The sequence below is a fragment of the Sapientia aquatica genome (assembly GCF_004358105.1).
Taxonomy (GTDB): Bacteria; Pseudomonadota; Gammaproteobacteria; order Burkholderiales; family Burkholderiaceae_D; genus Solimicrobium; species Solimicrobium aquaticum.
On the sequence record NZ_SMYL01000002.1, the window covers coordinates 1 to 115343 of the forward strand.

The 115343-nt window shown below is 48.4% G+C and carries 106 protein-coding genes, 4 tRNA genes, 1 rRNA gene, 1 other RNA gene and 1 riboswitch (1 of these 113 running past the window's edge); of the genes, 74 read left to right on the plus strand and 38 right to left on the minus strand.

Annotated features, from left to right (window positions below; all coding sequences use genetic code 11):
* The first annotated feature begins 8 nt into the window (after positions 1 to 8).
* The 4 genes from rrf to E2I14_RS04160 all read left to right on the plus strand — a co-directional run bounded on the left by rrf (position 9) and on the right by E2I14_RS04160 (position 3169).
* Positions 9 to 121 (plus strand): 5S ribosomal RNA (rrf, locus tag E2I14_RS04145).
* A gap of 470 nt (positions 122 to 591) precedes the next feature.
* Complete coding sequence (gene aat / locus E2I14_RS04150; protein WP_133325777.1) at positions 592 to 1317, plus strand: leucyl/phenylalanyl-tRNA--protein transferase; 726 nt, start codon at positions 592 to 594, stop codon at positions 1315 to 1317.
* A 1-nt stretch (position 1318) separates the two neighbouring features.
* On the plus strand, positions 1319 to 2056 hold the full coding sequence (locus E2I14_RS04155) for an arginyltransferase (protein WP_133325779.1): 738 nt from the start codon (positions 1319 to 1321) through the stop codon (positions 2054 to 2056).
* A gap of 72 nt (positions 2057 to 2128) precedes the next feature.
* Positions 2129 to 3169 carry a quinone-dependent dihydroorotate dehydrogenase gene (locus E2I14_RS04160; protein ID WP_133325781.1) on the plus strand — a complete coding sequence of 347 codons (1041 nt, stop codon included), beginning with the start codon at positions 2129 to 2131 and terminating at the stop codon, positions 3167 to 3169.
* A gap of 31 nt (positions 3170 to 3200) precedes the next feature.
* Here the strand turns inward: E2I14_RS04160 and nrdR are convergent, their stop codons facing one another.
* Positions 3201 to 3686 carry a transcriptional regulator NrdR gene (gene nrdR, locus E2I14_RS04165; RefSeq protein WP_133325783.1) on the minus strand — a complete coding sequence of 162 codons (486 nt, stop codon included), beginning with the start codon at positions 3684 to 3686 and terminating at the stop codon, positions 3201 to 3203.
* Between the two features lie 91 nt (positions 3687 to 3777).
* A complete protein-coding gene (gene glyA, locus E2I14_RS04170; RefSeq protein ID WP_133325785.1) occupies positions 3778 to 5025 on the minus strand; it encodes a serine hydroxymethyltransferase in 1248 nt (415 codons plus the stop codon).
* A 106-nt stretch (positions 5026 to 5131) separates the two neighbouring features.
* Positions 5132 to 5286: riboswitch (ZMP/ZTP riboswitch) on the minus strand.
* 197 nt (positions 5287 to 5483) lie between these two features.
* Here glyA and E2I14_RS04175 point away from each other — a divergent pair.
* The 16 genes from E2I14_RS04175 to E2I14_RS04250 all read left to right on the plus strand — a co-directional run bounded on the left by E2I14_RS04175 (position 5484) and on the right by E2I14_RS04250 (position 22388).
* Positions 5484 to 6233 (plus strand): SDR family oxidoreductase, encoded by a 750-nt coding sequence (locus tag E2I14_RS04175; RefSeq protein WP_133325787.1) that lies wholly within the window; start codon positions 5484 to 5486, stop codon positions 6231 to 6233.
* Between the two features lie 161 nt (positions 6234 to 6394).
* A complete protein-coding gene (gene ybgC, locus E2I14_RS04180; protein ID WP_133325789.1) occupies positions 6395 to 6823 on the plus strand; it encodes a tol-pal system-associated acyl-CoA thioesterase in 429 nt (142 codons plus the stop codon).
* A gap of 50 nt (positions 6824 to 6873) precedes the next feature.
* Positions 6874 to 7554, plus strand: coding sequence for a protein TolQ (tolQ, locus tag E2I14_RS04185; protein ID WP_133327057.1), 681 nt, complete (start codon positions 6874 to 6876; stop codon positions 7552 to 7554).
* 17 nt (positions 7555 to 7571) lie between these two features.
* On the plus strand, positions 7572 to 7979 hold the full coding sequence (locus E2I14_RS04190; RefSeq protein WP_227544586.1) for an ExbD/TolR family protein: 408 nt from the start codon (positions 7572 to 7574) through the stop codon (positions 7977 to 7979).
* On the plus strand, positions 7976 to 9904 hold the full coding sequence (locus E2I14_RS04195) for a BamA/TamA family outer membrane protein (RefSeq protein ID WP_133325793.1): 1929 nt from the start codon (positions 7976 to 7978) through the stop codon (positions 9902 to 9904). Before E2I14_RS04190 ends, E2I14_RS04195 begins: the two co-directional genes overlap by 4 nt.
* Positions 9905 to 9907: 3 nt before the next feature.
* Complete coding sequence (locus E2I14_RS04200) at positions 9908 to 14248, plus strand: translocation/assembly module TamB domain-containing protein (RefSeq protein ID WP_133325795.1); 4341 nt, start codon at positions 9908 to 9910, stop codon at positions 14246 to 14248.
* 1 nt (position 14249) lies between these two features.
* Positions 14250 to 15173, plus strand: coding sequence for a cell envelope integrity protein TolA (locus tag E2I14_RS04205; protein WP_133325797.1), 924 nt, complete (start codon positions 14250 to 14252; stop codon positions 15171 to 15173).
* Positions 15174 to 15188: 15 nt separating this feature from the next.
* Positions 15189 to 16466: a Tol-Pal system beta propeller repeat protein TolB gene (gene tolB / locus E2I14_RS04210; protein ID WP_133327059.1), complete on the plus strand. Its 1278-nt coding sequence runs from the start codon at positions 15189 to 15191 to the stop codon at positions 16464 to 16466.
* 160 nt (positions 16467 to 16626) lie between these two features.
* Positions 16627 to 17151, plus strand: coding sequence for a peptidoglycan-associated lipoprotein Pal (gene pal, locus E2I14_RS04215; RefSeq protein ID WP_133325799.1), 525 nt, complete (start codon positions 16627 to 16629; stop codon positions 17149 to 17151).
* Between the two features lie 70 nt (positions 17152 to 17221).
* Positions 17222 to 17926: a tol-pal system protein YbgF gene (gene ybgF / locus E2I14_RS04220; RefSeq protein WP_227544588.1), complete on the plus strand. Its 705-nt coding sequence runs from the start codon at positions 17222 to 17224 to the stop codon at positions 17924 to 17926.
* 135 nt (positions 17927 to 18061) lie between these two features.
* Positions 18062 to 18137 (plus strand) — tRNA-Lys (locus E2I14_RS04225).
* A 118-nt stretch (positions 18138 to 18255) separates the two neighbouring features.
* Positions 18256 to 18331: transfer RNA gene (locus E2I14_RS04230), tRNA-Lys, on the plus strand.
* 107 nt (positions 18332 to 18438) lie between these two features.
* Positions 18439 to 19353, plus strand: coding sequence for a class I SAM-dependent methyltransferase (locus E2I14_RS04235; RefSeq protein ID WP_133325803.1), 915 nt, complete (start codon positions 18439 to 18441; stop codon positions 19351 to 19353).
* A 113-nt stretch (positions 19354 to 19466) separates the two neighbouring features.
* Positions 19467 to 20924: a Ppx/GppA phosphatase family protein gene (locus tag E2I14_RS04240; RefSeq protein WP_133325805.1), complete on the plus strand. Its 1458-nt coding sequence runs from the start codon at positions 19467 to 19469 to the stop codon at positions 20922 to 20924.
* A gap of 228 nt (positions 20925 to 21152) precedes the next feature.
* Positions 21153 to 21482 (plus strand): hypothetical protein, encoded by a 330-nt coding sequence (locus E2I14_RS04245; RefSeq protein WP_133325807.1) that lies wholly within the window; start codon positions 21153 to 21155, stop codon positions 21480 to 21482.
* Positions 21483 to 21845: 363 nt separating this feature from the next.
* Positions 21846 to 22388, plus strand: coding sequence for an adenine phosphoribosyltransferase (locus E2I14_RS04250; protein WP_133325809.1), 543 nt, complete (start codon positions 21846 to 21848; stop codon positions 22386 to 22388).
* Between the two features lie 17 nt (positions 22389 to 22405).
* On the opposite strand, the gene pstS is transcribed toward E2I14_RS04250, so the two are convergent.
* The gene (pstS, locus tag E2I14_RS04255; RefSeq protein WP_227544589.1) at positions 22406 to 23458 is read right to left on the minus strand and encodes a phosphate ABC transporter substrate-binding protein PstS; all 1053 of its coding nucleotides are present in this window, start codon (positions 23456 to 23458) and stop codon (positions 22406 to 22408) included.
* Positions 23459 to 23735: 277 nt separating this feature from the next.
* On the opposite strand from pstS, the gene E2I14_RS04260 reads away from it, so the two are divergent.
* Positions 23736 to 25679, plus strand: a complete 1944-nt coding sequence (locus tag E2I14_RS04260) for a polysaccharide biosynthesis protein (RefSeq protein ID WP_319945919.1) — start codon at positions 23736 to 23738, stop codon at positions 25677 to 25679.
* A 40-nt stretch (positions 25680 to 25719) separates the two neighbouring features.
* Positions 25720 to 26256, plus strand: a complete 537-nt coding sequence (sodC, locus tag E2I14_RS04265; protein WP_133325811.1) for a superoxide dismutase family protein — start codon at positions 25720 to 25722, stop codon at positions 26254 to 26256.
* A gap of 50 nt (positions 26257 to 26306) precedes the next feature.
* On the opposite strand, the gene E2I14_RS04270 is transcribed toward sodC, so the two are convergent.
* From E2I14_RS04270 to E2I14_RS04290, 5 genes are all read right to left on the minus strand, one after another.
* Entirely contained in the window at positions 26307 to 26846 is a 540-nt protein-coding gene (locus E2I14_RS04270) for a hypothetical protein (protein ID WP_133325813.1), read from the minus strand.
* 74 nt (positions 26847 to 26920) lie between these two features.
* Complete coding sequence (gene xth, locus E2I14_RS04275; RefSeq protein WP_133325815.1) at positions 26921 to 27685, minus strand: exodeoxyribonuclease III; 765 nt, start codon at positions 27683 to 27685, stop codon at positions 26921 to 26923.
* 239 nt (positions 27686 to 27924) lie between these two features.
* Entirely contained in the window at positions 27925 to 28269 is a 345-nt protein-coding gene (locus E2I14_RS04280; protein WP_133325817.1) for an energy transducer TonB, read from the minus strand.
* A gap of 72 nt (positions 28270 to 28341) precedes the next feature.
* Positions 28342 to 30114, minus strand: a complete 1773-nt coding sequence (locus E2I14_RS04285) for a methyl-accepting chemotaxis protein (protein ID WP_133325819.1) — start codon at positions 30112 to 30114, stop codon at positions 28342 to 28344.
* 402 nt (positions 30115 to 30516) lie between these two features.
* Complete coding sequence (locus E2I14_RS04290; protein WP_133325821.1) at positions 30517 to 32046, minus strand: leucyl aminopeptidase; 1530 nt, start codon at positions 32044 to 32046, stop codon at positions 30517 to 30519.
* A 59-nt stretch (positions 32047 to 32105) separates the two neighbouring features.
* On the opposite strand from E2I14_RS04290, the gene lptF reads away from it, so the two are divergent.
* From lptF to E2I14_RS04305, 3 genes are read left to right on the plus strand one after another with little or no spacing between them, the layout of a single operon-like run.
* A complete protein-coding gene (gene lptF, locus E2I14_RS04295) occupies positions 32106 to 33254 on the plus strand; it encodes an LPS export ABC transporter permease LptF (RefSeq protein ID WP_133325823.1) in 1149 nt (382 codons plus the stop codon).
* A complete protein-coding gene (gene lptG / locus E2I14_RS04300; RefSeq protein ID WP_133327065.1) occupies positions 33254 to 34390 on the plus strand; it encodes an LPS export ABC transporter permease LptG in 1137 nt (378 codons plus the stop codon). Before lptF ends, lptG begins: the two co-directional genes overlap by 1 nt.
* Complete coding sequence (locus tag E2I14_RS04305) at positions 34387 to 34776, plus strand: sirohydrochlorin chelatase (protein ID WP_133325825.1); 390 nt, start codon at positions 34387 to 34389, stop codon at positions 34774 to 34776. The genes lptG and E2I14_RS04305 overlap by 4 nt, the downstream gene beginning before the upstream one ends.
* 107 nt (positions 34777 to 34883) lie before the next feature.
* Here E2I14_RS04305 and E2I14_RS04310 read toward each other — a convergent pair whose 3' ends face one another.
* Together E2I14_RS04310 and pepN are read right to left on the minus strand one after the other, a co-directional pair.
* Positions 34884 to 35888 (minus strand): class 1 fructose-bisphosphatase, encoded by a 1005-nt coding sequence (locus E2I14_RS04310; RefSeq protein WP_133325827.1) that lies wholly within the window; start codon positions 35886 to 35888, stop codon positions 34884 to 34886.
* 63 nt (positions 35889 to 35951) lie between these two features.
* On the minus strand, positions 35952 to 38654 hold the full coding sequence (pepN, locus tag E2I14_RS04315) for an aminopeptidase N (protein WP_133325829.1): 2703 nt from the start codon (positions 38652 to 38654) through the stop codon (positions 35952 to 35954).
* Positions 38655 to 38840: 186 nt separating this feature from the next.
* On the opposite strand from pepN, the gene E2I14_RS04320 reads away from it, so the two are divergent.
* Positions 38841 to 39410 (plus strand): DUF4136 domain-containing protein, encoded by a 570-nt coding sequence (locus E2I14_RS04320; RefSeq protein ID WP_165967744.1) that lies wholly within the window; start codon positions 38841 to 38843, stop codon positions 39408 to 39410.
* A 72-nt stretch (positions 39411 to 39482) separates the two neighbouring features.
* On the opposite strand, the gene E2I14_RS04325 is transcribed toward E2I14_RS04320, so the two are convergent.
* The 3 genes from E2I14_RS04325 to E2I14_RS04330 are packed head-to-tail and all read right to left on the minus strand — an operon-like array spanning position 39483 to position 42886.
* Positions 39483 to 41696, minus strand: coding sequence for a DUF1631 family protein (locus E2I14_RS04325; protein WP_133325833.1), 2214 nt, complete (start codon positions 41694 to 41696; stop codon positions 39483 to 39485).
* Positions 41697 to 41740: 44 nt separating this feature from the next.
* Complete coding sequence (locus E2I14_RS19250; RefSeq protein ID WP_165967745.1) at positions 41741 to 41890, minus strand: hypothetical protein; 150 nt, start codon at positions 41888 to 41890, stop codon at positions 41741 to 41743.
* Positions 41891 to 41908: 18 nt separating this feature from the next.
* Positions 41909 to 42886, minus strand: coding sequence for a quinone oxidoreductase family protein (locus E2I14_RS04330; protein WP_133325835.1), 978 nt, complete (start codon positions 42884 to 42886; stop codon positions 41909 to 41911).
* Between the two features lie 343 nt (positions 42887 to 43229).
* Here E2I14_RS04330 and E2I14_RS04335 point away from each other — a divergent pair, with 343 nt between their 5' ends.
* Together E2I14_RS04335 and E2I14_RS04340 are read left to right on the plus strand one after the other, a co-directional pair.
* A complete protein-coding gene (locus E2I14_RS04335) occupies positions 43230 to 43736 on the plus strand; it encodes an FKBP-type peptidyl-prolyl cis-trans isomerase (protein ID WP_133325837.1) in 507 nt (168 codons plus the stop codon).
* Between the two features lie 230 nt (positions 43737 to 43966).
* A complete protein-coding gene (locus E2I14_RS04340) occupies positions 43967 to 44167 on the plus strand; it encodes a hypothetical protein (RefSeq protein WP_133325839.1) in 201 nt (66 codons plus the stop codon).
* A gap of 105 nt (positions 44168 to 44272) precedes the next feature.
* Here E2I14_RS04340 and E2I14_RS04345 read toward each other — a convergent pair whose 3' ends face one another.
* The 5 genes from E2I14_RS04345 to E2I14_RS04365 are packed head-to-tail and all read right to left on the minus strand — an operon-like array spanning position 44273 to position 47000.
* On the minus strand, positions 44273 to 44509 hold the full coding sequence (locus E2I14_RS04345; RefSeq protein ID WP_406675698.1) for an RNA-binding S4 domain-containing protein: 237 nt from the start codon (positions 44507 to 44509) through the stop codon (positions 44273 to 44275).
* Between the two features lie 59 nt (positions 44510 to 44568).
* Positions 44569 to 45042 (minus strand): DoxX family protein, encoded by a 474-nt coding sequence (locus E2I14_RS04350; protein WP_133325841.1) that lies wholly within the window; start codon positions 45040 to 45042, stop codon positions 44569 to 44571.
* Positions 45039 to 45842, minus strand: a complete 804-nt coding sequence (locus E2I14_RS04355) for an HvfC/BufC N-terminal domain-containing protein (RefSeq protein ID WP_165967746.1) — start codon at positions 45840 to 45842, stop codon at positions 45039 to 45041. Before E2I14_RS04355 ends, E2I14_RS04350 begins: the two co-directional genes overlap by 4 nt.
* Complete coding sequence (bufB, locus tag E2I14_RS04360) at positions 45827 to 46699, minus strand: MNIO family bufferin maturase (RefSeq protein ID WP_227544590.1); 873 nt, start codon at positions 46697 to 46699, stop codon at positions 45827 to 45829. Before bufB ends, E2I14_RS04355 begins: the two co-directional genes overlap by 16 nt.
* A 28-nt stretch (positions 46700 to 46727) precedes the next feature.
* Positions 46728 to 47000 (minus strand): BufA1 family periplasmic bufferin-type metallophore, encoded by a 273-nt coding sequence (locus E2I14_RS04365; protein ID WP_133325845.1) that lies wholly within the window; start codon positions 46998 to 47000, stop codon positions 46728 to 46730.
* A gap of 384 nt (positions 47001 to 47384) precedes the next feature.
* Here E2I14_RS04365 and def point away from each other — a divergent pair, with 384 nt between their 5' ends.
* From def to E2I14_RS04380, 3 genes are all read left to right on the plus strand, one after another.
* Complete coding sequence (gene def / locus E2I14_RS04370) at positions 47385 to 47924, plus strand: peptide deformylase (protein WP_133325847.1); 540 nt, start codon at positions 47385 to 47387, stop codon at positions 47922 to 47924.
* Positions 47925 to 48017: 93 nt separating this feature from the next.
* Positions 48018 to 48224, plus strand: a complete 207-nt coding sequence (locus E2I14_RS04375) for a DUF1653 domain-containing protein (RefSeq protein WP_133325849.1) — start codon at positions 48018 to 48020, stop codon at positions 48222 to 48224.
* Between the two features lie 190 nt (positions 48225 to 48414).
* Positions 48415 to 50721: an OPT family oligopeptide transporter gene (locus E2I14_RS04380; RefSeq protein ID WP_133325851.1), complete on the plus strand. Its 2307-nt coding sequence runs from the start codon at positions 48415 to 48417 to the stop codon at positions 50719 to 50721.
* 55 nt (positions 50722 to 50776) lie between these two features.
* Here E2I14_RS04380 and E2I14_RS04385 read toward each other — a convergent pair whose 3' ends face one another.
* Positions 50777 to 51175, minus strand: a complete 399-nt coding sequence (locus E2I14_RS04385; protein ID WP_133325853.1) for a YgiW/YdeI family stress tolerance OB fold protein — start codon at positions 51173 to 51175, stop codon at positions 50777 to 50779.
* A 205-nt stretch (positions 51176 to 51380) separates the two neighbouring features.
* Between E2I14_RS04385 and E2I14_RS04390 the strand changes: the two genes are divergently transcribed.
* Positions 51381 to 51917, plus strand: coding sequence for a TIGR00645 family protein (locus E2I14_RS04390; RefSeq protein WP_133325855.1), 537 nt, complete (start codon positions 51381 to 51383; stop codon positions 51915 to 51917).
* A 66-nt stretch (positions 51918 to 51983) separates the two neighbouring features.
* Here E2I14_RS04390 and E2I14_RS04395 read toward each other — a convergent pair whose 3' ends face one another.
* The gene (locus tag E2I14_RS04395) at positions 51984 to 52826 is read right to left on the minus strand and encodes an undecaprenyl-diphosphate phosphatase (RefSeq protein ID WP_133325857.1); all 843 of its coding nucleotides are present in this window, start codon (positions 52824 to 52826) and stop codon (positions 51984 to 51986) included.
* 411 nt (positions 52827 to 53237) lie between these two features.
* Here E2I14_RS04395 and E2I14_RS04400 point away from each other — a divergent pair, with 411 nt between their 5' ends.
* Positions 53238 to 54773, plus strand: coding sequence for a peptide MFS transporter (locus E2I14_RS04400; RefSeq protein WP_206105578.1), 1536 nt, complete (start codon positions 53238 to 53240; stop codon positions 54771 to 54773).
* Between the two features lie 211 nt (positions 54774 to 54984).
* A complete protein-coding gene (locus E2I14_RS04405; protein ID WP_133325859.1) occupies positions 54985 to 58728 on the plus strand; it encodes a DUF748 domain-containing protein in 3744 nt (1247 codons plus the stop codon).
* Positions 58729 to 58803: 75 nt separating this feature from the next.
* Here E2I14_RS04405 and E2I14_RS04410 read toward each other — a convergent pair whose 3' ends face one another.
* Positions 58804 to 59466, minus strand: a complete 663-nt coding sequence (locus E2I14_RS04410; RefSeq protein WP_133325861.1) for an NAD(P)-dependent oxidoreductase — start codon at positions 59464 to 59466, stop codon at positions 58804 to 58806.
* 131 nt (positions 59467 to 59597) lie between these two features.
* On the opposite strand from E2I14_RS04410, the gene E2I14_RS04415 reads away from it, so the two are divergent.
* On the plus strand, positions 59598 to 60500 hold the full coding sequence (locus E2I14_RS04415) for a LysR family transcriptional regulator (RefSeq protein ID WP_133325863.1): 903 nt from the start codon (positions 59598 to 59600) through the stop codon (positions 60498 to 60500).
* Here E2I14_RS04415 and E2I14_RS04420 read toward each other — a convergent pair.
* The gene (locus tag E2I14_RS04420; RefSeq protein WP_165967747.1) at positions 60466 to 61989 is read right to left on the minus strand and encodes a polysaccharide deacetylase family protein; all 1524 of its coding nucleotides are present in this window, start codon (positions 61987 to 61989) and stop codon (positions 60466 to 60468) included. The genes E2I14_RS04415 and E2I14_RS04420 overlap by 35 nt on opposite strands.
* A gap of 167 nt (positions 61990 to 62156) precedes the next feature.
* Between E2I14_RS04420 and E2I14_RS04425 the strand changes: the two genes are divergently transcribed.
* On the plus strand, positions 62157 to 62921 hold the full coding sequence (locus E2I14_RS04425) for an arylamine N-acetyltransferase family protein (RefSeq protein ID WP_133325867.1): 765 nt from the start codon (positions 62157 to 62159) through the stop codon (positions 62919 to 62921).
* On the opposite strand, the gene E2I14_RS04430 is transcribed toward E2I14_RS04425, so the two are convergent.
* Positions 62922 to 64682, minus strand: coding sequence for a thiamine pyrophosphate-binding protein (locus E2I14_RS04430; protein WP_133325869.1), 1761 nt, complete (start codon positions 64680 to 64682; stop codon positions 62922 to 62924).
* Positions 64683 to 64762: 80 nt separating this feature from the next.
* Here E2I14_RS04430 and rnpB point away from each other — a divergent pair.
* The 18 genes from rnpB (at position 64763) to lpxC (ending at position 84826) form a co-directional block, all read left to right on the plus strand.
* Positions 64763 to 65128, plus strand: an RNA gene (rnpB, locus tag E2I14_RS04435) — RNase P RNA component class A.
* A gap of 499 nt (positions 65129 to 65627) precedes the next feature.
* Positions 65628 to 66056: a division/cell wall cluster transcriptional repressor MraZ gene (gene mraZ / locus E2I14_RS04440; RefSeq protein ID WP_133325871.1), complete on the plus strand. Its 429-nt coding sequence runs from the start codon at positions 65628 to 65630 to the stop codon at positions 66054 to 66056.
* Positions 66057 to 66066: 10 nt separating this feature from the next.
* Entirely contained in the window at positions 66067 to 67077 is a 1011-nt protein-coding gene (gene rsmH / locus E2I14_RS04445) for a 16S rRNA (cytosine(1402)-N(4))-methyltransferase RsmH (protein ID WP_133325873.1), read from the plus strand.
* Complete coding sequence (gene ftsL / locus E2I14_RS04450; protein WP_133325875.1) at positions 67074 to 67346, plus strand: cell division protein FtsL; 273 nt, start codon at positions 67074 to 67076, stop codon at positions 67344 to 67346. Before rsmH ends, ftsL begins: the two co-directional genes overlap by 4 nt.
* Before the next feature lie 13 nt (positions 67347 to 67359).
* Positions 67360 to 69126, plus strand: a complete 1767-nt coding sequence (locus tag E2I14_RS04455; protein ID WP_133325877.1) for a peptidoglycan D,D-transpeptidase FtsI family protein — start codon at positions 67360 to 67362, stop codon at positions 69124 to 69126.
* A gap of 11 nt (positions 69127 to 69137) precedes the next feature.
* On the plus strand, positions 69138 to 70685 hold the full coding sequence (locus E2I14_RS04460) for a UDP-N-acetylmuramoyl-L-alanyl-D-glutamate--2,6-diaminopimelate ligase (RefSeq protein ID WP_227544591.1): 1548 nt from the start codon (positions 69138 to 69140) through the stop codon (positions 70683 to 70685).
* Positions 70682 to 72100, plus strand: a complete 1419-nt coding sequence (locus E2I14_RS04465) for a UDP-N-acetylmuramoyl-tripeptide--D-alanyl-D-alanine ligase (protein WP_133325879.1) — start codon at positions 70682 to 70684, stop codon at positions 72098 to 72100. Before E2I14_RS04460 ends, E2I14_RS04465 begins: the two co-directional genes overlap by 4 nt.
* Positions 72101 to 72104: 4 nt before the next feature.
* On the plus strand, positions 72105 to 73274 hold the full coding sequence (gene mraY / locus E2I14_RS04470) for a phospho-N-acetylmuramoyl-pentapeptide-transferase (RefSeq protein WP_133325881.1): 1170 nt from the start codon (positions 72105 to 72107) through the stop codon (positions 73272 to 73274).
* A gap of 40 nt (positions 73275 to 73314) precedes the next feature.
* Positions 73315 to 74811 (plus strand): UDP-N-acetylmuramoyl-L-alanine--D-glutamate ligase, encoded by a 1497-nt coding sequence (gene murD / locus E2I14_RS04475; protein WP_133327075.1) that lies wholly within the window; start codon positions 73315 to 73317, stop codon positions 74809 to 74811.
* A gap of 50 nt (positions 74812 to 74861) precedes the next feature.
* Positions 74862 to 75995, plus strand: a complete 1134-nt coding sequence (gene ftsW / locus E2I14_RS04480; RefSeq protein WP_133327077.1) for a putative lipid II flippase FtsW — start codon at positions 74862 to 74864, stop codon at positions 75993 to 75995.
* The gene (gene murG, locus E2I14_RS04485) at positions 75995 to 77107 is read left to right on the plus strand and encodes an undecaprenyldiphospho-muramoylpentapeptide beta-N-acetylglucosaminyltransferase (RefSeq protein WP_133325883.1); all 1113 of its coding nucleotides are present in this window, start codon (positions 75995 to 75997) and stop codon (positions 77105 to 77107) included. The genes ftsW and murG overlap by 1 nt, the downstream gene beginning before the upstream one ends.
* Positions 77108 to 77125: 18 nt before the next feature.
* Positions 77126 to 78532 carry a UDP-N-acetylmuramate--L-alanine ligase gene (murC, locus tag E2I14_RS04490; RefSeq protein WP_133325885.1) on the plus strand — a complete coding sequence of 469 codons (1407 nt, stop codon included), beginning with the start codon at positions 77126 to 77128 and terminating at the stop codon, positions 78530 to 78532.
* Positions 78533 to 78560: 28 nt separating this feature from the next.
* On the plus strand, positions 78561 to 79532 hold the full coding sequence (locus tag E2I14_RS04495; protein ID WP_133325887.1) for a D-alanine--D-alanine ligase: 972 nt from the start codon (positions 78561 to 78563) through the stop codon (positions 79530 to 79532).
* A gap of 45 nt (positions 79533 to 79577) precedes the next feature.
* Entirely contained in the window at positions 79578 to 80348 is a 771-nt protein-coding gene (locus E2I14_RS04500; protein WP_133325889.1) for a cell division protein FtsQ/DivIB, read from the plus strand.
* Positions 80349 to 80352: 4 nt separating this feature from the next.
* Positions 80353 to 81585 (plus strand): cell division protein FtsA, encoded by a 1233-nt coding sequence (gene ftsA, locus E2I14_RS04505; protein ID WP_133325891.1) that lies wholly within the window; start codon positions 80353 to 80355, stop codon positions 81583 to 81585.
* A gap of 146 nt (positions 81586 to 81731) precedes the next feature.
* Positions 81732 to 82943, plus strand: a complete 1212-nt coding sequence (gene ftsZ, locus E2I14_RS04510) for a cell division protein FtsZ (RefSeq protein WP_133325893.1) — start codon at positions 81732 to 81734, stop codon at positions 82941 to 82943.
* Between the two features lie 157 nt (positions 82944 to 83100).
* Positions 83101 to 83619, plus strand: coding sequence for a peroxiredoxin (locus E2I14_RS04515; protein ID WP_133325895.1), 519 nt, complete (start codon positions 83101 to 83103; stop codon positions 83617 to 83619).
* A 271-nt stretch (positions 83620 to 83890) separates the two neighbouring features.
* Positions 83891 to 84826: a UDP-3-O-acyl-N-acetylglucosamine deacetylase gene (gene lpxC, locus E2I14_RS04520; protein ID WP_133325897.1), complete on the plus strand. Its 936-nt coding sequence runs from the start codon at positions 83891 to 83893 to the stop codon at positions 84824 to 84826.
* 30 nt (positions 84827 to 84856) lie between these two features.
* Here the strand turns inward: lpxC and E2I14_RS04525 are convergent, their stop codons facing one another.
* Positions 84857 to 85366 (minus strand): DciA family protein, encoded by a 510-nt coding sequence (locus E2I14_RS04525; RefSeq protein WP_165967748.1) that lies wholly within the window; start codon positions 85364 to 85366, stop codon positions 84857 to 84859.
* A gap of 58 nt (positions 85367 to 85424) precedes the next feature.
* Here E2I14_RS04525 and E2I14_RS04530 point away from each other — a divergent pair, with 58 nt between their 5' ends.
* From E2I14_RS04530 to E2I14_RS04545, 4 genes are all read left to right on the plus strand, one after another.
* Entirely contained in the window at positions 85425 to 86393 is a 969-nt protein-coding gene (locus tag E2I14_RS04530) for a M23 family metallopeptidase (RefSeq protein ID WP_133325901.1), read from the plus strand.
* 81 nt (positions 86394 to 86474) lie between these two features.
* Positions 86475 to 87860: a glutamate--tRNA ligase gene (gltX, locus tag E2I14_RS04535; RefSeq protein ID WP_206105579.1), complete on the plus strand. Its 1386-nt coding sequence runs from the start codon at positions 86475 to 86477 to the stop codon at positions 87858 to 87860.
* 302 nt (positions 87861 to 88162) lie between these two features.
* Positions 88163 to 88238: transfer RNA gene (locus E2I14_RS04540), tRNA-Ala, on the plus strand.
* Between the two features lie 178 nt (positions 88239 to 88416).
* Positions 88417 to 88492: transfer RNA gene (locus E2I14_RS04545), tRNA-Glu, on the plus strand.
* 599 nt (positions 88493 to 89091) lie between these two features.
* Here E2I14_RS04545 and E2I14_RS04550 read toward each other — a convergent pair.
* The 4 genes from E2I14_RS04550 to E2I14_RS19810 form a co-directional block, all read right to left on the minus strand.
* A complete protein-coding gene (locus E2I14_RS04550) occupies positions 89092 to 90408 on the minus strand; it encodes an NRAMP family divalent metal transporter (RefSeq protein ID WP_133325903.1) in 1317 nt (438 codons plus the stop codon).
* Positions 90409 to 90445: 37 nt separating this feature from the next.
* A complete protein-coding gene (locus tag E2I14_RS04555) occupies positions 90446 to 91108 on the minus strand; it encodes a response regulator (protein WP_133325905.1) in 663 nt (220 codons plus the stop codon).
* Between the two features lie 61 nt (positions 91109 to 91169).
* Positions 91170 to 91946, minus strand: a complete 777-nt coding sequence (locus E2I14_RS04560; protein WP_133325907.1) for a YaiO family outer membrane beta-barrel protein — start codon at positions 91944 to 91946, stop codon at positions 91170 to 91172.
* Positions 91947 to 92097: 151 nt separating this feature from the next.
* Positions 92098 to 92226: a hypothetical protein gene (locus E2I14_RS19810; protein ID WP_264757050.1), complete on the minus strand. Its 129-nt coding sequence runs from the start codon at positions 92224 to 92226 to the stop codon at positions 92098 to 92100.
* Positions 92227 to 92697: 471 nt separating this feature from the next.
* On the opposite strand from E2I14_RS19810, the gene E2I14_RS04565 reads away from it, so the two are divergent.
* The 3 genes from E2I14_RS04565 (at position 92698) to E2I14_RS04575 (ending at position 94441) form a co-directional block, all read left to right on the plus strand.
* On the plus strand, positions 92698 to 93150 hold the full coding sequence (locus E2I14_RS04565; RefSeq protein ID WP_133325908.1) for a DUF5990 family protein: 453 nt from the start codon (positions 92698 to 92700) through the stop codon (positions 93148 to 93150).
* Positions 93151 to 93266: 116 nt separating this feature from the next.
* Positions 93267 to 93740 carry a YciI family protein gene (locus tag E2I14_RS04570; protein WP_133325910.1) on the plus strand — a complete coding sequence of 158 codons (474 nt, stop codon included), beginning with the start codon at positions 93267 to 93269 and terminating at the stop codon, positions 93738 to 93740.
* A gap of 74 nt (positions 93741 to 93814) precedes the next feature.
* Positions 93815 to 94441 carry a YdeI/OmpD-associated family protein gene (locus E2I14_RS04575; protein WP_206105580.1) on the plus strand — a complete coding sequence of 209 codons (627 nt, stop codon included), beginning with the start codon at positions 93815 to 93817 and terminating at the stop codon, positions 94439 to 94441.
* Between the two features lie 179 nt (positions 94442 to 94620).
* Here the strand turns inward: E2I14_RS04575 and E2I14_RS04580 are convergent, their stop codons facing one another.
* The gene (locus E2I14_RS04580) at positions 94621 to 95706 is read right to left on the minus strand and encodes a hypothetical protein (RefSeq protein WP_133325912.1); all 1086 of its coding nucleotides are present in this window, start codon (positions 95704 to 95706) and stop codon (positions 94621 to 94623) included.
* A gap of 394 nt (positions 95707 to 96100) precedes the next feature.
* Between E2I14_RS04580 and E2I14_RS04585 the strand changes: the two genes are divergently transcribed.
* From E2I14_RS04585 to E2I14_RS04605, 5 genes are all read left to right on the plus strand, one after another.
* Positions 96101 to 97684 carry a glycosyltransferase gene (locus E2I14_RS04585; protein ID WP_227544592.1) on the plus strand — a complete coding sequence of 528 codons (1584 nt, stop codon included), beginning with the start codon at positions 96101 to 96103 and terminating at the stop codon, positions 97682 to 97684.
* On the plus strand, positions 97681 to 98721 hold the full coding sequence (locus E2I14_RS04590; protein ID WP_133325914.1) for a bactofilin family protein: 1041 nt from the start codon (positions 97681 to 97683) through the stop codon (positions 98719 to 98721). Before E2I14_RS04585 ends, E2I14_RS04590 begins: the two co-directional genes overlap by 4 nt.
* Complete coding sequence (locus tag E2I14_RS04595) at positions 98709 to 99716, plus strand: hypothetical protein (protein ID WP_133325916.1); 1008 nt, start codon at positions 98709 to 98711, stop codon at positions 99714 to 99716. The genes E2I14_RS04590 and E2I14_RS04595 overlap by 13 nt, the downstream gene beginning before the upstream one ends.
* A gap of 39 nt (positions 99717 to 99755) precedes the next feature.
* Complete coding sequence (gene wecB, locus E2I14_RS04600) at positions 99756 to 100931, plus strand: non-hydrolyzing UDP-N-acetylglucosamine 2-epimerase (protein WP_133325918.1); 1176 nt, start codon at positions 99756 to 99758, stop codon at positions 100929 to 100931.
* Between the two features lie 67 nt (positions 100932 to 100998).
* Complete coding sequence (locus tag E2I14_RS04605) at positions 100999 to 101808, plus strand: hypothetical protein (protein ID WP_133325920.1); 810 nt, start codon at positions 100999 to 101001, stop codon at positions 101806 to 101808.
* A gap of 17 nt (positions 101809 to 101825) precedes the next feature.
* Here E2I14_RS04605 and E2I14_RS04610 read toward each other — a convergent pair whose 3' ends face one another.
* The gene (locus E2I14_RS04610) at positions 101826 to 102656 is read right to left on the minus strand and encodes a ferritin-like domain-containing protein (RefSeq protein ID WP_133325922.1); all 831 of its coding nucleotides are present in this window, start codon (positions 102654 to 102656) and stop codon (positions 101826 to 101828) included.
* An 86-nt stretch (positions 102657 to 102742) separates the two neighbouring features.
* Positions 102743 to 103783 (minus strand): YXWGXW repeat-containing protein, encoded by a 1041-nt coding sequence (locus E2I14_RS04615; protein WP_227544593.1) that lies wholly within the window; start codon positions 103781 to 103783, stop codon positions 102743 to 102745.
* A gap of 300 nt (positions 103784 to 104083) precedes the next feature.
* On the opposite strand from E2I14_RS04615, the gene E2I14_RS04620 reads away from it, so the two are divergent.
* Positions 104084 to 105157 (plus strand): alkene reductase, encoded by a 1074-nt coding sequence (locus E2I14_RS04620; RefSeq protein ID WP_133325926.1) that lies wholly within the window; start codon positions 104084 to 104086, stop codon positions 105155 to 105157.
* A gap of 51 nt (positions 105158 to 105208) precedes the next feature.
* Here the strand turns inward: E2I14_RS04620 and E2I14_RS04625 are convergent, their stop codons facing one another.
* The 6 genes from E2I14_RS04625 to E2I14_RS04650 form a co-directional block, all read right to left on the minus strand.
* Complete coding sequence (locus E2I14_RS04625; RefSeq protein WP_133325928.1) at positions 105209 to 106351, minus strand: ABC transporter permease; 1143 nt, start codon at positions 106349 to 106351, stop codon at positions 105209 to 105211.
* On the minus strand, positions 106348 to 107901 hold the full coding sequence (locus tag E2I14_RS04630) for an efflux transporter outer membrane subunit (protein WP_133325930.1): 1554 nt from the start codon (positions 107899 to 107901) through the stop codon (positions 106348 to 106350). Before E2I14_RS04630 ends, E2I14_RS04625 begins: the two co-directional genes overlap by 4 nt.
* A complete protein-coding gene (locus E2I14_RS04635) occupies positions 107901 to 108986 on the minus strand; it encodes an HlyD family secretion protein (RefSeq protein ID WP_133325932.1) in 1086 nt (361 codons plus the stop codon). The genes E2I14_RS04630 and E2I14_RS04635 overlap by 1 nt, the downstream gene beginning before the upstream one ends.
* Positions 108983 to 109702 carry an ABC transporter ATP-binding protein gene (locus E2I14_RS04640; RefSeq protein WP_133325934.1) on the minus strand — a complete coding sequence of 240 codons (720 nt, stop codon included), beginning with the start codon at positions 109700 to 109702 and terminating at the stop codon, positions 108983 to 108985. Before E2I14_RS04640 ends, E2I14_RS04635 begins: the two co-directional genes overlap by 4 nt.
* Before the next feature lie 136 nt (positions 109703 to 109838).
* Complete coding sequence (locus E2I14_RS04645) at positions 109839 to 110096, minus strand: hypothetical protein (protein WP_133325936.1); 258 nt, start codon at positions 110094 to 110096, stop codon at positions 109839 to 109841.
* 66 nt (positions 110097 to 110162) lie between these two features.
* Positions 110163 to 110627 (minus strand): Spy/CpxP family protein refolding chaperone, encoded by a 465-nt coding sequence (locus E2I14_RS04650; RefSeq protein WP_165967749.1) that lies wholly within the window; start codon positions 110625 to 110627, stop codon positions 110163 to 110165.
* 331 nt (positions 110628 to 110958) lie between these two features.
* Between E2I14_RS04650 and E2I14_RS04655 the strand changes: the two genes are divergently transcribed.
* From E2I14_RS04655 to E2I14_RS04685, 7 genes are all read left to right on the plus strand, one after another.
* Complete coding sequence (locus E2I14_RS04655) at positions 110959 to 111465, plus strand: BON domain-containing protein (protein ID WP_133325941.1); 507 nt, start codon at positions 110959 to 110961, stop codon at positions 111463 to 111465.
* Between the two features lie 8 nt (positions 111466 to 111473).
* On the plus strand, positions 111474 to 111887 hold the full coding sequence (locus E2I14_RS04660) for a translational machinery protein (RefSeq protein ID WP_133325943.1): 414 nt from the start codon (positions 111474 to 111476) through the stop codon (positions 111885 to 111887).
* Entirely contained in the window at positions 111880 to 112200 is a 321-nt protein-coding gene (locus E2I14_RS04665) for a hypothetical protein (protein WP_133325945.1), read from the plus strand. The genes E2I14_RS04660 and E2I14_RS04665 overlap by 8 nt, the downstream gene beginning before the upstream one ends.
* Before the next feature lie 33 nt (positions 112201 to 112233).
* Positions 112234 to 112467 (plus strand): hypothetical protein, encoded by a 234-nt coding sequence (locus E2I14_RS04670; protein WP_133325947.1) that lies wholly within the window; start codon positions 112234 to 112236, stop codon positions 112465 to 112467.
* A gap of 78 nt (positions 112468 to 112545) precedes the next feature.
* Entirely contained in the window at positions 112546 to 112902 is a 357-nt protein-coding gene (locus tag E2I14_RS04675; RefSeq protein WP_133325949.1) for a thioredoxin family protein, read from the plus strand.
* Entirely contained in the window at positions 112899 to 113495 is a 597-nt protein-coding gene (locus E2I14_RS04680; RefSeq protein WP_165967750.1) for a DCC1-like thiol-disulfide oxidoreductase family protein, read from the plus strand. Before E2I14_RS04675 ends, E2I14_RS04680 begins: the two co-directional genes overlap by 4 nt.
* A complete protein-coding gene (locus E2I14_RS04685) occupies positions 113492 to 114667 on the plus strand; it encodes an Acg family FMN-binding oxidoreductase (RefSeq protein WP_133325953.1) in 1176 nt (391 codons plus the stop codon). The genes E2I14_RS04680 and E2I14_RS04685 overlap by 4 nt, the downstream gene beginning before the upstream one ends.
* Positions 114668 to 114687: 20 nt before the next feature.
* Here E2I14_RS04685 and E2I14_RS04690 read toward each other — a convergent pair whose 3' ends face one another.
* A protein-coding gene (locus E2I14_RS04690; RefSeq protein WP_133325955.1) for a cytochrome-c peroxidase crosses the window boundary here: on the minus strand, positions 114688 to 115343 show its 3' portion. Its footprint extends 613 nt past the window's final position; only the last 656 of its 1269 coding nucleotides appear in the window; its start codon lies beyond the right edge, outside the window; the stop codon is at positions 114688 to 114690.

Here is a 115343-nt window from a genome sequence, read left to right on the forward strand (position 1 = left end):
CAGTTATGCCTGATGACCATAGCGAGTTGGTCCCACCCCTTCCCATCCCGAACAGGACCGTGAAACGACTCTGCGCCAATGATAGTGCTGCAACCAGTGTGAAAGTAGGTTATCGTCAGGCTGTTATTCCTAAAACCCCCGCTACTTAACTAGCGGGGGTTTTTTTATGCCCTATCCGGTTCCGCACATCTTGCTCGGCAGCGGGCACGGCTGATCGGCTTGTGGTGCGGATGAGTTCTTTACGATCTTTGCAGACTGCTCAGCTGAATTGTTCACATACTTTTGAACTGAGTTTCACCGTTTATAAACTGTAGTGGGCTAAAGAAACTAGCGCGACATCTTTTTGCCGGTTCATCTTATCCAGAGATGGTCGCTTATTCGATTCTATTAGGTATTACAACAAATCCAATCACTCAGGATTGCCTCACTTCAATTTTCACTGACCAGCTTTCTTGTTAGAGCAATCGCTAACTTTATTGAGTACGGTGAATAAACTACGCTATTATTTTGCTGCATCGGCATCGAGATGAGTCATGCTGGTTTGACTTCCTTTCTTTTATTTCAATAGCGTGATTTTTTTAAAAGTGAGTCATGATTCCTTGGCTTGATCAAAACAGTCCTTTCCCAAATGTTGACACCGCGTTGACGGCCCAAGACGGATTGGCGGGATTGTTGGCGGCGGGGGCTGACTTATCGCCACAGAGATTGTTGGATGCATATCGCCATGGGATTTTTCCGTGGTACTCGGACGATCAGCCGATTTTGTGGTGGTCTACTGACCCACGCATGGTTCTTTTTCTGGACAACTTCAAACTTTCTAAAAGTCTGAAAAAGACGCTCCGAAAATTCCAAAAAGACGATTCGATTGAATTTATATTCGATAAAAGCTTTCAATCGGTGATGCAAAATTGCGCGATGCCAAGAGCAAATCCGGGTGAAGCTAACTCGGGAACGTGGATTTCAGACGATATAATTCTGGCCTATACGAAGTTACACCAATTGGGTTTTGCCCATTCGTCCGAGGTGTGGGTCAACGGCGAATTGGTAGGAGGCGTTTATGGAGTTTGTATCGGAAAAATGTTTTACGGCGAGTCGATGTTTTCACGTGTGACAGACGGTTCAAAGATGGCGCTGGCGCACTTGGTTCATTTTTTACGTATGCATGACGTGAAGCTCATCGATTGCCAGCAAGAGACCGGACATTTGGCTTCACTAGGCGCCACGCCAATTCCACGGGCAGAGTTTATTCGTTGGATTCAACAGGCAACTAAATTGCCGCCAATCTTGGAGTGGAAAACATGCGGCGCGGGAGTTTGATGTGACACAGTTGAATGATTTGCCGATCAAGGCGATTCAATTTTATGCGACGGCTCCGTATAGCTGTAGCTACTTGAGCGATCGTTCCGCGCGTTCGCAGGTGGCAACGCCGCCGCAGTTTATTGATGCCAAAGCCTATTCCGTCTTGGTAAAAAATGGCTTTCGTCGCAGCGGGGAATTTACCTACCGGCCTTATTGCGATGATTGTCGTGCTTGCATCCCGGTGCGTGTTTTGGTCAATCAATTTACCCCAAATCGCAGTCAGCGACGCTCTTTGGCGCAACACGCTTCGTTAGTCACAAGGGTCTGCGATTTAAGTTATATACCCGAACACTATGAACTTTATCAACGCTACCAACAATCGCGTCATTCGGGCGGCGGCATGGATCACGACAGTCGCGAGCAATACATGCAATTCCTACTGCAAAGCCGGGTTGAGTCGCGCTTAGTTGAGTTCAGAGACCAGAATAAGGTCCTCAAAATGGTCAGTCTGATTGATATTTTGGATGACGGTTTTTCGTCGGTGTACACCTTTTATGAACCAGAACAAGGCACTTCCTACGGTACCTACAACGTGTTGTGGCAAATAGAGCAAGTAAAAAAAGTCGGCTTACCTTATCTGTATCTTGGTTATTGGATTAAAGAAAGCCGTAAAATGTCATATAAATCTAATTTTCGGCCTTTCGAAGCGTTAAACGAGGATAGCTGGGCCTTAGTTGATTACATCAACAATTCATAAATCTCTCCTAAACTTCTCCGTATCCGATTTACTTCATCTATAAACCAAACCAGCCCGAGCTGGAAATAGCCTATGTCCACAAAACTTTTATACGCCTGCGCGCGCCCATTTTTATTCTCTATGGATCCAGAGGGCGCTCACAATCTGACTTTGCCTTTATTAAAAGATGTCGCCTCGCTAGGTTTGACCAAATTAATTTGCCGACCCGACGCCGATCGCCGTCAGGTAATGGGCATCACGTTTCCCAACCCGGTTGGCTTGGCTGCAGGCTTAGATAAAGATGGTGCGTATATTGATGGACTGGCCGCGTTGGGTTTTGGCTCGATTGAAATTGGAACTGTCACTCCGCGGGCGCAAGCGGGCAATCCCAAGCCGCGCATGTTTCGCTTACCGCAAGCGCAGGCGATTATTAATCGCATGGGATTCAATAATGGCGGTGTGGATGCATTTGTGGCCAATGTTCAACGTTCCAAGTTTTATCAGGATAAGTTGGGCGTGCTCGGTTTAAATATTGGTAAGAATGCCGACACCCCGATTGAACGTGCGGCGGACGACTATTTGCATTGCTTGGGAAAAGTCTATCCGTACGCGAGCTATGTGACGGTCAATATTTCTTCTCCCAATACAAAAAATCTTCGTCAATTGCAAGGCGCGAGCGAGTTGGATGAATTGTTGGCTAAGCTCAAAGATGCACAACAGCGTTTAGCCGATCAACATAAGCGCTATGTTCCGTTGGCGTTGAAAATCGCGCCCGATATGGATGTTGAGCAGATCAAAATGATTGCCGACAAATTATTGCAACACAAAATTGACGCCGTTATCGCCACCAATACCACCTTGAGTAGAGATGCGGTTGCGGGATTAAATCACGCGCAAGAAGCTGGTGGTTTGTCTGGCGCACCGGTGTTTGAATTATCGAACGCAGTTATCCGTGGCTTGAAGGCTGAACTTGGTGACGCGATTCCCATTATCGGTGTTGGTGGAATTTTGTCTGGGGAAGATGCGCAGGCCAAAATCAACGCTGGCGCGCAACTGGTGCAGTTATATTCGGGGCTTATTTATCAAGGACCAGCCTTGATTCGTGAATGCGCAGAAGCCTTAAAACGCAAGTAAAAGCGCCATCACGCGTGATCTCAACCTTGCTTTAACTGCGTTTCGGCGTCTTTTTTCTCGGGAAAGACGCCGGACTGAACTCTTCAATCATGTCGCGGAATTCGGCGACGTCTTCAAAACTCTTGTACACGGACGCGAAGCGGATGTAGGCGATTTTGTCGAGCTTCTTTAATTCATGCATCACCAATTCGCCAATCTTCACCGACAAAATTTCACGCTCACCGCTGGCCAATAAACGCTCTTCAATATGCTCAATCGCGCTATCAATGGCGGGTGCGGAAACTGGGCGCTTGCGCAATGCCAGCATCAAGCTAGCGCGCAATTTGGTCGAATCATAATCGCAGCGACTACCGTTTTTTTTCACGATATACGGCATCGCCAATTCGATGCGCTCGTAAGTTGTGAAGCGTTTTTCGCACTTATTGCACCGACGCCGACGTCGAATCGCATCACCTTCTTCGGAGACGCGCGTATCGAGCACTTGGGTATCGTCGTTATGGCAAAAAGGGCATTTCATTGGCTAGCCTGATTTAAAAAGTGCTGCGTTTGTTATTCAACAAAAACGCAGCACTGGGTCCGACATTTGACTTACTAATTTTACTGACTAACTACACCTCGTACACTGGATGGGCATCGGTCAATTTTTTCACTTCTGCTTTGACTCGCTCGATCGTGGCAGCATCTTCTGGGTTGTCCAACACGTCTGCGATCAAGTGACCAACCTTAGCGGCATCTGCTTCGGTAAATCCGCGGGTTGTCATTGCAGGGCTACCTAAACGGATGCCAGAAGTCACGAATGGTTTTTCCGGGTCGTTAGGAATCGAGTTTTTGTTACAGGTAATGTGTGCGGTGCCTAACAATGCTTCGGCGGCTTTACCGGTAATATTTTTGGAGCGCAAATCGACTAACATCACGTGCGATTCGGTGCGACCAGAAATAATACGCAAGCCGCGTTCGATCAGAGCTTTTGCTAAGGCATCGGCATTCTTCACAACTTGCGCTTGATAAGCTTTGAATTCTGGTGACAACGCTTCTTTAAACGCCACGGCTTTACCGGCGATGACGTGCATCAAAGGACCGCCTTGCAAGCCTGGGAAGATGGCCGAATTAATGATTTTTTCGTGTTCCGCTTTCATCAAAATGATACCGCCGCGTGGGCCGCGCAACGATTTGTGCGTGGTCGATGTGACGAAATCGGCGAACGGCACTGGATTGGGATACACGCCAGCGGCAATCAAGCCAGCGTAGTGCGCCATATCGACCATGAAGTACGCGCCGACTTCTTTGGCGATTTTCGCGAAGCGTTCGAAGTCGATGCGCAACGAATAGGCCGATGCGCCAGCGATGATGAGTTTTGGTTTGGTCTCGCGCGCTAATTTTTCCATCGCGTCGTAGTCGATTTCTTCTTTGGCGTTCAGACCATAGGAAACAACGTTAAACCATTTGCCAGACATATTGAGCGGCATACCGTGAGTCAAGTGACCGCCTTCGGCCAAGGACATGCCCATGATGGTGTCGCCTGGTTTTAACACGGCAAAAAACACACCTTGGTTGGCTTGGGAGCCAGAATTCGGTTGCACGTTGGCAGCTTCTGCGCCAAACAATTGCTTCAAACGATCAATCGCTAATTGCTCCACCACGTCCACGTGTTCGCAACCACCGTAGTAACGCTTGCCCGGATAGCCTTCGGCGTATTTATTGGTCAACTGCGAGCCTTGCGCTTGCATCACGGCTGGCGAAGTGTAGTTTTCGGATGCGATCAATTCAATGTGTTCTTGTTGACGCACATTCTCACGTTGGATCGTGGCGAAAAGTTCTGGATCGATATTTTCTAAAGTGTGATTTTTGCTAAACATTGTTTTTCCTAGCGATGAAGGATAAGTCCGATATCGTTGATGGCTGCGTTGTTGATGAAATGAGAGGCAAATTATACAGACAGGCAGCCGACGACGTTCTTACCATATTGGCTACCCAGGCGCACGGCTTTGGACATGATTTCAGCAAACGTGTAACTGATGAAAAAATGCTCAAATAAAATCTCACGCTTCCCGATGGAACTCCATCTTGCGCTAAACCTTGGTAAAAGCTTAACGACTTCGCCAGTTGCGTGAGACGAAATGGTCGGCAGATTCTACGCGATGCCCACTATTTCAGCAAGTTTTGCGGCTCTTTTTGCCCCGATTTTCCGAGGATAAATACTTGAATTGTCTGAAAATAATATACTGCGGGTTGGATTGCATCGCTAAACAGCCACAACAGGCCTTTGGGCTGGTTAAATTAATATAAAACAACTGAAAACCAATAGGAAATAGACATGATCGTACTAATTACAGGAGCAAGTTCAGGATTTGGCGCAGCAATGGCGCGCGTTTTTGTTAAGGGTGGACATAAAGTGATTGCCGCCGCGCGACGGGCTGAAAAATTGGCCCAACTGCATACCGAATTGGGCGATGCCTTATTACCGATTACCTTGGATGTGACCCAAGTCGACACCATCCCAACAATGTTAGCGGCGTTGCCAAGCGACTGGCAAAACATCGATGTGCTGATCAATAACGCTGGATTAGCGTTAGGCGTTTTGCCCGCGCAGAAGGCGTCGTTAGAGGATTGGGATACCATGATTGCCACCAATAATCGCGGGTTGGTGCACATGACGCGCGCTGTATTGCCGGGCATGGTTGAGCGTAAAAGCGGCTTGGTAATCAATCTGGGTTCTATCGCGGGCACGTATGCATATCCCGGTGGAAATGTATACGGTGCAAGCAAAGCCTTTGTTGATCACTTCACCCTCAATTTACGCTCTGACTTGGCCGGAACTGGCGTGCGTGCGACCAATATTGCGCCGGGCTTGTGTGGTGGCACTGAGTTCTCGCAAGTGCGTTACCGTGGCGACGAAGAACTCGCCGCCAAAGTCTATCAAGGCACGCAGCCATTGACCGCCGAAGATATCGCTGAAACCGCCTACTGGATTGCTACATTGCCCAAACACGTGAATGTGAACAATATTGAATTAATGCCGGTTTGCCAAAGTATTGCTGGACTGGCGATCCACCGCGAAAGCTAAAATACCGTCAGATTAAAAATTCGAGCGGCATTGTCTTTCACTCAGGCAACGCCGCTCATTTATTTCTCGGCAAAGGCACCCTAGTTAAGTATAAAACCAGCTATTTTGCTGGATAGAAATACGATAAAATGCCCCGTTCTTGTTGATTTGGAAAAACACCTGTGACTCAAGCTGCTCAGTTTTCTTGGCCTATCCGCATTTATTACGAAGACACCGACGCGGGCGGCATTGTGTATTACGCCAATTACCTTAAGTTTTTTGAGCGCGCCCGCACCGAATGGCTGCGTCACGCGGGTATTAATCAACAACTGATGGCCGAGCAACAAAAAGCGATGTTTGTCGTTAAATCAACCTCCATGGATTACCATTCGCCCGCTAAATTGGACGACCAACTGCGTATTACCGTGGCGGTAGAAAAGCTGGGCAAAGCGTCGATTTTGTTCACCCAAGAAGGGTGGCGCGGCGATCAACGCTTAGCCAGCGGGTCGATCAAAGTAGGCTGTGTGGATTGCGAGCTGGTTCGTCCCTGTGCAATTCCGCCCAATGTTGTACAACAAGTCCAAGCACAGTATTTTCCGGTCAATGCATAGCTGTTTAATCAATTTATCTCACCTTCCTTAAAGTTAGTTTCCAGAACATGATGACTGTCACTCAAGACCTTTCCTTTATTACGCTCATTACGAATGCTTCAATCATCGTTCAGATTGTTATGGCGATGCTGTTATGTGTTTCTCTGATGAGTTGGAATTACATCTTCCGCAAGCGCTTTGCGATTAACAAAGCCCGCAAACAAACCGAAAGTTTTGAACGTGAATTTTGGTCCGGCGGCAGCTTGCAAGAACTGTATAAATCATTGGAGTCGCGTCGCGCCAAAAGTGGAGCGTTAGAGCGTATTTTTGGTGCTGGTATGAGTGAATTTCATAAAAGCCGCGCCAGTGGTCAAAGCGCAGATAATGCGGCCATGCTGGATGGCGCGCGCCGTGCAATGCGTGCTGCTTACCAACGTGAAATGGACGCGCTTGATTCGCATTTATCGTTCCTAGCTTCGGTGGGCTCGGTGTCGCCTTACGTCGGTTTGTTCGGAACGGTGTGGGGAATTATGAATGCGTTCCGCGGTTTGGCTAACGTGCAGCAAGCCACGTTAGCGGCGGTTGCGCCGGGGATTGCGGAAGCCTTGATTGCCACGGCGATTGGTTTGTTTGCGGCGATTCCAGCGCTGGTCGCATATAACTCCTGCACCCACGACATCGATCGTTTATCGATTCGTTTCGAGAGTTTTGTCGAAGAATTTTCGAATATTTTGCAACGTCAAGGACGCTAAGTATTATGGCAGTCAGCATGCGTAGCGGTCGCACCCGCAAATTAAAATTTGAAATTAACGTGGTTCCCTATATCGACGTGATGTTGGTGCTGGTAGTGATTTTGATGGTAGCTGCGCCAATGACCAACCCAAGTGTGGTCAATTTACCCAACGCAGGGCCATCAAAACAAGCGCCAACAGATTATTTAGAAATCGCGATCAAACCAGATGGCACGGCCACCGTCGGCAAGCACAGCGCAGGCAAGCCCGAAAAAACCTTGAGCCACGCGGATTTGCTGGAGCGTTTGCAGCATCTGCACGAAACCGAACCGGATTTGCCGCTGTTGATCGCGGCAGACAAAGAGATCAAATACGATGAAGTCATGCAAATGATTGCAGGAGCAAAGAAATTAGGTATCACACGAGTAGGTTTAGCCACTAAATGAAATTGACACCTTGGGTGATTCTCGCGCTCGTTGTGGGCGCGAGCTTATCAGCACAGACACAACAAGCAGCGCCTGCAGAGCAGCTTGTGCCAGTCGAAAAGTCAACCCAAGAATTGCCTAACGAAGCCGTGCAGTCGAATAAAGGTTCAACTCCAATTCCGACTCCATCCCCAGCTTCAGCCTCAACACAAGAATTAGCCCCGCAAGCGCCCCAAGAAACGCCGGCCGAAACCCAAGCCGCCGATGAACCAGAAGTCGCATTGGTGACGGATTTTGAATTGCTCGATAATCACAATGTGGACGAGAAAATTCACGATTTGCTGATTAAATATGTTTCTGTGTTTAATCGTCCCAAAGAAAAAATTACTCCCTCCGAAGCGCGTTTGCTGCGCTTTTCAGTCAGAAAAGAAATCGGCGACATCCTAGCGACAGAAGGCTATTTCAGCCCGACGATAGGTTTTGAAGCTGTGACCGAAAAAGACAGCGCAAAGGTAAAGATTAAGCTCGACTTAGGAGCGCCAACCAAAATCAGTTCGGCCCAAATTCGTTTCATCGGCAGCGCGGTCACGCCTGAATTGCAAAGCAAAATTCGCCAAAGTTGGGGCTTGCCGGTGAATGCAGTTTTTCGTGATGACGATTGGACTCGCGCTAAGAGTCACGCCTTGGAGTCGCTAACCGAACGCAGCTATCCCGCCGCTAAGATCGCCAATAGCGAAGCCGTGATTCAAGACCTGCAAGCTGATCTGGCTATCGATTTGGATAGCGGCCCGATTTTTTATATGGGGCAATTGCATGTGCAGGGGCTGAGTTTATATAAGCCGTGGCTGCTGGAACGCTATCACCCACCGAAGCCCGGCGACGCCTACGATAGGCAAAAATTACTCGACTTTCAGCGCGAATTACAAAATTCGCCGTACTTTTCTTCCGTGACCGTCAGCGTTGATCCTGATCCAGCGGTTGCCGCTGCGGTGCCCGTTGAAGTGCTGCTCACCGAGCGCAACGAATACGATGTTGGCCTAGGTGCTGGATATAGCTCGAATACCCGCGCACGCGGCGAAGTGTCATTTCGTGATCGAAATTTTTATGACGCGGCCTATGATTTACGTAGTGTCATTCGGATTGAGCAATTGCGCCAAGTTGGTTATACCGATATCTATCTTCCGCCGCGCCGAAGTGGCTATTTGGATTCGTTTGGCGTGTTATTTGATCGCTCTGATATTTCCGGCTTATTAACCGCGACGACTTCATTTGGCGCAAAACGCGTTATTACCGAGGGTGCACTTGAGCGTCGCATCGGCTTATCGTTTGTGTACGAAGACAGCACGGTCAATGGCGGTGACCAAGTGTTGGCTAAAGCTTTGGTCGGCTCCTTAGGTTGGACTTGGCGGCGAGTCAATAACACCTTCGATCCACGCCAAGGCAGCATTTTGCAACTCGACGTGAGCGGCGCCACCAAGGCGCTGTTGTCCGACCAAAATTTTGTGCGCCTATATGGTAAATACCAATATTGGATTCCCATCGGCGCGCGCGACGTGATTATTTTGCGTACCGAAGCGGGTTATGTCGCGTCCCCAAGTAGCGATGGCATTCCTGAAGATTATTTATTCCGCGCCGGTGGCTCCGGTAGCGTGCGGGGTTATTCCTATCAAAGCCTTGGTGTAAAACAAGACAACGGTGTGGTGGGCGGACGGATACTTTCCACGGCAACGGCGGAATACGTGCATTGGTTAAAAGAAAACTGGGGCGTTGCTGCCTTTGTTGATGTGGGCGACGCGGCCGATAAGGTTTCAGCGCTGGACCTTAAACAAGGTTTCGGCCTGGGCGGACGTTACAAAACGCCGGCTGGTCCGATTGCGATTGATTTGGCGTATGGTCGTCAGGTTAAGCGCTTTCGTTTAGATTTTTCTATTGGGATTGCGTTTTAAATCATGGTTAGTCCCAACTCCACCCAAAACAGCGCCAGCGCACAAGCTCCCAAGCCGATTGCGCACAATGCGCGTTATCGGCTGTTGAAAACGCTGCTCGGCGTTGTCGCTGCTTTGCTATTGGTTGTGGTGATCGGCGCTTACTGGGTGCTTGGTACCGCATCAGGCGCGAGAACGGTTTTGGGATTAATTAGCCAATCAGCCGGGGTTCAATTTTCGGGCATCTCGGGAAGCTTTACTCAACAATTAAGCATCCAACATATTGACCTGCATACTGCCAAGCTCGATTTGCAAGCCGACGATATTAGCCTGCAATGGCGCTTGTCCGAACTCTGGCAACACCGATTACACCTCGATTTTTTGCGGGTGAATAATCTTAAATTAGCTACTCCCGCCGGAGATGGCAAGCCTGCTACCTTGCCTAAATCACTGCAATTACCCGCAATGATTAAATCGATTCAAGCTGATCAACTGTCGGTAAATCGCTTTGAGTTAAGCACCTTAGAGCCGGACGGCAAACACAGCAATCCGCTGCAATTTGAGGCCCTGTCCGCGCAAGCCTCTATAGACTCATCCAGCTACCGAGTAACCTTATCGGGCACAACTCCGTGGGGTAATGCGAATGCTAAAACTGAGCTCGCCAGCGCAGCTCCATTTAATCTGACGACCCAATTAGATTGGCAAGGTTTGGCGCTCAATCAAGATGGACTCATGCTGCCGGTCAGCTCCGCGCATGCTGATCTGAGCGGCAATTTAAGCCGAATTGTGGTGCAAGCCAATCTCAGGGTCAGTGAATTGACAGCGGTTAATCCAATTAACTCAAAGAGCGCTGGCGCAAGCAAATCCCTGCCGAGTTCGACTTCTGCAAACGGAACTATCCATGCCATTATCACGCCGTTTGCGCCTTTGCCTCTGGAGGTTTTGCAGTTTGATCTGCGCGATCTCAATCCAGCAACTTTTTATGCTGATGCGCCCAAAGCCTTGCTTGGATTGGTGGGCGATTTTAAATTGCTTGGCACCGGTGCCGCGCCTGAATTACAGGGCGACTTTTCGGCGAGCAATGCACGTTCCGGTCCATGGAATTTAGGCGCGATTCCTGTTGCCGCCTTAAAAACCAAACTCGCTATTTCAGCACACCAAATCACGTGGCAATCGGCAGTTATCGAATTAGGCGGAGGCGCTTCGGCGAACAGTTCGGGAAGCTATATTTTTCCGGCCAAATCAGAAACCACAAAAACACTAGAAACCTCAGCAACCCAATCAGGGCATGTGCTACCCAGCGTGAACGCATTGCTCAGTGTGGTGAACCTGGATTTATTGCAGTTGGATGGACGGCTGAAAAAAACTCAGCTTAGCGGCAAAGCCGACGTTGCATCCACTAAAGCAGGTATGCAAATTAAATTGGATTTGACGGAAAACCAAGCCCGCTTCGGTGCCAATTTAGTTGCTCAGGCGGCGTTAAGTCAGGATTTGAAAATTGATCTTAAGCAGTTTTCGTTATCCTCTAACGACGCCAAGTTATCCGTCAAGGGCAAATTTGATTTGCAAGGTAAGCAAGCCTTTGAATTGGTGGGCGAGGCGCAAAACTTCAATCCTGCGCGTTGGATTGATGTACCTGCTGGACGTATCGGCAGTCACTTCTCTGTGGCAGGGCAGTTGCAGCAAGGCTGGTTGGTGGATGCCAAAGTGGCCGAGCTATCCGGTCAATTTGCTGGTTTGAATCTGCAAGGGGAGTCGGACGCGGTGGCGCAAGAAGGCCAATTGCTTTCGATTAAAAAGTTGGAATTCAACTGGGGTAAGAATCATCTTTCTGCTTCGGGAAACTGGCAGTTAGGGGCGTTGAATAAGTCCAAAGCGAACGCAGTTTCCCATTCAGAAAAGTTGCAATTATCGATTGCGATTCCCAATTTATCGGGCTTGAGCAAACCGTTTCAAAAACTCGTGCCAGTGGAACTATCTGGTGCCATTTTTGTGGATGCCGTTTTGTCGGGTAACGCAGCGCAACCGAGTGGAACGTTAGCGATAAAAGCGACCAAGTTGGCTATTCCGAATCGCGTATTACTCGACAATTTGCAGGCTTCATTAGGTTTGGCTGAGGGAACGCAAGGTCGGTTTGAAGGCAATGTCGACATAACTGGATTGGTTCTCGGTCGAGCCGAGATTGATCCCGATACGGGCGAAAGTACCGCGTTCTCCATCGATCAAATTAAAGCAAACTTATCCGGCGTGCGCCATGCGCATCAACTTACCCTGCTCGCTAATCTGCCGCAACAGCAGCAAGTGGCGTTGCAAGCCAGTGGCGATTTGCATGAGGCGACCAATGCTAATTTAGCCAATCACAATGGAATCCAATGGCAAGGCCAAATCGCGCAATTTAATTTAACTGGTCCGCTGGATTTTCATTTAGACCAGCCATTCGCACTGCAGGTGTCATCGAATTCTGCCCAGATTGGCGCGGCGAGTTGGCAGGGTAAATTAGGCCAGCTTAAAGTTGGGCAATTGATCTGGTCGGATGGAACGATCAAAACTGCGGGAAGCTTCCAAGGTTTGCCAGTCGTTACTGCGCTGCGACTTTGGCGCAAAGATTTGCCGCTGACCGGCAAACTGATGATTGACGCTGCGTGGCATTTGGATTTGAGTGATCGTGCTACGGGTGAACTTGAAATCAAGCGTAGCAGCGGCGATTTATCGGTGCGCGATCTGACCAGTGGGCATGTTCAATCGCTGGCGTTAGGATTGCAGAATGTGCTACTCAAAGCCACAGTGGGTGATCCGGATGCCGTTTCAGGCGTGCGTCAAATTGGGAAAACTAGCATCCTATCGAATACCCAGCGCGAGCCGATTCATATTCAATTACTGGCGCAGGGTAAGCAACTCGGTAGTATTGAGGCGCAGTTTAATTCCATGTTGAACAAGACCGCGCAAGGTTGGGAATTTCCGCACGATGCGCCCTTATCCGGAACCGCGGATATGAGCATTCAGGATATTCAATTTTTAAGTCAACTTGCTGGTTCCGGCGTGGCGTTGCGCGGCAAATTAAATGCCCACGGAAAGCTAATGGGCAGCTTGGATAAGCCCGATTACGCGGCGCAGGTTACTGGACAAGATTTACAAGTTTCGCTCACGGACATCGGCGTGTTGCTACCCAATGGAACATTAGACGCGAGCTTGGATAGTCAGTTGTTTAAATTGACTAGCCTTAAATTCTCGCAAGCGATTAAGAATCCGCCTAAGCACGATAACTTAACCAATCTTGCGTGGCTCAAAGAAATCGGGGTCGTTGAATCAAGCGGGGCGATTAATTGGCAAACAAAGCTGGGCGCGATCAATACCAATTGGCAGCGTTTCCCATTTATCCAAAATCCCGATTCGTGGATGGTGGCCTCAGGCGACGTGCTGCTTGGCACGACTAGCCAATCATGGAATGTGACCGGCCAGTTGAACGTGGATGCGGCTTATTTTTCGGTTCCCAAAGATGCCGCGCCAAGGCTTTCCAGTGATGTTGTAGTGCTGAAAAAGAACGCGAAGAAAAGCACCGAGAAACCTGGTGCTATGCAATCGAATCTGGATTTCAGTATTCGAACGGGCAAAAATTTTGTGTTCGTTGGGCGCGGTTTGGATACTAGTTTGGACGGCGACATTCGCCTGCGCAGTAAAAACAGCAGCTCGATCCAAGCCACTGGTTCGATTCAAACAGTCGGTGGAAATTACGAAGGCTACGGACAAAAGCTAGCAATCGAGCGCGGGATTATTAATTTCCAAGGCGCGCCAGATAACCCAGGTCTTAACGTGCGCGCCATGCGCCGCGGATTGCCGGTCGAAGCAGGGGTGGAAGTAATTGGGACTGTCGCCAAGCCTGAGGTGCGTTTAATTTCCGAACCCAATGTGCCCGATTCGGATAAATTGTCTTGGATGGTTTTGGGGCGTGGCTCGGATCAAATGGCAGGTTCAGAAGCAGCATTATTGATGAGCGCCGCGGGGGCGATTTTTGGTGGGGATAGCAGCAGTAGCATGCCGCGCGATATTGCTCATACCTTGGGATTGGATGATATTTCGCTCGGCACCACGAGCACCGCGCCGGGATCGCAATTGCCCGCCCAAACCGTTGCTGGCAGCATCGGCAATACCGTCTCAAGCGACCAAGTCTTTAGCGTTGGCAAGCACCTGACGCCCAATCTAGTGTTTTCGATTGAGCGCAGCCTCACTGACGCGACCAATGGAATTAAACTCACTTGGCAGCTTACAAGACGCTTTAGTTTGATCGGGCGCACTGGCAGTGATAACGCAATTGATGGACAATACACATTTTCTTTCGATTCAAATCGTAATTTGGTAAAGAAATAGCATGAATGAACGCATAAACACAGGAGCAGGCGCTGGCGCACTATTGGCGACTGTCGGTTCGCACTATCCAATCCCCAAAGAGCCGGGAAAAAACTCAGCGCTAGTGTTGGCTGGCTTGATGCACGTGCTGCTGTTTTTATTTCTGTGGATCGGTATCCGTTGGCAAAGCCAAGAACCGGTTGGCGTGGAAGCGGAAATCTGGGATATGACCACCCGCGAAGCCGCGCCTTTACCAACGCCCGAAGTCGCGCCGCCGCCTGCGCCGGTCGAAGTCGAGCAAAAACCGCCTGAACCAACTGCGAAGCAAATCGAGCAAGAACAAGAAGCCGACATTGCAATTGAACGCGCCAAGGAAAAAAAGCTGCAAGAGAAAAAATTGCAGGAAGATAAAGAAAGAATGCAAAAAGAAAAAGACGCGCAAGCTGCGAAAGAGCGCCAACAAAAAGAAGATTTAGCCAAAGAATTAAAGAAAAAAGAAGATCAGGCAAAAGAAGCGAAGAAGCAAGAACAAGACAAGCTGGCACAGCAAAAGAAAGCGGACGCACTCGCCCAAAAACAGCGCGACGACAACTTGAAACGCTTAACTGGCCAAATTATTGGCTCCGGCGGTAATGGTGATGCGGTCAAATCCACTGGCAATAATCGGGTCGACCCTAGTTATGCTGGTAAAATTGCGGCCAAGATCAAATCCAACATGGTGTACGTCGGTTCAGATAATGGCCCGGATAACCCAACGGTGGAGTTCAAAATTGAGTTATTTCCAGATGGTTCAATCAAAGGTGTTCCACAAAAAACGAAATCCTCTGGGGTAGCAGCATTCGATGATGCGGTGGATCGCGCGATTAGAAAATCAGCCCCATTCCCAGCAGACAAATCAGGTAACGTGCCTGCAACCATTCCATTGACTTATAGACTGAAAGATTGAGTAATGACTATTGCAATGAATTATTTTTTGAAAAAATACCTAGGTTTATTTTTGCTAATCGCTAGTGTGCTGAGCGCCCCAGCCCAGGCTCAATTGCACGTAGAAATTTCCGGCGTTGGCGCATCGCAAATTCCGGTCGCCATTGCTAGCTTCGCCAATGAAAACATTGCCCCGCAAGTCGTATCGCAAATTATTAAAGATGATTTAAGTCGCAGCGGATATTTCCGCGTTATTGCCACTTCCGGACCATTATCCGAAACCGATAGCGTCAATTTGGCCGATTGGAAATCGCAAGGCGTGGATGCCTTGTTGGTCGGTAGCGTCCAGCAAACTCCTGATGGCCGCTATGATGTGCGGTATAAACTGTACGACACAGCCCAATCAAAAACCTTATCGGCGTTCGCCATCGCAGCGACACCTCAATACACGCGGGTAACGGCGCATAAAGTCGCGGACGATGTTTATGAAAAACTCACCGGTATTCGTGGCGTGTTTTCGACCCGAATTGCTTATGTCACTAAAAACGGTCCGAACTACCAGTTAGAGATTGCTGATGCGGATGGTGACGGAGTGCAAATCGCATTCCGCTCGAAAGAGCCTATCATTTCCCCGTCATGGTCGCCTGACGGAACTAAGGTCGCTTATGTGTCGTTTGAATTGCGAAAGCCAGTCATTTACGTGCAAAATTTAATGACCGGCGGCCGCACATTGGTGGCGAACTTCAAAGGCAATAATTCGGCTCCCGCTTGGTCGCCCGACGGCAGCAAACTCGCTGTTGCATTAACTAAAGACGGTTTAACTCAGGTTTATTCAGTTAACGCCGACGGTAGTGGGGTGCAACGTTTGACCAATACCAGCGGGATTGATACCGAACCACAGTATTCCGCGGACGGACAATCCATCTACTTCACTAGCGATCGCAGCGGTGGGCCACAGATTTATCGTATGAGTGCAGCCGGCGGGGAAGCGCGCCGCGTCACCTTTAACGGAACCTACAACATTAGCCCTCGAATTTCGCCAGATGGCCAATCTTTGGCCTATATTTCGCGCCGCGATGGAAAATTCCAACTCTATGTGCTTGATTTGGGTAATAATCAAGAGCTACGCTTGACAGATACACAAAATGACGATTCACCTAGTTTTGCACCGAATAGTAAATATATAATGTATGCCACAGAAGTTGGTGGTCGCGGTAACTTGGGGGTTGTTTCTGTTGATGGACGAACCAAGCAACGATTAACCACTCAGGCCGGAGACGTTCGTAACCCTACCTGGGGGCCATTTATGAAGTAACGTTACTTAAATAAAAGTTAAGTAACATCTAGCAGTAACTCAGCGGATTATTATTTTCGTTGTTATAAGTAGTGTGATTTTCAGTGCTTGTGTACAGTGCTTGTAGTGAGTACTTATGTGATGCAAGTTGGTTTATTTTAATTTATTAAAGGGAATAAAAATGAATAGTACCTCAACCAAATTGGGCTTAATTTTTGCAGCCGCAGCATTGATGAGCGCTTGCAGCACTCCACCAAAAGTGGAAGAAAAGCCAGTCGTCGTAGAAGCACCAAAACCAGAACCAGTCAAAGCACCAGAAGTACGCGCTGTTGTTCCAGTTCAAGCTGAAATCGATCCTTTGAACGATCCAAAAGGCGTATTGGCTCAACGTAGTGTTTATTTTGATTTCGACAGCTATGCAATCAAAGATGAATACAATCCATTGTTAGCGGCACACGCTAAATACTTAGCTGCACACACAGCACGTAAAATCTTAGTTCAAGGTAATACCGATGAACGCGGTGGCCGTGAATACAACTTGGCTTTGGGTCAAAAACGTGCAGTAGCTGTTACTAAGTCGTTGACAGCGCAAGGCGTTGCAGCAACTCAATTGGAAGCAGTTTCATTGGGTAAAGAAAAGCCAAAAGCAACTGGTAGCAACGAAGAAGCTTGGGCACAAAATCGTCGCGCTGACATCGTTTATTAATCGGACCTGATCAATGAAGCGCTTCTTACGCCCTTTACCATTCCTGCTAGTTGTTTTATCTGTAAATCTGATGACAAGTCCGGCACATGCCGGGTTGTTTGACGACGATGAGGCGCGCAAGGCGATTTCGTCCTTGAGCGCTAAGTTAGATGCGTTGAGTAGCAAAGTTGACGATCAACTTGCTACCAAGACCGATAAAACAGTAGTTCTTGATCAATTGAATCAAATTGAAGCATTGCGTCAAGAAATCGCAAAATTGCGCGGTCAGGTTGAAGTTCTGTCTAATGATGTAAGCGATAACGCTCGTCGGCAAAAAGATTTTTATGTCGATTTAGATAATCGCCTACGCAAATTAGAACCACAGAAAGTCGTGGTCGATGGCAAAGAAGCGCAAATTGATCAAAACGAACAAAAGAGCTACGACACGGCCTTGGCCGTGTTTCAGTCGGGTGATTATTCAGGGGCTGCCAATGCTCTGAATACCTTCACCCAGACTTACCCACGCTCAGTTTATGTGCCGAACGCGCAATATTCTCTCGGTATCGCTTATTACGCGCAAAAAGATTATAAAAACGCGATTACCACTTTCCAAGCGTTGATCAAAGCAAGCCCGGATAGCCCCAAAGCGCCGGATGCAATGCTCAATATTGCGACGTGCTATACAGAGCAAAAAGATAAAGTCCAAGCCAAAAAAGTATTGTTGGCTTTACGCTCCCAATATCCTGATTCTGCCGCGGCCAAAGCTGCTGCGGATAGATTATCGACACTGAAATAACTCATCGCCGAACGGCGGTGTTAATGGACTGAGTAACTAAAAAAACCATTTTGGATTTGGTGTTAACGAATCCAAACAGAAAATCAGTTTTTGTTTGACAGTAAAGTCCCAACTACCCTATAATAGCTGTCTTTCGGGTCGTTAGCTCAGCTGGTAGAGCAGCGGACTTTTAATCCGTTGGTCGCAGGTTCGAATCCCGCACGGCCTACCACGAATACCTAAAAGGCTTAGGTTTTATATCTAAGCCTTTTTATTTTGTTAAAAATTTGTTGAAGTTTTAACGACAATAATTAACAGCAAAAAAGCGCTTACGCGCAATCAATAGTTTTGGGTCGTTAGCTCAGCTGGTAGAGCAGCGGACTTTTAATCCGTTGGTCGCAGGTTCGAATCCCGCACGGCCTACCAAAATAGTGAAGGACTTAGGTGAAAACCTAAGTCCTTTTTTGCATTTGGGCTATGTTGCAAGGCCGTAATTTGAGTTAGTCTCTTCAATCTGGGAAAAGGTGATTGGGATGAAAAAAAATAATAGTAAATTTGCGGTGACCGACGCGACTGTGGATTCGGCCAAAAGTCCGGTCGTGAAATCGTCGGCGTCCAACATCGCTCCAGAAATCCGTCCAGGCCAATCGATTGAGCTACTCAAAGAGCTGCATATTTTGACGCGCGACGGCAAGATGAATCAGGATAGTCGGCGCAAGTTAAAGCAGGTCTATCACCTTTACCAATTCATTGAGCCGCTCATGCAGGCGGTGCAGCAAGACCATGCTGATGTGTCCTTGGTCGATCATGGTGCTGGAAAATCTTATCTTGGTTTTATTCTGTACGATTTGTATTTCAAATCGCAGCAAAACCAGTCACGTATTTACGGGATTGAAACGCGCGACGAATTGGTAGCGAAGTCGCAGGAATTAGCCGCGCGGTTGGAATTCTCCGGTATGGAATTCCTTAACTTGTCCGTGGCCGAATCCATTACTTCCCAATCGTTACCCGAGAAAATCGACATCGTCACGGCGTTACATGCATGCAATACAGCTACAGATGACGCGATTGAGTTTGCCTTGAAGAAGAAGGCAAGCTACATTGTTCTCGTTCCTTGTTGCCAAGCCGAAGTTGCCGCTGCGCTGAAGAAGAACAAAAGTCCTGCCGTAAAAAGCAATCCCATGTCCGAACTCTGGCGTCATCCGCTGCACACGCGCGAGTTCGGTAGTCAATTAACTAACGTTTTGCGCTGCCTGCAATTAGAAGCGCACGGTTATCAAGTTACTGTGACAGAATTGGTCGGCTGGGAACATTCGATGAAAAACGAATTGATTATCGCCACCTATAAAAAGTTGCCGCGCAAGCAGGCAGCGGAGCGGTTGCAGGATGTGTTGGAAAATACCGGTTTAACGTCGCTCAACGAGCGCTTTTTTACACCCTCATTCTGAGTCGCACCCAGGAATCCACCCACTCAATTATTACTAAATCGTGTCATTGGAATGTCATTCTAATTTGCTACGGTATTAGACCGTGAATATAAATACGAAATGAAGGAAGTGCCATGTACGCAGCGGTAGATCTAGGTTCCAACAGTTTTCGTTTGCATGTCGGTCGTTTTGATGGCGACGCGATGCGAATCGTGAAAAGTGCGCGTGAACCGATACGTCTTGGCGCTGGCTTGGATGCGCAAGGCAACTTAACGCCGGCTGCGATTCAAAGTGCACTTACGGCGTTGACCCGATTTCGCACGATTTTGGCGCAATACAATCTAGAGTCGGTGCGCGTTGTTGCCACCAATACGATGCGTATTGCCAAAAATGCCGCTGAATTTATGCCCAAGTTGGAAGCGGCGATCGGGTATTCAATTGAAATCATTTCTGGCGAAGAAGAAGGCCGTTTGATTTACATGGGCGTTGCCAAAGTACTGGCAAATCCCGCTGAAACGCGCTTGGTTATCGACATCGGCGGCGGCTCGACCGAAGTTATTTTGGGTCGAGGGCAGGAAATTCTTAAGGTGGCTTCTTTCAGCGTCGGCACGGTTAAGCAAAGTTCGTCCTTTTTTCCCGAAGGGCGCATGACCAAAGAAAGCTTCGACGCCGCCATTTTGTCGGCACGTTCCCATTTTGAAGACGCTGCGCCGCCATACCAAACTACGCGCTGGACGCATGTGTATGGATCGTCGGGTAGCATTCGTGCCGTCTCTGAGGTCTTAACGCGCAATAAAATCGGTGATGGCACGCTCACGCTGCGTAATTTAGAAAATCTCAAAGAATTTTGTATCGAAGTTGGTCAAATTGATCAGCTCGAATTGGCTGGAATTAAACCAGAACGCACCGCGATGGTCATCGGTGGGTTAGCGATTCTGATCGGCGTGATGCAAGAATTGGGCATCAATATCGTGCATACGATCGAAGCTGGCTTGCGTATGGGCGTGATCTGGGATTTGCATTTGCGCGCTACTCAGCACGACAGGCGTGAGCAAGCGGTGCAAAACGTGTCGGTTGCCTTTCGGGTCGATCAGCAACGGGCTAAATTGGTAAGCGAATTGGCGCACATTTTGTTTGTGCAATTGAAACCCAGCTCTGAAGCGTACACCGCGCAATTATTGTGGGCGGCTAGGCTACACGAAGTCGGCTTGGTCGTATCGCAAACCGGCTACCACAAGCATGGCGCGTATTTGATTGAGTACGCGGATATGCAGGGTTTCACGACCCGCGAGCAACGCAATATGAGTAAATTTATTCTCAGTCAAAAAGGCAATCTACGCAAAGTACAAGACGCCTTGTCGGACACGGATTTCGCCAAAGCGGTGCTTGCTCTGCGTTTGGCAGTCTTGTTTATGCACACGCGCTTGGAGCTTACTTTGGCCGATGTGCGGGTGAGAATGAAGAATAAAATCGAGTTGGAAATCAAAGGCGATTGGCTCACCCAGCATCCGACGTTGAGTTATTGGCTGGAAAAAGAACACGAAGCTTGGTCCGAGTTAAATATCGATTTTGTGCTACGTGTTATCCCCTAGTGCTTTGATTTTAAAGATTTATTTCTTTAAAGCAAGTAAAAACGAAATGCCGGATTTAGCTAAAATCCGGCATTTTTTTTTATTCCAAAGTTGATTTAAATGACTTTAAAGCCGAATTTTTGGCGTTTCATCCTCGTGTTTTGACGGTTTGTCGCATACGCCTCGCATGCCGATTTGGGCTTGCGTAAAGTGTGCACATCAACCAAACAATCCCAGGAGGGAACCAAAATGAACACCTTAAATTTAAACACATCAGTTCAATCAAAATTACTGTTAGCCGTAGCTGTATTGAGCGCCTCGGCCGCGATTAGCTTAGCGTTCCATAATGGCGCGACCGCTAAAAATACTGCATTAAGCCTCCATGAAGCTGCCGTGCCGCAAGTTGTGATCGTGGGCCAACGCATGAGTCCAGAACAAAAACTGGCCTACGACTTAGCCCCACAAGAAGTCGCCCAAGTTGAAATCATTGGAACACGTTTAAGTACAGAAGAAAAGTTAGCCATGGATGTTGCCGACGCTACTTCAGTCAAGTTGGCTGCAACCCGCCGAAAAGTATAAGTAGGACTCAATGCGATACGTTCAGTCTATTTTAATTGGTGATTTCTCCATTCAACCATGTTCAATGTGATCTGCGACAGCTTGATCGGCGCAACCCGTCAGCCGCACAAATCGCTGCACATTGAGCATGTTTCAACTGTGTTTTCTCAGTAACAATTCCATTAAGCCCGCTCGGCCCACCCGCCAACTTATTCCTCTGTGCCACGGTTCTGCGAGATTCCGTGACAAAGCTACTCTGTCGTCTAGTTATCTATTATTCCTAAGCAATAATCCTATTTTTGCTGGGAGAATATGGTAATGTTGCACCGCGTAATCTATACCTAACTGTATTGCATTTACTTAGACACTTTACTGGAATTTCCTATGTACAACCCCGCCGAATATATTAAAGATCACATCCGCACCGTTCCCAATTGGCCGCAAGAAGGCGTGATGTTTCGTGATATCACCCCGCTGCTGCAAAACCCCAAAACATTTCGCGTGCTGATCGATTTATTTGTGCACCGCTACATGGATGCTAATCTGGACCTAATTGCCGGCATGGATGCGCGCGGTTTCATCATTGGTTCGGTGGTGGCCTATGAATTGAATTTAGGGTTTGTGCCTATCCGCAAAAAAGGTAAATTGCCTTTCACCACTATGTCAGAGGAATACACCTTGGAGTACGGTTGCGCGACGGTCGAAATGCATACCGACGCCTGCAAAGAAGGGGATAGAGTAGTGTTGATTGATGATTTGATCGCGACTGGCGGAACGATGCTCGCCGGTAAGAAATTGCTCGAGCGCAATGGAGCGATTATTGTAGAAGGAGCCGCGATTGTCGATTTGAACGATCTGGGCGGCTCCAATGTGCTCAAGAATAGCGGCTTGCCTTTATTTACCGTGTGTCAGTTTTCAGGACATTAAGCCAACAAACTGACCAATTACATCGGCGACCAATTCAGTCGGTTGCCTTTGTTGTCGGTGATGGAAGTCATTTGTTTGAAGATTTTGGCTTGAATCGCATCCGGCAAATGCACGAAATCCAAGCTATTGACTACGCTGTCGCCCTGCATAAAACCCCACGAAAAGAACTTTAAGGCTGCAATCGTTTTATCGTTATTGGCGGCCATTTTCGGCATGATGATAAATGTGCCCATCGTGATCGGCCAACTCTCAGCGCCGGACTTTTCGGTCAAGGTCTCGTTAAAGTTGGATTGGGTTTTCCAAGTACTATGATTGAGCGCAGCTTCAAAGCTGGCAGGCTTAGGCGCAACAAAGACGCCATCCGCATTTTTCAATTGCACTGACGTAAGTTTGTCTTGCACCACATAGTTGTAATCCACATACGAAATCGAGTTGGGAGTTTGCTTGAGGGTGGCCACAATCCCGCTGCTTCCCTTGACCAACTGCACATCGCTAGGCCATTTGATGATGAAATTGGTGCCAAAAGTAGTTTTCCACGCTGCGCTAACTTTGCTTAAATAATCGCTGAAATTGTAGGTCGTACCCGATCCGTCCACCCGCGCAATAACCGCGATCTGGGCTTTAGGTAAGGCAACGTTAGGATTTAATGCGGCAATGGCTGGATCATTCCATTTGGTGATTTGACGGGAAAAAATTCCAACCAGAACTTCGCTGGTGAGCTTGATTTCGCCGGAGCGCACGCCGGGCACATTGATGATCGGAACCACCCCAGAAATTGCACTAGGGAATTGAATCAACTGAAATTTTTGTAAATCCTCAGCGCTCAGGGCAACGTCGCTGGCGCCAAAATCGACGGCTTTTTCTTTGATTTTCTTGATACCCGCCGACGAACCGCTAGGCTCGTATTGGATCACGACGCTATTTTTCTTGACGTAGCCTTCTGCCCATTTTTCATACAAAGGTTTAGCCGCCGAAGAACCTGCGCCATTGACGGGTTCGGCACATGCTAGTGGGACTAGGCTGCAAACAGCCAATCCGACCACGATATGTTTGATATTGAACATAGCCATTTAAAACCTTGTTGATTAATTAAGCGAAAAGTGCCACATGGCAACATTTTAGAATGTTAAGTCCAAAATATGACACGTTGATGATTGCGGGCGACATTCTATATGTTTCCGTACGGAATTAAAAAAGATTTCGAAATCTCTTGTTGTTTTGTGTAAGCAAAGTAAGATTTATTCATACTAGTTGCTAAAATGCTGCCGTGCAGCGAAACTTGTCGATATTTCTTAATTAACAAGCGATCTCGCCTACTTGAAATAAACGGACAACAGAGAAAACTCAATGATGAAGTTATTTTTATCGTTATCCCGCCTACAAAAACAAGTCATTGCGGTCATTACCGACTTGATCTTTTTGCCATTAATGTTGCTAGTCGCAATCTGGTTGCGCTTTGACTCCTTGGGCAACGGCATTATTAGCCAGTTTGGCGTGTTATTTGCCGCCGTCCCGCTGATCGCTATCCCGATCTTTATCCGACTCGGCTTATACCGCGCCGTGATCCGTTTTGTGGATCAAAAAATTGTTTATGTGGTGGTCTACGGTGTTTCGCTAACGGTCTTTGCGTTGCTGGCCTTGGCCGTGTTTTTGCAGGTTGGCGTGTTGTCGCGGGCTGTGTTCGGGATCTTTTGGATTGCCGCGGTGATGTATATGTTAGCCAGTCGCTTCGTGGCGCGAGCCTACTTGATTCGACTCAGCATTAATAATAATGCGATTCGGGTCGCAATTTATGGGGCAGGGCGCACGGGTATGCAAGTTGCGGCAGCTTTTCGTAGCAGCCATGAATACGCACCGATGTTTTTGATCGACGATAAGCCAGAACTGCGCGGCGCTATCATTTCTGGGATGCAGGTATTTTCCTCGGAAAATTTACCGGAATTAATTCCAAAGTACGGCGTGCAAGAAATCCATTTGGTGATGCCTTCCATCCCCAAAAAGACGCAAAAATTGATCTTAAATCGATTGGAATCTTTGCGTGTAAAAGTGCGCGTCACGCCGCCGATTCGGGATTTGTTCAATGGTGAATTGTCGGTTAAAGATATCCGTGAAATCGAGATTGAAGATTTGCTTGGTCGCGATTCGGTCGAGCCCAATGTCGCGTTGATCTCAGCCTGCGTTAAAGACAAAACAGTCTTAGTGACAGGCGCAGGTGGGTCGATTGGTTCTGAGTTATGCCGCCAAATTTTGCGTCAACGTCCAACCCGATTAATCTTGTTGGAGATGTCTGAATTTGCGTTGTATTCGATTGAAAAGGAATTACTCGCGCTGAGCGAAAGCTTGAACCACGAAGTGGATATCAAGCCATTTTTAGGTTCAGCACTCGATTCTGACAAATGCTTAAAAATCTTAACAACCTTTTCTGTGCAAACTGTGTACCACGCGGCAGCCTATAAACACGTGCCATTAGTGGAGCAGAACCCCATTGAAGGCATACGTAACAATGTCTTTGGAACGCTCAGCATCGCGCAAGCCGCGATTAAAGCGCAGGTTGCTAATTTCGTCTTAATCTCAACCGATAAGGCGGTGCGCCCAACCAATGTCATGGGCTCAACCAAGCGGATGGCGGAATTAATTCTGCAAGCCTTATCCGAGCAAAAATCATCTACCTGTTTTTGCATGGTGCGTTTTGGTAACGTATTGGGTTCATCCGGCTCGGTCGTTCCCTTGTTCCGCGAACAGATCAAAGCGGGTGGCCCGATTACCTTAACCCATCCTGATATCACCCGTTATTTCATGACCATTCCTGAGGCAGCTCAATTAGTTTTGCAAGCTGGCTCGATGGCAGAAGGCGGCGATGTGTTTGTACTGGATATGGGCGAACCGGTAAAAATTCTCGATTTGGCAAAACGCATGGTGCACTTAAGCGGTTTGTTGTTGCAGTCGGAAAGTAACGATGACAAGGCAATCGCTATCGAACATGTTGGTTTGCGTCCGGGCGAAAAGTTATTCGAAGAATTGCTCATTGGTGACAACGTGCATGGTACGGAACATCCTTTGATCATGCGCGCCGAAGAAATGAAATTGCCTTGGCCGGTATTGCAGCAATTGCTGACCAAGCTCGAACAGGCTTGCCAACAATTTGAATTTGAAGAGATTCGCGCCCTGTTGCTACAAGCTGTGGCGGAATACCAACCGCAATGCGGTATTGAAGACATGATTTGGTCGCAAGAACAGAAGCGGCCAGTCAGCGCAATTAACCTCCATGCGGGAAGTCGACAGCTGCATTAGAATTGCGGTCGGGATATGGTTCCTAAATTTGGAGGTAGATATGATATTAACGAGTTATAAGTTGAGTGCCTTGCTAATTGCAGCTTTTGCCGCGCTGACGGTTTCCGCCAGTTTTGCTGCTGAAGTGACTGTAAACGAGCTCGATGCGAGTGGTAAGTCGGTGGCGATTGGAACAGTATCATTCACGACGACACCCTATGGCGTGTTGGTGACTCCGAATTTAACTGGCTTGCCACCTGGAATGCACGGCTTTCATTTGCATGAAAAGCCGAACTGCGGCAATACCACCGTGGATGGCGTGGTTACCTTGGCTGGCGCGGCTGGCGGGCATTGGGACCCTGAACATAGCGGCAAGCACGAAGGTCCTTACGGTGCGGGTCATTTAGGCGATTTGCCGGGTTTGTACGTCGCCGCTGATGGCACTGCAACCACGCCGGTTTTGGCGCCACGCATCAAAGACGCAAATCAATTACATGGCATCGCTTTGATGGTGCATGCCGGTGGTGATAATCACAGTGATCATCCAGCCAAATTAGGTGGTGGCGGTGCGCGCATTGCCTGCGCTGTAATTAACTAAGTTAGTTCCAGCAATTTTGCTTGTACCCAGCAGATTGGTCATCGTTGTACTTAATAATGAATGACCACTCTGCGATTTATCTTTAACTGAATGCGGTACAGCGACTTCACTACTTTTGTCCCGCGCATTCCAGGCAGAAAAACGATTTCTTTAAATGCCGAAATCAATTTTTGCTGATTCTCTTCACTCAGGTTGCCTTTTTCTTCCAATTCGACCTTATCAACGAGTCCCGCTTCATTAATATAGATCGCCAAGATGACGATTCTCTCGATCGGAATAACTTCATTGGCCGCATCGCTTTTGACCACGGCCACTTGCTGACTTAATTCAGCCGGCAAGTAGTAATGATCCGGATCAACCGGTTGATCTTGGTCGAGCGTGCTAGTGAGTTCGTCTGGCGTGATGACATTGTCGCTTAAGTCAGGCAGGGTAACATCCGGTCGCGTCGGTGCCGTAATGGGCAAGATCACGCGGATGTACTGCTTACTTGTGGCACGGCTATCCCGATGATGAAACGAAACCATCGCACCGAGAAATAGGGCGACATGGAGTAACAACGTGGCGCAAAAGGAAAGCGGTGAAAACTTCATTTTTCCTGTTGGTTCGATGTTGGTTTAGTGGTGGCTAAGATGTGATTTGCTTCGAATTTGGCCTGCACTTGGTCTCAACTCAGCGTGGCAATGACTGGCGCATGATCGGACGGCTGTTCCCATTTGCGCGGCACCCGATCAATCACGCAGCCAGTGCAGCGGGCGGCGAGGGCCGGCGAGAGCAAAATATGATCAATCCGCATGCCTTTATTTAAGCGGAAGCCCAAAGCCCGGTAATCCCACCAGCTAAAGCTTTTATCGGCTTGCTCAAACTGGCGGTACGAATCGACCAAAGGCAGATTGAGCATTGCTTGAAAGGCCGCCCGTTCAGGTTCGGACACCAAATTTTGCCCCACCCAAGCGGCGGGATCGTGCACATCACGATCTTCCGGCGCGATATTGAAATCACCCAGCAAGGCTAATTCTGGGTAGCTAGCTTTTTGTTGTTCTAGCCATTTTTGCAGGGCAGCCAACCAAGCCAGCTTGTATTGAAATTTATCGGAGTCTGGCGCTTGTCCGTTCGGAATATAGGCACAAACAATCCGCACGCCTTCGATGGTCACGGTCAATAGTCGCTGCTGCTCATCCTCAAACAATGGATTGTTTTTGACCACATCGGAAATCGGAAAGCGCGATAAAACCGCCACGCCGTTATACGTTTTTTGACCGTTAAAAACCACGTGAAAACCGGCCGCTTCAATCTCAGCGACGGGGAATTTATCGTCGGTTAGTTTGGTTTCTTGCAAGCACAACACATCGACTGGATTATCTTGCAACCATTGCAAAACCTGTGGCAAACGGACTTTGAGTGAGTTGACATTCCAGCAGGCTAATTTCATGATTTTTCGATTGCAGTTAAGTTGATTGGATGGGCGATGATTCGGTGCTTAGGCATCGCAAGTGCCGTTGATCGCGCCGCGCGTCGAGTATATAGCCAGATCAACACGGCATTATACTCAGCGCGCAAAATAAAAAAAGACGCCGCTGTGAAGCTGGCGTCTTTGTCGATTTAACGGGCGCAGTGCTAACGGACAAACAATAGTGCATCCTGCGTCCGATTCGTCACGCTTAACTCTGTTTATTCAAGTTTCCAAACAAATTCGACTTTGGCCCAAAGTTGATCCGGTTTGCCATCTTTGGTACCCGGTTTGAATTTGCATAGGCTAAAAGCCTGCAATGCCGCTTTATCTAAACTTTTGCTGCCACTCGATTTATCGACTTTGGAATCAGTGACTTTGCCATCCGGAGAAACCAGGAACAGCAATGCCACCGTTCCTTGTTCTTCATTCATTAAAGCAGCCTTAGGATATTTGGGCGGTTCACAAGACTTGCCGTCCAGAACTGGCGCGACTTCGGCGCTAAATACACTGGCACACAAGCAAAATAAGCATGTGAAACTAAGGATCGATAACGGGGTTTTCATACGTACATTCCTATCTAAGTTTGATAAATTTAGTTGTTTTTGTTTTGGTACTGCATCTTCGTTGCGGATTGGTCAGAACTCTTCCCAATCGTTGTTATCTACCGCCGCGCTTTTCTTGGGCGCTGGTTTCGGCGCTGGCGGCAGCGATTTTACCGAGCTGGTTGCCTTGGCCTTGACTTGCATTGGCTTGACGTTTGGTCGGGCTTTAGCGGCGGGTTGTGCTGCAACGACGGTGGCGCTGGTCGCTGGCTTTTTGCCGATATTGACCGTGCTGTTGGAACTCAATTTGAAGATGCTGACCACTTTGGCTAACTCAGAAGCCTGATCTTGCAAGCTTTGGGCAGCGGCGGCGGCTTCTTCAACCAAGGCGGCGTTTTGCTGGGTCATGCCATCCATATCGATCACAGAATGGTTGATACCTTCAATATCAGAGCTTTGGTCTTGGCTGGCATGGCTGATTTCAGAAATGATTTCGGTCACATGCTTAACGCTGGAGACAATTTGATTAATTGTCACACCGGCTTGGCCGACCAATTTGCTACCGATTTCGACTTTTTCGACCGACGTGGTAATTAAGCCTTTAATTTCTTTGGCAGCTACGGCGCTGCGTTGTGCCAGATTACGCACTTCGGACGCCACCACCGCAAAGCCACGGCCTTGTTCACCTGCACGGGCTGCTTCAACGGCGGCGTTTAAAGCCAAGATATTGGTTTGGAAAGCGATACCATCGATGACGCTAATAATGTCTTCAATCTTTTTGGCCGACTCGTTAATCGAGCTCATCGTATCAACCACTTGGGCAACGACCGTGCCGCCGTGGCGCGCCACTTCCGAGGCAGACAAAGCCAATTGATTTGCTTCACGTGCATTGTCGGCGTTGAGTTTGACGGTCTTGGTCAACTCTTTCATCGCGGACGAGGTTTTTTCTAACGAGCTAGCTTGTTGTTCAGTGCGCGAAGAAAGATCCAAGTTACCCATCGCGATCTCGCTCGAAGCAGTCGCAATCGTATCGGTACGCACCCGCACTTGACCGACAATGTTGACCAAGCTGTCGCGCATTGTGCTCATTTCGGCAATCAGGCTGGTGGTATCGCCCGGCTTGGTTTCAATTTTGGCGGCGAGGTCACCAGCGGCAATTTGGCTCGCAATTTGGCTGGCATATTCTGGCTCGCCACCTAATTGCACCAGGATGCTGCGGGTAATGAGTGAGGCAGCCACAGCACCGGCGACTACGGCTAAGGCACCTAACACCAACATCAACGTGCGTGCTGTGCCAAACGCCGCGCTGGCGTCTTTCGCGGCACTTTCATTGAGCTTGTCTTCCAAGGCAGTCATCTCATCGAGCGCGTCTAGCCATTTTTTCTGCACGGGACGCAGCTTTTTGATTAACGTGACCGTTGCCACTTCAGGATTATTAGCTAACCCTAATGCTTGGGCTTTTTCCGGTAATTGGGCGGCGGCGGTTTCTTGTTCTTTCAATTTGGCGAGCAGCGTTTTTTCTTCCGCTGTGGTGCCACTGTCGCTATCGAGCATTTTGGCCAGCTTATCCCGGGCTGCGCCGTATTTGTCGGATTGCTCTTTGATTTTGGCGATTTCGGGAGCCATGTCATCGGCATCGGTCAGCAACGTCAGGTTACGTAACGACACCATGCGGTCGTACACGATAGCGCGCATTTCGATGATTAACCGAACTTCAACATTGCTGACAGAAACCACTTTATCAAGTCGGTCCTGAATCTGTGACATTCGCGTAATGCCGAGCAATGTCACGACAATCAAAAATGCAAGCACAAGAGCAAATCCTAGGCCTAAGCGTTTCCCCACTTTTATTTTTGAGAGATTCATATTTTTGTTTGTGTCCAAAGAATTAAAAAAATCTTATCTGAGCAAATGACTTGGCATTAACGATAAGAAGACTGAATGACAAGTTGGTGTTGCGTATGGTGTTAATTTCGCTGTTCGAACAAATAAGAAATGTTGTTAAGCGAAAAATATTTTTTTACGATCATGACTACGAGATTTCATCTTAGAACGCAAAATTTTAATTTCAATAAAGAAATGACCATCTTCGGTAAAAAGTGAAATTAATTTCTGCTTTATCAATGAAATAAGAGGGAAGCGTGCGTGAAAGTGGACATCAGAAAGTAAAAAACCACCGCGATCAGAAATGACAGCGGTGGTTTAACATTGTGAGCAAAGGAAGAAGTTTTGCTCGGCGGGTGCAAATTTAGAATTGCTGCATTAAGTTCAATTTGCCGCGCGGTTAATTAAGAATGTTGTTAAGAGTGAAACCGGGCGGCCCGTTGCACCTTTGGCCGAACCGGATTTCCACGCTGTGCCAGCAATATCCAAATGCGCCCAGGTATATTTCTTAGTGAAGCGCTCCAAGAAACACGCCGCGGTGATGCTGCCGGCTGCCGAACCGCCAATATTTGCCATATCGGCAAAATTGGATTTGAGTTGTTCGTTGTAGGCTTCGCCAATTGGCATACGCCAAGCGGTGTCACCGGTATCGATACCAGCGGCTAACAATTCATTGGCCAATTCATCGTGGGCGGCATCGTGGCGGGTGAACAAGCCAGAATTATGGTGACCCAAGGACGTGATGCAAGCACCAGTCAAGGTCGCCACATCGACCACGGCGGCTGGGTTAAAGCGTTCAGCGTAGGTTAAGGCGTCGCACAAGATTAAACGGCCTTCAGCATCCGTGTTCAAAATCTCAATGGTTTGACCGGACATCGATGTGACGATATCGCCCGGTTTGGTTGCGCGGCCATTCGGCATGTTTTCGCAGGAAGGAATAACAGCGATCACGTTGAGCTTGAGTTTTAACTCAGCAATTGCGCGCATGGTTCCCAACACAGAGGCAGCGCCGCCCATGTCGTATTTCATTTCATCCATGCCAGCGCCAGCTTTTAAGGAAATCCCGCCGGAGTCAAAAGTAATGCCTTTACCGACCAATACCACCGGAGCATCTTTGGCCTTGCCGCCCATGTGTTTGAGAACGATAAATTTAGGTGGCTCATCGCTGCCGTTTGTGACCGACAAAAAGCTGCCCATTTTTAAGGCTTGGCATTGTTTGCGATCTAAAATCTCCGCGCTGATTTTGGATGTGGTGGCATTGAATTCGCTAGCAATCTTTTTAGCTGCGTTCGCTAAATAAGTAGGAGTGCAGAAGTTGCCCGGTAAATCGGCTAAATTTTTGGTCAAATCAATTCCGTTAGCCAGAGCGATGCTTTGCGCCAAACTCAGTTTGGCAGCCGCTTGGTCAGCGCTGTGGATTGATAGGGCGATTTTGCTGACGCCAGTGGTGATGACTTCAGGCTTGCTTTTTAAACCATCGGCGCGATAGGCGCTGGCGCGAATCGCTAATACAACACTGCGAATCGCCGCGTTGAGATGTTCAGCGTGCAAAGTGACTGTGATGATTGCATCAGCGGCGGACAAGCCGGCGAGCACATTGGCGATGGATTGGGCGACTTTGGTAAAGGTGGTATTGCTAATTTTGCCAGACGATTTTGCGGCAGGTGCGGCGCCCAAACCAACCAAAACAACACGTTCTGCGGCGACTCCGGCAACTTGGCGCAAAACCAAGGTGCTGCCAACCTTGCCAGTAATGTCACCGGATTTTAAGACTGCAGCGATCGCGCCTTGCGCATTAAGAGCTTCTGCTTCTGGTGTCAATTTCTTATTTTCGTAGATACCAACCACGATGCAAGCAGTTTTGCTGCTTGTGAAGTTACTTTTTGCGTCAATGGGTTTTGTGCTAAAGTCCACGTGTTTCTCCTCTTTAATATTTGGTTAATTCGTACTAACTCGCAATTATAGCCCCTCCCATGATTTTTAAGCGCGCTCTTCAACGTGAGTTGGCAAGTACAGCTAGTGCTGTCTTCACGATTCTCTTCACCATTGCCATCACGGTTAGACCAATCAAAATTTTGGGTATGGCGGCCAACGGTAAGGTCAACTCTGATGATGTGTTTACCTTAATTGGTTTTGCTGCGCTGAATTTATTACCAATTATTATTGTGTTGACCGGATTTATTGCCGTGCTCATGGTGATCACGCGCACGTATCAAGATTCAGAAATGGTGGTTTGGTTTGCGTCCGGTGTGAGCTTGGCCGATTGGGTCGGGCCGATTGTGCGCTTTGCCACGCCCTTGTTTATTTTGACCGCCCTGATGTCGTGCGTGGTGACGCCGTGGGCTAACCAGCATAGCCAAGAATATACCGATCGATTTGAGCAACGCTCCGACATCGCGCGCGTGTCGCCCGGCAAATTTCAAGAGTCGTCCTCGCGTGAGCGGGTATTTTTCGTTGAAGGTATAGCGGGCGACTTATCCCGAGTGCAAAACATTTTCGTCAATACTATCCAAAACAATCGCCATAGTGTGGTCATCGCCAAAGAAGGTGAAATGGTGGTCGATAAATTTGGTGATAAATTTTTGATCATGCATCAAGGGCGGCGCTACGATGGCGCACCAAACCAGACTGATTTTCAAATGATGCAATTTGATCGTTATGGCGTTTTGGTGGACGAAGAAAACCGAGCATTAATTGTGGAAAGAAAATCGGAATCATTAAGTACTCTAGAGTTGTTAGCAGATCCAAATCCCATTAATTTAGGTGAATTTTTATGGCGTATTTCGCTGCCGATTATGGGTATTTTATTGATGTTATTAGCGGTGCCCTTGGGTTATGTAAATCCGCGTTCGGGACGCTCGGCTAACTTCTTGTTGGCACTGTTTTTATGCGTGTTCTATTACAACATGGTGCTGGTATCGCAAGCTTGGGTCAAACAATCCAAAGCGTCATTGTTGATGGCTTGGTGGCCGGTGCATTTGGTTTGTATCGTCTTAATTGTCGTGTTATTCGCTTGGCGCCTCAACGTTAATAATCGATTCCATCCACTGCGAATTTGGTCGGCCTTAATTAGGAAGAAATCGGACCCTGCATGTAAAACTGTCGCAGGAGCCGCGCAATGATGAACACCTTAGAAAAATATTTTGCCCGCGAAATTATCCGCTCTGTATTGTTCGTCTTGTTGGCCTTCGTCGCTTTGTTGGCGTTTTTTGATATTGTTAATGAAGTCAAAAGCGTTGGTGTCGGCGGCTACACTATTTTTAATGCGCTGTATTACGTGGCATTAGGTACTCCGGGTAATGTCTATGAATACATGCCTTTGGCGGCGCTCATCGGCACGATATTTGTCATGGCCCAATTTGCGCAGCGCTCTGAATTTACCATCATGCGCGTCTCGGGTTTTTCGACCCAACAAGCGATTACGATGTTGTTAAAAATCGGCGCAATCTTTGTTGTCTTGACGTTTATATTTGGCGAAATTTTCGCGCCGTACACCTTTAAAATGGCGGAGAAATATAAAATTAGCGTCATGCCAAGCGCCCATAAGCAAGATTTTCAGTCTGGCTTATGGACCAAAGATTTGATTCGTTCGCAAGGACTGACCGGTGGCGTCATCGGTTCCCGTTTTTTGAACGTGAATGTAGTTGATCTGGGCGGAAAGCTCGTTGGAATTACCTACTACGACTTAGATTTACAGTTCCGCTTAACCAAGCAGGTTAAGGCCGAATCGGCGTCCTATCAGGGCGGCTCAGTTTGGCGTTTAAACCATGTTGAGGAAACCTATTTCCCCGAATCGTTAAACGACTCTGAAATGACTCCGGTGGTCGTCAAAGAATTACCTACGCTGGATTTGATTTCTGAAATTACCCCAGCCATTTTATTAGCGTCTTCTGCGGACAACGATACCGATCGCATGTCGGCTTATGACTTGGCGCTGTATTCCAAACACCTGCTCGACAACAAACAAAGCGCTGAGAAATTCGAAATCGCATTTTGGAAAAAAATCATTTATCCCTTTGCGGTATTTGTCATGATGGCGTTGGCATTGCCGTTCGCCTTCTTGCACTTCCGTTCCGGCGGCGTAAGTTTGAAAATTTTTGCGGGCATCATGATCGGTGTGGTGTTCTATCTGCTCAATAACGTATTTGCGCACATTGGATTGCTGCATACTTGGCCGCCATTCGTGACCGCGGTGTTGCCGAGCTTGCTATTTTTAGGCGCTGCCATGGCGGCGTTGTGGTGGGTAGAGAATACATGACGACTCAAGCTGAAAAGTCCCAACAGGCTTTAATCCTGTTCGCACACGGCGCGCGCGATCCACGTTGGGCTGAGCCACTGCAACGGCTGCAACAAATCGTCTCTAAGCAAGTATCTGGCGACGTGCTAGTGCATCAAGCGTTTTTAGAGTTGATGACGCCGAGCCTGCCGGAATTAATCGCGCATTTAGTGCAACAGCAGGTTGCGGCGGTAACGGTGGTGCCAATTTTTTTAGGCCAGGGCGGACATGTGCGACGTGATTTGCCAGAACTAATTACCCAGCTATCGGCAGATTATCCGCAAGTGCGTTTTACGTTAGCGCCCGCCATTGGGGAAGATGAACAAGTATTGAAAGCGATTGCCGACGTCTGTATTGCTCAACTTTAGTAGCTCAGTTGAATTGTTCAGCGCATAAAAAACGCCTAGTTTCACAACTAGGCGTTTTTTTCATCTAAACAGCGGCGACTACATTTAAATCGCCGCGTTTCTCTGATTTATTTTTCCAAGTGGTACGAAGTGACACGCTCCACTTCATTTTTAGAGCCTAAAAATACAGCCACTCGTTGATGGAGTTTTTCAGGTTGAATATCCAAAATCCGTTGTTTGCCGTTAGTCGATGCGCCGCCTGCTTGCTCGATCAACATCGACATCGGATTGGCTTCGTACATCAAACGCAACTTACCTGCCTTGTCCGGTTCACGCGCATCTGCCGGATACATGAAGATGCCGCCGCGATTTAAAATGCGGTGCACGTCAGTCACCATCGCCGCAATCCAACGCATATTGAAATTCTTCCCGCGCGGACCCGTTGTGCCAGCCAATAATTCATCGATATAGCGCGTCACAGGTGGATACCAATGGCGGGAGTTGGAAGCGTTGATGGCGTATTCCTGGGTGTCTTCAGGGATAGTCATATTGCGCTGTGTTAGCACCCAAGAACCCATTTCGCGGTCCAAGGTAAAGCAATTGACGCCTTGTCCAGTGGTCAGCACGAACATGGTTTGCGGGCCATAAATTGCATAACCCGCAGCCACTTGTTTGGAACCCGCTTGCAAGAAATCTTGTTCGGTAGGTGTTGCCATGCCTTCCGGCGCTTTGATCACGGAAAAAATCGTACCGATTGTCACATTGACGTCGATGTTGGACGAGCCATCCAATGGATCAAACAACAACATGTATTCGCCCTTAGGATAGCGATTCGGAATCAAGTGAATTGACTCCATTTCCTCGGACGCCATGGCCGCCAAATGACCGCCCCATTCGTTGGCTTCCAACAGAATTTCATTGGATAAAATGTCCAATTTCTTTTGTACTTCGCCTTGAATGTTTTCGGTTTCGGCGGAACCTAACACCTCACCCAAAGCACCTTTGCCAACGGCGTGGCTAATCGTTTTACAAGCGCGCGCGACGACTTCAATCAATAGTCGTAATTCGGCCGGAATGTTGTTGTTGAGGCGTTGTTCCTCAACGAGATATTGCGTCAGGCTAATGCGTTTCATAATTTCTTTCACAAAGTAAGGCGGGTTGAATTGATTTGGTCAACTCAACTCGGTCAAGTTAATTTATGCAGCGAGCGCCTTGTTGATAATTTCTAATACGTCTTTCGAGATGTTTTTCGCCGACGCTACTTTTTCCAAGGCTGTCTTCATATGTTCTTGCAGAGCTGGCGTGTATTTCTTCCAGCGATCTAAACTACGTGCCAAACGCGCGGCGACTTGTGGATTAATCGCATTGAGTTGAATCACCAGATCAGCCCACAGCGCGTAACCGCTGCCATCAGCCGCATGAAATTGCGCTGGGTTGGCGTTGCAGAAAGCGAAAATCAAACTGCGTGCGCGATTCGGGTTGGTAAGGGTGAAGGCTGGATGCTTCAATAACTGACGCATTTTTTTGACATCGGTACTCGCAGCGCTGCCTTGCAGCGTGAACCATTTATCGATGACGAGCGCCTCGTTTTTAAACGCGTTGTAGAAATCTTTTAATGCACCGTCAAGGGCAAGCTGAGCGGCTTTGCGGGCAGACTTTGACGCGCTATCTTTTTGGCTCAGAATCGCGGCGTTAATCATGCTCGATAACGCGCCAATCCGATCAGTCATGTTCTTGGCGTTTTTGTATTGAATATGCGCTAAATCGAACGTGCTGTCTTGCGGCCATTCTTGCAAGTACGAAAGTGCTAAGTTTTTCAAAGCGCGTTTGCCAGTAGATTCAGCGTCTGGGCTGTATTTTCCGTTGGTCAAATTGCTCTCATAAGCAGTCAGCAAATCGTCCTTTAAATGACGCGTGATTTCGCTACGCATGAAATGACGGGCTGTTTGAATCGCGTGCGGGTCGATCACTTTTAATTGCTCAGCGATGTTGGTCGCAGACGGTAACGTCAATACCTGTTCGCGGAAAGCAGCATCAAGCGTCGTATCGTTGAGCGTTTTGCTTAACGCATCGATGAACATCGTGTCGAGTTCTAACGGCTTACCGGCTTGCACCGCAGCGGTGAGTTTCAATAAACGGCGCATCGCCAAACGCTGACCGGCTTCCCAACGATTAAAGGCGTCGCTATCGTGCGCTAACAGATGGGCTAAGTCTTCGTCGCTGTAGTTGATTTCCACTTCCACTGGCGCCGAGAAGTTACGCAAAATCGATGGCGTTGGACGTTCTTTTACATTGGTGAAATGGAATACTTGCTTGGCCTTGGTGACTTCCAATACCAGCGTTGTGCTATCGGTTGGATTGGCTTGCTCTTGGCACTTTAGCGACATGTCTTGACCAGCAGCGTTTAATAAACCAACCGCGACAGGGATATGGAAGGGCAGCTTTTTAGATTGTCCGGCTGTTGCTGGGCAAGATTGGGTGAAGCTGATTTCATAAGTTTTCTTGGCGGCGTCGTAAGTGGTGCTGACTTTTAGGCGCGGTGTACCGGCTTGGCTGTACCAACGTTCAAATTGGGTCAAATCACGACCATTAGCATCGGCCATCGCAGCGCGGAAATCGTCACAGGTCACAGCTTGTTCGTCATGACGTTTGAAGTACAAATCCATGCCTTTTCTAAAGCCTTCGTGGCCCAGCAAGGTGTAGTACATACGAACGACTTCAGCGCCTTTTTCGTACACGGTCACGCTGTAGAAATTGTTGATTTCAACGTAGGATTCTGGGCGCACCGGATGCGACATTGGACCTGCGTCTTCGGGGAATTGAGCTTGGCGCAACATACGCACGTCGGCAATTCGGTTGACGGCGCGGCCGCTATTGGTGCCTATCATGTCGGCGGAAAATTCTTGATCGCGGAAAACGGTCAAGCCTTCTTTGAGTGACAATTGGAACCAGTCGCGGCAGGTAACCCGATTACCAGTCCAGTTGTGGAAATATTCGTGTCCGACCACTGATTCAATACCAGCATAATCCGCGTCGGTCGCCACTTTGGCGTTGGCTAACACGTATTTGGTGTTGAAAATATTGAGGCCTTTGTTCTCCATGGCGCCCATGTTGAAATCCGATACCGCCACGATCATGAAACGGTCTAAGTCCAATTCCAAACCAAAGCGTTGCTCGTCCCAGAAAATACTATTCTGCAAAGAGTCCATCGCGTGCTGGGTCTTATCCAGATTGCCTTTTTCGACCCAAACCTGTAACAAAGCTTTACGACCTGATTTGAGCTTGATTTTTTCTTCTTGGCAGACCAGTTTTCCGGCCACTAAAGCAAATAAATAGGAAGGCTTTTTAAACGGATCTTCCCATTTAGCGTAATGACGTCCGCCGCTTAATTTGCCTTCTTCTATCAAATTGCCGTTGGACAGCAGCACCGGATATTTCTTTTTGTCCGCGCGCAACATGACCGTGTATTTGGCCATCACATCGGGGCGGTCTTGGAAGTAAGTAATCTTGCGGAAACCTTCGGCTTCGCATTGGGTGAAGAAATTACCGTTAGATACGTACAAGCCGTTCAATGAGGTATTTTTGATCGGATTGATTTGTGTTTCGATGTCTAACGTGATGTTGTCCGGTGGGTTAAAAATACGCAACGAATGTTTATCGATTTGGTAAGCGGTGCGCGCCAGCTTTTGTCCGTTCATGCGGATTTGCACTAGCTTCAATCCTTCACCGAACAACACCAATTCTTTTTCTTTGCTGTCGGTATTCCTTCTGAGCGTGGTGCGCGTTGTTACGTGAGTTGCTTTGGGATCGAGATCAAATCCCATTTCAACGGTATCTACCCAAAAACTGGGGGGCGTGTAATCTTTACGGAATATCGTGATATTGTTGTCAGTGCGCATATTTGTTTATAAGTATGATTGTGTTGGGGCAAGGCTAATATTCTACCAATGTCGTGGCGTAAGCAGATAAAATTCGACCCGAATTAGCCCAGCCAGCTAAAAATAGGCTTCATTTATTTACAAAATGAAACATTGTGAACTGTTTTATGTAGGATCATGAATAATAATTGTTTTAAGGAGAAGATCGTGAAAAGAAGTTTGATTTTGGGCGTTATTGCCATCACAGCATTATTGAGCGGCTGCGCAGCGCCCGGCGTAACTAGTAACGTTACTGTATTTCATACTCTGACCGGCGCAGAAACCAACAAAACGTATATGGTTGAAGCGACTCCAGAGCAATCAAATAATCTCGAATTTAGCAGCTATGTCACCCAGTTGAACCAAGAATTACAGCACCGCGGTTTCACAATGGTGAACAAAGATCCAGCCTTAAAAGTGTCGCTCAACTATGGCACGACGGCGACCGTAGCTAGCTCGTTGCAACCTACGCCATTCTATGGGCCATATGGTTTCCGTCATGGGCCTTATTATGGTTCTGGATGGACGACCTCTGTGGACACCGTGTTCTTGCATGAAGCTCAGGTTTCGATTAGCCGAGTTGCAGACGGTAAAGCGATTTACACCGTGCGTAGCCGCTTGTTGAGTGCTAATCCTGAGTTGTCGTTGAGCATGGAATATTTGCTCGACAGCGCCTTCCAAAATTTCCCCGGTAAAAACGGCACGACCGAGACAGTGACTTTGCCAATACATCAATAATTGATAGTGCTGTTCAATAAAAAAGCCTGACAGCAGTCAGGCTTTTTTTATGGGCGGTTAAATAATTAGTGCTTATTCAGAACGTTCATCCAACACTGCTTGCAATGCACGTTCCACCACTGGATCGTCGCTAATTAAGACTGCGCGACCGGAACGGAAAATTTCAATCAACTCTTCCGATGAAATCGAAAACGCATCGTGTCCTTGGCGATTGGTGAAAATAAAGCGGCTGCGACGTGGGCTGACCCAAGCCAATTTAAAGCGCACCACCGAGCCGTTATTGCGGGTGAAATCAAACCAATTGCCACGCTCAATTTGATCGATGAAGAACACGAATTGATCGGGAATACTGTGATCCATCCGACTCTTTTGCATGCTGCGTTCGCTTGCTTTTTGCGCTACGTTGACCGCCAATTCAACTTGGCGACGAGCCGATACTTCGAGCGGAGCGCGGGCAATGCTGGCGTGACGTTCGGCCAGTTTTGAGAAGAAAATTACACGGCTTGGATCTTCCCATTTAATCGCATTGAGCCACGTATTTAATGAGCTCAATAGCGCCGGCAATTTGTTGACTAATTCATGCCGTTCTTCAACGCTGTTTTTGGGTTTGACGCTCCAAATCAAATCGTCCATGGTCTTGAGCGTGCGCTCCAAGGCCTGCGGCTTTTGCTCTTTAACGGTGTGCGCCAAGACCAAAATATTGACCCATTGCTGCTCTAAAAACGATTCGATAAAACCCGCTACTTCGCCGGTGTCGGTGCGCGCTGCGACATCGTTGCTGGCTAGTTCACGCGCTTGGCGGATTTTTTCTTGTTGGATGGCTTGCGCAATCGGCTCTTCTAAAGCCTTCTCAGAAATGCGTTCTTCTTCTTCGATGAATTGCGTTAAATCGGCGGCAACATCGGTAAATAATTCTAGCTGTTGATCGAACTCGTTTTGAACGCGTTCTACCGTTTTGGCGATCATTTTATAGAGCGGATCGTCAACGCCTTTATCTGGATTCCATGTGACGCTGGATTTGGCCAGCGTGTCGATCAAGACCCGTGCGGGGTGGGTTTGCTTAAAGAAGAACTCTCGATCAATTAACGCGGCTTTGAGTGTGGGGATTTGCAGTTGCCCAATCAGACTTTTTAAATCGGCAGGAATGTGCGGATCGGAAAAAACAAAGTCAAAAATCTTGGCCAACAAACCAATCGTGTTCGAATCAATTTGGCTGATGGTGTTGACCGGCGCTTGGTCAACAATGCCGCGCAAAGTGGTGGCATTGTGGTTTTCAGAGCCGATCTGAACGGTTTTTGATTGAATACCGGTTAGGTACTCAAAAAAGGCGCGATCAATCGTGATCGTGCCGGGCGTTCCCGCTCCTGATTGGCTGCCTGGGTTTGCACCTGCGTTGGCAGCGCCATGATTACTAGAGTAGTTGCTGCCACTGCCGTTGCCATTTGAATTGGGTGCGCCGAAATCGTTGGGATTGAGCTGTTGCTCACCTTCAGTGGGCTGATTGGCGTACAAAATCCCTTTGATTTTGCTTTCAAAAAACGGATCAACGGTTTGCTTTTTGGATAGCGTGGACGAAGCCGAAGCAGGGGATTGTTTGTGTTTGTTGAATTTATAGAGATCGGTATCTTTGGGCAAAATGCCGCGATCTTTTAGCGCGTTATTGAGTTCGCGCAGGATCGGATTCAATTGCAAGAAAATCTCAGGGCGCATGATGCGCAACATTAAATGGTGCGAGTCCGATACCGGTTCAAATTCGCACCATGCTTTGTAGATCGCCTTTAAAAAAACTTCGGGGCGGAAAGGGTTGGTTTTGACGCTCATCTGATCGATTTTGAGCAGATGGCTGATACGTAAATTGAGCTTAACTAACTCGTCGGCATTGTCCAGCTCGACCGCTTGCGTCAAGGTTTCGAGCAATACCTTGTTCTCCATCTCATCGAAGGTCACCAAGGCCAATGAGGCATCGTCTTCCAACTGGCGCTGCTGATGGCCTTTTTCGAGAATACGGACTTCGCGGGCAAATAATTCGCTGAGTTTGCTCGATGCTAAGCGATAAAACGCCGAGCTATTTTTCTTGATGTGGTTGTAGGAGTGGAAGCTGATATTGGCTTCTTCTGGGCGCACCGATTGGTCTGATAATTTGAATAAAGCCTCACCCAAACGCAGAGTGAAACCTTCAAGTTGCGTGGCCGTTAAACTGGTCGCAATCGGAATCAGACTTTGTAAAATCAAAATCCGGCTTGATTGCGACATGCCTTTGGTGGCAGATGGTTTTTCGGTAATCATTTCAATGGAAACCAGTTCAATTTTTGTATCGGGTTGTTATTGGCTTATGACCAATAAAGCTCGGTAGCCCAGGTGATGACGCCAATTAAAAATACTGCGAAGATCAACACCAACAGCAAGCGACCGAATTTGGGTTTGCCATCATCGCTCGATTGCTGGGTTTGACGCTCAGTTGCTACTTTTTGCTGATCCATAGTTGGTGTGCCATTCAATTAATCGATTAACAAGATACTACTGCCGGTGGTCTTGCGGCGCTCTAAATCTTGATGGGCGCGCGCGACATCGTCCAAGGCATAACGCTGATTAATATTGACGGTTAATTTTTTGGCTTCCAGCATGGCAAATAATTCAGCCGCCATTAAATCCAGCTCAGAGCGCTCCGCTGTGTAATGCATGAGCGATGGGCGGGTGATAAATAGCGAGCCGCGACTCGATAATTCATTCAAACTAAAATCTGGCGCAGCGCCAGAGGAACTGCCAAAACTAACCATCATGCCTAACGGCGATAAGCAATCCAACGACCGTAAAAAAGTATCTTTGCCGATAGAGTCATAAACGACGGGAACGCCTTTTCCTTGAGTGATTTCATCGACTTTGGTCACAAAATCTTCTTCGACATAATTAATTACATGCGCGCAACCATTGGCTTTGGCCAGCTCACCCTTGTTGTCGTTACTGACCGTGCCGATCATTTTTACACCCAACGCTCTAGCCCATTGGCAAGCTAACAATCCAACCCCACCGGCTGCCGCGTGGAACAAAATCGTTTGTCCTGGGCGAACTTTAAAGGTGCGACGGAACAAGTACTGAACTGTTAAGCCCTGCAACATCACCGCAGCGGCGGTCTCAAAACTAATGAATTCAGGCAGTTTGACCAGCACGCTGGCGTTAATAATGCGGCGTTCGGCATACGCACCCGGTGGCCCGCCAGCATACGCGACACGATCACCTACCTTAAACTGAGTCACCCCAGCGCCAACGGCTTCCACAATTCCTGCACCTTCCATGCCTAAGCCGGCTGGCAGCACTTGCTTGTATAAACCGGTGCGGAAATACACATCGATGTAATTTAAGCCGACCGCTTTGTGCTTGATTAGCACTTCGCCTGCCGAGGGAGCGCCCACTGGCACATCCACTATTTGCATCACTTCGGCGCCGCCGGTTTGGGTAATGCGCACTACTTTGTTCATGTCGTCCTCTTTTTAATAAAAATGCTGTCAGTCAATCATTCTAGTGTAGTACCTAAAAGTCGGCTGAACAGCTGTTTTACAAAAGCGGTATCTTTCCTTGTGGAAACTATACAGCAGTCATTGTCAACAATGTCGTTACAGAATGCAACAAAAGCGAGTAAGCACTACATCTGCCCGGCGAATTTGGCTGTTCTAACAATAAAACCCGCCCATTGTAGGCGATCGAACTCCGTTTGTTGCGGCAGAGACTATTGAATTGTGGAAATTTGTATATGTGATTGCGGTGCGGCAACTACGTATTTTATACTTTGCCGCTTATTTGCAATATTTATGAAGAGACCATATGAAAAAATTATTACTGGCAGTTGTTGGGATGTTTCTTACGCTAGCGATGGCGGCGTGCGGTGGAGGTAGTAGTGGTAGCTCAGCAGGTTCGAGCACCTCGTCTTGCGCTGGTGGTTCTAGCTCTACTTCCGGTTCGGCGGCGGTGACTGCATTGACCGTTACCGATACCACGGTTGGAACTGGTGCCGCGCTGGCTGCTGGTAACACCGCTACGTTGACGGTGACGGGCTATTTATACAATGCTGGTAGCACGAATAACGAAGGAGCGGTTTTCCAGCCAACGTATTCGCAAACTGGCGCAGCCATTGGTGTGGGTAACTTTATTACTGGATTTGATCAAGGCTTGTTAGTTGGCGCTGGTACTGCCAATGCGTTGAAAGTGGGCGGCACTCGTATCATCACGATCCCCGCAGCATTGGCCTACGGTGCTTGCGCTCCTCCAGCTAGCGCTATCCCACCAAATTCTGCTTTAGTATTTGTAGTGACCTTGGTGAGCATCCCGTAAAGGTCGATTGCTTAGAAAATGCCGCTTGCAACTGAGCGGTATTTTTTTGCGTAACATCCCCATCGATTTAACAGTATATTTTTGGCTTCAATAAATCCGCCCTTCCTGAGGCCACAAAGCCGAAAATATGCCCTAGTATGTTAAAATATTGCCTAGTTACACCGTTTTAGTTTTTAGTTAATCAGTCCGTTTGTGAGTGTCAATAGCTCCGCGCTTCCCAAGGAATTACCATGAAAAAAATTATCGCTTTAGTTGCAACTCTGTGTTTTGCATCGACTTTTGCACTGGGTAGTGCATTTGCACAAGCTCCAGCAACTTCAACCGGCGCGCATCACGCGCATCATGCTAAACATAGCAAACATGCTAAGCACACTAAAGCCAGTCACAAGAAGTCCGGCCACAAGAAATCGGCTAAAAAACACCACGCTTAATCTGGGATTGATGTCAGTTAGTGTGATGAATGCAAAAAAGACCGGTAATTACCGGTCTTTTTTATTGTGAATTCAGCATGGAATTCTGGCCCTGCGACGACCTAATTAGCTCGATTTTGCAAGCACTTTAATGCGTACATTACCAAGACTAACCATTTGATTGGCGCGAATTTTGGCGGTTTTGCGCAATTCTTGTTGACCATCGACCTTCACATTGCCCTGCGCCACCAGCATTTTCCCCGCGCCGCCGCTATCGACTATGCCCATGACTTTGAGCAAATTATTGATCTCGATATAGTCTTCGGTCAGTTCAAACTGCAGTTGTTGGATCGCGTTCTTCATGGTGCACTTTCTGTACTTGTTATTCTCAAGGGCAGAATTATACCCAACTCGACTCGACTTTATGCCGTCGTTTTAGGCGCAAGTTTGCCCAACAAAGCGTCCACCGAAAAGCGTCCAGCACCAAATACAACGACCACCAATAGCAAAATCGTCCAATAAAAATGATCATTGATCGCAGCGGGACATTCGAATTCAAATAACTGCGGATACGAGATCACCGCCATCGCATTCACGCCTAATAATCCAAGGGCAGCAGGGCGCGAGAATAGGCCAACGAACAATAAGCACGGCAAAAACAGCTCACCACCTGCCCCCATGTAGGCCGCCAAATCCGGCGGCAAAAGCGGAACGTGGTATTCGGTGTGGAATAATTCCAAGGTGCCGGGCCAGTTTTGCAGCTTAATCAAGCCGGAATGCAAAAACTGCCAGCCGACATAAACGCGCAAGACGAGTAACAATAAAGCGCCGCCCCAAGCACTGATAGCTTCATCAAAGCGCGTGCTGAATTGATGCAGTGTTAATAAATTTTTCATGAGATTACCGTTAAGTGAGGAAGCGCTAAGTTGCTAAAAATTTGTTTGGTAAACCAATCAGCTAACGCTGTTTGCACATCAAATTCAGGATCAAGTTCCATTGCCGCTTCCAACGCATGACCAAGATTTTTGCCGGACGCCAAGCTGCTCAATGCCGCGTAATTAGCGCGAGTTAATTCGCTAACTTGCACATGCCAGTTGGTTTGCCAATCAGCTCGCCAAACTAAACAAGCGCTTGGCTTGGATAATTCATGGGGCAGCGTGACTGGGCTGTCTTGATGTGCGTGCCAAATATCCGCAACGGCCCAATCCGACGTTAGCAGGGAGCAACAAGGTTGCAGCGTAATGCGCACATCGGCTAATCGTTCGGGCGGAAAGTTCACCAAATCCGCCAAGGTTGCAGGCGCTCGATGCTGCAAGTAATGCGCTTGATGCACCAGCCATTCGAGCCGCGCCACGTCGCCCAAATACGGATAAGGTCGGCAACTGTCCAGCTCTTCAATAAAGCGTGGTAATTGCTGGCCGAACTCGGCTAAATTACCGCTTTGGGAAGGATGTTTTTCACCAAAAACGCGCGCTACATTATCGAAGAAATCGTCCCCAAGCAATTGCCGCAAAACGGGAAAAGCATTGCTCAAGGTTTGCTGCCACAAGCTGATGATGCTGCCGCGGTATTGGGCGAAACGCTCGATGTTGAGTGCCGGATCGCCCTTAAACATCGCCAAAGCAGGTTGCACCATCTCGACATTGACCAACGCGGCGGCAAAATCGTGTTGCAGCAAACTCAAATCAGCGCGCATGATTGCTCCTTCAAAACCTGTTCGGTACGCTGTTTCGCTTGGTTCGCTTCGTCGAGCAAGACATCCAATTCGGGAATGTCGGTATCCCATTCAATCAAGGTCGGAATGTGCGCGCCAAACAGCCGACGCGCTTCCTTGTACAAGGCCCAAACCGCTGGATCAACCCGACAGCCGTGCGTGTCCACCAAACCTGTATCGGTCACCAAATGTCCCGCCAAATGCAGCTCACCAATGCAGCCTGGCGGCAATTGCTGCAACATCGCCAACGCTTGCTGCGCCGATTCGGCGTGGTTGGCTTGATTGACATACAGATTGTTAATGTCCAACAAAATCCCGCAGCCGGTGCGTTTGACCAACTGCGATAAAAATTCGGTTTCGCTCATTTCATCGCATGCAAAGCGCACATAGCTAGAAACATTTTCCAGCATGACGCGCTGCTGCAAGGTGTTTTGCAGATGATCGACGCGCTCGCTGATTAAAGTCAGTGCGGTCTTTATTAAAGGCAGCGGTAATAAATCATTTAAGTGCCGCCCAGCGACGGAAGCCCAGCACAAGTGTTCAGAAATTAACGCGGGTTGAATTCGTTCCGCCAGCGCTTTGATCTTTGCCACGTGTTCTAACGAGTAGCCGTGCGCCGAACCAATTCCCAAGCCAACTCCGTGCATGCTGATGGGGTAATCAGCGCGCAAATTGTCCAGCACATCCAAGTCAACTCCAACGCCAAAGTAATTTTCTGAATGAACTTCCAGCCAGTCGATACTGGGGCGTTGTCGCAAAAAATCCCGATAATGCTGGGTCCGTAATCCGACGCCATAACCTAGCGCCGGAAACGTCAATTTGTCGTTGGAGTGACTCACGATGTTGTTCTCTCAATACGGGTATTGATTACTTCGCTGCTGGTTTGGCTTCGTCCAATTTGCCGCCCATGGAAGCGCAAGTACCGGCTGGAACATTTTTCCAATCAGCTGGGCTCATGTCTTTTTTGGATTGACCTGCGCAAGCATGGCCGCCAGTTTTGCTAGCGCAATCGTTTTGACCAGCTTTGGCAACGCCATAGCATTTTTCCATTTTTGCACCAGCAGTGTCAGCTGCGGCGGCGATACCAGAACTCATCAAACCTGCTAATGCGACGGCGATCAAGGCGTTATTCTTAGTCATACTATTCTCCAGAAATTGATTAATGAAAGTAAATCGAATTGACCCTAACTAACCTCAGTGAATGGCTGAATGCTAAATCAAGGTACTGAGTGATAGTCGGAGTTATTCTATGTTTCCTTACAGCGAAATCTATTTTTTTTTAATTTTTCTTAAAAAAGATTTCGAGAACTGCAAACAGTGTGACTTTTTGGCGATTTAAATATCTTTTTAAGTTGAAAAAATAACTATTAATATCGCGTCAATAACGTAGTCAATTGGCGAGTTGTCTACTATTAAACAGGGGCTCAAGCGAGAATGCCATCGCGCTCAACAGATTTGATCATGCGTTTGGCCCTGATCTGCTATCCTCTGGCTTCGTTGATTTCCTGATCTCTTTTATTTGCTATGACTATTCGCGACATATTAAAAATGGGCGACCCGCGCCTACTGCGCACAGCCCAACTTGTGCCAACTGAGATGTTTGGTTCTTCAGAATTAAAGCAATTAATCGCTGACATGTTCGATACCATGCACGCCGCCGATGGTGTTGGCTTGGCCGCGCCGCAAATTGGGGTGGATTTGCAATTGGTGTTGTTTGGCTTTGAAGATAGCGATCGTTATCCCGATGCGCCTTCGGTGCCACAAACGGTGTTGATTAATCCCGTCATTACACCGCTAGACGACAGTCAAGAAGACGGTTGGGAAGGTTGTTTATCGGTTCCCGGTTTGCGCGGCATGGTGCCGCGTTGGTCACGCATTCGGTACGAAGGCTTTGATCCGGACGGCAACAAGATTATGCGCGAAGTGGATGATTTCCATGCGCGTGTAGTGCAGCACGAATGCGATCATTTGTGGGGTACTTTGTACCCAATGCGGGTGAAAGACTTTACCCAGTTTGGCTACACCGAAGTGCTGTTTCCCGGACGTGAAGCGGGCGGTGAATAACTTTGCATTGCTGCTTGAACTGTATATCCCGACTTGAACAACAATGCGTTCAATTCGGGATTTTTGCTATCTATATAGTTAAATCGAGATGCCATGAAAAAATACAAACATTTTAAAGGCGGTATTTACGAATGGGTGTGCAACGCCACGTTGGAGTCCGACCCCAGCGTGCAAATGGTGGTGTATCGCTCCGCCAACGGTACGATTTGGACGCGGCCTGAAAGCGTGTTCTTTGAAGAAATTGAGCACGAAGGCCAAAAAATCCCGCGCTTTGCTTTAATTGAGTCGTCCGACTCCTAACTGCGCTAACTCTCCTAACTCTGCCAACGCATTCATGCACTGCACAATTGTGCGGCGCGCGAGTCCATGTATCTGCCCGCAACAGCGCAGCAGTTTTTAATTCAAATTGCGATTAACTTCTTTCTTTCAAATCAACGTTATGCGATAGTTTCGGCTTCGCTGATTCGCTCAGTTTTTACTCAATGTGGCCATGTCTAATTCCTCTCAATCTAATGTGGTGAAGCCTTACATTCCTGCCGAAGCCCAGTTGCCAGAATTTAGTTTTCGCGCTGTTTTAATGGGCGTTGTGCTCGGGATGATTTTTGGTGCGTCCTCGCTGTACTTAGTGCTCAAAGTCGGTTTGACCGTTAGTGCGTCGATTCCGGTGGCGGTGATTGCGATTACTGTGTTTCGCATGTTTAAACAAGTCGGATTTAAAGATTCATCCATCTTAGAAAACAGCATTACCCAAACGGCAGGTTCGGCCGGTGAATCCATCGCGTTTGGTTTGGGCGTGACTATGCCAGCGATTTTGATTTTAGGTTTTGATCTGGAAATCACCCGTGTCATGTTGGTTGGCGTGTTGGGTGGCTTGTTAGGGATTTTGATGATGATCCCAATGCGCCGCACCATGATAGTTGAGCAGCATAAAGAACTGAAATACCCCGAAGGCACGGCCTGCGCCGAAGTGTTAAAAGCGGCTGCGACCGAAACATCACGGGTTGCCGCTGGTTTGGTTAAACCCGGCGATGCAGCCGCCAACGAAGCCGAACTCAAAGCCGACAATAAACGTGCCCTGACTATTTTTGGCGGGTTTGGAATTGGCCTACTCTACAAATGTATTAACGTGGCCTTCAAAGGCTGGAAAGACACGCCGCAAGTTGTATTCGGTGCGCCGTTAAAAGCGGGTTCGATCGGTGCGGAAGTGTCGCCCGAGTTGCTCGGCGTGGGCTACATCATCGGGCCAAAAATTGCCTCAGTCATGGCCGCAGGCGGCGTGATGTCCTATCTGTTAATCATTCCAATGATTAAATTTTTTGGTGACGCACTCAGCGTTCCGGTGGCACCGGGTTTGAAACTTATTAGCCAAATGGGGCCAGATGAAATTCGCAGTGCCTACGTTTTGTATATTGGCGCGGGCGCGGTGGCGACGGGCGGCTTGGTGAGTTTGGTGCGTGCCTTGCCAACGATTTGGCGCAGCTTGAAGGCGGGCTTATCGGGCTTATCGCTGCCATCCAAAGCTACGTCCGCTGTTAATCCAACTAGCGGTGTTGCGTTGCGCACCGATCAAGACATTCCTATGAAATGGGTGCTCATCGGTGGTTTAGTGATTATCACCGCGATCACCCTGGCAACGCCGCTACACATGAATTTGTTGGGTGCCTTATTGATCTTGGTATTTGGATTTTTATTTTCGACGGTCTCGTCGCGCTTAACTGGCGAAATTGGTTCTTCCTCTAATCCAATTTCTGGCATCACCGTGGCGACTTTGCTGTTTACGTGTTTGATTTTTTTACTAATGGGCTGGACGGGCAATGCCTATTACGTTACTGCGTTATCGGTCGGCGCGATTGTGTGTATCGCGTCCAGCAATGCCGGTACAACCTCGCAAGATTTAAAAACTGGATTCTTAGTCGGCTCTACACCGCGTCTGCAACAATATGCGATTCTGGTTGGCGCGTTGTCGTCGGCCCTAATCTTGGGACCGATTTTGCTGTCGCTCAATGACTCTGCAACGGTCTATGTTCCTGCGGCCCAAGTCGCACCCGGCGTGGTGGTGGATGCCCGTACCTTGACCGACAAAGCGACCTTGAAAGGTCCGCAAGCCGAGACCGATCCCAATACCTATTTGGTTTGGCACAAAGTCGATGATGTCGGCGGTCCATCAGGCAAGTACTTGGTTGATCAATCCGGTAAGCTCGTTTATTTGGTTGATCCGGGCATCAACGGCACGCATACTAAGCGTCCCGATGGCACCGAAGTCAAAAAATTTGACGCGCCCAAAGCGGTCTTGATGTCCTACATCATCAAAGGAATTCTAGATCGCCAATTGCCGTGGGAATTGGTGTTATTTGGCGTGATGATCGCGGTGATTCTGGAAATGTCGGGCATTCCTTCCTTGGCTTTTGCAGTCGGCGTGTATTTACCGCTGTCTTCCTCCATGCCCTTGTTCGTCGGTGGAATGATTCGTTGGTTGGTCGATCGACGTAGCAACAAAATGGAAAAAAATCAGCATTTGAGCGACGACGAAAAACAAGCCAATGGCGACCGCAGTCCGGGCGTATTGTTGGCTTCCGGTTATATTGCTGGCGGAGCGTTAGCGGGAATCTTGATCGCCATTACCGCAGGCGTTAGCGTTATGACGCCTTTTGATGAGCGTCTAACGGAATGGTCAACGCTACATAATCCATTCTTTGAGGGCGCAAATGCGGACTATTTATCTATGTTGCCCTATGCGGTGATCGTTTTGCTGCTGTATTGGGTAGGACGTGAGAAGAAAGAAGTCGCCGTATCTTAGTTTTAAAAACGTGACATGAAAAAATGCAGCCAACTCAACATTGGCTGCATTTTTTTTATTTAACAATCGTGATTACTTGTTGCACATCGAATTCGGATTTGCCAAAGTGTTTTCGATCAAATTCACCCTGCAATTGAACTTGAACTTTATCGTCTATCGACACTTGTTTAGGAAAATATTTTGCGTCAATCTCAACATTAATTTCGCCGCTGCCATCGGAAAAAACATAATGTTCGCCGCCTGTGTGGCGAATAATTTTACCGACCAAAGTGACATATTGATCGTCCCGCCCATCGGCCAATAATTGTTTGACAGTCATGACTGGCGGGGAGGATGGACCGGTGTAATGCTGAGCTGATTTGGCAGATTCGGTTGGGCCGGTATAGGTTTGCGCGAACACGGCGCTGGAACTGGCGGCGAGAATGCCAAGCAAGATTATGTGGATTGGTTTCATAGAGCTCCTTCGATAAAAACCTGACCGCGCTTAAGCGGATTTAGCAGGGGGCTTTAATGGTAAGTGACAATAAAGGCAATAAAAATAAAATTTACAAAAAAACATAAATTGACTGGCTTTTCGCAATTTGATTACTCTTTTGCCATTATGGCGCACGCGGCTTGTCGCTATAATTTACGCCTTCTAAATTGCTCAGGACGGTCGTATGAAATCAGCAGTAAATAAGCTCGAAATGTTTATCTTCTGGAGCCGCTGGATCCAAGCGCCGCTCTACCTTGGGCTGATCGTGGCGCAAGTGGTGTACGTGTATTTATTCTTGAGTGAATTGATGCATTTGGTGCAAAACGCGTTTGGTAGTGCGCCGATTAACGAAACCGCCATCATGCTCATCGTGCTCGGTTTAATTGATGTGGTGATGATCGCCAACTTGCTGATCATGGTCATTATTGGCGGCTACGAAACCTTTGTCTCACGCCTGCATGTTGATGATCATCCGGATCAGCCGGAATGGTTATCGCACGTCAATGCCGGTGTGTTAAAGATTAAATTATCGGCGGCTATCATTGGTATTTCGTCGATACATTTATTAAAGACCTTTATCAACGCGGCCAATATGGATGAGCACACGATTAAATGGCAGGTGATTATCCATATCGTGTTTTTGCTCTCAGCCTTAGCAATGGTGATGGTCGATCGCATCATGAACCAAACTTTAGTAATCTCGAAACAGAATTCGCATTAAATTGAAACATAAAAAAACGCCCGGTTAATGTTCATCAACCGGGCGTTTTTTATTGAAGCAGAGTAGTTAGCCTACCCACAGCACAATTCCCGCGGCGACTAAACAATACCCGCCAAAGAAATGCCAGCGATCTTGTTCCAACCAGCGCGACAACCAACGCAGGGCCAGCAAGCCAGCTAGAAAGCTAAACACCATTCCGACCAAACTAGGCACCGCCAAATGCATGACCCAATCAGGCTGAATGGCAGCGGTAATGTGCGATTTATAGGCGCGGTAAATTTCCTTGGCAATCACGGCAGGAGTTAGCACAACACTCAGCGCAAAGCTAAATTCCTCTGCCTTGCGGCGTGCGACACCAGAAGCCAAAGCCACCGAAATCGTCGCGCCAGAGCGGGAAAAACCGCGGAACGGCAAGCATAAACCTTGTACCGCGCCAATCAAGATGGCTTTAGGCATGGAGATTTGTCCGTACGGTTGTTCTTTGATGCGTGATGAGGCGATGATGAGCACGCCAGCTGAAGCCAATGCTGCCGCCATTAGCGGCGCAATGCCAAATAAATGCTCGACTTCGAATTCGGCTGGATTGGCCGCAAACATGTGTTTGATTATCCATAACAGCCCTAAACCAACGATGCCGGTAAAAGCGGTTGCGGCAATCAGATACAACACGTTGGTGCGAAACGCGCCGCTCGATTCAAAATAAGTCTTCTTCCAAGCGCTCCAAAAATAAACAATCGCGGCAAACATGGTGCCGGTGTGCAGCATTACCAATAACAAGGTCATTTCTGGTGACGTAGGATCGAGCCCCATTAATTTTTCCGCCACGATGACGTGCGCGGAACTGGACACAGGCAATAGCTCAGCCGCGCCTTGGATGACGGCCAAAATCAGAATTTGAAGGAGATTCATTGGAGGATAACTTGAGTGAGTTAAATGGGGTTTGCGAGATGAACGTGTTGCACTCTTAAAAACAGCGCCATTTATAGCTGATCAAGAGTTAGAAATCAATTAAAAGTCGTATTCGTTGGCCGCGCTAATTCAGCTTTGAGGTGTTCCGATGATTTCAATTAAATAACGAAGCAACCATAAAGTGACTCAAAAACCGCAAAAATGCGGCAATGTGCAATAACTTCCGCTCAATATTCGCGGGATTTCATGTTATCTTTTCGCGTCGATTATTTTTGACAATCCATGTTAAGTAAAAAACGAACGAAACAGCGCACCAGTTAGCGAGGATTGCTTGGTGAAACTTATCCGGTTTTATCGGCACAAATAAAAACGCGTATAGCGAATAAAACAATTCAATTAGAGGACACAACATTGAATACCAAAGCCATTTCCACTCACCCGCCCATTTTGGGACATCCTGAAGGCCTGTTCTTCCTCTTCTTCACTGAAATGTGGGAACGCTTCTCTTACTACGGTATGCGTAGTTTGTTGGTTTTATTCTTGGTCAGTAGTGCGATGAAAGGTGGTTGGGGCTGGGATCGGGCTGACGCCTTAAATCTGTATGGCTCCTATACATTTTGGGTCTATGTCACGGGGATTTTAGGTGGGTTTTTGGCCGATAAAGTGCTCGGCGCGCGGCGCGCAGTGGTGATCGGCGGCTTTATTATCAGTGCCGGGCATATCTGTTTAACGTTGGATACGCACATGACGTTTTATGCTGGTTTAGCGTTAATCGTTTGTGGTACTGGCTTATTCAAACCAAATATTTCAACCATTGTTGGCCAGTTATACGGCCAAGGTGAATCCGAAGACATTAAACGCGATGCGGGTTACACGCTGTTCTACATGGGCGTTAATTCAGGCGCGTTTTTTGGTATGGCTTTGTGCGGTTATATCGGTGAGAAAATCTCTTGGAATTATGGCTTTGGTTTGGCCGGCTTTTTCATGATTTTGGGTGCGCTGCAGTTCTATTTTGCTGGCAGCGTGTTTGGCGATATTGGTGGCGCAGTAAATAAAGATTCGCCAGTTGCCAAAACGGATCCAGAAGAGCAAGCGCACGTGGTGCGTGATCGCTTGATCGCGATCGGTGTGTTTTCGGCCGTTACGGTTTTCTTTTGGATGGCTTTTGAACAAGCGGGCGGCTCGATGACGATTTTCGCCGCTGACTATACCAATCGCACTTTGGATGGCTCGGCTGGCTTTATTTTTAAAATCATCAATACCCTGTTATTGATCGTGCCAACGATGGTGTTGACCTGGGTTTTATATACCTTGGTGCGCCAAACTATAAAGCGCTATCCGCTTTCTAATCTATTTATTGTGATTTGTTTTGTGGCGGTCTGGGCGTTGTTGATTTGGATGTTAGAACGCGAATTTGAAGCGGATTCAGCAGTTGTGCCCGCGACATGGTTTGGTATTTTGAATTCGTTCTTCATCATTATTTTGGCACCTTTGTTTTCTAAACTGTGGCAAGACTATTGGCAGCCAAGCGGCCCGGTAAAATTTGGCACCGGTCTGATTTTGCTAGGTTTGGGTTTTGGTGTGTTGGCCTTCGGCGCATCCGGCATCCCAAGCGGCGCGAAGACTGCGTCAGTAAGCATGATTTGGTTGGTGCTGGCCTATTTATTCCACACGATGGGCGAATTGTGCGTTTCTCCGGTCGGCTTGTCCTACATCAGTAAATTAGCCCCAGCGCGCTTGTTGGGAATGATGTTTGGCGTGTGGTTCATCATGACCGCGATTGCTAACAAATTAGCTGGCATGACCGGTAGCTTGATTGACGATATTTCGACCACCTATTCAATGAGTACATTCTTCCTGATCTTTACGCTGTTGCCGATTGGCGCTGGCTTGGGAATGATGGTGATTAATAAATGGATGTTGCGTAAGATGCACGGCGTACATTAATTGCTCCAGGTTTGCTGACAAAAAATCGCCCTTGTTAGGGCGATTTTTTTATGGGCGTCGTATGACAGCTAGTGCCAATTCGTGATTAAAAAAAACTGATTTCAACATAGTTAACAATTCCGATGAGTTGGTTATTATTGTTTTGTAGTAATAATTTTGAATTAAATTTATACTAAACTATTCGCTTAGCCATACAACTTCCAATCGCCCAATGAAAAACACGCCGCCTGCAACTCGCGCATTAAGCCGATTGAACCTACTGCAATCCAGTCGTTTGGTGCGTTGGTTTCTGTACGTAATGAGTGGCTTGCTGTTGATCGCGTTGATTAGCTGGTTGACGGTGCCGTCGGTGCTTAAAAAAACCTTGGAACAGCAAGTTGAGCTGCAAACCGGGCGGGTTTTTAAAGTGGGCGAGGTAAGCTTTAATCCACTCACGCTCACCGTTGAGCTGTCGCATTTTGTGTTTTACGAGGCGGATAAACAGAATCCGGCGGTTAGTGCCGATAATTTGTTAGTCAAAGCGTCGTTCGCATCAATCTTCCGACTCGCTCCGGTTATCAGCGAAATTAAACTCACTCACCCGTCTATCCATGTGGTGCGCCGTCAAGAAAATGGTCAGGACATCACCAATTTTAGTGACGTCATTGCTCGTTTAGCCAAGCAACCAAGCAAGGGCGGCGATCCGGTGCGGTATTCATTGTCGAATATCCAAGTGCTGGATGGCGCAATCCATTTTGACGATCAAGTCGTCAACAAACAAGTTCAGATTGATGCCTTAGCGCTTGGCGTGCCGTTTATATCCAACTTTTCTAGCTCGACCGATATCTTTGTGGAGCCGCATTTATCGGCCAAGGTGGATGGAAGTTTTTTGGAGCTTAAAGCGCGCACCAAGCCGTTTGTCGATAGCCATGAAACGATTCTGGCGATTGATGTCAACCGGTTTGACGTAACTCAGATCATGCCGTTTTTACCCAAGTCCTTGCCGCTCAACGTGGATTCAGCCAAGTTTTCCTCGCAACTGGAATTGCATTTTATCGCCCAAAAGAATAGCCAAAACGTGACCTTATCCGGCACGGCTAGTTTGAATGATCTGGCATTGTCCGACCAAAGCGGAGCGCCATTGGTAAAGGCTGAGGCAATTAAGATCGGGATTCACGAAGCGAATTTATTAACCAAAAATATCCAATTGGATACGCTCAAGATCGTGCAGCCACAAATTTGGGCCAGCTTAAATCAACAGGGCCAGCTCAACTGGCAAGCCTTGCAAGCGCCAAAAACGGTTGCTGGTGCAGAGTCGGGCGATAAAGCATTAGGTGCCAAAGTTACGAACAAAGAAGCAACTGCCAAACCTGAAGCGGCGAATGCGACTAAGCCAGTTTTCTCGCTCACTAATTTTTCCTTGAGCAAAGGCGTGCTGCATTGGTCTGATGCCGCCAACGCGGTGCCGACCTTGGAAATCCAGCTCGCCAATATCGCTATTGACGCACAAAAACTGTCAACGAGCGCACAAGCTGAGGCGGCCGTAATAACGATTGGAATCGGTGACGAAGGCAAGCAAAGGCTGACTTTCTCGGGCACTGCCGATGTCGCGCACGCTGCTGTTTCTGGGCAATTAGAATTGGCTGACTTGGCGCTAGCGGATTATCAGCCTTATTTAACTCAGCACTTAGCCGCAAGCGTTAGTGGCTTATTAGGATTTAAAACTCACATAGCGGTGCGCGATGCGAACATCAGTTTGGGCGAATTCTCTGGTCAAGTGGAGCAATTAAAACTGACCGCCGCTAAGCCGGAATATGGCGCATTTTCAGCCGACAAAATTGGTATCGTGAATTTGTCCTTGGCGACTGAAACCAAGCAAGCCAAAATAGATGAAATTGAACTTAAACATCTGCAAGGCGATGTATTCCGCGGTGCTGACGGTATGTTTAACTTTGTGCATTTGATCAAACCGAATGCGAAGGCGGTAGCGACCAATGCTCCACCAAGCATGCCCTCCGCAGAAAATCTCACAATTCAAAAAGCGGTCGCTAATGCTAAAGCTGATGCTAAAGCAAATGCGTCCGCGCCTTGGCAAGCGTTGATTGCTAAAATCAGCTTAACCGACAGCAATCTCGCCTTTGCCGATAAATCGGTGCAGCCAGCAGTGAGCGTCAAACTTGATAAGTTATCCGCGCAACTTGAGCAGGTGTCCAGTCAAATGGATCAAGCGATCAAACTGGCACTGCAAACCAATATCAATAAAACGGGTAAGTTTTCTGTTAATGGCGACGCATCGACCAAGGCCGCCAAATTAAACATTTCCTTGGATAATTTTGCCGTCGCCACATTGCAGCCGTATTTCACCGAATTTCTCAACATTACTTTATTGGGCGGGACATTCAGCACCCAAGGGCAAGTAGCGTGGTCGGCGCCGAACGCGCTTGGATTTAAAGGTGGTTTGAGACTCGCTAATTTGCGTTCATTGGATAAATTAACCTCTGATGACTTTTTAAAATGGAAGCTGCTGCAAATTGACGGAATTGATGTTGATTTGAAGGATAAGCAGCAAACCATTACGTTGGGAAAAATCGCGTTAAATGATTTTTATGCGCGCACTATTTTGTCCGAGAGCGGAAAATTAAATCTCAATGACATTGTTGTGCGCTCCGATCAGCCTAACTCAGCTAAAGTTAGTGATGATTCGAATAAGGCCCGCGCCACCGATGCCAATGCCGGGTCGGTTTCGGTAGCTCAACCGGTCGCCGTCGCGCCGTCGCCAACCATTGCGCGCGTCATTAATATCGGTCAAATTAGTTTGAACGGCGGCACGATTAATTACACTGATAATTTCATTAAGCCGCATTACACGATGCGAATGGCTAGCATGCAGGGAACGGTTGGTGCGATTCATTCCAACGTTGCAGAGTCCGCGCCAATCGACCTCAACGGTAAAGTCGATGATGAAGCGCCGATAGCGATTTCTGGTTCCTTAAATCCGCTGTTTGCGCCCATGCTGCTCGACATCAAAATGACTGCCACTGGCGTTGATTTGCCGCGCTTAACTAGCTACTCAGCCAAGTACGCGGGCTACCCAATTATCAAAGGTAAGCTGTCGTTGGACGTGGAATATCACATTAAAGACAACCAATTGTCGGCCAACAATTCGCTCAAATTAGATCAACTTACCTTTGGCGAGAAAAACGATAGTCCCGACGCAACCAGCTTGCCAGTGCCATTTTTGGTTTCACTGCTGACCGATGGCGAAGGCCAAATCAATTTGGATTTGCCGATTTCGGGCACGATCAACGATCCACAGTTTTCGATCGGCGGATTGATCGTCAAAGTCTTGTTTAATGTGTTGGAAAAAGTGATTACTTCACCCTTTAGTTTGCTGTCGCACGCCTTAGGCGGCGGTAGTGGCGAAGAATTTTCTTACATTGAATTCCCCTCTGGACTAGCGGTATTGGATGACGCCAGTAAGGCAAAACTGGATAACTTAGCGAGTGCGTTGCAACAGCGACCCGCCTTAAAGTTAGACATTATTGGACGGGCAGATTTGGCCGCTGATGATCTCGGTTTGCGCGCGCAATTATTGGAGCGAAAAATCAGAAAATTAAAACAGGCTGATAGCCCTGATGTCGATACAGCGCATTCTGTTCTGACGCCAGCGGAGCGTGCCAAAGCGATTGAGCGACTTTATTCTGATGCTAAATTTGATAAGCCACGTAACTTCCTTGGGCTAGCCAAATCGCTGCCTGTGGAAGAAATGGAAAAGCTCATTATTGCGAACACAAAAATTAGCGAAGACGATTTGCGCTCGCTTGCGGTTCGGCGTGAAAATGTGGTGCGGGCCTATTTTAATGACGCGGCCCATATCGCGCCTGAGCGTTTATTTCTGATCGCGCCTAAGTTAAATGGAACGGACATAAAAGATAGCGGTGCGGTAACGCGGGTTGATTTTGAACTGAAGATGTAAATTAAAGCGTACACATCAAAACTAGCGCGTGGAAATGCAGTGTTGGCGTGCTATTTTTCGACAGTGAGCGTTGGTTTAATAGGCCACGCAAAAACGCTCTTTGGTGTGTTTGGGATGTTCTAATTCATTGATCATGGCCACGGCGTAATCTTGCAGCGATATATAACTTTTACCTGCGCTATCGACTAACAATTGATCTTTTCCGAGGCGGAATTTACTGGTGCGCACGCCCGGTTCGATCTTGGTCGGCGGACTGAGCATGGTCCACTTTAAGTCACGTTCTTGTTTGAGTAAGTCGAGCGCGTCGCGCACACCTTGTGCGCTGGAGCGCCACTTTTGGGGAAAAAGTTCGGTATCGACCACCGGCAAGCCTGGCGTAACTTCTAAGCTGCCCGCGTCGCCAACGATTAATAAGCGCGTGCCGATTTTTTCATTTTTGCTGACCTTGTTGACCATTTTGGTGGCATGAATAATCGACTTTACGCCGCTGACGTAATAGTCGTAAGCATCCGTTTGCGTGCGACCACTAAAGGCGCTGATGACGGCATCAAATCCGTAAATTTGTTCGGCTAATTCGCCGGTGTCGTGCACATTGGTTTTGACGATGGTTTGATTGACTTTCCAAGGTAGTTTGGCCGGCTTTGAGACCAGCGATTTAACTCGATGTCTACGTGACAGTGCTTCTTCTAATATGGCAGAGCCGATAAACCCGCTGGCACCGATTAAGACAATTTTCATACTTGCGTATCCCTTTACAATCGTTCACAAAATTTCACGAATTACGTTTCATATGTTGCTTGATTTCATTGTTTGGATATACGCCAGATCGCATAATTCATTATTATGAAAATCGAATCAGTGAGGTAATTATGTCGCTGCCAGGACAAGTAGATTTGAATGATTTGGTGGTGTTTAATGCAGTCGTTGAATCCGGCGGATTCACTGCTGCGGCGCAGCGTTTAGGCGTATCCACCGCCAAGGTTAGCCTTGAAATTGGACGCCTGGAAGAACACCTTGGCGCACGACTATTTACCCGAACAACGCGCAAAGTTATCTTGACCGAAGCGGGGTTGAATCTGTCGCAAGAATGCCAACCGCTGCTGCGTGGATTGCAAGATTTGTTAAATCTGCATAGTGCTGCCAAAGCCGATCTAAGCGGCACTTTGCGCATTGCAACAACGATTAATTATGCCGAGTTATTCCTTGGCCCCGCCTTGGCGCAATTCTCGGCCATACATCCGAGTTTGCAAATTGATTTACACACCGATGAGCGCGTCACCGATTTGGTGGGAAGTGGGATTGATTTATCGGTGCGGCTTGGTTGGTTGCGCGACTCGTCGATGTATGCGGTTAAGTTGGGCGAGTTCGAGCAATTTACCGTTGCTTCGCCCGCGTATTTGCGCCGTCATAGTTTGCCTACCCATCCCGATGATTTGGTGTGTTTAGATTGGGTGGCATTAACGTTGCTCAAAACGCCGCTGACTTGGACGTATCTTTCTACTGAAGGTGTTGCAACCGAAATCCAAGTGAAGTCACGATTTAAAGTCGATTCACCGCACGCTTTGCGCACGGTATTGCGTAACGATGCGGGAGTCTCGGTGTTAGACCAGCTCAGCGCACAACAAGATATTGAGCGCGGAACTTTGGTGCGTTTGCTACCCGACTGGACACTTCCCAAAGGTGGGATTTTTGCGGTATATCCAGCCGGTCGCCATGTGCCGCAAAAAGTGCGCGCGTTTATTGAGTTTTATCGGGATTTTTTGCGTCATTAGCCGGCACAATCGGCGCTACCTGTATCGGTGTAATACTTGGCGAGGCGGGTGTGTTGGGAAGGTTTGGGTCGATAGAATTGTTAGGCGCATTGCTTGGTGCAGAATTTTCTTTGATCGCTTCGTCACGATTCGTTGGCACTAAATTTGTCCCATCCCAGTTCACAAAATGATAATCGCGTTTGATCAGCTCATCGAGCAACATAGGTAATGCGATGACGGTTTTGGGATGAATGTCATGCATCAAAATAATCCCGCGACCAGCATGTTCTAACTCTTGCAAAATTCGATGCACGATCGATTCAGGCACTGGGTCAGACCAATCGAGAGAATCCACATTCCACAATACCGAGCGCAGCCCGCGTTCGCCAATTTCACCCAAAATCATTGAGTTGCGAGCGCCGTAAGGGGCGCGAAACATGTGGGTGCGCTGTGCGTCATCAGGGATGATTAAATTGAGCAAGGCTTGCGTTTTATCGATTTCTTGCTGCACCTTCTCTTGATTTAATTTCGGTAAAAATGGATGGGTGAAACTGTGATTAGCGATCGCATGTCCGGCTGCCAAAATTTCTTTTTCCACTTCTTCATTACGGGTTAATTCAGCATGACCATCCGTGACGGTGCCCAAGTTTTGCCCGAGTTGAAAGAAGATTGCTTTGACTTTGTAGCGCGCCAAAATCGCTAAAATTTCTTTGGTGTATACCGGATGCGGGCCGTCATCGAAGGTAATCAACACCTGACCTTTTTCGAGCTGCAAGCCTTGCCATTCGTTTTTACGGGCTAGGGTAATGATGTCAGTGCCTTTGTCGGAAGGCGTGACTTGTTGCTCTGCTGTGGGTAGATTACTTTTTAATTCTTCTAACAAACTAGTAGCTGGATATTCTTGCTCAACTTCGGCGAGATAAGCGGCCCAGGCTGGTCGTTCTGGTTTGGCTTGGCTAATCGCTTTTTGGCTCAATACTGTGCTTAATTCTTGGCCGTATTTGTTGTGTGCATTCGCGATATTTTTTAGCGTTAGGCGCAATTGTTTGCCTTGGGCGGGAGTTAATATGGCTTTTTTTGCTACCTCGGTGGCAATGCCGCGTATGGCAAATAGATCGGCATCTTTTAAGTTCGGTGCGTTTATTGCGGCTAAGAAATCATCGATATCGCTATTGGATTTGGTTTTATCGTGGTTAATTAATCGTTCGGTGAGCTTGGAGGCCAAATGCTGGTTTTCGATAAATAAATATTCTCCCGCGCGTACCGCTTCTTGGTGCAATGGCGGGGTGATGTTGGCGCTGGTGCTAAAGCCTTGTAGCGATAAAATGCGGCGATAATTTTTCACTAAATTTTGCACCACGTCAGCAGTTGATTCTGGCGTTATCAGATTTGCGGGTTTGCTTAGTTCCGCTGGAGCTGCCAAGAGCGGCGCTGATTGCGTCCAAGCCGACGTGCCAGTTAGTGTCAAATAAACGCCAAAACATAAGGTGGCAAGAGGTTTTAATGGCATTTTGATTGAATTGTGGCTGAGCATGGAATAGTGTGAAAGAGATTGGTTGAGCGATTGCCGTCAAAGTTGCGACCGACGAAGTGCGTATGATAGCTAGAAACGGTTGGATTGAAAAATGATTCCGGTTGTCCGAATTCGATTCACATCGAGAGAAAAGGCGCTAAGTGATGGAAAATTCATTATTTTCATTAGAGGCATATTTCAAGCGAATTGATTATCAAGGTGAAGCCAAGCCCAACTTGGCGACAGTGACGGCGTTAATGCGCCGTCAGTTATTGAGCGTTCCATTTGAAAATTTGGATATCCAAGATGGAAAAATTATTTCGCTTAACCCGAACGACATCGTTCAGAAAATCCTTCACCAACAGCGCGGCGGTTATTGCTACGAAGTAAATGGCTTGTTCGCCATGGCGCTGGCAGCATTGAGCATTCCTTACTTCTTTATCGCGGCTCGTCCTATTACCCACGGCGCGAGAAAGCCCAAAACCCACATGGCCTTGGTGGCTAAGTTGCAAGGCGAAAAATGGCTCTGTGATTTAGGATTCGGCGGCTACGGTATTCGCGCACCGATCCGCTTGAGCGCTTTAGACCTTGAAGTTAATCAAGATGGCGAACTGTTTATGCTGAGCTTAGACCAAGAAAATGAGCTGATACTAAAAATGCACAATAAAGCAGCTTGGGAAGAGTTGTACGGATTTGATCTAACCCCGCAGAATTGGGCCGACTTCGCCCCCGCCAACTACTTCAATTCCACTCACCCTGATTCTATTTTTACCCGCAAATTATTGGTCGCCATTTGCACACCAACGGGACGGAAAATCGCCTTTGGTAATCGGTTTAAAAAAATCGAAAACGGTCAAGAATCCAAACAACTCCTCAGCACAGAAAATCGTTCGCAGATTCTGCGTGAGGAATTTGGATTACATTGGTAATTACTTACTCAACGCGGCATCGCGGATTGCATCCAGGGTAGCGCCCGGCGTAATCAAATTCACGTCATACCGCAATTCAATCAAAGCTGGCAACGAATGCTCGCGGCTGAACGCTAAAGCGCGGCTCAGCGCTGGGCCGAATTGGTCGGTCTTCGTCACAATCTCGCCCGATCCGCCGTAAGCGCGCGCTAGGGCGGCGAAGTCGGGATTATGCAATTCGGTACCGACTTGGCGATTTGGGAATTCGCGTTCTTGGTGCATGCGTATCGTGCCGTACATGCCGTTGTTAAACAGAAGGATCACCACGCCGGCGCGGTATTGCGCGGCGGTGGCGAGTTCTTGGCCGTTCATCATAAATTCACCGTCCCCTGCAAACGTAATGACGGTGCGCTCAGGATGGGTGATTTTAGCCGCGATTCCAGAAGGCACGCTGTAGCCCATGGCGCCCGAAGTCGGTGCCAATTGGGTACGCATTTCGCCATAGCGATAGTAGCGGTGTGCCCAGGTGGTGTGGTTACCTGCACCGTTGGTGATGATGGTGTCTGCGGGAACTTGGCGATTGAGTTCTTGGACGCATTCCCACAAATTGAGCGGATGGTTGCCGTCTTTGAAAATCGCCGATGGACCCTGATTGGCTTCGTATTCCGCGCGCGCTTGTGCAACGCTGGCTTGCCAAGCGCTGGAATCCAAGGTCGGCAAGGCGGCTAACGATTCTGCGATCTGCGCCATGCCACTATTGAGCAACATATCGGCTTGATACACCCGTCCCAGTTCTAAGGCATCGCTATGAATGTGAATCAAGCTTTGCTTGGGGACTGGCGCTTCAAGAATGCTGTAGCCGCTCGTGGTCATTTCCCCCAAACGCGGGCCGATGGCGATGACCAAATCGGATTGTTTGATGCGCTCAGCGAGCTTGGGATTAATTCCAATACCAACGTCGCCGATATAGTTTGGATGTTGGTTGTCGAATAAATCCTGAAAGCGAAACGCGCAGGCGATGGGAAGTTTTTGTTGCTCGGCAAAGTGGCGCAAATTAGCACAGGCTTGTTTATTCCACCCGCCGCCGCCCAAAATTACGACCGGGCGTTTTGCTTTGGATAGGCGTGTTTTTAATTCATCGATTTGCGCTTGGCTAGGCGAGGCTTGCACCGCTTGGTAGTGACGCATCGCAGGAATCGCGTTGATTGGCACTTGCTGCGACAACATGTCTTCAGGCAGGGCCAATACGACCGGCCCGGGCCGACCGCTGGTGGCTACTTGGAAGGCGCGCGCCACGTATTCATGCACTCGATCAGCGCGGTCAATTTGCGCCACCCATTTGGCCATTTGGCCGTACATGCGACGATAATCAATTTCTTGAAACGCTTCGCGCTCAACAAAATCGTTGCCAACTTGACCGATGAATAAAATCATCGGGGTGGAATCTTGGTAAGCCGTGTGCACGCCGATGGATGCATTTGTCGCACCTGGGCCGCGGGTAACAAAGCAAATCCCCGGTTTGCCGGTTAACTTACCGTAGGCTTCAGCCATGAAAGCCGAGCCACCTTCTTGACGATTGATGATGAAGCGAATCGGTTTGTCCAGACCTTTAGCATTGCTTTTATGCTCATGCAACGCATCCAGCACTGGCAAATAACTCTCACCCGGAACACCAAAAATCGTATCGACGCCATGAATTTGCAGGGCATCAACAATCAGTTGACCGCCGGAGCGGGATGGGTTGGAAGCGGGGGAGTTTGAGCTAGAAGTTGGGTTCGTCATGGCTAAAAGTGCTTGTGGGAAAAATTGCTACGCTACCAGAAAAGCGCCTTGCTAAGGTGAATTGAGTTAAAATCTCGCCCGAAGCAAGCCAGACAGTCGCTGGTTTTGTTGTATTTGTCTATACAAATGCAGCAGGACGGGAGGAAGGTCCGGACTCCATAGAGCAGGGTGACGGTTAACGACCGTCCGCCGAAAGTCGCAAGCGCAAGCCCAAGATATAAGGCGAGGAATAGGGCCACAGAGACGAGCGTATTTAGTTACGGTGAAACGCGGTAACCTCCACTCGGAGCAATTTCAAATAGGCACGCATTGATGCTGCTCGCGGAGCGTGCGGGTAGAAAGCTTGAGCCTTGGAGTAATTCAAGGCCTAGAGGAATGACTGTCATAACCGGCTTTAGCAATAGAGCCAGTCGTAACAGAATCCGGCCTATCGGCTTGCTTCACTTTATTTTTGATCGCCTCAGTGGCCTTTTTTGAGCCTTTTTTGACCTTTTGTCCCCCCCGTAGTTGGCGGTGTTGGTGGGCGCAAGGTTGATTCAGTTAAGCTTTTTTCTGCCCCGATTAATCGGTTTTAGCAGCATTCCTCATCAATTTCCGCTCTCGCGTTAATTCGCTCCAAAGCAACACAGTTTTTATCTGATTTTCGATGATGGTCAGCGATCGAAAATCCGGATAACCATGTGTACAGCTAATCCTTAACTTTCACAGTATTTGCTAAGTGCTTAATTTTACGCATTATTTCATTTATTTGATTCTTTAGCAGATTGCGCTAAGTCCTTGACTTCATTATAAAAAATCGTGTTTTTCCGCTTTATTTCGCTTGACCACGTGAAATTCCTCCTCTACAGTGGGAGCCTGTGTGAAAAAGTGTATAAAAGTGGGATGAAATGACGAATTTTACCCATTTTACAGTGGCCAAATTAAGCGATTAAAAAGAGGTTTCCCGTGTTTCAAGGCGCGTCAGCACTAACTCTCGATGTGAAAGGCCGGATGTCTATCCCAGCCAAGCATCGTGACGCCTTGTTAGTTCAGTGCGAAGGGCGCGTGACCTTGACCCGCCATCCACACGGCTGCTTGTTGCTGTTCCCGCGTCCAACGTGGGAAACGCATCGCGCCGAAATCGCCCAATGGCCTATGTCGGCACGCGCTTGGCAGCGGATTTTCTTGGGTAACGCCTGCGATGTCGAAATGGATGGCGCTGGCCGTATCTTGGTGGCACCAGAACTGCGTGACGCGGTTGAATTAAGCCGCGATGTGATGATGCTGGGCATGGGCACGCATTTTGAAGTCTGGAATGCCCAAAAATTAGCCGACAGCGAAGCGCAAGCGATTGCTAATGGCATGCCAGACGTATTGAGTAATTTCTCTTTCTAATGAGGGGCGCATGACTACTCCCTCAACTTCCGATCAAACTACCAACGCAGCACAGTCATCTTTCGATGCTGCGGCGGCCTTTGCGCACAGCACCGTGCTGCTCGATGAAGCTATTGCAGCGCTGCATCCGCTCAAAGATGACGGCATCTATATAGACGGTACATTTGGTCGCGGCGGCCACAGCCGTTTGCTGTTATCTCAACTCGCACCCGGCGCACGCTTAATCGCCTTCGATAAAGACTTGCAGGCAATCGCCAACGCCAATCAAATTAACGATCCACGTTTTTCCATCGTCCATAACAGTTTTGCCGCCATGCGCGACGAGTTGCACGCGCTGGGCATTACGCAAGTGGACGGCGTGTTGATGGATTTAGGAATTTCATCCCCACAGGTCGATGATGCGGCCCGTGGTTTTAGTTTTCGCGCCGATGGTCCACTCGATATGCGCATGGATACCACTCGCGGTATGTCAGCAGCAACTTGGTTAGAGACAGCGACGGAAAAACATATAGAGGAGGTTGTAAAAAATTATGGGGAAGAACGGTTTGCTTTTCAGATTGCAAAGGCGATTATTGCTCGCCGACAGACAGCACCAATTTCAACCACACGAGAGCTTGCCGAACTCGTGGCAAGTACCGTCAAGACGCGTGAAAAGGGTAAAGATCCGGCCACTCGCACCTTCCAGGCTATCCGGATTTTCATCAACCAAGAGCTTGAAGACCTTGAAAGCGGCTTAGCGCAATCGTTTGATTTATTAGCGCCCAGTGGCAAGTTGGTGGTGATTAGCTTTCATTCTTTAGAAGATCGCATCGTCAAGCAGTTTATGGCTTCCAAGGCGGTGGTAAAGCAACCTGATCGTCGCTTGCCAATTCGTACTGAAAATTTACCGCAACCGCTGATGAAATTGCTCGGTCGTGTTAAGCCAAGCGATGCCGAAGTCGAAGCTAATCCGCGCGCACGCTCTGCCATCATGCGCGTGGCGCAGCGATTAATTAGCGTTGAATCGGGTACGGCAGCATGAACGGTAGGCTAAATGTGTTGCTGCTAATCGCTTTGTTGGCCTGCGCGTTGATTTTGGTCAAAACCCAATACCAAGCGCGCCATTTGTTTATTGAATTAGAGCGCTCCCAAACCGAAGCGCGGCAGTTAGAAGTGGAATGGTCGCAATTGCAATTGGATCAGTCCAACCTAGGTAAGCATGAACGTATTCAAGCTAATGCGATTAAAGATTTAAACATGGTGCCGGTGACGAATGACCGCACCCAATACATCACCCTAAACACTAAGTGAGCCAAATACCAAAATGAGCAGCAAATCTCGTCCAACCGCACGCAACGCTACAGCGAAAGGAGTTCCGTTTTCTAAAAATCCGGTGCTCGCTTTAAAGCTGTCTGCTTGGCGTTCGCGCTTGGTGATGTTTGGCTTATTTATCGGTTTTATCGCATTAGTGAGTCGCGCATTTTGGCTGCAAGCCATGAGTACCGATTTTCTGCAAAAGCAAGGTGAATCGCGTTACGCCCGCACGATCGAATTGCCTGCCACGCGCGGCAAAATCACAGATCGAAACGGTGTGGTGTTAGCTTCATCGGTACCTGTTAAGGCGATCTGGGCGATTCCAGAAGATGTGCTAGCGGAACCTAAAGAAAAGATCGCGCAATTGGCTGCCTTATTAGAAATGAGCGATGCTGATTTACGCAAGAAGCTCGATTCTGACCGGCAGTTTGTTTATCTCAAACGCCAAGTAGAGCAGACGACGGCCGATAAGATCGTAGCGCTTGGTATCAACGGGATTGAAACCCGCAAAGAATATAAGCGTTTCTATCCTGAAGGTGAAGCGATGGCGCATGTGGTCGGCTTTACCAATGTGGAAGATGCCGGTCAAGAAGGCATGGAGTTGGCCGAGCAAGCCAGTTTGGCCGGTAAGCTAGGTAGTCGCCGCGTGATCAAAGATCGTTTGGGGCGTATCGTCGAAGATTTGCGCGCCGTCAATGAGCCGCACGATGGTAAAGAATTGGTACTCTCCATTGATAGCAAAATTCAATATTTGGCTTACGCGCAGCTAAAAGAAACGATAGAAAAATTCCACGCCAAAGCAGGTGGTGTGGTCGTGGTGGATGTGCAAACCGGCGAAATTTTAGCCTTGGCCAATCTGCCTTCCTACAATCCGAATCAACGTGCTGATTTAACTGGCGCGCAGTTGCGCAATCGGATTATGACGGATGCCTATGAGCCAGGTTCGGTGATGAAGCCGTTTACGATTTCGTTGGCTTTAGAGACTAATCGAGTCAAACCAGAAACCGTGTTCCAAACCGCCGGGAAAATGAAAATCGGTACGCAAAGTATTGGCGATGCGCACGAGAGCGCCGCCTTAACAGTGTCGCAAATCATCGAAAAATCATCCAACATCGGCACCGCCAAAATTGCCTTGCAAATGCCAGCGCAAGAAATGTGGGAGTTGTTTACCAAAGTTGGCTTCGGTCAGGCGCCTAAATTTGATTTCCCTGGCGCGGCTACTGGCCGTTTGAAGAACTACAAAACATGGCGTCCGATTGAGCAAGCGACCATGAGCTATGGACACGGCTTGTCGGCATCGACAATTCAGTTAGCGCATGCTTACACCATCTTTGCGCGTGACGGTGAATTGATTCCGTTGACGTTTAAAAAAACGACCCAGTCGCCTGTGCCAGAACGTATTTTCTCAGTGAAAACAGCATTAGAAATGCGCGCGATGTTGGAAACCGTAACCGGTCCGGAAGGCAGTGCAATTCGCGCCCGCGTGCCTGGATATCGGGTTGCTGGTAAAACTGGAACCGCTTACAAAGTCGAGCGTGGTCAATATGTGCGTAAATACATCGCATCGTTCTGCGGCTTTGCGCCCGTGTCCAATCCGCGCATTATTGTGGCAGTGATGATTGATGAACCCGATCCATCCGGCCCGCATTTTGGTGGATCGGTTGCCGCGCCTTTGTTCTCCACAATTACCGCTAACGCACTACGTACCTTGAATGTGGCACCCGACACAACAGTTACCAGCGTGCTTCCCGACAATGGTTTGGGAGACATAATGTGATGAACACGACAATGAATTCAAACGTTTTAAAAGTGGTTGCGTGGCTTAATCAGTTGGGCAGCAATCAACCACTGAAATTAGTCTCCGATTCCCGCAAGGTCGAAGTCGGCGATGTATTTTTTGCCTATCCAGTTGGTAATGCCGATGGACGCAATTACATAGATCAAGCGATCGAGCGCGGTGCTAGTGGCATCGTTTTTGAGGAAAATGATTTCACTTGGAACCCAGCATGGGACGTGCCCCATATCGGCGTGGGCGAATTGCTGTGGAATTCAGGCTTTATTGCTAACAGCTATTTTGGACAACCGGATGCAGCAATGTTTACTGTTGCGGTCACCGGAACCAATGGTAAAACATCGTGCACTCAATGGCTAGGAAGTGCCTTGGCTAGCTTAAGAACGCCGACCACAGTCGTTGGGACATTAGGCATCGGCTTGGTGAAAAGTGGTTTCCCCACCAATTTCGATGTAACCGGATTCACTACACCTGACGCCATTCAATTACAGCAAAAAATCAGCGCGCAGCGTGCACTTGGTTCTGGCGCAATCGCGATTGAAGCCTCGTCTATCGGCTTAGTGCAAGGGCGCATGAATGGCATGCATATTGATGTTGCAGTGTTGACCAATTTTACCCGCGATCACCTTGATTTTCATGGTGATATGGCCAATTACGAAGCCGCTAAAACCAAATTGTTCACTTGGGCTGAGCTCAAAACAGCGGTCGTTAATTTGGATGATGCCTATGGCATCCGTTTGGCTCAATTGTGCCAAACGCGCAAAACTGCGGTAATCGGCTATACGGTTGAAGATCAAGTCGACGTTAATTCACACGTCAATCAATTGCTAAAAGCCAGCGCAATTCGCAGCGTGATCGGTGGAACTAGCTTTCACCTCGATTCCCCATTTGGCTCGGGTAACGTTAAAGTCAAAATGATTGGGCGCTTTAACGTTAGCAACGTCTTGGCGGTGCTGGCAACGTTGTTTGCCAAGGGCGTTGAGTGGCGCGACGCGATTAATGCAATTGAGCAGCTCAATCCAGTTGCTGGCCGTATGGAGCAACTCAGCTCTCCCGGCCGCGCCTTAGTCATCATTGATTACGCGCATACGCCGGACGCCTTAGAAAAAACATTGTTGAACTTAAAAGAAGTCGCCCGTGATCGCCAAGGTAAATTGTGGTGTGTGTTTGGATGTGGTGGTGATCGTGATCCCGGCAAGCGATCAGTCATGGGCCAGATTGCCGAATTGGCCGATGAAATTATCGTGACTAGCGACAATCCGCGCAGCGAAAATCCGGAGGGCATCATCGCTCAAATCGCCGCCGGCATTTCCTCAACTCGTATGCCCGCGCCCCTGTTGGAAATCGACAGAGCGAAAGCGATTTTGTATGCCATTAAGCATGCCGATAAAAACGATGTCGTGCTATTAGCGGGTAAAGGGCACGAAGCCTATCAAGAAATTAATGGTAAAAAATTCCCGTTCTCAGATGTTGAGCACGCACAAATTGCGCTAGCCGACATGGGCAATTTGGCGGGAATGACTTTTAAAGGGAGTGGACAATGACATCCACGTTGCAAGCTAATTTAGCGCAAATCAAAAAAAATATTAGCTGCTTAAAAGTCAGTGAAAAAGACGCGTTGGCTAACGATTTATCCATCCATGATTTGACTATTCGTGGCGTGGTGACCGACAGCCGCAAAATTACTCCCGGTTGCTTGTTCGTGGCGTTGCGCGGCGAAAAGTTTGATGCTCATGATTTCTTAGCGGACGTGGCACAGCAGGGCGCTGGTGCGGTCGTGGTGGAACGTGTTCCAGAAAATTTCCCGATTCCCGCCTTAGTGGTGGCCGATACCCGCATCGCATTAGGTGAAATCGGCCGGTTCTGGCGCGCGCAGTTTTCGTTGCCTGTTATCGGCGTTACCGGCAGTAATGGCAAGACGACGGTAAAAGAAATGATCGCTTCCATTCTCGCTGCAACGTTTGGTGCTGAACATTCCTTGGCGACTCAAGGAAATCTAAATAATGACATTGGCGTTCCGCAAACGATTTTCCGATTGAGCGCGCAGCATCAAGCTGCAGTCATTGAGTTGGGCATGAATCACCCTGGTGAAATCGCTGAGCTGACCAAAATCGCCTTGCCAACCGTTGGCCTTGTCAACAATGCACAACGCGAACACCAAGAATTTATGCAGAGCGTGCAAGCGGTAGCAATCGAAAATGGCGCAGTGATTTTGAGCTTGCCGGAAGATGGTGTCGCCGTGTTCCCGGCTAATGATGAATTCACTAGCTTATGGCGTGGCTACGCTGGTCAGCGTCGCGTGGTGACATTTGGTGTTGTAGATCACGCTAATCAAACTACTCAAGCGGATGTTTCTGCTACCTATGAAGCGAGTGTATTTGGCAGTCAACTGGCAGTGCGTATCGGCCATGATCAATTTTCGGTTCAACTCCATGCAGCCGGCTTGCATAACGTAAATAACGCTTTGGCCGCAATTGCATGTACCCATGCAATTGGCTGCAGTGTTGCGTCCATCATCGCCGGTTTAGAAAATTTCAAACCAGTGTCTGGTCGCTTGCAAAAGAAAGAAGCCGCCAACTTAGCCACCATTATTGACGACACGTACAACGCTAATCCCGATTCCGTGCGCGCTGCGATTGATGTTTTAGCGCAAGCACAAGGGCAGAAGATTTTAGTGCTCGGTGATATGGGCGAAGTCGGGGTCGATGGGCCCGCTTATCACGATGAAATTGGTCGTTACGCCAAGCAACGCGGCATCGATATTTTATATACCTTAGGCGAATTGGCGCGTAACAGCAGCGCAGTATTTGGTGAGTCGGCTGAGCATTTTGAGCAGATCGAAGCACTGTTCAAAGCCTTGGACGACAGTGCGACAAATAGCAGTACCGTTTTAATCAAAGGATCGCGTTTCATGAAGATGGAACGTGTAGTCGCTTATTTAATGAATTCAGAAAGATAGTTCTATGTTGCTTTGGCTAGCTCAATATTTTCAGCAAGACGTTGGCGTGTTCCGCGTATTTAATTTCATTACGTTCCGCGCGGTGTTTGCCACCTTGACTGCGATCACCATCGGCTTGGCGGCGGGCCCTGGCGTGATCCGTATGTTGACTCGATTAAAAGTTGGGCAAGCAGTGCGTACCGACGGTCCACAAACGCATTTGATTAAATCCGGCACGCCAACGATGGGCGGCGTTTTGCTACTGATTTCGATCGGTATTTCGACTTTGCTGTGGGCTGATTTAAGTAATCGTTTTGTGTGGGTATTGTTGCTAGTGACGCTGGGATTTGGTGCGATTGGTTGGGTCGATGATTACCGCAAGGTGGTGTTTAAAGATCCAAAAGGCATGGCATCGGCAGAGAAATATTTTTGGCAATCCTTGATCGGATTGATCGCCGCGATTTATTTGGCGTTCTCGGTGTCAGCGCCATCTAACGGTCAATTCCTAGGTATTTTTGTGCAATGGGTGGAATCGGGTTTCACGCTGGATTTACCAAACAAGGCCGATTTGATTGTGCCGTTTTTTAAAACAATTAGCTATCCCCTAGGTGTCTGGGGCTTTATTGCGCTGACCTATTTTGTAATTGTGGGGACTAGTAATGCGGTCAATTTAACCGATGGTTTGGATGGTTTGGCGATTATGCCGACAGTGATGGTTGGCAGTGCGTTAGGTCTGTTTGCCTATGTGACCGGCAATGCGACGTATTCAAAATATTTATTGTTGCCGCATATTCCGGGCGCGGGGGAATTGCTGATTTTCTGCGGCGCTATGGCCGGTGCTGGTTTGGCGTTCTTATGGTTCAACGCTTATCCCGCGCAAGTCTTTATGGGTGATGTGGGAGCGTTGGCCCTAGGCGGCGCGCTTGGCACGATTGCAGTCATCGTTCGCCAAGAAATCGTGTTGTTTATGATGGGCGGCGTGTTTGTGGTTGAGACCATTTCGGTAATGCTACAAGTCGGCTACTTTAAATTCACCAAGAAAAAATTTGGTACTGGTAAGCGATTATTTTTAATGGCACCTTTGCATCATCATTTTGAACAAAAAGGCTGGAAAGAAACGCAAGTCGTTGTGCGCTTTTGGATTATTACGATGATGTTGGTTTTGCTGGGATTATCGACGTTGAAGTTACGTTGAATTAACGACTCAATTTTAAAATCAGGTTACGAAATAAATGATGAGTTACTTGGATAAAAAAGTATTGGTACTAGGACTGGGAGAATCCGGTCTGGCTGCGGCGCACTGGTTGGTGCGTTGTGGCGCAATACTGCGCGTGGCCGATACGCGTGAAAATCCTGAGCGCCTAGTTCAACTCAAAGAGATTGCGCCTAGCGTTGAATTTATCGCGGGCGAATTTTCAGCGCAATTGTTGGACGAGATTGATTTTGTGGTGGTGAGTCCGGGCTTATCCGAGTTAGCCGAATTGGCGCAGATTACTCCAGTTGCAAAAGAGAAGAATATTCCCGTTTGGAGTGAAATTGAAATTTTCGCCCAAAGCTTGCAGCAGTTAGTCGAGTCGCAAAACTACCAACCCAAAATCCTCGCGATTACAGGAACCAATGGCAAAACCACTGTCACCAGTTTGGTCGGCTTGTTGGTTGAGCGCGCTGGTAAAAAAGTCCAAATCGCAGGCAACATCAGCCCATCGGTATTGGATGTGTTGCGCGTAGCGGTGCAGGAGCAGACTTTGCCCGATGTGTGGGTATTAGAATTATCCAGCTTCCAGTTGCATAGCACTTACAGTCTCAAAGCAAATGCGGCGACGGTGTTAAACGTGACCCAAGATCACTTAGATTGGCACGGCAGCATGGATGCCTATGCTGCTGACAAAGCGAGAATTTTTGCTGAAAGCACGGTGCAGGTATTGAATCGTGACGACAGCACAGTGATGCAGATGCAAAAGCTGTCGGCAGATCAATTTAGCTTCGGCATTTCAGTTCCCAAGAAGCCGAACGAATTCGGCCTGCAATCCGAAAACGGCATGAATTGGCTTTGCATCGCGAATGCGGTGGACGACGAAGCCGCGCCATCGAAGCGCAAGGCAAAAAATCAACCAATAACAGAAGTCGATGTCAGCATTGCGCGCTTAATGCCAGCTGACGCATTAAAAATTCGTGGCAATCACAATGCGATGAATGCCCTAGCCGCACTGGCTTTATGCCGCGCAATTGATTTACCAATGGCGAAATTGCTACATGGCCTGCGCGAATATCAAGGTGAGCCGCATCGGGTGGAATTGATTGCCTCAATCGATCAGGTTGATTATGTCGATGACAGCAAAGGCACTAATGTCGGCGCAACTGTCGCGGCGCTCAAAGGATTGGCTAAACCCAACGCAAAAATAGTCTTAATCGCTGGCGGGGTTGGCAAAGGACAGGATTTTTCTCCTTTGTACGATGCAGTAGCGCAAGCGGTATCGGTCGTTTGTTTGATCGGTGAAGCGAGTGAAGAAATCGCGACCGCGCTGGATGGTTCGGGCGCGGAATTAATTCGCTGCTCTGATATGGAGCAAGCCGTAACGAGTGCAGCAGAAAAAGCCCGCAGTGGCGACACCGTGTTGCTTTCACCCGCTTGTGCCAGTTTCGATATGTTTAAAAATTACGCGCATCGCGCTCAAGTATTTATTGAAGCAGTAAAAGAAGTCGGTTATTCGCGCGGTGAGGTTGGTCTGTGAAATCGCGCTTTTCAGCATTATGGTCCTCCAAGCACAGCGGTCGGGTGCAGATGATGGATTACGACCAAATGCTGGTTTGGGTGACGATGTTGTTGATGTTGTTTGGCATGGTCATGGTCTATTCGGCGTCGATTTCTTTGCCGGATTCGCCTAAGTATGTTGGCTACACTAATAATTATTTTTTGATTCGGCAAGCGCTGTTTATTGCGTTTTCATCGGTGGTTGCGTTGGGTGTGTTCCAAATCCGGATTGAGATTTGGCAAAAATATGCTCCGTACTTTTTCGTGATTACCTTAATTTTATTGGCCGCGGTGTTGATCCCCGGCCTAGGCAAAGGTGTCAACGGTGCGAAGCGTTGGTTATCGTTGAAGGTGATCAATATTCAGCCATCTGAATTAATGAAATTATTTGTGGTGTTATACGCCGCCGATTACACGGTACGTAAGCAAGAATTTATGCATAAATTATCCAAAGGCTTTATGCCGATGGCCGGTGCAGTGGGATTGGTTGGATTGCTGTTGCTGTTGGAACCGGATTTAGGCGCGTTTGGCGTCATCGTTTGTATCGCGATGGGGATTTTATTTTTAGGCGGCATCAACGGTATTTGGTTTGGCGGGATTGCAACCTTGCTGGTCGGGATTTTTAGCTTGGTGATTATGCTGTCCCCTTGGCGGCGCGAACGGATTTTTGCCTACTTGAACCCGTGGCAAGAAGATAATGCCTTAGGCAAGGCTTACCAGTTATCGCATTCTTTGATTGCCTTTGGTCGCGGTGAAATCTTTGGAGTTGGTTTAGGTGGTAGTGTCGAAAAGCTGCATTACTTGCCGGAAGCGCATACCGACTTTTTGCTTGCTGTGATCGGTGAGGAATTGGGTTTCGCTGGCGTGGTTGTGGTGGTGTATTTATTTTATTGGTTGGTAAAACGTGCCTTTGATATTGGTCGCCAGTCGATTGCCTTGGATTTGACCTTTTCTGGCTTGACCGCCAAAGGCATCGGAATTTGGATAGGCGTGCAAGCGTTCATTAACATGGGCGTAAATATGGGCTTGTTGCCAACCAAAGGCTTGACCTTACCGTTAATGAGTTATGGCGGTTCGGGTGTGTTGATTAACTGTATAGGATTAGCCATTTTGTTGCGGATTGATTTTGAAAACCGGGTCTTAATGCGTGGAGGACGTGCTTAATGAATGCACTGACTACGCAATCACCCAAACGCTTAATGATTATGGCGGCTGGCACGGGCGGGCATATTTTCCCCGGCTTAGCAATTGCTAAAACCATGCAAGCGCGGGGCTGGGAAGTGACTTGGCTAGGCACCGAACATGGCATGGAAGGTGAGATTGTTCGGGCAAATAAGATTGCCATCGATACGCTGAATTTTTCTGGCATGCGTGGAAAAGGTTTGTGGCACAGCGTCACTGGTGCGTTTAAATTGCTGTTGAGCTTTGTGCGTTGCTTTCAAATTATGGGGCAGCGTAAGCCAGATGTTGTATTGGGTATGGGCGGTTATGTGACGGTGCCGGGCGGCGTGATGGCAAATTTACGCGGTGTTCCGTTGGTGGCGATGAATGCCGATGCGGCCCTGATGTTATCGAACAAGGCATTAACCCGATTTGCTAAGCGCGTGTTGTTTGGCTTTCCGGCCGATTTTGGTGATGCAGTAGACAAGGCGCTAGTGACAGGTAATCCAGTGCGCGATGAAATCGTTGCAGTTGCTCAGCCGGCCGAGCGTTTTACTGGTCGTACTGGCCGATTAAATGTTTTAGTCGTTGGTGGAAGCTTAGGCGCGAAAGTATTGAATGAAACTGTGCCAGCCGCCTTGGCTTTGTTGCCCGAAGAATTGCGACCAACCGTTACACATCAATCGGGCAAACAACATATCGCTGCATTGCAAGCGACCTATGAACGCTTGAATGTTAAAGCAGAAGTCGTGGCGTTTATCGACGATATGCCTAAGCGTTACTCGGAGTGCGATATTGTGATTTGCCGCGCGGGAGCTATTACGGTTTCTGAATTAACCGCTGCCGGAGTAGCGAGTGTCTTGGTGCCATTAATGGCGTCCTCGACCACGCATCAAAATAACAATGCAATTTGGATGGCGCAACAACAAGCCGCGATTCATTTGCCGCAAAAAGAAATGAGCGCTGAAAAATTAGCGGAATTAATAAAGACTCTGCAACGTTCTGATTGCCAAAAACTCGCCGAGGCAGCTTACAAAATTGGCCGACGTCAAGCCAATAGCGTCATTGCAGATGTGTTGGAAGAAATCGACAATAACAACAGAAATGACCGTTAAGCATTCAGGGAAAAGAACATGAAACATAAAGTAAAACATTTGCATTTTGTGGGAATCGGCGGCTCAGGAATGAGTGGTATTGCTGAGGTGTTGATGAACCTTGGTTACACCGTTTCGGGGTCGGATTTATCCAGCAATGCTGCGTCGCAGCGTCTTGCAAGTTTGGGCGCGCAAATTAAATTGGGTCACGATGCTAGCAATATTGCAGGAGCCGATGCGATTGTGACCTCAACCGCGGTGAAATCAGATAACCCAGAAGTGATCGCAGCGCGCGCCGCGCATGTGCCTATCGTGCCGCGCGCGATGATGTTAGCCGAATTAATGCGTCTCAAACGCGGTATCGCGATTGCTGGTACGCACGGTAAAACCACCACGACAAGTTTGGTTGCCAGTGTGTTAGCGCAAGGCGGTTTAGATCCAACTTTTGTGATCGGTGGCTTGTTAAATAGCGCCGGTGCCAACGCCAAGCTCGGCAGCGGCGACTTCATCGTAGCCGAAGCGGACGAATCGGATGCCTCGTTTTTAAATTTATCGCCAGTGATTTCGGTCATCACCAACATCGACGCCGATCACATGGAAACCTATGGCCACGATTTCGCCAAGTTGAAACAGGCCTTTGTTGAATTTACTCAGCGTTTGCCGTTTTATGGCGTCGCGGTGTTATGTCTGGACGACGTACATGTGCGTGAAATTATGCCGTTCATTTCTAAGCCCATTACCACCTATGGCTTCCATGAAGAAGCCGATGTGCGCGCAATTAATGCACATGCTAGTGGCGGCAAAATGCATTTCACGGTCATTCAAAAAGATTACCAAGATATGCCCATTAGCTTGAATCAGCCCGGCGTGCACAATGTACAAAATGCCTGCGCGGCGATTGCAATCGCGCGTGAGTTGGGTGTGTCGAACGAAAACATTCAGCAAGCGCTGACCGAATTCAACGGCGTTGGTCGTCGCTTTACCCGCTACGGTGAAATCGCGCTGCCGAAAAAGGATGGGCAAGCAACTGGTCACTTTGCGTTGGTCGACGATTATGGTCACCATCCTGTTGAGATGGCCGCCACCTTGGCAGCTGCGCGTGGTGCTTTTCCGGGGCGACGTTTGGTATTGGCTTTTCAGCCGCATCGTTATACCCGCACCCGCGATTTGTTTGAAGATTTTGTCAAAGTCATGTCGAGCGCCGACGTGGTGGTGTTGGCTGAAGTGTATGCCGCTGGTGAGCCACCCATTGTCGCCGCTGACGGTCGCAGTTTAAGTCGCGCTTTACGTGTGTTCGGTCAAGTGGACCCAGTTTTTGTTGAAAATATCGCCGATTTTCCAGAGACTTTGTTGAATGTATTAAAAGATGGCGATGTGGTCATTACGATGGGCGCTGGTTCCATCAATGCTGTTCCCGCCAAGTTGGTCAATCGTAGCGATGACTGATTAACGAGCTAAAGAGAATTGAATCGATATGGAAAATAAATTATCCGTAAAAGAGTTAGGTAAAGTAGGCGTGTTGTTCGGCGGCCGTTCTGCTGAACGCGAAGTGTCCATCATGTCTGGCTCAGGCGTTTTGGCCGCGTTAATTAGTAAAGGTGTTGATGCACATGCCTTCGATCCAGGCCAGCAATCGTTGGCAGAGCTGGCGGAGCAAAAGTTTGATCGCGTGTTTATCGCGCTGCACGGACGTTATGGTGAAGATGGCACTTTACAGGGCGCGTTAGAACAATTAGGAATTCCTTATACTGGCTCGGGCACGTTGGCTTCCTCTTTGGCGATGGATAAAGCAATGACTAAGCGGATTTGGTTGGCAAGCGGTTTGTCCACGCCAAAATTCGCGATGTTAGCCGATGATAGCGATTGGGCTGCAATTGCCGCCGATTTAGAATTGCCATTAATCGTCAAGCCTGCCCACGAAGGCTCAACAATGGGTTTAACCAAAGTCACTGACGTTGCTCAGCTACCGGCGGCCTACAAATTAGCAGCGCGTTTTGATTCAGCGGTAATTGCTGAACAGTTTATCGAGGGCATGGAATTAACCTGCGCGGTGTTAGGTCGGGATGAAAATGCACAAGCGTTTCCGCTAATTCGCATCGTGGCGCCGGATGCAAACTACGATTACCAGAATAAATATTTTACCGACGATACCAAGTATTTTTGCCCGGCCGGTATTCCCGACGAACAAGAACAAGAAATCAGCGCGATGGTGTTGGCGTCTTACCGTGCGCTAGGTTGTCGCGGTTGGGGTCGCGCTGATGTAATGGTGCGCGCCACGGATAACAAGCCATTTTTGTTGGAAATGAATACTTCGCCTGGCATGACGAGTCATTCATTGGTGCCAATGGCGGCTAAAGTTGCTGGTTTGGATTACGCCGAGTTGTGCCTTGAAATTATCCGATCGGCAGAATTAGATTTACATGCCTCATCCGACTGGAAGCCTTGAGTGCGTAAGCAATCTCAAGAAAATACTTAAGGCGAGCAGAAACGAATGTGGCAAGACGTCAAATTATTGAATGCATCGGCAAATTTTTTGTTTGGCGTCTGTGCGTTATTGCTGCTTTTGGCGGGCTTATGGGTGTTTGCTAACCAGCCGATGTTTACGCTTAAGGTGATTGATGTAGAAGGTTTGGACAATGTAGCGCTGCGACACGTTAATGCTGAAATCATTCGCAGCGCTACTTTGCCGAGAATTAAAGGGAATTTTTTTACGACCAACTTAGACGTTATTCGCCATTCATTTGAGTTGGTACCGTGGGTGAGAAAAGCTAGTGTGCGGCGTGAATGGCCGGATAAATTGATCGTGACCTTGGAAGAACATGTGCCACTCGGGACCTGGGGCGAAGAGGGACAGTTGTTATCCGTGAAGGGCGAAGTGTTTACCGCCAATTTAGCGGAAGCAGAAGAAGATACGCGCTTGTTGGAATTTAGTGGTCCGGTTGGCAGTGAGAAAGAAGTAATGAACCATTTTTTAGCGTTTAAAGAATGGTTCAAACCGATCTCACTGGCCCCAGAATCGGTGGCGTACAGCAAACGCTATGCGTGGTTGATCAAGATGAATTCGGGTTTAGAAGTACAGTTGGGACGCGAAGAAAATAGTACGGTGTTGAAAGAGCGGGTTGATCGGTTACTGCAGGTGTATCCTGAACTAATCAATCGGCTGCAAGGAAAAATTGAGAGCGTGGACCTGCGCTATCCAAACGGCTTGGCATTAAAAGCTACAGGGCAGGAATTGAACGTGGTGAGTAAAAAGAAGAAGTAATGACATGACAAAAGATGCAAAAAACTTGATCGTTGGTTTGGATATCGGTACCTCAAAGGTAGTGGCCGTGGTGGCGGAAGTCATGCCGGATGGTCGCCATGAAGTCATCGGCTTGGGTCAGCATGAATCCAAAGGATTGAAAAAAGGCGTTGTGGTCAACATCGAAGCCACGGTCGAATCAATTCAACGCGCACTCGAAGAAGCCGAATTAATGGCTGATTGCAAAATCAGAAATGTCTACACCGGCATCGCTGGTAGCCATATTCGCTCGATAAATTCGCGCGGAATGGTCGCCATCAAAGATAAAGAAGTTACCGCCGCCGACGTGTCGCGTGTGATTGAAACCGCCAAAGCGATCAACATCTCAACCGATCAGCAATTGCTGCACACCGTTCCGCAAGAGTTTATCGTTGATAATCAGGACGATGTGCGTGAGCCGATCGGCATGAGCGGCATTCGATTAGAAGTCAAAGTGCACATCGTCACCGGTGCGGTGTCGGCAGTACAGAACATCGTCAAATGCGTGCGCCGTTGTGGTTTGGAAGTCGCTGATTTAATTTTGCAGCCGATGGCTTCCGCTGAAGCGGTGCTGACGTTGGATGAAAAAGAACTCGGTGTTGTGTTGATCGATATCGGCGGAGGAACGACTGACGTGGCCGTTTTCAGCGAAGGCGCCATTCGCCACACCGTGACCATTCCTATCGCTGGCGACCAGATTACCAACGATATCGCGATGGCGATTCGCACACCAACCGCTGAAGCCGAAGAAATCAAAATCCGTTTTGGTGTTGCAAAACAAGCCCTAGCCGACCCCGCACAAACCTTGGAAGTGCCAGGTTTGGGTGATCGCGAACCGCGTTCGATGTCGCGCCAAGCCTTGGCAGCGGTGATTGAGCCGCGCGTTGAAGAATTATTCGCCTTCGTGCATCAAGTTATTCGTGAGTCGGGTTATGAGGATGTATTGTCGTCCGGTGTAGTGCTAACTGGTGGAACTAGCATAATGCCGGGCATGGTTGAAATGGCCGAAGACATCTTCCTAAAACCAACGCGCATCGGTATGCCGGAATATCACGGACAGTTATCGGACGTGGTTCGCAGCCCAAGATATGCGACCGTTTTGGGACTTTTACTTGAAGCGAAAAAACAGTATTTGCGCGGCCATTTAGTTTCGCGCCAAGAAGGTTCTGCAAAAGCCGTTTGGCAGAGGATGAAAGAGTGGTTTTTTGGGACTTTTTAATGTTAAATGTCTTGAAATTTGCTGTAAAAAAATAAGCGTCAATTTATAATGTTGTGCACACATGCAGTGTTTAGTCGTTAGTCGTGACACCTTAGAAGTTCTGTGATGATTAATGACTAGGAACTGCCAACCTGGAGGAAGATACGATGGAATTTGAAATGATCGATAATGCTACGCAAGGGACCATCATCAAAGTGGTCGGAGTTGGCGGTGCTGGCGGCAATGCAGTTCAGCATATGATTAACAAAGGTGTGAGCGGCGTTGAATTCATCGCGGCCAATACCGATGCTCAAGCGCTGGCTCAATCCAAGGCGCATAACGTCATTCAAATCGGCGAAACCGGTTTAGGTGCCGGTATGAAGCCTGACGTTGGTCGTCAGTTGGCAGAAGAATCCAAATCGCGCATCGAAGATGCTTTGCGCGGCGCACACATGGTATTTATCGCTGCTGGTATGGGCGGCGGTACCGGTACTGGTGCAGCACCGATCGTGGCAAAAATCGCGAAAGAACAGGGCGCGTTAACCGTTGCCGTCGTTTCTAAACCATTTTCCTACGAAGGCCAAAAATGCATGGACATCGCTGATGCAGGTTTAGAAGCGTTGTCTGAGCATGTCGATTCGTTGATTATCATCCTCAACGAAAAACTGGAAGAAATCTACGAAGACGATTCCATGCTCGAATGGATGCAGCATGCTGATGACGTTTTAAACAACGCCGTTGCCGGTATCGCTGAAATCATCAATGTCCCAGGTCATATCAACGTCGATTTCAATGACGTGAAAACGATTATGTCCGAACAAGGCAAAGCAATGATGGGTACAGCGACCGCTTCCGGTATTGATCGTGCGCGTATCGCAGCAGAACAAGCAGTTGCTTCGCCATTGTTAGACGGTATCGATTTATCTGGCGCGCGCGGTGTGTTGGTCAATGTGACTGCAAGCCGTTCGTTGAAAGGTAAAGAAATCCGTGAAGTGATGGCAGCAGTTCGTGCCTTCGCTGCTCCTGACGCATCGATTGCACAAGGTATTGCGTATGACGACAATATGGGCGACGACATTCGCGTAACGGTTGTCGCAACAGGTTTAGGTCGCGGCAAAAAGCCAATGTCCTTGGTTCAACCACAAACGATGTTGCGCACTGGTACTCACAACGAGCCAATGATGACGGCAAATGTTGGCTTAAATATCGGCCAAGTTGGCAATGCACCAGCGATGGGCGGCGCGTCTCACAGCTTTGATAGTCCAAAAGGTCCAGCCGTTTGGCGTCGTGAGTCAGCTTCTGAAACAGTGCGCGCATTAGAGAAAAACGGCATGGAAACTTACGATATTCCAGCGTTCTTGCGCAAACAAGCTGACTGATCCAGTGTGATCTCTCCAGCTGAAAGCGGATGTTTTTGGTAAATTCCGCTTTCAGCAAAGAAAATAAGACTAAGGCATACTAGCGCCTTAGCTGTAGACGCCGCAAACAGCATTGTTTGTGGCGTTTTTTTAATCAAAACCTCACTCGGGAGATGCAATGACTACTAATGCACAAATCAAGATTGGCGATACTTTGCCAGCCGGCAGCTTAGCTGAATATGTTGAAGTGGCAACCGGCGTATGCGCTGTTGGCCCAAATACATTTAACGTCGCCGACATCACCAAAGGCAAAACCATCGCTATTTTCGGTCTGCCAGGCGCATTCACTCCAACATGTTCCGCGCAGCACGTTCCGGGTTATGTCGCGTTAGCCGACAAATTCAAAGCCGCTGGTGTCGATGAAATCTGGTGCATTTCAGTCAATGATGCGTTCGTCATGGGCGCATGGGGTCGTGATCAAAAAGCGACCGGTGTGGTGCGCATGATGGGCGATGGTAATGCAGATTACAGCCGCGCTTTAGGTTTGTCCGCCGATTTCAGCAAATTCGGCATGGGTACTCGCTCCCAGCGTTATTCAATGTTGGTAGTGGATGGCGTTGTTAAGCAATTGAACGTAGAGCAGGGCGGTAAGTTTGAAGTGTCGAATGCAGAAACCTTGTTAGCACAATTAGGATAAAACCCAGCGTCAATTCAGCAGTTAATTCTAAAATCGGCTTAATTTTTAAAATAAATGAAAGATTAAGCCGATAAAAAATAGAATAAATAAAATTCTCTAAGTACCACCCAAGAAGAACTTAGCCACTCAAAGCATGGCTACTGAACCAAGCATCCAATCACCCTACGTGATTTCGTTATGTAACATCGTTATGTAACTTCGCTATCTAGACTTATCATCTAAGTAGTTATTTCTCTCAATATTTGCCCTGTGAGTACCATTCATCGCAACCATGTTAAAACAAAGAACAATTCAAAAAGTCGTTAAAACCATCGGCGTCGGCCTGCACTCTGGCACTAAAGTCGAGTTGACCCTGCGCCCCGCCGATGTGGATGTTGGTATTGTGTTTCGGCGGGTCGATTTTGATCCTCCGGTTGAGTTTCCCGCTTCTGCTCTGGGTGTTGGTGATACACGCATGGCATCTACCTTGACGCATGAAAAAGCTAAAATCTCCACGGTCGAACACGTGATGTCGGCTTGCGCCGGCTTGGGCATCGACAATTTGTACATTGATGTCAGTGCGGAAGAGATCCCGATCATGGATGGTTCGGCGTCTTCCTTTGTTTTTCTGTTGCAGCAAGCGGGCAAAGTTGAGCAATCCGCACCGAAAAAATTCATCCGTATTTTGAAGCCTATCGAAGTACGCGAAGGCTCCGGCGCTGCTGAAAAATGGGCGCGTCTCGACCCATATCACGGGTTTAAACTGAAATTTTTTATCGAATTTAATCACCCCGCCGTGGATGGCACCAATCAAACTGCCGAGGTCGATTTCGGTAATGTCTCTTATGTTAAAGATGTCGCCCGCGCGCGTACTTTTGGCTTTATGCAGGATGTCGAAAGCTTGCGCGGAATCGGTTTAGCGCGCGGCGGTTCGTTTGAAAACGCGATTGTGTTGGATGAATTCCGTATTTTGAATGCCGATGGATTGCGTTACGAGGACGAATTTGTGCGCCATAAAATCTTAGATGCGATTGGCGATTTGTACTTAATTGGTCACCCATTATTAGCTAGTTACAGCGCGCATAAATCAGGTCATGGAATGAACAATCAACTTCTGCGCGCCATGTTGGATCAACCCGATTCGTATGAATTAGTGAGTTTCGACAGCGAGGAATTGGCGCCGCATTCGTACCTGAAACAAGTGGCTCAACAATGGTTGCCAACCTAATGAAATAAATCTAAGCGCTGCCTTCAGCGCTTATTTTTTGTGCCGTTGTAAAAGGTTGCGTAAAGCGCCGAGCAACTCTTCATTGTGTTTGGATTTGGAGAGGTTTTTTTCGAGCGAGCCGAAAGCTGACAATGCCGAATCAGTCATGTGACATTGTTTCTCTAAAGTTTCATTTTGTAGCGACTGGTTCACTTGTACTTTGATGCGGATTGCGTTAATCTGCCAGCCTGTTTTTTGTAATGAAGTTTGAAGTTTGGGAAGTTGTTGTTTAAGTTTAGTGGCAAGTGCCGCATTGGGCGCCGCCAAAATAAGCTGATGTTCTTCATAGTGCAGAACTTGGCAATACAAGAATAATTGGGGCAGCGCCGCGACACATTCTTTTTGCAACGCGTTGATGTTAGCGATAGCTGGCCATAAATGCGCAATTTCACTTTGTAATAGCGAATTCACTTCGACGCTTTGATATTGTTTTTTTTGCTTCACGATCGATCGAAACGGATTAGTCGCGGATGCTGAAGCGGGCTGACGAGTTGTTTTCATTGCTAATGTCATTACCTTGCTGTGACCTGAGATTTACTTGGGTATTACTGGAGTATTGATGCAAATAATTGTAATGCACCCGCGGTTTACGCGAGCAAAATCAATCAAGATTACGCAAAAGCATGTGTATTTATCACTGCTTGGATTGGTTATATTGGTGCTCATCAGCAGTTTTTTGCTATCCGTATTATGCCTGCGTTTAGCAGGTAGCTCCGAAACTATTCGCAATATCCTTCCGGCCGAATTCAGTGTGTTAGACAGCAATTCGCAAGCCAAATACATGAAGCAAAACTTGGCAAAAATGGCAATTAAGCTGGGCGAAATGCAAGCGCAAATGATGCAGCTAGACGCATTGGGCGAGCGCGTTCAAGGTTTGGCTGGCGTTAAACCAGAAGAATTTAATTTCAAAAAAGTCCCACCCCGCGGCGGAATAGCCCCGCCTGCTAATGCGCCGACGTTGAGCATGTCCGAATTCCAAGCGACTTTAGATGCGTTGTCCAACGATTTGGACAATCGTGCTGATTTCTTGAATGTGGTCGAAACAACATTAATGGAATACAAAGTCAGGTCACGTTTATTGCCAACAACGCAACCAGTTAATGTGCCATTTAACTCGTCCACCTTTGGCTGGCGTTTAGACCCATTTACTGGTCAGAACGCGTTTCATGAAGGGATTGATTTCCCCGCGCCGGTTGGCACACATATTGTGGCCGCGGCCGGCGGCGTGGTGATTACGTCGGAATACCACCCGCAGTTTGGTAATGTGCTGGAAATCGATCATGGTAACGATTTGGTAACCCGCTACGCGCATTGTTCGCGCATTCTCGCTAAGGTGGGCGATATTGTTAAGCGCGGCCAATATGTGGCCGACATTGGCACTTCTGGACGTTCAACCGGTGCACATTTGCATTTTGAGGTGCTGCTCAAAGGCCGCCCTCAGAATCCCAATAAATTCTTATCCGCTGGCGCCAGCCAAACCGCATCGGCTAATTCCATCAATCCGGCAAGTCCGGTTGCGGCAAATTGATAGCAAGCTAGACCGCTTCCCCGTTACAATAGCGCTTTCTATTTTTCAGCGTTTGTGGAAATCACAAGCCGATTGCACTCCATGAAAGTTCGCACCCGTTTCGCTCCCAGTCCCACCGGTTATCTGCATTTAGGCGGTGCCCGCACAGCCTTGTTCTCCTGGGCGTTTGCTCGTCATTTTGGCGGCACGTTTGTATTACGCATCGAAGATACCGATTTAGAACGTTCCACTCCAGAAGCGGTACAAGCCATTATCGAAGGCATGCAATGGCTGGGATTGCAGCACGACGAAGGTCCGTTCTATCAAATGAAACGCATGGATCGCTATTCCGCTGTGTTGGCAGAAATGCTGGGTGCAGGCACTGCCTACCATTGCTATTCATCGCCAGAAGAAGTTGAAGCGATGCGTGAAAAGCAGCGTGCTATTGGTGAGAAACCGCGCTATGACGGCACTTGGCGTCCGGAGCCGGGCAAGACCTTGCCCGCGATTCCCGCTGACCGCAAGCCTGTCATTCGTTTCAAAAATCCGTTGGAGGGTGAAGTGACTTGGGACGATGTAGTCAAAGGTCAAATAACCATCGCCAATCGTGAAATGGATGACCTGGTTATCGCTCGTCCTGACGGCACGCCGACTTACAATTTTTGCGTAGCGGTGGACGATTGGGATATGCAAATTACCCACGTTATTCGTGGTGACGATCACGTCAACAACACGCCACGTCAAATCAATATTTTGCTGGCACTCGGTGCAACCTTGCCGAAATACGGACATGTGCCCATGATCCTCGGCGCGGATGGCGAGAAACTGTCTAAACGTCATGGTGCTGTGAGCGTGATGGATTATCCAGCGCAAGGTTATTTGCCCGAAGCGATGCTCAATTATTTATCGCGTTTAGGCTGGAGTCACGGCGATGATGAAGTGTTTTCGATGGAGCAAATGTGTAGCTGGTTTAATTTAGATCATTTATCCAAATCGCCCGCGCAATTTAATCCAGAAAAGCTCGCTTGGCTCAATAATCATTACATCAAGTTGGCCGATAACAAACGCTTAGCCGATTTGATTAAACCTATCATGCACGAGGCGCAGTTTGATGGCGCCCCCGATTTGGAAGCAGTAATTGCATTGCTCAAAGAGCGCGCCAATACGACCGTTGAGTTAGCCAATAGCGCGATGCTGTTTTACCGCCAACCGCAACCGGAAGCGGCATTATTGGCTCAACATTTAACCGATGCAGTGCGACCAGCCTTGCAAGCTTTTGCGGCCCAACTGGTCACAGTCACTTGGACTAAAGCCGATATTTCTGCCGTAATGAAATCGACCTTAGCTGAGCATGGATTAAAGATGCCACAATTAGCAATGCCGCTGCGTTTATTAATCACTGGCCAATTGCAGACGCCATCGATCGATGCAGTGCTCGAATTGTTTGGTCGTGAGGTGGTGTTAAGCCGCATCAATCAAGGGCTGTAAGCAGAAACTAATTAGCCCGTTTTTAATGAAAGCACTGACCGAGGTACAAACTTGGTGAGTGCTTTTTTATTGCGCGTTGATTTTTTTTGGAACAGCCTTGATTGCCTGCCGTGCTGCGCGTCAAGCGGATGCGGTTTGAAAATTATCCGAAAAGAATCATTTTATTTATTTTGATCGAATCGGTTTTACCCAAATCGGCAACACTAATCAGCTCAACGAAAAATACGCAGTGAACCGCTAAAAACGGGAGAAAAAACTTGTAACGCACAGCAAGTTTTGCTATAGTCTCGTTTCTTCGCAAGGGGGGTATAGCTCAGTTGGTAGAGCGCTTGCATGGCATGCAAGAGGTCAGCGGTTCGATTCCGCTTACCTCCACCAGTTACTGATGTATCAAAGCGACAGTTTTGTTACTAAAGTAAAAGCAGCGAGAGAAAAATGCAGAAAATAAGAATTTTTTCTTGCAGAGATCGAAAAGTCATAATATAATTTCGGTCTTGCTTCGGGGCTAGTTAGTAAAAAGTACCAAGCATTAGGTCGGTAACAAGGACAGATTTCTGTCCCCATCGTCTAGAGGCCTAGGACATCACCCTTTCACGGTGAGTACAGGGGTTCGAATCCCCTTGGGGACGCCAGTAAAAAAAGAAAACCGTTATGCCAACGCATAGCGGTTTTTTTTCGCCCATACGTAGCGAAGCACTGCTTCGCGGTCTTGGGATTCGAAGGGTGCCGCATACCGGCGGCAGCGCGGCCCGCAGAATGTGGGCGAATCCCCTTGGGGACGCCAGTAAAAAAAGAAAACCGTTATGCCAACGCATAGCGGTTTTTTTTCGCCCATACGTAGCGAAGCACTGCTTCGCGGTCTTGGGATTCGAAGGATGCCGCATACCGGCGGCAGCGCGGCCCGCAGAATGTGGGCGAATCCCCTTGGGGACGCCGGTAAAAAAAAACCGTTATGCTAACGCATAGCGGTTTTTTTTCGCTCATGCGTAGCGAAGCACTGCTTCGCGGTCTTGGGATTCGAAGGGTGCCGCATACCGGCGGCACCGCGGCCCGCAGAATGTGGGCGAATCCCCTTGGGGACTCCAGTAAAAAAGAAAACCGTTATGCCAACGCATAGCGGTTTTTTTTCGCCTAAAGCCAGATAAGCTTTGCTTCGCGGCTTTATAAAGCTGGCTCAATGGTAGCCAGAGGAATAACTAGGTTGATTAAGTTGATCAAGTTGTAAATCCGATCATCCCGGTAAAAACATACAAACCGCTGCGGCTCCCATCACCGCTGTAGCAATCCAGCCCAGTAAAATAATCGGGCGACTCGCGGTGTATGCGCCCATGACGGATTGCTTTGACGCGAGAATAATCACGACGACCATTAATGGTACTGCGACGACGCCGTTGATGACTGCGCTCCAGAACAGGGCTTTCATTGGGCTGATGGGGGAATACTGGATGACTAAACCGGCCAAAACACTGAAGGCAATGATGGCGTAAAAGCCTTTGGCGTCAGCGACTTTGCGTTCTAAGCCCCAGTTCCAATTCATGGCTTCTGACATGGCGTAAGCGGCTGAGCCGGCCAGTACTGGAACACCGATTAGGCCCACGCCTAGGATGCCTAGCGCGAATAAAATATAGGCGAAATCACCAGCAATCGGGCGCAGGGCGCTAGCGGCTTGGGCGGCGGTGTTGATGTCGGTTACGCCCGCCACGTGCAATGTGACAGCGGTGGCTAGGATGATGAAGTAGGCCGTCAGATCGGAATACGCCATGCCGCTCCACGTGTCCCAGCGTATGCGGCGTAATTCGGATTGTGCTTGGCAGGGAGCTTGGATTAACGGCGCTGCATCTTGATTGATGCGCATATCTTCTACTTCTTCCGACGCTTGCCAGAAAAATAAATAGGGGCTAATCGTGGTGCCAAATATGGCCACGATGACGGCGGCGGAGTTGGCATTAAGGGTAAAACTTGGCCAAACCGTGCGCAGCGCAACTTGCGTCCACGGGACGTGAACGGTGAAAAGTACGGCGGCATAGGCTAACAGCGATAAGGTTAGCCATTTTAGAAAAAATACGTATTTGTGATACGGGATAAAAATTTGCATCAGCAGTGTTGCGAACACAAAAAATCCGGTCATTAAATGCCGATTCAATCCCGTGACCAATTCCGCCACTTCCCCCATCGCTGCCACGTCTGCGGCGATGTTTAAGGTGTTCGCCACTAGCAGCAACAGAACAACTATTTGCAGCACGATAGGCGGAAAAGTGGTTTTGATATTGGCGGCTAATCCTTTGCCAGTCACGCGCCCGATTTGCGCGCACATAGATTGGATCGCTGACATGAGCGGAAACGCCAGCGGCATGGTCCACAGCATATTTAAACCAAATTGCGCTCCCGCTTGCGAATAGGTCGCGATGCCGCTTGGGTCGTCGTCGGCTACACCGGTGATTAGTCCGGGGCCAATTTTAGCGAGTGGATGTTGCTTGCAGCGTTGCCAAAATGATGGCGTGACGATCGGCGGCGTTGTCTCGTTTTCTGGCTGTTGGGAAGAATGCATACGCTGCGCCCGTTAGGTTTAATGAATATGGTTGCAGCTAAGTGAGATAATTTTTATCCGTGGACAAAAGTCCATGTTTCTGAGCGAATAGGACGATTCCAACCGTGTCCTTTTCGCCGATTTTGATCAAAATTTGAGTGCGATGGGCGGTCACGGTTTTAGGACTTAACCCAAGTTCAAAGGCGATTTGTTTAGTGGTTTTTCGATTGCCTATCATTACAATAATTTGTAATTGACGCGCCGTCAGTGAGTGTAGTGGATTAGCTAGTAAGTCGGTGGGAAAGGTTAGGCGTTGTATCATTTTGGTCGAAATACGCGGACTCAGATACGATTCATGCCGCGCCACTGCGCGCAATGCAATCTCTAATTCGGTTTGCGTGACGTCTTTTAGCAAATAAGCTGATGCGCCAGCCTCCATGGCGCTCATCACTGCCGCGTCTGAATCTTCCATCGTCAACACCACAATGCTAAGCGCCGGATATAAACGCTTAAGCCGCGCAATAATCGCGCTACCCGTGGTCATCTCCGAGTTGATATCGATGGTAAGAATAGTAGGAAGCGATTGGCCTAGTAAAGCGGCTGCTTGGCTTTGATCGGACACTTCTGCACTGATGCAAAAGTCGGGCATGCGCTCGATCAAGCAACGGATTCCTGCTCGCACCAATACTTCATCATCGAGCAACATAACGCTAATTGTCATCACAGCTACCAAGCAGAACTGCGACGCACCAAGTCATCAAGTCCACCGAAATAATGCTCCGCTAAAACTGATAAAAAATACCAATATTGCCACCTTTGCGCTGGTAATATGGGTTGGTGTAGTAATCCAGTTTGGTCACTAAACCAAGTGTGGGCGAGAGCCAATGCCGCCACGCCAAGCTGGCTTCGTGACTTTGAAAATCCACTAAAGCGACTTGATCAGAAATGGTCAAATAGCCCTCGCCACCCCAGCCATAACGCCCCGTGATTACGTCTTGTTTATCGTGTCCGTAAGTTACCGCCACAAATTGCTGATGGGTTGAAACCTGATTCGGATTACTTTTATTGAGCCGCACACCTGCTTCGACAATCCACGCTTGCTCAAAATAATAGGTCGCACCAAAGTTCAAATTGCGATCAATATGTCCATCTGGCGCGTCGTAATAGCCCAAGCCAATCGTGGTGATTAACGCGCGATTGCTCATCCATTTTCGACTAAGAGAAATATCGCTGCGTATCTTAGGCAGATAAAACGCACCATCGCCCGCACCGATAGACAAGCGTGTGAACCAATCAGGATTCAACACAATCGTATCGGCAATGCCAGCGAAGGTTCCGCCAACGTGAAATTCCTCTTTGGACGACAACTCCATTTGCCAAACCTGACTATCGATTTGGTACGTGCCGACCAAGGTCACGTTAGTCCAATTGCCATAACCAGCGCTTAGTTCTTCCCCTCCAACGGTAAGTTCGATACTTCGAATTGGGGCAGCGGTCAACGCGCTCGGCAACACAATTTCGGACTCGATGGCGGGATCTTGTTGTGCAGCTGATTGCATCTGCGCTCGCGCAGGACTCGTCGCAAAGCTTGCCGCGCAAGTGCTTAAAACAAGTAAAACGATAGTTGAATATTTAGGCGTCACATTGACCTTGAAGGAGATAAAAAAGAAGTTAGAAATCGCAGCGAATGGGCGCGTTATGCATGCAACTTTATTTGCTTAGCTTAGTTCCGCCATCGTTAGCATCGCCCCATTCCTGCCAAGCTGGCATTAGTACGAACAAATACAAACCAGTACAAATAGCGCTGAATCCTATCGACAGGATTAGATTGATCATCATGGCGGTTCTTCCTTTCAAGGAATCATTTTTGAATTCAACATATCCACGCGCAATCCCGCGAATACGCATACGCGATCAAGCAAAGCGATTGTTCGATAAAGAGCGTGTTGATTTTTGCTTGAATCACGCTGGCGACGATATAGGGTGGCTGCGTCGCGCTCTGTACGCTGGCGAACTAAGGATTTAACGGTTAATCGTTTTTGCGTCGAATATCATCTGAAGCGCGGGAACTCTCGCCGCTCAATAGGTGATTAGGACCGAGAGGGTAATAGTAAAAAATTGCCATAATTCAATATTTAACTTAGTATTTTGAAGTGGGTGTCCCACGGTTAAATGTGAAGAACTCGGCCCGCCTGTTTGCCTGAGAAGCCCCAGCACAATGTCGCTGCGCGATGTAAAGGGCTGAAGTTGGAATGTGCTAAAGCCATCAACTGCTTAAATATCGACGATGAACTGCACTAAGAATTGATCATGAATGCACAAGCTGTCAATTTTAGGTTGGTCTATGACGGAATAGGGCCAATCAAATGGAGTGGTGGAACAAACGATTTTGGTTTGCAGGATAAGGCGGGCAATTTGAGTACGGGCCTAGTCATCGATAAAGATCAACGTGCCTTCACTTTCTCGCTGCAGGTGAAATCCGACCAATTCGGTGCGCCAGTTTTTTCTGGGCCCTTCTGTCATGGTTCGCCCAAAGACCGATTTATTTATTTGAGTTGGCGTAATGCGCAAGGTGGATTTGATCAACGACTTAAGTTGCCTTTGGTCGGCATTACTTGGACAGATATTCAGATGGCGTTATCGCATCAAGCAATCATTGTTGGTGTCCTATGCGACCATCACCCAAAGCTGACTTCAACCGGAGAAAATATCGGTGGAACTCGTTCGATAACGTGGCAAACCAACCGAATTGAGAATACATAATTATTAGACTAAAGTTGGCACATAGTGTCGCAGTTTGTACGTTTTCTAAATTTGATTGTGGAGTAGTCCTTGCGAGTAATTTCAATCGGAAAGTCGCCTGTTTAGGAGAAAAAACCATGAAAAACGTGATGCTGTGGTTGCTATGTTGTGTTCCACTTCTTGGCAATGCACAAAGTACTCCTCAGGCTGCGCTAAACGCGCCGCCAGGATATAACGAAGAGCTTGCCAAATCCCTCGGTGCTGACGAACACGGCATGAAGAAATATGTGTTGGTAATTCTGAAAACTGGACCCAATAAGGTAGCAAAAGGGCCAGAACGAGATGCCATGTTCAGCGGCCATTTCGCGAATATCCAACGCTTGGCGGATGAAGAAAAACTGGCAATTGCCGGTCCGCTCGACGGCACCGACGGTTGGCGTGGTTTATTTATCTTTGCAACTGGAGACATTGAGCTGGCAAAAACGTGGATGGCGGCTGATCCCGTCATTATCAATGGCGAAATGGTGGCGGAGTACCACAAGTATTACGGTTCCGCAGCATTGATGTCGGTGACTAAGTTGCACAAAACAATAGCGTTGAAGGACTTTTGAAAAAGAACAGGCTACGGCTAAGTGTTTGAATGCGGCGAATTGAGCTCATAACGGACAGTCAATGGAGGGGCTAATTGGTCGCAAAAAAACATGATGCTGTGGCTGCTAAGACTAACGATCGGGCGCAGGTCGAATTCAAAAATCGCGCAGAATTAAGGGCATGGCTAAAGGCAAATTCGTCTCTTTATGCAGGTATTTGGGTGATCTATTTCAAGAAGCATCATCAGGATTACCTTCCCTATGATGCAATCGCTGAAGAATGCCTCTGTTTTGGATGGGTTGATAGCCTGCCGCGCAAATTGGATGATGACAGGGCGATGCTCTACATTTCACCTAGAAAAGCGGGAAGTAATTGGTCTAACGCAAATAAGGCCAGAATAGAAAAACTTATTCGGCAAGAGTTAATGACTAAGGCCGGGATGAAAAAGGTTGAGGACGCAAAATTGGACGGAAGTTGGGATGCTTTGGTCGAGATTCAGGCCGGGGTTATACCAAAGGATTTGAATTTGGCACTGAACGCGAATAGGGTAGCCAAGCGCAATTTTGATTTATTCCCTCCTTCATCCAAGCGAATTATTCTTGAATGGATTGCTGGGGCGAAAACCCCAGAAACCAGATCAAAACGAATTTACGAAACGGTGTCTAACGCAGCAGAAAATATTCGGGCAAATCATTATCGCCAGCCTACTCGTGCCGAATAAATACCCGGTTGGTAGCACCTCAAACACCAGCCAAATACGCAAACCAACCAGCCCGAAACTCTCCGTGAGTCCATTACCAAGTCTGTGCCCGCTAATCAGCCGACGCTCGCTGATACCTTCGCAAACCGGCATAAAAATTATCCGATATCTGTATTCCCAAGGCGTCATGCTAGTGCAGCTTAATAGGCAGAATTCCCCGCCAACAGACTTTTAGTACGCTGATAAAAGCCCAACTCATTCATCGTAATCAGACCGCGATTATTGATGAATTTGGATTCAATCATATGCTGTTGAGCTTGGGCCACGGCGGGTTGTTGACGCAGCGCTGCGACGTAACCTAACACTGCCCACGGAAATGGGTCGTAAGTCCCGTTCTGCCAATTGGGCGTATGCAAACTAAGATAAGTCCAGCCTTTGTCGTAATACGCCGAAAGCTCGTTTAGCGCGAATGCTTGCGGAAAAACCTGGCAAGTCGTCCCTGCGTAAAACGCGGTTGTCGCTTGTGCGTCGCCATCAATGGTTTTAAAGCCAGCATGGGCGCTATCGTATAAATAGTTACTGATGCCGTTGACTATTCCGGTTGCGACCAAATCGTAATAATTGGCGTCGCTGGTTTCACCCAAATCACGCAACATGCCGGCGAAGTCGCGCAAGCCGCGGTAGTCTTCGGCGTTATCCATCAAATAGCCTAACGAATTCGTTTGGGTGCGCGGCGGTTGGAAAGTGGCGATTAATCCATCGCTCGCTTTTTGCATCACGGCCAAATTGCGATAGGCGATATTTTTTAGCGTCGCTTCGTTCGCTGTCCACCAGACGCTGTTATGACTAAGACGCTCATACTTGACCGCTAAGGATAAAAAGGTCGCTGCGTACGAATCATCCGAATCCGATCCCACCAACGTGACACTCACCATATTACCCGCCACAAAATTGACATCAGCAATGGTTGAGTTGACGTTGAGTTTAGCGATGTAGAGATTGAGGTAGCTCAGCACGTAGGTGTTCAAATCGGCGGGCGACAAATATTGCACGATAGGCAGCAAGCCTAAATTGCTGAAATACCAGTTGATTCGTCCAGCCGGTGCAATCAAATAGCCGTTGGTGAACGGCCCAGTTTTGATTTGCAGATTTTTGATCTGTTGCACCACATCGATGCCCGCAGTTGGCTGGGTTGCGCTTTGTGCTGTGCTTGGAGTGGGAAGCCCGATTGCTAGCGCGATTGCTAGTGCTGCTGCGATATGTGACAAGTGCCGGCGGTTGAACATGGTGTTGTCCTAAGTGATCGAAAAGTTTTAATTCCAGCGGTGCAGCTTATATAGCGTAGGCTGCGCAATATATTGCTGCATGGAATTATTTCACTATAGGGGAAAAGTTGCCCTAGCGCACTAGGAAATGGCTTAGTCCGAGCGAGTATTTATCGCTGTTGGCAATTGTTCAAAATTCGTCATGGGCGAGTAAATTTGCTGGCTTTTAGCAGGAGCAAGTACAGATTTGATGACGCAAGTTGCTCGGGGCGATTGGTAAGTGATCATGGCTAAATAACATGGTGGTTGCTATACGTTCGCTAACGAACTGACTTGCTTGTGTCCAGTCGTTATGGTGAGTTGGTCGTCAAAACTTGCCCAATTTCCTTAACCTGCACAAGGCGCGCCATTGCCCATGAACCCAAATCCGATCCGTGTCTTTAAACAACTTTTCACTGCAGCGTTGGTTTTGACCGTCCTATTATTTTGGAGCTTGAGTGCGCTGTTATCACCCGCGTGGGCGCAAAGCGAGAATGCTGTTGCCGCGAAGCCCGTATTAATTAGCGCCAGTGAAGATTCCATTATCAACTGGCCTTATCAGACTCTGCCGATGTCAGAAAATGGGATCGAAGCGAATTTGTTTTCTGATCCGGTGTGGAGTTTTAAGTCCAACCATCGCTACCCAGAATTAGATTTCAACGAGCACAGTTCAGTGCCTGATTCGGCGTTAAAACAAATCATCGTCTCCACGATGGCCATCGTCTTGTTGGCGATTGTGGTGCTGATGATGATCTACGCGATTCGGCACATGCTATTTACCCTCAATCGTATATTTGGTCGCCAGAGGCATCCCTACATCGATATCGACGACGCGCATTGGCCGCAAATTACCGTACTAATTGCCGCGCATAACGAAGAGAAAGTGATCGCTGGCTGCATCGAAGCGCTGCTCAACAGTAATTACCCCACCGACTGTTTAAAAATTGTGCCAGTCAATGACCGCTCAACTGACCAAACACGATTCATCATTGATAACTACGTGGCGCGCTTTCCCAATCGCATTAAGCCGTTTCATCGCGCTGCTGGTAAGCCTGGCAAAGCGGCGGCGCTCAAAGATGCACTCGCGCATGTGGACGGCGATATCGTCATTATTTTTGATGCCGACTATGTTCCCGGTTGCGGATTAATCAAGCAATTGGTCGCTCCGTTTTTTGATCCCGAAGTGGGCGCAGTAATGGGGCGGGTGGTGCCGTTAAACGTGGGTAGTAATCTACTCACCCGCATGTTGGATTTAGAGCGCTCGGGTGGCTATCAAGTCGATCAGCAAGCGCGGATGAATATGAAGATGGTGCCGCAATTTGGCGGAACCGGCGGCGGAGTGCGAGTCTCGGCGGTACAAGCCGTCGGTGGTTGGCATGAGAACGTATTAGCCGAAGATACCGATATTACCTACCGTTTATTGCTCAACGGTTGGAAGACGATTTACACCAATCGCACCGAATGTTACGAAGAAGTGCCGGAAGAATGGGCGGTGCGGATTAAGCAAGTCAAGCGCTGGTCCAAAGGCCATAACCAAGTACTGTTCCGTTACTGGTACCAATTTTTAACTAGCCCCTATTTGAGTTTGGTCGAGCGCATCGATGGCATGTTGCTGCTGCTAGTTTTTGTCATGCCGCCCTTATTGCTGCTTGGTTGGATCTTGGCCTTAGCGCTGTATTTCATCAACGCCAGTTATGTCGTGACCAATGCTATTCCAATCTTTGCCTTGATGGCGTATGGAACATTAGGCAATTTTGCCGCGTTTTTTGAAATTGTCATTGCTGTTTTATTGGATGGAAATCGACGTCGCCTGCGCTTGCTGCCCTTTAATCTCTTTGGCTTCTTCATCAGCATGTTTTCAATCTCGGCTTCCTTTTACAGCTTGATCGTTGATGTTGTCTTTAAGCGCGAACTGATCTGGGAAAAAACCCTGCGTTACCGGAAAGATGCTTCCCAATGAATAGCCACCTAATCCATCTGGTCGAATTTGCCGTATTCATGTCAGCAATGTTACTGATCGCCTTCCGCCCAGCATGGCAAGAATGGCGCACGCCTACTGACTTCCAACCGCTGTCAGTGAGCCCCGATTACAGCATTGATATTGATTATTTCGCGGCCAATTTTTATACCAAAGTGATTAACTTTTTGAATAAAGAATCGCCGCGCGAACATCAGCATAAGTTTCAATTGATTCCGGCCAGCGCCGGAGTGATCGATTGGTCTGTAGTTCGATTGCCCGTCATTGCAATGAATTCCATATTCGCCAAAGAAGTCATTAGTTGCCAGTTGCCGATTTTCGTCAATGGCGACCTCAGCACCGTGGGCGCTGATAATCTGCAATCGCTCTACACTCAAGGCAAAATTTCGCTCGGGCCATACAGCCGTATCCGCGATTGGGCGCATGCTAAAGAGGATATTTCGTTGGGACATGAAAGCAACGCACCGCGCCGTTTGTCTTCGTCTAGTTCTGTTTTGTTAGAACATGGTTGCTATTTTGAGCGCGTCAACGCGCCAACAATCGCATTTGGTGCGCGTAAAAATAATTCCATCTTTAACGCCAATGAATTGATCGAATCGTCGTTCTTAGAGCTAAGCGGCGCGATCAAGAAAACCAATTCGCTCACCTTAATTCGCGGTGATTGTGATATTCCTAGCGGTCGGATTTATCACGGCTCATTAATCGTCACGGGGCGACTCACAGTGGGTGAGCGTTCGCGCATCATCGGAGATGTCAAAGCACGCGATACGATTGTGATTGGCGCGCATGCGTTAATTGGCGGCGCGTTGATCGGTGAAAAAAATATCGAACTCAAAGAACAAGTGTGCATAAAAGGCCCGATTATTTCGGAAACGCTCATTACGATCGGCGCCGATTCCACTGTTGGCATGCATGAGCTACCCACTACCGTCAGCGCGCAACGTATTTTGGTGGATGCCGGCGTGGTGGCCCACGGCACGGTGTGGGCCAGAGATTTTGGCGTGACATGTCCAAGCTGAACTCGCAACACCTCACGTCAATTGGTTCTAGCCTGTTTGGACTGTTGCTAAGCTGCCTTAACGCTGCTCATGCCGCCGCACCGGCTGCGCTGGACTTAACTGGTTATGTCGATAAGCAGGGCGCAATTTCGGTGCAATTTAATGGTGACACGATAGACCCATACTTCACCTTACAAGCACTATTACTGGCGCGCGAAAACGGATTAGATATTTCGCCCTATGCGATGAAATGGGCTAATTGGATGATAGATCGGCAAAAGCCGGATGGCACTTTTGACCGCTTTTGTTTAACTCAGGGCGTGTGGTCACCCTGTAAAACCGCCGATGCGGACGATGCCTTAATGGCGCTATGGTTGAAGTTTTTAAGTACGATGCCGCATGAGCAGGCCACCAATTCGCGTTGGACGCACAGTACGCAATTGAGCCAAGCTAATCTTGATCGGTTGATCGACACGAAGCGCGGGATTTATCTGGTGTCGCCGGTGTATCAACATGGCTTATTGATGGATAACTTGGAAGTCTTGTCCTACCAAATTCAGCCTGACAACAAAGCAAAAGCAGCGGCCGCTAAACAATTGGCGCTCTCAATACGCGACGTTTTTTCTGATCAAAAAACGCACCGTTTTTTAGTCTCTACCCAAGCCGAGCAAAAAGAGCTGGCCTCTGCGTTCTATCCCGATCAAGTCGCACAGATTTTTCCCTTATTAGTTGACTTCGATTTCAACCTGCTCCCCAGCCCCAAAGCCAACTATTACAAACAATGGATGAAGCAGTATCGCCAAAGCTGGCTAACCCAATCGCGCCATGATTTTGCCTGGGGCGTGATTGCAGTGTTGGCTTTAAAGCAGGGTGATAGTTCGTCCGCCGCTTGCTGGTTGCGCGAATCTTCCGCTGCTCAACACACCGCACATTGGATTGCCACCGACGAGGTCGCGCGCCAAGTGTTAATGCGCCACCGTATTGAGCCTGCGGGACTGGACGTAGATTGCAACTGAATCTGTTAAAAAAATCTGAAAAGTTAAAAGGATAGTCGCATGAAGAATCAAGTGTATTTAGCCTGTATTGGTACCCGTCCCGAAATTATTAAAATGGCGCCGATTTATCACGAACTCAAAGCGCGTGGCGACCAAATATTGTTAGTTCACACCGGTCAACACGAAGCGATTGCCGAAGCCCTCTACGACTTCTTCGACATGCCGCCCGATATCAATGTGGTGCTCAAGCGCAAATCGACTTCGCTGGCGCATTTAACCTCTGCCTTGTTGGACGCCGTTGATGACGCCATGCAAGAGCTCAAGCCCGATGTGATCTTGGTGCAGGGTGACACAACGTCGGCTATGGTGGGTTCGCTAATCGCGTATTACTACGGCAAGCCAGTCGCGCACGTTGAAGCCGGATTGCGCACGCACGAGCACGAACCTTTTCCTGAAGAAAAAAATCGTGAATTAATAGGTCGATTAGCGCATTGGCATTTTTCACCGACTAAACAAGCGTCAAACAATTTGCTGCAAGAAGGCATCGATGCCTCGCGTATTTTTGACGTGGGCAATACCGTGATCGACGCCGCGCTGTGGACGCGCCAGCGCATTATGCAAAACAATGGTGAGCGCAGTGCGGCCATGCCTGCCAATTTGCAGCAGTTTGAATTAGATTTCCCCGACGAACGTTTGATCTTAGTTACCGCGCACCGACGCGAAAACTGGGGCCAGCCGATACGTAACATTGCCAAAGCAATTGGATTAGTGCTTAGTCAGCACGAAGATGTGGTCGCGGTTTGGCCGGTGCATCCTAATCCAGCGGTACGGACGGATATCGAAGCTGAGTTAAAAAAATTGCCTTTGGACGTGCGCCAACGCATTTGTCTGACTGAATCGTTGGGCTATCAAACCTTAATCGCGCTACTTATGCGTTGCGATTTCACTTTGACCGATTCTGGCGGAATTCAAGAAGAAGCCTCTGCCTTTGGCAAACCAGTTTTGATTGCACGCACTAGCACCGAAAGGCAAGAATTGGTCGACAACGGCGGTGCCTTATTGGTCGGCACCGACGTCGCCAACATCGTCGCCCACATTGATTTGCTGCTGGAAAACCAAGCTCATTACGACAGCATGAAGCTCGATAAAAGTCCTTTTGGTGACGGCAACAGCGCGCAGCGCATCGTCGATATTTTGTCCAATAAAACGCTACTGCAAGAACAGGCTTACGTTTAATTCTCGCTCAAACAGTGCAGCCAGATTGTTTAATCCTTAACCGAATATTTTCACCAGAAGGAAATCAATGACGACCAAACACATACCAATTCCAATGGACGGCGCGAGCTTTCAACGAACGCTGGCATTGCAACATCGTGCGATAACGCGAATCGCGTTCCCTCCTAGTTTGTTGTTGCAGCTAGTGTATTTGCCGATTCTGTTTTGCGGCTTAATTCTGTGGGTGAAGCCCTATCTGTTTTCTTTTTGGGCGCAATGCATTGCTTTCTGGAGCGGCTTTCTAGGTTTATCGTTAGGCTTTCCAAGCAATGGAGCAGCGCCGGCAGAGACTGATCCGCTTGGCTTAATTTGGAGCGGCGGTGCGATGGCGATGTATTCGCCCACCGCGCTTGAATTAGTAATTAGTGCGCTCTTGGTGATCGCCGCGTTGGCAGCCAGTGCGCTGATGATTGGGGCGCTAGCGCCGCTTAAATATGTGATCCGAATTTTGGCAACAGTGGTGGCGGTGTCTATCGCTTATTTTATGTTTTGGCCGACTCAGTTTCCGTATTCGATCGCCAGCCATATTCGCGATATTGCCAGTTTGGGCTATGTGCTACTTCTCGTCGTTCCGGTAATGCTGACGTTTGGCTATTACGTTTTTCCGTTTAGCTTAGCGCTTAAGATTAAAAATACCTTATTAATTTTGGCGTATTTCGTGATTTTTATTCCCTTGCAGATTGTGTTGCACGTGCTGATTTTGCAGAATTTTTCCTTATTGTTTGCACCAGTTTTGTATATCTGCTTCGGCACGCTGCTTGATGTATTGATCTTTATCGCGCTCTATTCTTGGGCGGCTAGCACCATTCCAGAAGAAGCAACAATACCCGCTACCTAGCCAAGCTAGGCAGTTTGTTAGGCGCGGGTGAATAACATTGCAATTCCAACCAAGGGCCACTCGACCATTTTCCGAATAGGTGTGACGAGTGGAATTGGCTTCAATAGCATTTTGATCGCCATGGCGAACGGATAATGATCGCGTGCTAAGCGTTTGACGGTCAGGCTGTAGTTAGTCCAATCGGCGGGCACAAATTGACGATGAGGATAAAAGCCTTGATGCACATGTTTGAAAGCGATGTAGGCATCTTGACTTTGGATGCCGCCCAAACGTCGCCAAATTGCCATGATTAGTGCTGGTACGCTGTGCTGTTCAATCGCATGGTATTTGCTGAAATACTGCCGAAAATGGTTGTAATGCATCACTTCATCGGCTTTGATTAACGCTAAAATTTGCCGCAAAACTGGTTCGCGCACGTAGTGTTGCAGGGCGCGATAGAAGCTTGATGTGCCAGTCTCTACCACGCAGCGCGCCATGAGTTCCAAGCTTTTGTGTGCTTCGAGCTGATCGATGGTGCACAGTGCGCTGTACTGCAAATAAAACGCTTTAAAGCTTGTTTTCCAATCGAACTCGGGCCAGACCGTTTGCACATACGTTTTGAGCGCCGTGCCATGTTGCACCTCTTCCTTTTGCCAACATTCTGCTAGCCATTTGGTGAGCGTTTTATCCTCCTTAAATAGTTGAATCAAATTACCCGCATACATTTCGGACAGAATTTCGACAAACGATGCTGAGGCTAAGGTCAGGAATAAAAAATGGTCATCCGCCACCAATGTTTTATCCACTTCATTAAACGGAATAGTCGCCAGCGTAGCGCGGGGTTTGCTGCCAAGATCGGTTTCTGTCATTAAATTGCTCCAAATACTTACTTTGTTATTGCCATACGCAGGCGGGCTAATTAAGCCGTTTATTGCAGCAGCGGCACCAATTTAATTTAGCGATGTTCCTCCGAATGTGGTTCATTCGCTCTTGGGCTTTGTGGTGCTGGTCTGGATTGTTGTGGAACGGGATGTGCTTGTTGTTCTGGTCGAGATTGCGGCGGCGTTGGACGCGCTTGTTGTGGGGCGGGATGCGGTTGCTGCGCTTGTTGATGGGCCGGTTGATTCGGCGCTGCTGCGGGACGGTTCGCTTGATTCATATGCTGATCTTGCGGATTCCTATTTTGTGGTTGTTGATTCGGACGCGTCATGTGCTGACCTTTTGGTCTCATGTCTCCCGCATGCATAGTTCCGGCGGGATGAGCAGCTTCAGGCGGGGCAGCATGACTTGGCTCGATATTGCCGGTCTTAAAATTGCCTAGCTCCGAGGTCGCGGCAACGTGCGGCTGACCGTGGTTCACACTATGGCGCTGCTCGTCGCTGCTGTGCGCGGCGTTTTCATGGTTAGCTTGTTCATTGGTGGCGCGGTTGTGCGGCATGTTGTTGATGATCAGGTCGCCTTTGCTCGGTTGAGCGCGCGTGCCGCCGTTGCCACCATTAAAGCTACTGCGCCGTTCATCACCGTGATTTTCTAAACGGGCGGAATACATATTGGGAATAGCGGAACGACCGATATTATTCGCTTCGCGGTTATAACGAAATGCGCCGCCATTCCAATAGCCGCCTTGATAGCCGTTGCCGGAATAACCGTAACCGTAATTAATCCCGCCGTAATAACCGATATGCGCACCCCAATACCCACCGCGCCACGCGTAATTGTTACCCTCAAAAGCCCAATATCCCGGCGTCCATAAAGCGCCTTCATAAGGTGCTACCACCCAAGTACCGGGCACCCAGTAATAGTCATTATTATCGGGGTCCCACGACCAATAACCTGGCGTCCACAAATACCCGTTCCCCGGAATTGGCGGCTGGGCATAGATAGGCAAAATCGGCGGTGCAATGGTGATACTGATTTGTGCTAGTGCGCCAGTGGTTAATGCGCCAAATCCAATTAAGCCTACTAATAGCAGGGCGTGGGGCGAAATTTTGTTCATGGGTGGTCCAGTCATTTCGCGTTATGCGAGGTAAGGAATAGCGCTTTGAACTGCCAAAGCAATAGGATTCAATAAATAGAAAAATGCGGCGCAATTGCTGCCCGCTTGCTAGTCTGAATGATGCGCTTTATAAAATTTTGGTCTGTGTCGTGACGTACATAGTGCGCTAATACCAGCGTTTTGCAGTAGGCGAATGTTCGTCATCGCACCGAGCGCAAACTGATCATTATTTATAGTTCTTGTTGGACTTCATCCCCGACCAAAATCACTCTACATCGATCCCACACTAGGAGAATCAAGATGCTCTTCGATACCTACACTGCCCGTAAGTTGGTACTGCGTAACCGCATCGTTATGTCCCCGATGACGCGCAATCGGGCTTTGCACGCCAATACACCGAATCAATTAATGGCGCAGTATTACGGCCAACGTGCAGATGCCGGTTTGATCATCACCGAAGGTACATCGCCATCACCTAACGGCTTGGGTTACGCCCGCATTCCGGGTATGTTTAATTCCGAGCAAGTCGAAGGCTGGAAGTTGATTACTAAAACCGTGCATGACAAAGGCGGGAAAATCGTATTGCAATTAATGCATACCGGTAGAGTCAGCCACACCAGCAATCTACCGCAAGGTGCGGAAGTCATCGGCCCGAGCGCGGTCGTTTGTCCGGGCGAAGTGCATATTTATAACGACGGTGTGGAGCCATACAGCTTGCCGCGTGCCATGACGGAGAGCGATATTAGTCAAACCGTTGCGGAATATGCGCGCGCTGCTTCATTAGCAATGGAGGCTGGCTTTGATGGGGTAGAGCTGCATGCGGCCAATGGCTATTTAATCGAGCAATTCTTAAATCCGCTGATCAATTTACGCAAGGATAAATACGGTGTGGATATGACTGGCCGCAATCGTTTTGCGTTAGATCTAGCCCACGCGGCTAGCGCGGCAATTGGGGCAGAGCGAGTCGGAATTCGCTTGTCGCCTTATGGGAATTTCAACGGCACAGGCGCTTTTCCTGAAGTGGACGAACAGTATTTAGCGCTAGTGCAGGCCTTGTCGACGTTAGGTTTGTTGTATGTGCATTTGCTAGATCATTCCGCAATGGGCGCGCCGCCAGTCCCTGCCGAGCTGAAAACTCGTCTGCGCAACGCTTTTGACGGCCCATTTATTGTGGCCGGCGGCTTTAATGCGGCCACTGCAGAACAAGCTTTGGTCGACAATCAAGCCGATTTGATTGCTTTTGGTCGTCCGTTTTTAGCCAATCCCGATTTGGTTACCCGCTTAAAAACAGGTGCCGCGCTCAATATTCCAGATATGGAAACTTTTTATACGCCTGACGCAAAAGGCTATACCGATTACCCAGCGCTGGATTAATTCATTCAGGTGTTGGGCGCAGCGCTCAACACCTGTTAATTCCGCAGTCGATCAGCCTCGGAAAATATCAAACGGTTCGATCATCAACACCTTTCTAATGCCAAAGTAGCTCGAAATCCCGGCAATTAAAATCACCATCCCAAACGCTGATTCCAAATTCATAAACGTAATCGTTGAGGCATAGTTAGGCATATTCCACTTGGCTAAGGTAATCATTAAGGTTACTAAACCAATGCCTAAGCCGTATCCGGTGATGCAGGTAAAACTAGCCATAAATAAAATCATCACGATCAATTCGCGACTCTTTGCGCCTATTGCTTTGAGTGCGCCGAATTTGTCCACGTTTTCAATCACGAAGGTATAAAAGGTTTGCCCTGAGATCGACAATCCCACCAAAAAAGCAATCGCGGTCATCATTAAGATATTGGTGCCGATACCAGTTTTGTAGGTGTAATAGTCGGCAATGCGTTGATTAAATTCGTCTTTGCTGAGCGCGATATAACCCAGATCAGCTACCTTCTTTTTAATCGAAACCAACGCTGCTGGACTTTTTGCTTGTGCCAATACATAGGAAATAGTGAAGCGCGGACTAGGTATGTATTCGATTGCCCGGCTATAGGTGGTGTACAACGTTGGAATCCCGTTTAATCCGTTCGAAGCGACTTTGGCGATGCCAACGATTACGCCGCGGTGATCATTTAATTCAAACACAGTACCGACTTTGGGATTATTTAATTTATAGAATTCGGCATCATTGACGGCGATAAAGGAGTTGTCGGCGTAAATGTCCAAAATATTGCCCTGCTCCAGTTCAGGCCGTCCGAACAAGCTAGTGTCATCGAGACCCACGACTACAACGGATTGAAAAATCCCATTCTCCAACCTAAGCTGCGCTCCACCGATATACAGCGGCGCTGCATAAGTGACGCCATCCATACTCAGCACTGCATCCAATAAATAGTCGGGCAAGGGAATAGATGAACTGGCGGTGTTGACCGCTGGATCCATAATCCAGAGATCGGCCCCGATATTGGTTACGGTGGAATAGGCCCGATTCAGAATTCCTGCAAACATCGACGTCATTTGCACCATCAAAAATACCGAAAACGTAATCCCGATTAACAAAGCGGTAAATTTTGCCTTATCGTTGACCAGCAGCTTAAAGCCGATGCGTATGATGCCGCTGTATTTCATGGCGCGGCTCCGGTAATTGCTGCTTGATCTGCATTCCACCAGCCACCACCGAGTGCCACGTACAACGCGACCGTATCCTGGTAGCGCTGCACCAAGGCTTGTAGATAGTTAATTTTCGCTTGGTGTAATTGCACATCAGCCGCGAGTACATCGGCATAGGCGGTCAGACCGGAAGTGTTAGTGACTTGCAGTAGCTGCCAATTGGTGAGCGCATAACTTTGCGCTGCCCACTGCGCCTGATTATTTTCAGCGTCGTGTTCCAAACCGTTAAGCGTATCGGCTACTTGGGCGAATGCTAGTAAAACTGTTTGTTGATAATTTCCCTGCGCTGCGTCGAACGCATCGATAGCTGCCTTGCGTTGGTACCATAAAGTCCCACCTTGAAAGATAGGAATCGCAATCGACGGACCAAAGCTCCAGAAGCGCCCGCCCGGTAACGATAGATGATGAACATTGTTTCCTGCTACGCCATAGCTGGCCGATAAACTAATGCTGGGAAACAGCGCCGCTGTGGCGACGCCAATATTGGCACTGGCGACATGTAAGAGGGCTTCGGATTCTAAAATATCGGGACGCTGCCTGACCAACTTTGACGGCAAACTCAGTGGCAAATTAGTGGGTAATTCCAATTCGGAAAATTCAATATCAAGCAACTTGGCATTAGCGGGTAGCACGCCTTCTAAGATCGCTAACAAATGTTCGCTTTGGTCATACTTCAATCGGAGCGACGCTAAATTCGATTGACTGGCGCTAATCGCACTTTGTGCAATTAAAACGGTTGAATAAGCCGCTGTGCCCGCTTGATATTGCGCTTGGCGGGCCTGTAATTGTTGCTGTTGCAGCGCGATTAATTGCTGGGTAAGTTGGATTTGGCTGTGATAAGCAGCGCGTGCGATTGCGGTATTGACGACATTAGCGGTGAGCGTTAAATAAGCGGCCGTGGTTAAGTGCTGCTGATACTCCGCTTGCGCTTTCAGGCCTTCGACCATGCGCCGTTCACCGCCAAAAATATCGAGTGGGTAACCGATAGATCCGCTGACGGTGACCAAGTTATAAATACTGCCTTTGCTGTCTAATCCGGTTTGAAGCGGCGCGGAACGGGATCGGCTTGCTCCCGCATCCAACTCGACGGTTGGGAAAAAAATCCCATAGCCCGAGCGTAAATTATCCTGACTCTGGCGTAGCGTGGCGTTCGCCGCTTGGATGGTCGGATTAGCGCTTAAGGCTTGCTGCACTAAGGAATTGAGTTGGGTAGATTTAAATAGCATCCACCAGTTGTTGTGAACTTCAGACGAAATATCGACATGTTGACTGACCTGTGTTGCGCCGCCAATTCCATTGGGCGCAATCGCTACAAGCGGTACTTTGGTGTACTGCGTCACGTTAGGCGCAACGGGACTTACAAAGTCTGGCCCAACTGCGCAACCGCCTAATATCAGCAGCAATAACCATATCAATAAAAACAACAGCGAACCGCTAGGATGTTGGATTGATCGGGAACAGAGAAATCGTGCAGCAATATTGAATAAAGCCGGAGCTGATGCATTCATTATTTTTTTCCAATAAATACGTCAACCTGCTGACCGGGAAATACTAATGGCACATCTTTTTTAGCGAATTTAAAAATAATCGGCAAGACCCGCAAATCGACTTTCTCTTGACGTTGATTCGATAGCTCGATCTTTGGAGAGACCAACGGTTGAATCCGCACAAATTCTAGGTTGACCTTTTGCGTGCTGCCGCGAATTTGCATCTGCGCTTTCATGTGATTGACATCAGGAATGCGCGACAGCAGGATTTCATCGACGAAGCAGCGCACGGCCAGATACTCTTGCGGAGTGCCAAGCACCAAGACCGGATTACTGCCTTGGGTATAAGTGTCATAAGCGCCGGCTGATGAAACATAACTGCCTATGCTGGCATTGACCGCTAACACCACACCGTCGGCTTGCGCTTTGATGACATATTTAGCGACTAAGGCCGTGGCCGAGAAGTAAGCTTGTTTGGCAGCATCGCTTAGTTTTTGTTGACTTTTAATGTCGTAACTCCATGCGCCCGCTTTGGTGAGCAGGTATTGTTTATTCGCTAAAGCTAACGTGGTGCTAGCTTCTAAAACGGTATTTTTGGCCGTATCGACAATATCTTTGCTAATCGAACGCGGATCGAGTTGGTATGCCACTTGCCGTTTGGCGTATTGATCCTCGGCAGTTTTTAATGCCGATTCGGCTTGTGCGACTTGCGCTTGGCTAATGGCTAAAGTCTCTTTGCGCGGTTGCGCTTTTAATTCTTGCAGCAACTCCAGCGCTGATTCCGATTGCAACCGTAATTGTTCGGCCGTGGCTTTTTGTACCGAATCATCGATTGATAGCAGCAATGCCCCAGCCGCAACCGTTTGGCCTTCATGCACCCATATTTTAGTAATTGGCCCTGCAACTTCAGGGAAGATAGAAATATTTTCGCCCGACTCTTGATCACTCTCTATCATCCCATTGGAATAAATTGCCGATTCGTAGGGATTGCTGGTTGGAGTAAAAACGGGTGGCTGCGCGGTGCGCACAATGCCGAAAATATAGGCGCTAATTAAACCCGCAATAATGCCCAAAACCGCTAGGCCAAAGATGATGTTGTTTCTCATTCTGTGCCTTTATCTAATCCGGTGATGCGTCCGTCTTCCATATGGATGATGCGATCGGCAAAGTCATTAATCCGGTTGTCGTGTGTGACGATGATGATGCAGCGATGTTCATTAAGAACTTGTTCTTTGACGAATTGCACAATCAAGCGACCGGTATCGCCATCGAGCGACGCCGTTGGTTCGTCAAAGATTAAAATTTCTGGTCCGCTGACAATGGCGCGCGCAATCGCTACCCGCTGTTGTTCGCCGCCGGATAATTTGATGGGAAGCAGTTCTGAGCGGCCTTTTAGTCCGACAATATCCAGATATTTTTTTGCCTGAATAATTGCGTGATCCCAGTTTTCTTGCTTTAAGATCAGCGGAATAGCGACATTCTCGGCACTGGTTAAGCGCGGAAATAAATGGTAATCCTGAAACACAAAACCAATGGTGTTTAAACGAAAGTCAGCCAATTTGTCGTTGGAGTAATTCCAAATATTTTGACCATCCACGGTGACCGTTCCTTGGTCGGGTTTCAAGATGCCTGAAATCATGCTTAGCAGTGTAGTCTTGCCGCTTCCCGACGGGCCGACGATGAACAGCATTTCACCAAAATGGGCAACGAAATTGACGGCGTTGACGGCGGTCATTCTGGTTTCACCTTCGCCAAACCATTTCGTCACGTTGGTAACGACGATCGCTTCTTTATTCGCCTCAGGATGGAGTGAGATGGTCATTATTTAGCACTGCTGCTACTCCCTAATTGGAAAGACCTGACAGCATAGGCTAGGCAATAAATAGCAATAACTGATTAAACCGACGCGATTTAATCAGCTTATTTATTGCACAAATTAAATTCGGAATCTAGTACGACTAGCGCCGACCGCGTCCGCCGTGATCATCGCCACGCCCGCGACCGCGGTCGCCATGGCCATGATATTCACGTCCGCCGCCCCAATTTCCGCGGCCTAGATACACACCAACAGGTGGATCGTAGTAGGGGCAAGTTTGATATAGGCCGGGATAGCCGCAAGTATTGACGCCAAAACTAATGCCGATTTGTGCATAGGAACTCGCGCTAGCTGTCAGAACAATTGCGCCTAAACCTATCGTTAGAAATTTCATTTTCATACCATATCCTTTATTTCAAAACCAATTGAATGACTAGTGAACTCAATAACAGCGAGTGCTGCGTGCTCAAGATTTCTTCTTGTCGTGGTCGTGGTGCATAAAGACTTCATCCGCAATTTTTTTCTGCGGCTCAGACATGGCGGCATACAACGGGCCAAATACCATGGCTAATTTTTTCACTGAATCAGCATGGGCTTGTGCCACATTAGCGTAGGCGTTTAGATCGTCGATAGCGCTAGAAGTGTTGACCATGGCTTCACGTTTTTCAACAGCAGCGTCTATCAGAGTGGCGTTGTCGCGCATGGTCTTGGCAACAGTGGCCCACAAGGTTTCTTGATCGGCGGTGATTTTCAATTTAGTGTGTAATTCTTTGATGTGCTTTTCATTATTGGCTTCATGCTTAGCGCTCGCCTTAGTTGCTGTAGTGGTCGTTGTTGTGCTGGTGGTAGTGCTGCTTCCAGTGGTGGCGGTTTGGGCATAAATACTGCTAACGAATAACGATGAGACCAAAACGGCGATAATTTTTTTCATTTGAAGCTCCATAAAAAGTAGAAAAACGAGAAGTTGGCGAGCAGTCAGCGGGTAGTAAGTGATTTGCCCCAATGACTCACCATTCGACAAACTCCAAACCGGCTGAATTCATGGGCCCGTCTACGGAGGAATCCAGCTTGGAATGAAGCGAGGCAATGAAGAATGCTTGGTCGTTATTGAATCATTGCGCGCAAAAATAGTATGTTCGTTAGCGAGCATTGATTGGTGTGTTGGTTCATTGTGCAAATAATTACTATTTGTTCGGTTCCGAACAGAGCGCCGATTGGCTTTATTTGAGAATGAATGCTCCTAACTACACCATCTCATTGCCATGAACAAGAATCGGAATCGAGCAACAATCAATAAGGAAACCACGATCGATTCTGGCCGGCATACGTCAGGATTTGGGGTGATTAAAAACGGCGATGTGGTCGACAGTTTCAATTCTGGCTTTGGGATTTTGAAGTCGGCTAAAAAGCAAGCATTGACTCAGCTAGAAGAAATTCAACATAACATCCCATCCAACAAAATCGTCAAACCGCGCATTGTGCACAGCAAATTGAATGTGAAATCGGTCAAGAACAAGGAAGTGCAACCGACCGATCAAAGCATTTTTGACTCAATTGAGCGAGTCTTTGATCTGATGCGTATTTTTCCTAAAAATACTCTGCAAGTCGATGTTAAGGAAGGCTGGGTTACGCTTGCTGGCACAGTCGATTGGCAGTTTCAACACGACGCCACAATGGCGGCGATTAATCATTTAACTGGCGTGCGTGGTTTAGTCGATCGCATTCATGTGCTGCCCGACTTAAACGCGTTAGAAAAGATCACCAACTAAGGATTGCTATGCACTATAACCATGTCATTGTGTGGCTCGATCATGTGAGCGCGCAAATAATTCACTTCAACCCTGAGCAGTCGGAATTGCGGGTGATTAAATCCCATTCCTTGCAGCCGCATTTACACATCAAATCGGCATCAATCGGTGAGGGCAATGCGCCAGAAAATCGGCGCTATTTTGCCGACATTGCCAGCGATATTGAATCTGCATTGGAAATTGTCTTGGTTGGGCCAAGTAACGAAAAGCACGAATTGATGCATTACTTGACCAAACATGATCACGAGTTAGCCGCCAAAGTGGTCGGCGTCGAGGTCGTCGATCATCCAACCGACGGACAACTATTGGCCTACGCGCGCCACTATTTTGAAAAGGCCGATCTTATGCGTAGCGACCCGATGGCGGCGTTGCGTCATGCTTAGTCGATCCGGAGTATTGCGCTATCTGCCCAGAGCGCCAGACATGGACCAAAGTGCCATTGGCAAGCCGTCGATTTTGCACTCCAATTCAGTCATCGTTTATAAGCAGTGGAAGATACTTCCCTTTGCATTGCCGTTGCCCGATGGGCGCTGGTCGGCTAGTTGCGAGGTAGAGGAAATCGATGGTGACGGGCTGGAGAGCTTTCAAGGGTCTTTCCCCAATTTTGTCTCTAACAGTAAATCAGAGGCAGTTCATCTAGCCTGCGAAGATGCCAAAAAACAGATAGACGATATTCTTGCTTGTCCTGACGAGTAGCCAACCATCGATGAACGATGTAGCGAGATTTGTATGCCTCTAAATCACAGCAATAACAAAGCAGCCGTTAGCGCCAATATTAAGCAAATTGTCGATGAATGGAAGTTGTCCGGCAAAATCGGAACCAGTTCCCCGCGCTCTAAAATCCAAGCAGTGCGGCAGGCCGTAGCGATTGCATTGTCAATTTCTGATCACAATCAAAAGCGACTATATCGCAAAAAGCAGCCTGCCATTAAAAGCAAAAACATCGGTCATGCTGCGAGCTGATCTGGTACTTAGCGATATAAAGTCGCTGGCTAGCGTGAAGTATTTCCTTGGCCGCGTGAACAATTTACGGAGAAAGTCATGAGCAAAAGTAGCACCCTAGATCATCACACTATTAAAGTTTTGGACAGCACAGGCTTTAATAACAAGGTGCTATCCGCCGAGGGGCGATTCGCCGTGGAGTTTATGTCCTATGGCTGCGGTCATTGCCGTGCGATTGAGCCAGCCTTGCAGCAAGTGGCGCAAAGCATCGCGCCGGACGAAACCATTTATCAAGTCGATATTACGGCCGATCCTGATTTAGCCGATCAATACCAAGTTACGGGAACGCCGACTTTTGTCATGTTTGAAGATGGTCAAGAAGTTGGACGCGCGGAAGGCCCAAATCCTGATTTCACCAGTGTGCAGGATGCGGTTACTGCACCCTTTGTATTGTGAGCCCGCCGCTGGATTCGCTCACGTCAACTAAGCTCACTCCGCTAACCCCGCTAACTCAATCTGCTGCGATAGTGCCGATTTTGCTATTTGATGGTGGCTGCCAAACTTGCTCTGCGATTGCCGCTTGGGTGCGACGTTGCGCGACCAAGTCGGACGGTCGTCAACGCATTATTGCTCGGCCTATCGGACACGACCCAGTCGAAGTCGGGCAGTTTATTGCCGGTCTTAATATTTGGGATGCGTATGCGGTGGTGCACGTCAAAATGCCAGACGGCTCAGTCAAGCTCGGCGGGGAAGCGGTGACGGAAGTGTTACGCTGCTTGCCGATGACTAGATGGATTGCTTGGTGTTGTGATCGGCGGATTTTTGGTATTCAGCCAGCACAATTGGTGCTGAATTTGGCTTATCACATTCTTGACGATATTCGTCCGATTTTGGGATGCGATAGCTGCGGTCGCGCTAAGCCTTGGGTTCGTCCATTTGAGCGGCTAACGAAATGGGTAGCAGGGATGGGGCACGATAAAGTTCGACCGACTCAGCATTTGCATTTCAAACCGCTTCCCACCGCGCCACGTAATCCAAACCGCGAATGAAGCGGCGCTCTTTTATCCGCGTCGTTGGTGGCGGTGTAATTGTGGCAGCCACCATTGGTGGGGTGGTTTATTCTGGCTGCACCCAAAGTATGCCTGCGGGAGCCATCGCCGCTTGGAAAGGGCCAGGACCGCAAGACGATATTCGGCGTTGGTTAGTTGGCTACGCGATTTTGGCGCCGCATTCGCATAATCTGCAATCGTGGTTGGTGGACTTGAGTATTCCGAATGAAATTGGATTGAGTTGCGATTTGACGCGAGTATTACCGCAAGCTGATCCTTATGGTCGCCAGATTATGATGAGCCATGGCACGTTTCTGGAGCTATTGGATATCGCGGCGCGTGAATGTGGTTTGCGCGCCGACATTACCTTGTTTCCCGAGGGAGCATTTAGCCGTACCAAGTTAGATCAGCGACCCATCGCACAGATTCGCCTGTCGGTCGATTCTAGTGTGAGTAAAGATCCGCTGTTCGCGCAAATTGTATTTCGACTCACTAATCGCGCCGCCTATGATGCGCTGCGCAGCGTACCAGTCGATGTGCTGCAAGCCATGACCGAAAGTGTGCAAGCCTATCCGGTGCAATTTGGTTTTATCGGTCGCGATCAACCGGAAACGCTACGACTGCACCGAGAGATCGCCAACGAAGCGTGGGCAATTGAATTAACTACCCCGCGCGTCATCATGGAAACTTACAACGTGTTGCGGGTTGGTGCTGCCGAGATTGATCAGCATCGCGATGGTTTGTATGTATTAGATCGGATTCCGATTTTAATGAATCAAGTTGGTTTGTTTGACCGCAGTAAGCCTCCCGCGCCAAATGATTACGCCACCACCAGCCAAATCGCTAGCTTTGCCAGCAATATCAATACCACGCCTAATTTTTTGTGGCTGACCAGCGCGAGTAATGATCGCGTCACCCAAGTCAATGCCGGACGCGCTTATATGCGACTACAACTTGCCGCGACTGCGGCGGGAATCTCCTTGCAACCGTTGTCGCAAGCATTGCAAGAATATCCCGAACAAGCCAGTACTTACGCCAAAATCCACCGTTTGTTGGATGCCGCGCAAACACATCGCACAGTGCAAATGTGGGTGCGCGCTGGCTATGCGCCGCAGATCGGGCCAGCTCCGCGGCGCGGCGTGGAGGCACAGTTGCTTAGCGCTTCCGCTTAGTTGCTCAGTTGCTTGCGTACTTAGCGATTGACTACATCGGCGTCAGAGAGTGTTTTAAGGAATGCGATCATGTCCGCAACGTCCGCGTCGTTCCATACTGGTTTTTCGCCGCGTTTAGAGGTCATCGGCGCGTCGATCACATTAACATTGGTTCGCAACGATTTTGGTAGATCGTCAAATTTGGTCACGTTTTTTCCTGAGTGCGGATACCAACGTTGCGGATTGGTGTCGCGTTGCACATAAAATTCCAACGCCGATTTCAAGCTGTGCGAATAGCCATTATGAAAAAACACGCCACGGCTAGCAACATTACGCAAGCTCGGCGCTTTAAAGTAACCGCATAGCTCGGTATGTGAACTCAATTCAGTCCGACTCGGCCCGCACAAACCTAGATCGTAGTAATTGGGATTGGCATTGGCTTTGATCTCGGTATTACGCGGCACGCCCAAGGCTTCATATTGGAAATTGGTAAAAAGAGGATGCGAGCCATCTGCGCCTTTGGTCGCGGTGTGGCAACTGGCGCAATTGCCTTTTTCGGGATCGTTAAACAGCGCAAATCCGCGTGCTTCGCTGGCGGTGAGTTGCGCCTTGCCATCCAACACTGCATCAAATTTGCTGGAATAGGGATGGAAGCTTGGGTCGTCGAGTTCGAAGCGTTCAATGGCGAGTAAGGCGT

Bases quoted from the DNA above. Each gene is read 5' to 3' on its own strand.
- E2I14_RS04350 (WP_133325841.1), bottom strand. From the start codon at position 45,042: ATGAAAAATTTATTAACACTGCATCAATTCAGCACGCGCTTTGATGAA.
- E2I14_RS04660 (WP_133325943.1), top strand. From the start codon at position 111,474: ATGCACTATAACCATGTCATTGTGTGGCTCGATCATGTGAGCGCGCAA.
- glyA (WP_133325785.1), bottom strand. From the start codon at position 5,025: ATGTTTAGCAAAAATCACACTTTAGAAAATATCGATCCAGAACTTTTC.
- E2I14_RS04665 (WP_133325945.1), top strand. From the start codon at position 111,880: ATGCTTAGTCGATCCGGAGTATTGCGCTATCTGCCCAGAGCGCCAGAC.
- E2I14_RS04325 (WP_133325833.1), bottom strand. From the start codon at position 41,696: ATGATTACCGAAAAACCATCTGCCACCAAAGGCATGTCGCAATCAAGC.
- E2I14_RS04570 (WP_133325910.1), top strand. From the start codon at position 93,267: ATGAAAAACGTGATGCTGTGGTTGCTATGTTGTGTTCCACTTCTTGGC.
- E2I14_RS04640 (WP_133325934.1), bottom strand. From the start codon at position 109,702: ATGACCATCTCACTCCATCCTGAGGCGAATAAAGAAGCGATCGTCGTT.
- pstS (WP_227544589.1), bottom strand. From the start codon at position 23,458: ATGGCTATGTTCAATATCAAACATATCGTGGTCGGATTGGCTGTTTGC.
- E2I14_RS04655 (WP_133325941.1), top strand. From the start codon at position 110,959: ATGAACAAGAATCGGAATCGAGCAACAATCAATAAGGAAACCACGATC.
- E2I14_RS19810 (WP_264757050.1), bottom strand. From the start codon at position 92,226: ATGATGATCAATCTAATCCTGTCGATAGGATTCAGCGCTATTTGTACT.
- E2I14_RS04355 (WP_165967746.1), bottom strand. From the start codon at position 45,842: ATGCGCGCTGATTTGAGTTTGCTGCAACACGATTTTGCCGCCGCGTTG.
- aat (WP_133325777.1), top strand. From the start codon at position 592: ATGATTCCTTGGCTTGATCAAAACAGTCCTTTCCCAAATGTTGACACC.
- E2I14_RS04235 (WP_133325803.1), top strand. From the start codon at position 18,439: ATGAAAAAAAATAATAGTAAATTTGCGGTGACCGACGCGACTGTGGAT.
- E2I14_RS04380 (WP_133325851.1), top strand. From the start codon at position 48,415: ATGTCTAATTCCTCTCAATCTAATGTGGTGAAGCCTTACATTCCTGCC.
- E2I14_RS04500 (WP_133325889.1), top strand. From the start codon at position 79,578: ATGTGGCAAGACGTCAAATTATTGAATGCATCGGCAAATTTTTTGTTT.
- E2I14_RS04430 (WP_133325869.1), bottom strand. From the start codon at position 64,682: ATGACGAACCCAACTTCTAGCTCAAACTCCCCCGCTTCCAACCCATCC.
- E2I14_RS04555 (WP_133325905.1), bottom strand. From the start codon at position 91,108: ATGACAATTAGCGTTATGTTGCTCGATGATGAAGTATTGGTGCGAGCA.
- ftsZ (WP_133325893.1), top strand. From the start codon at position 81,732: ATGGAATTTGAAATGATCGATAATGCTACGCAAGGGACCATCATCAAA.
- ftsA (WP_133325891.1), top strand. From the start codon at position 80,353: ATGACAAAAGATGCAAAAAACTTGATCGTTGGTTTGGATATCGGTACC.
- E2I14_RS04280 (WP_133325817.1), bottom strand. From the start codon at position 28,269: ATGAAAACCCCGTTATCGATCCTTAGTTTCACATGCTTATTTTGCTTG.
- E2I14_RS04650 (WP_165967749.1), bottom strand. From the start codon at position 110,627: ATGAAAAAAATTATCGCCGTTTTGGTCTCATCGTTATTCGTTAGCAGT.
- gltX (WP_206105579.1), top strand. From the start codon at position 86,475: ATGAAAGTTCGCACCCGTTTCGCTCCCAGTCCCACCGGTTATCTGCAT.
- E2I14_RS04645 (WP_133325936.1), bottom strand. From the start codon at position 110,096: ATGAAAATGAAATTTCTAACGATAGGTTTAGGCGCAATTGTTCTGACA.
- E2I14_RS04390 (WP_133325855.1), top strand. From the start codon at position 51,381: ATGAAATCAGCAGTAAATAAGCTCGAAATGTTTATCTTCTGGAGCCGC.
- murD (WP_133327075.1), top strand. From the start codon at position 73,315: ATGAGTTACTTGGATAAAAAAGTATTGGTACTAGGACTGGGAGAATCC.
- tolQ (WP_133327057.1), top strand. From the start codon at position 6,874: ATGACTGTCACTCAAGACCTTTCCTTTATTACGCTCATTACGAATGCT.
- ybgF (WP_227544588.1), top strand. From the start codon at position 17,222: ATGACAAGTCCGGCACATGCCGGGTTGTTTGACGACGATGAGGCGCGC.
- E2I14_RS04670 (WP_133325947.1), top strand. From the start codon at position 112,234: ATGCCTCTAAATCACAGCAATAACAAAGCAGCCGTTAGCGCCAATATT.
- ftsW (WP_133327077.1), top strand. From the start codon at position 74,862: ATGATGGATTACGACCAAATGCTGGTTTGGGTGACGATGTTGTTGATG.
- E2I14_RS04625 (WP_133325928.1), bottom strand. From the start codon at position 106,351: ATGAAATACAGCGGCATCATACGCATCGGCTTTAAGCTGCTGGTCAAC.
- E2I14_RS04560 (WP_133325907.1), bottom strand. From the start codon at position 91,946: ATGCAATCAGCTGCACAACAAGATCCCGCCATCGAGTCCGAAATTGTG.
- E2I14_RS04175 (WP_133325787.1), top strand. From the start codon at position 5,484: ATGATCGTACTAATTACAGGAGCAAGTTCAGGATTTGGCGCAGCAATG.
- E2I14_RS04420 (WP_165967747.1), bottom strand. From the start codon at position 61,989: ATGCCATTAAAACCTCTTGCCACCTTATGTTTTGGCGTTTATTTGACA.
- pal (WP_133325799.1), top strand. From the start codon at position 16,627: ATGAATAGTACCTCAACCAAATTGGGCTTAATTTTTGCAGCCGCAGCA.
- E2I14_RS04205 (WP_133325797.1), top strand. From the start codon at position 14,250: ATGAATGAACGCATAAACACAGGAGCAGGCGCTGGCGCACTATTGGCG.
- E2I14_RS04415 (WP_133325863.1), top strand. From the start codon at position 59,598: ATGTCGCTGCCAGGACAAGTAGATTTGAATGATTTGGTGGTGTTTAAT.
- E2I14_RS04285 (WP_133325819.1), bottom strand. From the start codon at position 30,114: ATGAATCTCTCAAAAATAAAAGTGGGGAAACGCTTAGGCCTAGGATTT.
- E2I14_RS04245 (WP_133325807.1), top strand. From the start codon at position 21,153: ATGAACACCTTAAATTTAAACACATCAGTTCAATCAAAATTACTGTTA.
- E2I14_RS04190 (WP_227544586.1), top strand. From the start codon at position 7,572: ATGCGTAGCGGTCGCACCCGCAAATTAAAATTTGAAATTAACGTGGTT.
- E2I14_RS04335 (WP_133325837.1), top strand. From the start codon at position 43,230: ATGAAAAAATTATTACTGGCAGTTGTTGGGATGTTTCTTACGCTAGCG.
- E2I14_RS04375 (WP_133325849.1), top strand. From the start codon at position 48,018: ATGAAAAAATACAAACATTTTAAAGGCGGTATTTACGAATGGGTGTGC.
- E2I14_RS04515 (WP_133325895.1), top strand. From the start codon at position 83,101: ATGACTACTAATGCACAAATCAAGATTGGCGATACTTTGCCAGCCGGC.
- E2I14_RS04615 (WP_227544593.1), bottom strand. From the start codon at position 103,783: ATGAACAAAATTTCGCCCCACGCCCTGCTATTAGTAGGCTTAATTGGA.
- E2I14_RS04395 (WP_133325857.1), bottom strand. From the start codon at position 52,826: ATGAATCTCCTTCAAATTCTGATTTTGGCCGTCATCCAAGGCGCGGCT.
- murG (WP_133325883.1), top strand. From the start codon at position 75,995: ATGAATGCACTGACTACGCAATCACCCAAACGCTTAATGATTATGGCG.
- murC (WP_133325885.1), top strand. From the start codon at position 77,126: ATGAAACATAAAGTAAAACATTTGCATTTTGTGGGAATCGGCGGCTCA.
- E2I14_RS04580 (WP_133325912.1), bottom strand. From the start codon at position 95,706: ATGTTCAACCGCCGGCACTTGTCACATATCGCAGCAGCACTAGCAATC.
- nrdR (WP_133325783.1), bottom strand. From the start codon at position 3,686: ATGAAATGCCCTTTTTGCCATAACGACGATACCCAAGTGCTCGATACG.
- E2I14_RS04630 (WP_133325930.1), bottom strand. From the start codon at position 107,901: ATGAATGCATCAGCTCCGGCTTTATTCAATATTGCTGCACGATTTCTC.
- E2I14_RS04525 (WP_165967748.1), bottom strand. From the start codon at position 85,366: ATGAAAACAACTCGTCAGCCCGCTTCAGCATCCGCGACTAATCCGTTT.
- E2I14_RS04240 (WP_133325805.1), top strand. From the start codon at position 19,467: ATGTACGCAGCGGTAGATCTAGGTTCCAACAGTTTTCGTTTGCATGTC.
- ftsL (WP_133325875.1), top strand. From the start codon at position 67,074: ATGAACGGTAGGCTAAATGTGTTGCTGCTAATCGCTTTGTTGGCCTGC.
- lptG (WP_133327065.1), top strand. From the start codon at position 33,254: ATGAACACCTTAGAAAAATATTTTGCCCGCGAAATTATCCGCTCTGTA.
- rsmH (WP_133325873.1), top strand. From the start codon at position 66,067: ATGACTACTCCCTCAACTTCCGATCAAACTACCAACGCAGCACAGTCA.
- E2I14_RS04425 (WP_133325867.1), top strand. From the start codon at position 62,157: ATGGAAAATTCATTATTTTCATTAGAGGCATATTTCAAGCGAATTGAT.
- E2I14_RS04495 (WP_133325887.1), top strand. From the start codon at position 78,561: ATGGAAAATAAATTATCCGTAAAAGAGTTAGGTAAAGTAGGCGTGTTG.
- E2I14_RS04585 (WP_227544592.1), top strand. From the start codon at position 96,101: ATGAACCCAAATCCGATCCGTGTCTTTAAACAACTTTTCACTGCAGCG.
- E2I14_RS04385 (WP_133325853.1), bottom strand. From the start codon at position 51,175: ATGAAACCAATCCACATAATCTTGCTTGGCATTCTCGCCGCCAGTTCC.
- E2I14_RS04530 (WP_133325901.1), top strand. From the start codon at position 85,425: ATGCAAATAATTGTAATGCACCCGCGGTTTACGCGAGCAAAATCAATC.
- E2I14_RS04340 (WP_133325839.1), top strand. From the start codon at position 43,967: ATGAAAAAAATTATCGCTTTAGTTGCAACTCTGTGTTTTGCATCGACT.
- E2I14_RS04675 (WP_133325949.1), top strand. From the start codon at position 112,546: ATGAGCAAAAGTAGCACCCTAGATCATCACACTATTAAAGTTTTGGAC.
- E2I14_RS04685 (WP_133325953.1), top strand. From the start codon at position 113,492: ATGAAGCGGCGCTCTTTTATCCGCGTCGTTGGTGGCGGTGTAATTGTG.
- E2I14_RS04460 (WP_227544591.1), top strand. From the start codon at position 69,138: ATGAATTCAAACGTTTTAAAAGTGGTTGCGTGGCTTAATCAGTTGGGC.
- E2I14_RS04270 (WP_133325813.1), bottom strand. From the start codon at position 26,846: ATGAAGTTTTCACCGCTTTCCTTTTGCGCCACGTTGTTACTCCATGTC.
- E2I14_RS04565 (WP_133325908.1), top strand. From the start codon at position 92,698: ATGAATGCACAAGCTGTCAATTTTAGGTTGGTCTATGACGGAATAGGG.
- pepN (WP_133325829.1), bottom strand. From the start codon at position 38,654: ATGCGCACTGACAACAATATCACGATATTCCGTAAAGATTACACGCCC.
- E2I14_RS04305 (WP_133325825.1), top strand. From the start codon at position 34,387: ATGACGACTCAAGCTGAAAAGTCCCAACAGGCTTTAATCCTGTTCGCA.
- E2I14_RS04250 (WP_133325809.1), top strand. From the start codon at position 21,846: ATGTACAACCCCGCCGAATATATTAAAGATCACATCCGCACCGTTCCC.
- E2I14_RS04550 (WP_133325903.1), bottom strand. From the start codon at position 90,408: ATGCATTCTTCCCAACAGCCAGAAAACGAGACAACGCCGCCGATCGTC.
- tolB (WP_133327059.1), top strand. From the start codon at position 15,189: ATGAATTATTTTTTGAAAAAATACCTAGGTTTATTTTTGCTAATCGCT.
- E2I14_RS04590 (WP_133325914.1), top strand. From the start codon at position 97,681: ATGAATAGCCACCTAATCCATCTGGTCGAATTTGCCGTATTCATGTCA.
- sodC (WP_133325811.1), top strand. From the start codon at position 25,720: ATGATATTAACGAGTTATAAGTTGAGTGCCTTGCTAATTGCAGCTTTT.
- E2I14_RS04635 (WP_133325932.1), bottom strand. From the start codon at position 108,986: ATGAGAAACAACATCATCTTTGGCCTAGCGGTTTTGGGCATTATTGCG.
- xth (WP_133325815.1), bottom strand. From the start codon at position 27,685: ATGAAATTAGCCTGCTGGAATGTCAACTCACTCAAAGTCCGTTTGCCA.
- E2I14_RS04260 (WP_319945919.1), top strand. From the start codon at position 23,736: ATGATGAAGTTATTTTTATCGTTATCCCGCCTACAAAAACAAGTCATT.
- E2I14_RS04465 (WP_133325879.1), top strand. From the start codon at position 70,682: ATGACATCCACGTTGCAAGCTAATTTAGCGCAAATCAAAAAAAATATT.
- E2I14_RS04310 (WP_133325827.1), bottom strand. From the start codon at position 35,888: ATGAAACGCATTAGCCTGACGCAATATCTCGTTGAGGAACAACGCCTC.
- E2I14_RS04195 (WP_133325793.1), top strand. From the start codon at position 7,976: ATGAAATTGACACCTTGGGTGATTCTCGCGCTCGTTGTGGGCGCGAGC.
- E2I14_RS04160 (WP_133325781.1), top strand. From the start codon at position 2,129: ATGTCCACAAAACTTTTATACGCCTGCGCGCGCCCATTTTTATTCTCT.
- lptF (WP_133325823.1), top strand. From the start codon at position 32,106: ATGATTTTTAAGCGCGCTCTTCAACGTGAGTTGGCAAGTACAGCTAGT.
- E2I14_RS04345 (WP_406675698.1), bottom strand. From the start codon at position 44,509: ATGAAGAACGCGATCCAACAACTGCAGTTTGAACTGACCGAAGACTAT.
- E2I14_RS19250 (WP_165967745.1), bottom strand. From the start codon at position 41,890: ATGGATCAGCAAAAAGTAGCAACTGAGCGTCAAACCCAGCAATCGAGC.
- E2I14_RS04405 (WP_133325859.1), top strand. From the start codon at position 54,985: ATGAAAAACACGCCGCCTGCAACTCGCGCATTAAGCCGATTGAACCTA.
- E2I14_RS04200 (WP_133325795.1), top strand. From the start codon at position 9,908: ATGGTTAGTCCCAACTCCACCCAAAACAGCGCCAGCGCACAAGCTCCC.
- wecB (WP_133325918.1), top strand. From the start codon at position 99,756: ATGAAGAATCAAGTGTATTTAGCCTGTATTGGTACCCGTCCCGAAATT.
- lpxC (WP_133325897.1), top strand. From the start codon at position 83,891: ATGTTAAAACAAAGAACAATTCAAAAAGTCGTTAAAACCATCGGCGTC.
- E2I14_RS04610 (WP_133325922.1), bottom strand. From the start codon at position 102,656: ATGACAGAAACCGATCTTGGCAGCAAACCCCGCGCTACGCTGGCGACT.
- E2I14_RS04330 (WP_133325835.1), bottom strand. From the start codon at position 42,886: ATGAACAAAGTAGTGCGCATTACCCAAACCGGCGGCGCCGAAGTGATG.
- E2I14_RS04455 (WP_133325877.1), top strand. From the start codon at position 67,360: ATGAGCAGCAAATCTCGTCCAACCGCACGCAACGCTACAGCGAAAGGA.
- mraY (WP_133325881.1), top strand. From the start codon at position 72,105: ATGTTGCTTTGGCTAGCTCAATATTTTCAGCAAGACGTTGGCGTGTTC.
- E2I14_RS04620 (WP_133325926.1), top strand. From the start codon at position 104,084: ATGCTCTTCGATACCTACACTGCCCGTAAGTTGGTACTGCGTAACCGC.
- E2I14_RS04595 (WP_133325916.1), top strand. From the start codon at position 98,709: ATGTCCAAGCTGAACTCGCAACACCTCACGTCAATTGGTTCTAGCCTG.
- E2I14_RS04605 (WP_133325920.1), top strand. From the start codon at position 100,999: ATGACGACCAAACACATACCAATTCCAATGGACGGCGCGAGCTTTCAA.
- E2I14_RS04365 (WP_133325845.1), bottom strand. From the start codon at position 47,000: ATGACTAAGAATAACGCCTTGATCGCCGTCGCATTAGCAGGTTTGATG.
- E2I14_RS04410 (WP_133325861.1), bottom strand. From the start codon at position 59,466: ATGAAAATTGTCTTAATCGGTGCCAGCGGGTTTATCGGCTCTGCCATA.
- def (WP_133325847.1), top strand. From the start codon at position 47,385: ATGACTATTCGCGACATATTAAAAATGGGCGACCCGCGCCTACTGCGC.